This window comes from Micromonospora sp. H33, assembly GCF_052068455.1.
Taxonomy (GTDB): domain Bacteria; phylum Actinomycetota; class Actinomycetes; order Mycobacteriales; family Micromonosporaceae; genus Micromonospora.
This window is the reverse complement of record NZ_JBQHDE010000014.1, coordinates 56,721-157,620: the sequence shown is the minus strand read 5'-3', so window position 1 is coordinate 157,620 and position 100,900 is coordinate 56,721. Positions and strand designations below refer to the sequence as shown.

Annotated in this window: 100 protein-coding genes, 1 tRNA gene, 1 pseudogene and 2 riboswitches (1 of these 104 running past the window's edge); of the genes and pseudogenes, 50 read left to right on the top strand and 52 right to left on the bottom strand. The window is 74.4% G+C overall.

Annotated features, from left to right (window positions below):
- Window positions 1–166 precede the first annotated feature (166 nt).
- The 8 genes from fdh to ACTMS0_RS24920 all read left to right on the top strand — a co-directional run bounded on the left by fdh (window position 167) and on the right by ACTMS0_RS24920 (window position 9,441).
- Complete coding sequence (fdh, locus tag ACTMS0_RS24955; RefSeq protein ID WP_441157681.1) at window positions 167–3,436, top strand: formate dehydrogenase; 3,270 nt, start codon at window positions 167–169, stop codon at window positions 3,434–3,436.
- Between the two features lie 2 nt (window positions 3,437–3,438).
- Window positions 3,439–4,500 carry a 4Fe-4S dicluster domain-containing protein gene (locus tag ACTMS0_RS24950; protein ID WP_441157693.1) on the top strand — a complete coding sequence of 354 codons (1,062 nt, stop codon included), beginning with the start codon at window positions 3,439–3,441 and terminating at the stop codon, window positions 4,498–4,500.
- A complete protein-coding gene (gene nrfD, locus ACTMS0_RS24945) occupies window positions 4,497–5,591 on the top strand; it encodes an NrfD/PsrC family molybdoenzyme membrane anchor subunit (RefSeq protein WP_441157680.1) in 1,095 nt (364 codons plus the stop codon). Before ACTMS0_RS24950 ends, nrfD begins: the two co-directional genes overlap by 4 nt.
- Window positions 5,592–5,745: 154 nt before the next feature.
- Window positions 5,746–5,841 (top strand) — tRNA-Sec (locus ACTMS0_RS24940).
- Between the two features lie 19 nt (window positions 5,842–5,860).
- Window positions 5,861–7,168 carry an L-seryl-tRNA(Sec) selenium transferase gene (selA, locus tag ACTMS0_RS24935; protein WP_441157679.1) on the top strand — a complete coding sequence of 436 codons (1,308 nt, stop codon included), beginning with the start codon at window positions 5,861–5,863 and terminating at the stop codon, window positions 7,166–7,168.
- A gap of 2 nt (window positions 7,169–7,170) precedes the next feature.
- The gene (gene selB, locus ACTMS0_RS24930) at window positions 7,171–8,928 is read left to right on the top strand and encodes a selenocysteine-specific translation elongation factor (protein WP_441157678.1); all 1,758 of its coding nucleotides are present in this window, start codon (window positions 7,171–7,173) and stop codon (window positions 8,926–8,928) included.
- 61 nt (window positions 8,929–8,989) lie between these two features.
- Complete coding sequence (locus tag ACTMS0_RS24925; protein WP_441157677.1) at window positions 8,990–9,187, top strand: hypothetical protein; 198 nt, start codon at window positions 8,990–8,992, stop codon at window positions 9,185–9,187.
- A gap of 83 nt (window positions 9,188–9,270) precedes the next feature.
- Window positions 9,271–9,441 (top strand): amidophosphoribosyltransferase, encoded by a 171-nt coding sequence (locus tag ACTMS0_RS24920; RefSeq protein ID WP_441157692.1) that lies wholly within the window; start codon window positions 9,271–9,273, stop codon window positions 9,439–9,441.
- Between the two features lie 11 nt (window positions 9,442–9,452).
- Here ACTMS0_RS24920 and ACTMS0_RS24915 read toward each other — a convergent pair whose 3' ends face one another.
- Entirely contained in the window at window positions 9,453–10,103 is a 651-nt protein-coding gene (locus ACTMS0_RS24915; protein ID WP_441157676.1) for a hypothetical protein, read from the bottom strand.
- A 145-nt stretch (window positions 10,104–10,248) separates the two neighbouring features.
- Here ACTMS0_RS24915 and ACTMS0_RS24910 point away from each other — a divergent pair, with 145 nt between their 5' ends.
- On the top strand, window positions 10,249–10,443 hold the full coding sequence (locus ACTMS0_RS24910) for a hypothetical protein (protein ID WP_441157675.1): 195 nt from the start codon (window positions 10,249–10,251) through the stop codon (window positions 10,441–10,443).
- 59 nt (window positions 10,444–10,502) lie between these two features.
- Here ACTMS0_RS24910 and ACTMS0_RS24905 read toward each other — a convergent pair whose 3' ends face one another.
- The 3 genes from ACTMS0_RS24905 to ACTMS0_RS24895 all read right to left on the bottom strand — a co-directional run bounded on the left by ACTMS0_RS24905 (window position 10,503) and on the right by ACTMS0_RS24895 (window position 12,189).
- Window positions 10,503–10,967, bottom strand: a complete 465-nt coding sequence (locus tag ACTMS0_RS24905; protein ID WP_441157674.1) for a hypothetical protein — start codon at window positions 10,965–10,967, stop codon at window positions 10,503–10,505.
- On the bottom strand, window positions 10,964–11,176 hold the full coding sequence (locus tag ACTMS0_RS24900; RefSeq protein WP_441157673.1) for a phosphatidylethanolamine-binding protein: 213 nt from the start codon (window positions 11,174–11,176) through the stop codon (window positions 10,964–10,966). The genes ACTMS0_RS24905 and ACTMS0_RS24900 overlap by 4 nt, the downstream gene beginning before the upstream one ends.
- A gap of 131 nt (window positions 11,177–11,307) precedes the next feature.
- Entirely contained in the window at window positions 11,308–12,189 is an 882-nt protein-coding gene (locus tag ACTMS0_RS24895; protein ID WP_441157672.1) for a universal stress protein, read from the bottom strand.
- A gap of 111 nt (window positions 12,190–12,300) precedes the next feature.
- On the opposite strand from ACTMS0_RS24895, the gene ACTMS0_RS24890 reads away from it, so the two are divergent.
- From ACTMS0_RS24890 to ACTMS0_RS24830, 13 genes are all read left to right on the top strand, one after another.
- A complete protein-coding gene (locus ACTMS0_RS24890; RefSeq protein WP_441157671.1) occupies window positions 12,301–13,047 on the top strand; it encodes an SAM-dependent methyltransferase in 747 nt (248 codons plus the stop codon).
- A gap of 390 nt (window positions 13,048–13,437) precedes the next feature.
- The gene (locus tag ACTMS0_RS24885; RefSeq protein WP_441157670.1) at window positions 13,438–14,049 is read left to right on the top strand and encodes a CDP-alcohol phosphatidyltransferase family protein; all 612 of its coding nucleotides are present in this window, start codon (window positions 13,438–13,440) and stop codon (window positions 14,047–14,049) included.
- A complete protein-coding gene (locus tag ACTMS0_RS24880) occupies window positions 14,046–14,978 on the top strand; it encodes a DUF881 domain-containing protein (protein ID WP_441157669.1) in 933 nt (310 codons plus the stop codon). The genes ACTMS0_RS24885 and ACTMS0_RS24880 overlap by 4 nt, the downstream gene beginning before the upstream one ends.
- Window positions 14,975–15,307 carry a small basic family protein gene (locus ACTMS0_RS24875; protein WP_155332176.1) on the top strand — a complete coding sequence of 111 codons (333 nt, stop codon included), beginning with the start codon at window positions 14,975–14,977 and terminating at the stop codon, window positions 15,305–15,307. The genes ACTMS0_RS24880 and ACTMS0_RS24875 overlap by 4 nt, the downstream gene beginning before the upstream one ends.
- Before the next feature lie 10 nt (window positions 15,308–15,317).
- A complete protein-coding gene (locus ACTMS0_RS24870) occupies window positions 15,318–16,292 on the top strand; it encodes a DUF881 domain-containing protein (RefSeq protein ID WP_441157668.1) in 975 nt (324 codons plus the stop codon).
- A gap of 64 nt (window positions 16,293–16,356) precedes the next feature.
- Window positions 16,357–16,737, top strand: coding sequence for a glycine cleavage system protein GcvH (gene gcvH, locus ACTMS0_RS24865; protein ID WP_441157667.1), 381 nt, complete (start codon window positions 16,357–16,359; stop codon window positions 16,735–16,737).
- Between the two features lie 215 nt (window positions 16,738–16,952).
- Window positions 16,953–17,405: an oxoglutarate dehydrogenase inhibitor Odhl gene (gene odhI / locus ACTMS0_RS24860; RefSeq protein ID WP_007071101.1), complete on the top strand. Its 453-nt coding sequence runs from the start codon at window positions 16,953–16,955 to the stop codon at window positions 17,403–17,405.
- A gap of 50 nt (window positions 17,406–17,455) precedes the next feature.
- Window positions 17,456–18,151 (top strand): transcriptional regulator FtsR, encoded by a 696-nt coding sequence (gene ftsR / locus ACTMS0_RS24855; protein WP_441157666.1) that lies wholly within the window; start codon window positions 17,456–17,458, stop codon window positions 18,149–18,151.
- Window positions 18,152–18,326: 175 nt separating this feature from the next.
- Window positions 18,327–18,791: a bifunctional nuclease family protein gene (locus ACTMS0_RS24850; RefSeq protein ID WP_441157665.1), complete on the top strand. Its 465-nt coding sequence runs from the start codon at window positions 18,327–18,329 to the stop codon at window positions 18,789–18,791.
- Between the two features lie 173 nt (window positions 18,792–18,964).
- The gene (locus ACTMS0_RS24845; RefSeq protein ID WP_441157664.1) at window positions 18,965–19,537 is read left to right on the top strand and encodes a MerR family transcriptional regulator; all 573 of its coding nucleotides are present in this window, start codon (window positions 18,965–18,967) and stop codon (window positions 19,535–19,537) included.
- A gap of 475 nt (window positions 19,538–20,012) precedes the next feature.
- On the top strand, window positions 20,013–20,411 hold the full coding sequence (locus tag ACTMS0_RS24840; RefSeq protein ID WP_441157663.1) for a group I truncated hemoglobin: 399 nt from the start codon (window positions 20,013–20,015) through the stop codon (window positions 20,409–20,411).
- Between the two features lie 2 nt (window positions 20,412–20,413).
- Complete coding sequence (locus ACTMS0_RS24835) at window positions 20,414–21,598, top strand: globin domain-containing protein (RefSeq protein ID WP_441157662.1); 1,185 nt, start codon at window positions 20,414–20,416, stop codon at window positions 21,596–21,598.
- Window positions 21,599–21,650: 52 nt separating this feature from the next.
- On the top strand, window positions 21,651–22,337 hold the full coding sequence (locus ACTMS0_RS24830) for a DivIVA domain-containing protein (protein WP_441157661.1): 687 nt from the start codon (window positions 21,651–21,653) through the stop codon (window positions 22,335–22,337).
- Window positions 22,338–22,386: 49 nt separating this feature from the next.
- Here ACTMS0_RS24830 and ACTMS0_RS24825 read toward each other — a convergent pair whose 3' ends face one another.
- Window positions 22,387–22,839: a DUF6194 family protein gene (locus tag ACTMS0_RS24825; RefSeq protein WP_441157660.1), complete on the bottom strand. Its 453-nt coding sequence runs from the start codon at window positions 22,837–22,839 to the stop codon at window positions 22,387–22,389.
- Between the two features lie 275 nt (window positions 22,840–23,114).
- Between ACTMS0_RS24825 and ACTMS0_RS24820 the strand changes: the two genes are divergently transcribed.
- Together ACTMS0_RS24820 and gcvP are read left to right on the top strand one after the other, a co-directional pair.
- Window positions 23,115–24,017: an NAD-dependent protein deacetylase gene (locus ACTMS0_RS24820; RefSeq protein WP_441157691.1), complete on the top strand. Its 903-nt coding sequence runs from the start codon at window positions 23,115–23,117 to the stop codon at window positions 24,015–24,017.
- Between the two features lie 62 nt (window positions 24,018–24,079).
- A riboswitch (glycine riboswitch) is annotated at window positions 24,080–24,179 on the top strand.
- Window positions 24,180–24,252: 73 nt separating this feature from the next.
- Window positions 24,253–27,066: an aminomethyl-transferring glycine dehydrogenase gene (gene gcvP / locus ACTMS0_RS24815; protein ID WP_441157659.1), complete on the top strand. Its 2,814-nt coding sequence runs from the start codon at window positions 24,253–24,255 to the stop codon at window positions 27,064–27,066.
- 126 nt (window positions 27,067–27,192) lie between these two features.
- Here gcvP and ACTMS0_RS24810 read toward each other — a convergent pair whose 3' ends face one another.
- Entirely contained in the window at window positions 27,193–27,393 is a 201-nt protein-coding gene (locus tag ACTMS0_RS24810) for a DUF5999 family protein (RefSeq protein WP_441157658.1), read from the bottom strand.
- Window positions 27,394–27,489: 96 nt separating this feature from the next.
- Between ACTMS0_RS24810 and ACTMS0_RS24805 the strand changes: the two genes are divergently transcribed.
- Window positions 27,490–28,710 (top strand): chorismate-binding protein, encoded by a 1,221-nt coding sequence (locus tag ACTMS0_RS24805; protein WP_441157657.1) that lies wholly within the window; start codon window positions 27,490–27,492, stop codon window positions 28,708–28,710.
- A gap of 45 nt (window positions 28,711–28,755) precedes the next feature.
- On the opposite strand, the gene pip is transcribed toward ACTMS0_RS24805, so the two are convergent.
- The 3 genes from pip to ACTMS0_RS24790 all read right to left on the bottom strand — a co-directional run bounded on the left by pip (window position 28,756) and on the right by ACTMS0_RS24790 (window position 31,538).
- The gene (gene pip / locus ACTMS0_RS24800) at window positions 28,756–29,697 is read right to left on the bottom strand and encodes a prolyl aminopeptidase (RefSeq protein ID WP_441157656.1); all 942 of its coding nucleotides are present in this window, start codon (window positions 29,695–29,697) and stop codon (window positions 28,756–28,758) included.
- Window positions 29,698–29,760: 63 nt separating this feature from the next.
- The gene (locus ACTMS0_RS24795; protein WP_441157655.1) at window positions 29,761–30,567 is read right to left on the bottom strand and encodes an ABC transporter permease; all 807 of its coding nucleotides are present in this window, start codon (window positions 30,565–30,567) and stop codon (window positions 29,761–29,763) included.
- The gene (locus tag ACTMS0_RS24790; protein ID WP_441157654.1) at window positions 30,564–31,538 is read right to left on the bottom strand and encodes an ATP-binding cassette domain-containing protein; all 975 of its coding nucleotides are present in this window, start codon (window positions 31,536–31,538) and stop codon (window positions 30,564–30,566) included. Before ACTMS0_RS24790 ends, ACTMS0_RS24795 begins: the two co-directional genes overlap by 4 nt.
- Window positions 31,539–31,613: 75 nt before the next feature.
- On the opposite strand from ACTMS0_RS24790, the gene ACTMS0_RS24785 reads away from it, so the two are divergent.
- Both ACTMS0_RS24785 and def read left to right on the top strand, forming a co-directional pair.
- On the top strand, window positions 31,614–32,429 hold the full coding sequence (locus ACTMS0_RS24785; RefSeq protein WP_441157653.1) for a TetR/AcrR family transcriptional regulator: 816 nt from the start codon (window positions 31,614–31,616) through the stop codon (window positions 32,427–32,429).
- 10 nt (window positions 32,430–32,439) lie between these two features.
- Entirely contained in the window at window positions 32,440–32,943 is a 504-nt protein-coding gene (gene def, locus ACTMS0_RS24780) for a peptide deformylase (RefSeq protein ID WP_441157652.1), read from the top strand.
- Window positions 32,944–33,008: 65 nt separating this feature from the next.
- Here the strand turns inward: def and ACTMS0_RS24775 are convergent, their stop codons facing one another.
- From ACTMS0_RS24775 to ACTMS0_RS24765, 3 genes are all read right to left on the bottom strand, one after another.
- A complete protein-coding gene (locus ACTMS0_RS24775; RefSeq protein WP_441157651.1) occupies window positions 33,009–34,586 on the bottom strand; it encodes a VWA domain-containing protein in 1,578 nt (525 codons plus the stop codon).
- A 326-nt stretch (window positions 34,587–34,912) separates the two neighbouring features.
- The gene (locus tag ACTMS0_RS24770) at window positions 34,913–35,683 is read right to left on the bottom strand and encodes a GNAT family N-acetyltransferase (RefSeq protein WP_441157650.1); all 771 of its coding nucleotides are present in this window, start codon (window positions 35,681–35,683) and stop codon (window positions 34,913–34,915) included.
- A 43-nt stretch (window positions 35,684–35,726) separates the two neighbouring features.
- A complete protein-coding gene (locus tag ACTMS0_RS24765; RefSeq protein WP_441157690.1) occupies window positions 35,727–36,500 on the bottom strand; it encodes a TSUP family transporter in 774 nt (257 codons plus the stop codon).
- 202 nt (window positions 36,501–36,702) lie between these two features.
- Here ACTMS0_RS24765 and ACTMS0_RS24760 point away from each other — a divergent pair, with 202 nt between their 5' ends.
- On the top strand, window positions 36,703–37,482 hold the full coding sequence (locus ACTMS0_RS24760) for an endonuclease/exonuclease/phosphatase family protein (protein WP_441157649.1): 780 nt from the start codon (window positions 36,703–36,705) through the stop codon (window positions 37,480–37,482).
- 46 nt (window positions 37,483–37,528) lie between these two features.
- On the opposite strand, the gene ACTMS0_RS24755 is transcribed toward ACTMS0_RS24760, so the two are convergent.
- The 11 genes from ACTMS0_RS24755 to ACTMS0_RS24705 form a co-directional block, all read right to left on the bottom strand.
- Window positions 37,529–38,410 carry a bifunctional 5,10-methylenetetrahydrofolate dehydrogenase/5,10-methenyltetrahydrofolate cyclohydrolase gene (locus ACTMS0_RS24755; RefSeq protein WP_441157648.1) on the bottom strand — a complete coding sequence of 294 codons (882 nt, stop codon included), beginning with the start codon at window positions 38,408–38,410 and terminating at the stop codon, window positions 37,529–37,531.
- Window positions 38,411–38,426: 16 nt separating this feature from the next.
- Window positions 38,427–38,511, bottom strand: a riboswitch (ZMP/ZTP riboswitch).
- Window positions 38,512–38,655: 144 nt separating this feature from the next.
- Window positions 38,656–39,663 carry a tyrosine-type recombinase/integrase gene (locus tag ACTMS0_RS24750; protein WP_441157647.1) on the bottom strand — a complete coding sequence of 336 codons (1,008 nt, stop codon included), beginning with the start codon at window positions 39,661–39,663 and terminating at the stop codon, window positions 38,656–38,658.
- Between the two features lie 378 nt (window positions 39,664–40,041).
- On the bottom strand, window positions 40,042–42,435 hold the full coding sequence (locus ACTMS0_RS24745; protein ID WP_441157646.1) for an ATP-binding cassette domain-containing protein: 2,394 nt from the start codon (window positions 42,433–42,435) through the stop codon (window positions 40,042–40,044).
- Window positions 42,436–42,529: 94 nt separating this feature from the next.
- Window positions 42,530–42,940, bottom strand: coding sequence for a VOC family protein (locus ACTMS0_RS24740; protein ID WP_441157645.1), 411 nt, complete (start codon window positions 42,938–42,940; stop codon window positions 42,530–42,532).
- 5 nt (window positions 42,941–42,945) lie between these two features.
- Entirely contained in the window at window positions 42,946–43,395 is a 450-nt protein-coding gene (locus ACTMS0_RS24735) for a helix-turn-helix transcriptional regulator (RefSeq protein WP_441157644.1), read from the bottom strand.
- Between the two features lie 73 nt (window positions 43,396–43,468).
- On the bottom strand, window positions 43,469–45,133 hold the full coding sequence (locus ACTMS0_RS24730) for an FAD-binding oxidoreductase (protein WP_441157643.1): 1,665 nt from the start codon (window positions 45,131–45,133) through the stop codon (window positions 43,469–43,471).
- Between the two features lie 172 nt (window positions 45,134–45,305).
- Window positions 45,306–47,141: a hypothetical protein gene (locus ACTMS0_RS24725; RefSeq protein WP_441157642.1), complete on the bottom strand. Its 1,836-nt coding sequence runs from the start codon at window positions 47,139–47,141 to the stop codon at window positions 45,306–45,308.
- Between the two features lie 349 nt (window positions 47,142–47,490).
- A complete protein-coding gene (locus ACTMS0_RS24720; RefSeq protein WP_441157641.1) occupies window positions 47,491–48,066 on the bottom strand; it encodes a TetR/AcrR family transcriptional regulator in 576 nt (191 codons plus the stop codon).
- Between the two features lie 13 nt (window positions 48,067–48,079).
- Entirely contained in the window at window positions 48,080–50,497 is a 2,418-nt protein-coding gene (locus tag ACTMS0_RS24715) for a PEP/pyruvate-binding domain-containing protein (RefSeq protein ID WP_441157640.1), read from the bottom strand.
- 120 nt (window positions 50,498–50,617) lie between these two features.
- Window positions 50,618–51,349 carry a class I SAM-dependent methyltransferase gene (locus tag ACTMS0_RS24710; RefSeq protein ID WP_441157639.1) on the bottom strand — a complete coding sequence of 244 codons (732 nt, stop codon included), beginning with the start codon at window positions 51,347–51,349 and terminating at the stop codon, window positions 50,618–50,620.
- Entirely contained in the window at window positions 51,349–52,077 is a 729-nt protein-coding gene (locus tag ACTMS0_RS24705; RefSeq protein WP_441157638.1) for an SDR family oxidoreductase, read from the bottom strand. The genes ACTMS0_RS24710 and ACTMS0_RS24705 overlap by 1 nt, the downstream gene beginning before the upstream one ends.
- Window positions 52,078–52,149: 72 nt before the next feature.
- Between ACTMS0_RS24705 and ACTMS0_RS24700 the strand changes: the two genes are divergently transcribed.
- The 4 genes from ACTMS0_RS24700 to ACTMS0_RS24685 all read left to right on the top strand — a co-directional run bounded on the left by ACTMS0_RS24700 (window position 52,150) and on the right by ACTMS0_RS24685 (window position 54,984).
- Window positions 52,150–52,983 carry a patatin-like phospholipase family protein gene (locus ACTMS0_RS24700; RefSeq protein WP_441157637.1) on the top strand — a complete coding sequence of 278 codons (834 nt, stop codon included), beginning with the start codon at window positions 52,150–52,152 and terminating at the stop codon, window positions 52,981–52,983.
- Between the two features lie 48 nt (window positions 52,984–53,031).
- The gene (locus ACTMS0_RS24695; protein WP_441157689.1) at window positions 53,032–53,484 is read left to right on the top strand and encodes a peroxiredoxin; all 453 of its coding nucleotides are present in this window, start codon (window positions 53,032–53,034) and stop codon (window positions 53,482–53,484) included.
- A gap of 67 nt (window positions 53,485–53,551) precedes the next feature.
- Complete coding sequence (locus ACTMS0_RS24690) at window positions 53,552–54,235, top strand: hypothetical protein (RefSeq protein WP_441157636.1); 684 nt, start codon at window positions 53,552–53,554, stop codon at window positions 54,233–54,235.
- A gap of 137 nt (window positions 54,236–54,372) precedes the next feature.
- On the top strand, window positions 54,373–54,984 hold the full coding sequence (locus tag ACTMS0_RS24685) for a dihydrofolate reductase family protein (RefSeq protein ID WP_441157635.1): 612 nt from the start codon (window positions 54,373–54,375) through the stop codon (window positions 54,982–54,984).
- A 19-nt stretch (window positions 54,985–55,003) separates the two neighbouring features.
- Here the strand turns inward: ACTMS0_RS24685 and ACTMS0_RS24680 are convergent, their stop codons facing one another.
- From ACTMS0_RS24680 to ACTMS0_RS24665, 4 genes are all read right to left on the bottom strand, one after another.
- Window positions 55,004–55,456: an OsmC family protein gene (locus ACTMS0_RS24680; protein ID WP_441157634.1), complete on the bottom strand. Its 453-nt coding sequence runs from the start codon at window positions 55,454–55,456 to the stop codon at window positions 55,004–55,006.
- Window positions 55,457–55,623: 167 nt separating this feature from the next.
- A complete protein-coding gene (locus ACTMS0_RS24675; RefSeq protein ID WP_441157633.1) occupies window positions 55,624–56,658 on the bottom strand; it encodes a nitronate monooxygenase in 1,035 nt (344 codons plus the stop codon).
- 81 nt (window positions 56,659–56,739) lie between these two features.
- The gene (gene cydB, locus ACTMS0_RS24670; RefSeq protein ID WP_441157632.1) at window positions 56,740–57,738 is read right to left on the bottom strand and encodes a cytochrome d ubiquinol oxidase subunit II; all 999 of its coding nucleotides are present in this window, start codon (window positions 57,736–57,738) and stop codon (window positions 56,740–56,742) included.
- A gap of 13 nt (window positions 57,739–57,751) precedes the next feature.
- The gene (locus ACTMS0_RS24665; protein ID WP_441157631.1) at window positions 57,752–59,164 is read right to left on the bottom strand and encodes a cytochrome ubiquinol oxidase subunit I; all 1,413 of its coding nucleotides are present in this window, start codon (window positions 59,162–59,164) and stop codon (window positions 57,752–57,754) included.
- Window positions 59,165–59,354: 190 nt separating this feature from the next.
- Between ACTMS0_RS24665 and ACTMS0_RS24660 the strand changes: the two genes are divergently transcribed.
- Complete coding sequence (locus tag ACTMS0_RS24660) at window positions 59,355–60,119, top strand: lysophospholipid acyltransferase family protein (protein ID WP_441157630.1); 765 nt, start codon at window positions 59,355–59,357, stop codon at window positions 60,117–60,119.
- A gap of 16 nt (window positions 60,120–60,135) precedes the next feature.
- Here ACTMS0_RS24660 and ACTMS0_RS24655 read toward each other — a convergent pair whose 3' ends face one another.
- From ACTMS0_RS24655 to ACTMS0_RS24645, 3 genes are read right to left on the bottom strand one after another with little or no spacing between them, the layout of a single operon-like run.
- A complete protein-coding gene (locus ACTMS0_RS24655) occupies window positions 60,136–60,489 on the bottom strand; it encodes a hypothetical protein (protein WP_441157629.1) in 354 nt (117 codons plus the stop codon).
- Between the two features lie 9 nt (window positions 60,490–60,498).
- On the bottom strand, window positions 60,499–62,172 hold the full coding sequence (locus ACTMS0_RS24650; protein WP_441157628.1) for a hypothetical protein: 1,674 nt from the start codon (window positions 62,170–62,172) through the stop codon (window positions 60,499–60,501).
- Between the two features lies 1 nt (window position 62,173).
- Entirely contained in the window at window positions 62,174–62,845 is a 672-nt protein-coding gene (locus tag ACTMS0_RS24645) for a hypothetical protein (protein WP_441157627.1), read from the bottom strand.
- A 120-nt stretch (window positions 62,846–62,965) separates the two neighbouring features.
- On the opposite strand from ACTMS0_RS24645, the gene ACTMS0_RS24640 reads away from it, so the two are divergent.
- The 7 genes from ACTMS0_RS24640 (at window position 62,966) to ACTMS0_RS24610 (ending at window position 73,742) form a co-directional block, all read left to right on the top strand.
- The gene (locus ACTMS0_RS24640; RefSeq protein WP_441157626.1) at window positions 62,966–63,736 is read left to right on the top strand and encodes a glycerophosphodiester phosphodiesterase; all 771 of its coding nucleotides are present in this window, start codon (window positions 62,966–62,968) and stop codon (window positions 63,734–63,736) included.
- 17 nt (window positions 63,737–63,753) lie between these two features.
- Complete coding sequence (locus tag ACTMS0_RS24635; protein ID WP_441157625.1) at window positions 63,754–65,157, top strand: MFS transporter; 1,404 nt, start codon at window positions 63,754–63,756, stop codon at window positions 65,155–65,157.
- 112 nt (window positions 65,158–65,269) lie between these two features.
- Window positions 65,270–65,980, top strand: a complete 711-nt coding sequence (locus tag ACTMS0_RS24630) for a thymidine kinase (RefSeq protein WP_441157624.1) — start codon at window positions 65,270–65,272, stop codon at window positions 65,978–65,980.
- A gap of 151 nt (window positions 65,981–66,131) precedes the next feature.
- Window positions 66,132–69,323, top strand: coding sequence for an FtsX-like permease family protein (locus tag ACTMS0_RS24625; RefSeq protein ID WP_441157623.1), 3,192 nt, complete (start codon window positions 66,132–66,134; stop codon window positions 69,321–69,323).
- Complete coding sequence (locus tag ACTMS0_RS24620; protein ID WP_441157622.1) at window positions 69,320–72,073, top strand: FtsX-like permease family protein; 2,754 nt, start codon at window positions 69,320–69,322, stop codon at window positions 72,071–72,073. Before ACTMS0_RS24625 ends, ACTMS0_RS24620 begins: the two co-directional genes overlap by 4 nt.
- Window positions 72,070–73,047 carry an ABC transporter ATP-binding protein gene (locus ACTMS0_RS24615; protein WP_441157621.1) on the top strand — a complete coding sequence of 326 codons (978 nt, stop codon included), beginning with the start codon at window positions 72,070–72,072 and terminating at the stop codon, window positions 73,045–73,047. Before ACTMS0_RS24620 ends, ACTMS0_RS24615 begins: the two co-directional genes overlap by 4 nt.
- Window positions 73,044–73,742, top strand: a complete 699-nt coding sequence (locus ACTMS0_RS24610; RefSeq protein WP_441157620.1) for an ABC transporter ATP-binding protein — start codon at window positions 73,044–73,046, stop codon at window positions 73,740–73,742. The genes ACTMS0_RS24615 and ACTMS0_RS24610 overlap by 4 nt, the downstream gene beginning before the upstream one ends.
- A gap of 4 nt (window positions 73,743–73,746) precedes the next feature.
- Here ACTMS0_RS24610 and ACTMS0_RS24605 read toward each other — a convergent pair whose 3' ends face one another.
- The 7 genes from ACTMS0_RS24605 to ACTMS0_RS24575 form a co-directional block, all read right to left on the bottom strand.
- Window positions 73,747–74,205 carry an Rv0361 family membrane protein gene (locus ACTMS0_RS24605; protein WP_441157619.1) on the bottom strand — a complete coding sequence of 153 codons (459 nt, stop codon included), beginning with the start codon at window positions 74,203–74,205 and terminating at the stop codon, window positions 73,747–73,749.
- Window positions 74,206–74,362: 157 nt separating this feature from the next.
- A complete protein-coding gene (locus ACTMS0_RS24600) occupies window positions 74,363–75,361 on the bottom strand; it encodes a tyrosine-type recombinase/integrase (RefSeq protein WP_441157618.1) in 999 nt (332 codons plus the stop codon).
- 114 nt (window positions 75,362–75,475) lie between these two features.
- Complete coding sequence (locus ACTMS0_RS24595) at window positions 75,476–75,901, bottom strand: Hsp20/alpha crystallin family protein (RefSeq protein WP_441157617.1); 426 nt, start codon at window positions 75,899–75,901, stop codon at window positions 75,476–75,478.
- Window positions 75,902–76,015: 114 nt separating this feature from the next.
- Window positions 76,016–76,432, bottom strand: a complete 417-nt coding sequence (locus ACTMS0_RS24590) for a DUF6069 family protein (RefSeq protein ID WP_441157616.1) — start codon at window positions 76,430–76,432, stop codon at window positions 76,016–76,018.
- 76 nt (window positions 76,433–76,508) lie between these two features.
- On the bottom strand, window positions 76,509–76,982 hold the full coding sequence (locus ACTMS0_RS24585; RefSeq protein ID WP_441157615.1) for a MarR family winged helix-turn-helix transcriptional regulator: 474 nt from the start codon (window positions 76,980–76,982) through the stop codon (window positions 76,509–76,511).
- 50 nt (window positions 76,983–77,032) lie between these two features.
- Entirely contained in the window at window positions 77,033–77,557 is a 525-nt protein-coding gene (locus ACTMS0_RS24580) for a DUF2087 domain-containing protein (protein ID WP_441157614.1), read from the bottom strand.
- 56 nt (window positions 77,558–77,613) lie between these two features.
- Complete coding sequence (locus tag ACTMS0_RS24575; protein ID WP_441157613.1) at window positions 77,614–78,111, bottom strand: MarR family winged helix-turn-helix transcriptional regulator; 498 nt, start codon at window positions 78,109–78,111, stop codon at window positions 77,614–77,616.
- Between the two features lie 71 nt (window positions 78,112–78,182).
- On the opposite strand from ACTMS0_RS24575, the gene ACTMS0_RS24570 reads away from it, so the two are divergent.
- Window positions 78,183–79,412 carry an MFS transporter gene (locus ACTMS0_RS24570; protein ID WP_441157612.1) on the top strand — a complete coding sequence of 410 codons (1,230 nt, stop codon included), beginning with the start codon at window positions 78,183–78,185 and terminating at the stop codon, window positions 79,410–79,412.
- A gap of 6 nt (window positions 79,413–79,418) precedes the next feature.
- Here ACTMS0_RS24570 and ACTMS0_RS24565 read toward each other — a convergent pair whose 3' ends face one another.
- Entirely contained in the window at window positions 79,419–79,814 is a 396-nt protein-coding gene (locus ACTMS0_RS24565) for a cupin domain-containing protein (RefSeq protein ID WP_441157611.1), read from the bottom strand.
- A gap of 111 nt (window positions 79,815–79,925) precedes the next feature.
- Window positions 79,926–80,435: a DinB family protein gene (locus tag ACTMS0_RS24560; RefSeq protein WP_441157610.1), complete on the bottom strand. Its 510-nt coding sequence runs from the start codon at window positions 80,433–80,435 to the stop codon at window positions 79,926–79,928.
- A gap of 110 nt (window positions 80,436–80,545) precedes the next feature.
- Here ACTMS0_RS24560 and ACTMS0_RS24555 point away from each other — a divergent pair, with 110 nt between their 5' ends.
- A complete protein-coding gene (locus tag ACTMS0_RS24555; protein WP_441157609.1) occupies window positions 80,546–82,018 on the top strand; it encodes a hypothetical protein in 1,473 nt (490 codons plus the stop codon).
- Between the two features lies 1 nt (window position 82,019).
- Here ACTMS0_RS24555 and ACTMS0_RS24550 read toward each other — a convergent pair whose 3' ends face one another.
- The 3 genes from ACTMS0_RS24550 to ACTMS0_RS24540 all read right to left on the bottom strand — a co-directional run bounded on the left by ACTMS0_RS24550 (window position 82,020) and on the right by ACTMS0_RS24540 (window position 84,768).
- A complete protein-coding gene (locus ACTMS0_RS24550) occupies window positions 82,020–83,033 on the bottom strand; it encodes a radical SAM/SPASM domain-containing protein (RefSeq protein ID WP_441157608.1) in 1,014 nt (337 codons plus the stop codon).
- Between the two features lie 252 nt (window positions 83,034–83,285).
- Window positions 83,286–84,122, bottom strand: coding sequence for a nitroreductase/quinone reductase family protein (locus ACTMS0_RS24545; protein WP_441157607.1), 837 nt, complete (start codon window positions 84,120–84,122; stop codon window positions 83,286–83,288).
- A 280-nt stretch (window positions 84,123–84,402) separates the two neighbouring features.
- Window positions 84,403–84,768 (bottom strand): nuclear transport factor 2 family protein, encoded by a 366-nt coding sequence (locus ACTMS0_RS24540; protein WP_441157606.1) that lies wholly within the window; start codon window positions 84,766–84,768, stop codon window positions 84,403–84,405.
- Between the two features lie 124 nt (window positions 84,769–84,892).
- Here ACTMS0_RS24540 and ACTMS0_RS24535 point away from each other — a divergent pair, with 124 nt between their 5' ends.
- From ACTMS0_RS24535 to ACTMS0_RS24525, 3 genes are all read left to right on the top strand, one after another.
- Window positions 84,893–85,459: a DinB family protein gene (locus ACTMS0_RS24535; RefSeq protein ID WP_441157688.1), complete on the top strand. Its 567-nt coding sequence runs from the start codon at window positions 84,893–84,895 to the stop codon at window positions 85,457–85,459.
- 85 nt (window positions 85,460–85,544) lie between these two features.
- Window positions 85,545–85,886, top strand: a complete 342-nt coding sequence (locus ACTMS0_RS24530) for a cupin domain-containing protein (protein WP_441157605.1) — start codon at window positions 85,545–85,547, stop codon at window positions 85,884–85,886.
- A 97-nt stretch (window positions 85,887–85,983) separates the two neighbouring features.
- On the top strand, window positions 85,984–86,169 hold the full coding sequence (locus tag ACTMS0_RS24525; protein ID WP_441157604.1) for a hypothetical protein: 186 nt from the start codon (window positions 85,984–85,986) through the stop codon (window positions 86,167–86,169).
- A 117-nt stretch (window positions 86,170–86,286) separates the two neighbouring features.
- On the opposite strand, the gene ACTMS0_RS24520 is transcribed toward ACTMS0_RS24525, so the two are convergent.
- The gene (locus tag ACTMS0_RS24520; RefSeq protein WP_441157603.1) at window positions 86,287–86,769 is read right to left on the bottom strand and encodes a DUF1992 domain-containing protein; all 483 of its coding nucleotides are present in this window, start codon (window positions 86,767–86,769) and stop codon (window positions 86,287–86,289) included.
- 244 nt (window positions 86,770–87,013) lie between these two features.
- Between ACTMS0_RS24520 and ACTMS0_RS24515 the strand changes: the two genes are divergently transcribed.
- The 3 genes from ACTMS0_RS24515 to ACTMS0_RS24505 all read left to right on the top strand — a co-directional run bounded on the left by ACTMS0_RS24515 (window position 87,014) and on the right by ACTMS0_RS24505 (window position 90,558).
- A complete protein-coding gene (locus ACTMS0_RS24515) occupies window positions 87,014–88,447 on the top strand; it encodes a multicopper oxidase family protein (protein WP_441157602.1) in 1,434 nt (477 codons plus the stop codon).
- Between the two features lie 115 nt (window positions 88,448–88,562).
- Entirely contained in the window at window positions 88,563–89,753 is a 1,191-nt protein-coding gene (locus tag ACTMS0_RS24510; RefSeq protein ID WP_441157601.1) for a hypothetical protein, read from the top strand.
- Between the two features lie 214 nt (window positions 89,754–89,967).
- A complete protein-coding gene (locus tag ACTMS0_RS24505) occupies window positions 89,968–90,558 on the top strand; it encodes a pyridoxamine 5'-phosphate oxidase family protein (protein ID WP_441157687.1) in 591 nt (196 codons plus the stop codon).
- Between the two features lie 52 nt (window positions 90,559–90,610).
- On the opposite strand, the gene ACTMS0_RS24500 is transcribed toward ACTMS0_RS24505, so the two are convergent.
- Window positions 90,611–90,787 (bottom strand): hypothetical protein, encoded by a 177-nt coding sequence (locus tag ACTMS0_RS24500; RefSeq protein ID WP_441157600.1) that lies wholly within the window; start codon window positions 90,785–90,787, stop codon window positions 90,611–90,613.
- A 223-nt stretch (window positions 90,788–91,010) separates the two neighbouring features.
- Here ACTMS0_RS24500 and ACTMS0_RS24495 point away from each other — a divergent pair, with 223 nt between their 5' ends.
- Window positions 91,011–91,352 (top strand): RNA polymerase-binding protein RbpA, encoded by a 342-nt coding sequence (locus tag ACTMS0_RS24495; RefSeq protein ID WP_091636146.1) that lies wholly within the window; start codon window positions 91,011–91,013, stop codon window positions 91,350–91,352.
- A gap of 61 nt (window positions 91,353–91,413) precedes the next feature.
- Here ACTMS0_RS24495 and ACTMS0_RS24490 read toward each other — a convergent pair whose 3' ends face one another.
- The 3 genes and pseudogenes from ACTMS0_RS24490 to lnt form a co-directional block, all read right to left on the bottom strand.
- Window positions 91,414–91,926: an FxsA family protein gene (locus ACTMS0_RS24490; RefSeq protein WP_441157599.1), complete on the bottom strand. Its 513-nt coding sequence runs from the start codon at window positions 91,924–91,926 to the stop codon at window positions 91,414–91,416.
- 137 nt (window positions 91,927–92,063) lie between these two features.
- Entirely contained in the window at window positions 92,064–92,825 is a 762-nt protein-coding gene (locus ACTMS0_RS24485; protein ID WP_441157686.1) for a polyprenol monophosphomannose synthase, read from the bottom strand.
- Window positions 92,823–94,636: pseudogene (lnt, locus tag ACTMS0_RS24480) on the bottom strand (apolipoprotein N-acyltransferase); the annotation flags it as partial. The gene ACTMS0_RS24485 and the pseudogene lnt, both read right to left, overlap by 3 nt.
- A 526-nt stretch (window positions 94,637–95,162) precedes the next feature.
- Here lnt and ACTMS0_RS24475 point away from each other — a divergent pair.
- Window positions 95,163–96,539, top strand: a complete 1,377-nt coding sequence (locus ACTMS0_RS24475) for a PhoX family protein (RefSeq protein ID WP_441157598.1) — start codon at window positions 95,163–95,165, stop codon at window positions 96,537–96,539.
- A 76-nt stretch (window positions 96,540–96,615) separates the two neighbouring features.
- Here the strand turns inward: ACTMS0_RS24475 and ACTMS0_RS24470 are convergent, their stop codons facing one another.
- The 5 genes in view from ACTMS0_RS24470 to ACTMS0_RS24450 are tightly spaced (each overlapping or abutting the next) and all read right to left on the bottom strand, a layout consistent with a single transcriptional unit that may run on beyond the window.
- Window positions 96,616–97,959: a glutamate mutase L gene (locus ACTMS0_RS24470; RefSeq protein WP_441157597.1), complete on the bottom strand. Its 1,344-nt coding sequence runs from the start codon at window positions 97,957–97,959 to the stop codon at window positions 96,616–96,618.
- Entirely contained in the window at window positions 97,956–98,351 is a 396-nt protein-coding gene (locus tag ACTMS0_RS24465) for a hotdog domain-containing protein (RefSeq protein ID WP_441157596.1), read from the bottom strand. Before ACTMS0_RS24465 ends, ACTMS0_RS24470 begins: the two co-directional genes overlap by 4 nt.
- On the bottom strand, window positions 98,348–99,109 hold the full coding sequence (locus tag ACTMS0_RS24460; RefSeq protein WP_441157595.1) for an OAM dimerization domain-containing protein: 762 nt from the start codon (window positions 99,107–99,109) through the stop codon (window positions 98,348–98,350). Before ACTMS0_RS24460 ends, ACTMS0_RS24465 begins: the two co-directional genes overlap by 4 nt.
- Window positions 99,106–100,668 (bottom strand): lysine 5,6-aminomutase subunit alpha, encoded by a 1,563-nt coding sequence (locus ACTMS0_RS24455; protein WP_441157594.1) that lies wholly within the window; start codon window positions 100,666–100,668, stop codon window positions 99,106–99,108. The genes ACTMS0_RS24460 and ACTMS0_RS24455 overlap by 4 nt, the downstream gene beginning before the upstream one ends.
- A protein-coding gene (locus ACTMS0_RS24450; protein WP_441157593.1) for an amidohydrolase crosses the window boundary here: on the bottom strand, window positions 100,665–100,900 show its 3' end. 1,330 nt of this gene lie beyond the right edge of the window; the window shows 236 of its 1,566 coding nt (coding positions 1,331–1,566); its start codon lies beyond the right edge, outside the window; the stop codon is at window positions 100,665–100,667. Before ACTMS0_RS24450 ends, ACTMS0_RS24455 begins: the two co-directional genes overlap by 4 nt.

Genomic DNA, 100,900 nt, shown 5'->3' with positions numbered 1-100,900 from the left:
GCGACCTGCACACCGACACCCCAGCGCCGCCCCCGAGCCCACACCAGGCCCGGGGGCGGCGCTGTCTACGTACCCCGAAGGATGATCGCGGCCCTTGGGTCGCGAGCGTCGGCCGCCTGCCCTATCTTCGAGGGGTCGGCGTCGGGGCCGGGGAGGGGGTGTCGCGGTGGGTCTGCGGACCTTCATCGAGGGCTGGCCGGTCTACCGGCAGCTCACCGGCACCGACCCGCTCGGCCGGGGTGCCGCCGCCCAGTCGAAGCGGTCGGCGGAGCTGACCGCGCGCACCGAGACCGCGGACCGGGTGGCCCGCTCGGTGTGTCCGTACTGCGCCGTCGGCTGCGCGCAGCGGGTCTTCGTCAAGGACGAGCAGGTCGTCCAGATCGAGGGCGACCCGGACAGCCCCATCTCCCGCGGCCGGCTCTGCCCCAAGGGTTCCGCCAGCAAGAGCCTGGTCACCAGCCCACTGCGAGAGACCAAGGTCCGCTACCGCCGGCCGTACGGCACGGAGTGGGAGGACCTGGACCTGGACGTCGCGCTCGACATGATCGCCGACCGGATCCTCGCCGTCCGTGAGCAGACCTGGGAGGACGTCGACAGCGAGGGCCGACCGCTGAACCGGACGCTGGGCATCTCCAGTCTGGGCGGGGCGACCCTGGACAACGAGGAGAACTACCTCATCAAGAAGCTGTTCACGGCGATGGGGGCGCTCCAGATCGAGAACCAGGCCCGCATTTGACACTCCGCCACCGTCCCCGGTCTGGGGACCAGCTTCGGTCGCGGTGGCGCGACGGACTTCCAGCAGGCGTTGGCGCACTCTGACGTCATCGTCATCCAGGGCTCGAACATGGCCGAGGCCCACCCGGTGGGCTTCCAGTGGGTGATGGAGGCGAAGAAGCGCGGCGCGAAGGTCTTCCACGTCGATCCGCGGTTCACCCGGACCAGCGCGCTCGCCGACACGTACCTGCCGATCCGCGCGGGCACGGACATCGCCCTGCTCGGCGGGGTGGTCAACCACATCCTGGAGAACGAGCTCGACTTCCGGGAGTACGTGCTGGCCTACACCAACGCGGCGACCATCGTGAGTGAGCACTTCGTCGACGCCGAGGACCTCGACGGCCTCTTCTCGGGCTTCAACCGACAGACGCGCGCGTACGACCAGACCAGCTGGCAGTACGCGGGCCAGGAGCGGGACGGCGGGATCGAGGACACCGGCAAGGAGCGGAACAGCGCGGCCGGCCTGCGCCACGAGTCACACGGTATGCCGGTGGCGGCCGGCGTCAGGCGGGACGAGACGCTGCAGCATCCGCGTTGCGTCTACCAGATCCTCAAGCGGCACTTCGCCCGCTACACGCCGGAGATGGTGGAACGGGTCTGCGGCATCCCGCGGGAGAAGTTCCTCGAGCTGGCCCGGGCCTGGACCGAGAACTCCGGCCGGGAGCGGACCGGCGCGCTCGTCTACTCGGTCGGGTGGACGCAGCACAGCGTCGGCGTTCAGTACATCCGTACCGGGGCGATCATCCAGTTGCTGCTGGGCAACATGGGGCGCCCGGGCGGCGGCATCCTGGCGTTGCGGGGCCACGCCAGCATCCAGGGCTCGACGGACATCCCGACGCTGTTCAACCTGCTCCCCGGCTATCTGCCGATGCCGCACCACGCCAGTCACCCCACCTTCCAGCAGTGGGTGGACAGCATCCGGCACCCGGGGCAGAAGGGCTTCTGGGCCGACGCCCGGGCCTACGCCGCCAGCCTGCTCAAGGCGTACTGGGGGGACGCGGCGACGCCGGAGAACGACTTCTGCTACGGCTACCTGCCGCGGATGACGGGCGATCACGGCACGTACCAGCAGGTGTTGAACATGATCGACGGCAAGGTACGGGGCTACTTCCTGCTGGGGCAGAACCCGGCGGTGGGTTCGGCGCACGGCAAGGCGCAGCGTCTCGGCATGGCCAACCTCGACTGGCTGGTGGTCCGGGACCTGTTCATGATCGACAGTGCGACGTTCTGGCGGAACAGCCCGGAGGTGGAGACCGGCGAGATCGTGCCGGAGGAGTGCCGGACCGAGGTGTTCTTCCTCCCCGCCGCCTCGCATGTGGAGAAGGAGGGCACCTTCACCCAGACCCAGCGGCTGCTGCAGTGGCGGGAGAAGGCGGTCGAGCCGCCGGGCGATGCCCGCTCCGAGCTGTGGTTCTTCTACCACCTGGGCCGCAGGCTGCGGGAGCGGCTGGCGGGCTCGGACAAGCCGCGGGACCGGGCGCTGCTGGACCTGGCCTGGGACTACCCCACGCACGGTCCGCACGCCGAGCCCAGCGCCGAGGCGGTGTTGCGGGAGATCAACGGGTACGAGGTGGCGACCGGGCGCCCGCTGTCCTCGTTCACGGAGGCGCGCGATGACGGCTCCACCGCCATCGGGTGCTGGATCTACTCCGGGGTCTACAAGGACGGCGTCAACCAGGCGGCCCGGCGTAAGCCTCGGCACGAGCAGGACTGGGTGGCCGCCGAGTGGGGCTGGGCCTGGCCCGCGAACCGACGCACCCTCTACAACCGCGCTTCGGCGGACCCGGAGGGGCGGCCGTGGAGCGAGCGGAAGAAGTACGTCTGGTGGGACCCGGAGAAGGGCGAGTGGACCGGCTACGACGTGCCCGACTTCGAGCGGACGAAGCCGCCGTCGTACCGGCCGCCGATGGGCGCCGCCGGGGTCGAGGCGATCTCCGGCGACGACGCGTTCATCATGCAGGGCGACGGGAAGGGCTGGCTGTACGCGCCCACCGGCGTCCTCGACGGTCCGCTGCCCACGCACTACGAGCCCCCCGAGTCGCCGATGCGCAACCCGATGTACGGGCAGCAGGGCAACCCGATGCGCAAGATCTACCGGCATCCGGTGAACCGGATCAACCCGAGCCCGCCGGAGCCGCACAGCCAGGTCTACCCGTACGTGTTCACCGTCAGCCGGCTCACCGAGCACCACACCGCCGGCGGGATGAGCCGGTTCGTGCGACCGCTGGCCGAGCTTCAGCCGGAGATGTTCGTGGAGGTGTCCCCGGAGTTGGCCGCCGAGGTCGGGCTGGACCATCTGGGCTGGGCGCACCTGGTCAGCGGCCGGGCGGTGATCGAGGCCAAGGTGCTGGTCACCGACCGGCTCACGCCGCTGCGGGTCGAGGGCCGGGTGATCCACCAGGTCTGGCTGCCGTACCACTTCGGCCCCCAGGGCATGGTGACCGGCGACTCGGTCAACGACCTCTTCGGGATCACGCTCGACCCGAACGTGCTCATCCAGGAGAGCAAGGTCGGCACCTGCGACATCCGGCGGGGCCGGCGGCCCACCGGACCGGCGCTGCTCGACCTGGTCGCCGAGTACCAGCGGCGGGCCGGGCTGACCCCGGAGCGGGGCGTCCCGATCGTCACCACCGACGCCGGCACCGACGGGGGGCACGAATGAGCATGCTGGAGGGCAACAGCCTCTACGGGCCCCTCGACCCCGCGCCGGACGCCGGCTGGACCGAGGCGCCGCCGCGGATGGGCTTCTTCACCGACACGAGCGTCTGCATCGGCTGCAAGGCCTGCGAGGTGGCCTGCAAGGAGTGGAACGGCGTTCCCGCCTCCGGCTTCGACCTGCTCGGCATGTCGTACGACAACACCGGCGCGCTGACCGCGAACTCGTGGCGGCACGTGGCGTTCGTCGAGCAGCCCCGTCCGGCCGGGCACCGGACGCCGCCGTTCGCGGGCAACCCGACCGAGGCGGCGGTGAGCGCCGCGTCCGCGGCCGTCGCCGCCGCCACCCCGAACCACACCGGCACCGAGCCGGGTGTGCCACCGGGCTCGCCCGAGGTGGCCGCCCGGATGGCGACGAGCACCGAAGCCGGCGGCGGGACGCGGTTCCTCGGCATGCCGGGGGCGCAGCCGCCCGGCCGTACCGGCAGCGCCGAAGGGCGTACCGACTTCCGCTGGCTGATGATGTCCGACGTGTGCAAGCACTGCACGCACGCGGCCTGCCTGGATGTCTGCCCGACCGGTTCCCTGTTCCGCACCGAGTTCGGCACGGTGGTGGTGCAGGAGGACATCTGCAACGGCTGCGGCTACTGCATCTCCGCCTGCCCGTACGGGGTGATCGACCAGCGCAAGGGCGACGGTCGGGCGTGGAAGTGCACGCTGTGCTACGACCGGATCGGCGCCGGGAAGGCCCCGGCCTGCGCCCAGGCCTGCCCCACCGAGTCGATCCAGTACGGCCCCCTGGACGAGTTGCGGGAGCGGGCCGCCGCCCGGGTCGCCACGCTGCACGAGCGGGGGGTGCCGGAGGCGCGGCTCTACGGGCACGACCCGACCGACGGCGTGGGCGGCGACGGGGCGTTCTTCCTGCTGCTCGACGAGCCGGAGGTGTACGGGCTGCCACCGGACCCGGTGGTGACGACGCGGGACCTGCCGCGGATGTGGAAGCGGGCCGGTCTGGCCGCCCTGGCCATGGCGGCGGCGGCCGTCGCCGCGTTCGTCGGAGGGTCCTCGTGAGTCCCCCCGTCGGTGACCGGTTCCGCCGCTTCCGGGACCGGCTGGACGCGGAAGCGGCGGACGCCGGGCCGGCGCCCACACCGCACCGTTCACCCGACCCGTTGCGGCGGCGCCGCGGCCGGCGGGGCGGCGAGGACCTGGCCGTTCCGGAGGCCGAGTTCACCTCCTACTACGGCCGGCCGATCCTCAAGCCCCCGGTGTGGACGTGGGACATCGCCGCGTACCTGTTCACCGGCGGCCTGGCCGCCGGGTCGTCGCTGCTGGCCGCCGGCGGGCAGCTCACCGGCCGGCCGGTGCTGCGGCGGGCCGGGCGGGTCACCGCGCTCGCCGCGGTCTCCGCGAGCGCGGTCTTCCTCGTCAAGGACCTGGGCCGGCCGGAGCGGTTCCACCACATGCTGCGGGTGGCGAAGCCGACCTCGCCGATGTCGGTCGGGACGTGGATCCTCACCGCGTACGGGCCGGCGGCCGGGCTCGCGGCGGTCGCCGAGGTCGCGCCGTGGCTGCCCCGGCGCGGAGTGCCCGGGCTGGCCCGGCGGGTGCTGCCACCGGTGGGGCACGCCGCCGGGCTGGCCGCTGCGGTGACGGCGCCCGCCCTGGCCACGTACACGGGGGTGCTGCTCGCCGGCACGGCCGTGCCGTCGTGGCACGAGGCGTACCCGGAACTGCCGGTCATCTTCGCGGGCAGCGCGCTGGCCAGCGGTGCCGGCGTCGGTCTGCTCGCCGCGCCGCCCGACCAGGCGGGCCCGGCCCGCCGGCTGGCGGTGGCCGGCGCGGCCCTCGAACTGTTCGGCTCGCACCGGGTGGAGACCCGGCTCGGGCTGCTCAGCGAGCCCTACACGACCGGCCGGTCCGGCCGGCTGATGCGCGCGGCGCGGGCGCTGACCGTCGCCGGGGTCGCCGGGGCGCTGCTCGGCCGGCGCAGCCGGGTCATCTCCGGGGCGTCCGGGGTCGCGCTGCTCGCCGCGTCGGTGGCCACCCGGTTCGGGATCTTCTACGGCGGGGTCGCCTCGGCGCGCGATCCGAAGTACACGGTGGTGCCGCAGCGGGAACGCCTCGCGCGGCGGGCGGAGGACGGCGACGCCGGTCAGTGACCGAGCCGGGGGGCTCTGACCCGCCGGACGCACCGCCGATCCGGTGGCGAGCATGCGGTGCCGCCGGCCGGAACATCGGCTGCGGGCGGGCGGCTCCGACAGATCCCGGGTGGCCGGCGGGCGGAGCGGGCCGCCCTGTGGTCAAATGCTGCGTGGAGGCGTTCAGGCGGCTGGTGCCCCTCCCGGTCTTCAAAACCGGTGTGGTCCGGGACCCGGGCCAGGCGGGTTCGATTCCCGTCCGTCTCCGCCAAGCCTCGTGGGAGTTTGACGTGACAGCCGACGGCAGCGCCGATCCACGCCGGCGGGTGCCGCGCACCGACACGCTGCTGGCCGACCCGCCGGTCGCCGCCGCCGTCGCCACCCACGGCCGCGACCGGGTCAAGGCCGCCGTGCGCCGGGCCCAGGAGCGGGCGCGGCGGGGCGAGATCACCCCCGAGGGGGTACGCGACGCCGCGCTCGCCGCCCTCACCGCGCCGGCCCCGCGGGCGGTGCTCAACGCGACCGGGGTCGTGCTGCACACCAACCTCGGCCGCGCGCCCCTGTCCCCGGTGGCCGTCGCCGCGGTCGTGGCCGCCGCCGGCCACACGGACGTCGAACTCGACCTGGCCACCGGCCGGCGTGCCCGCCGCGGCCAGGACGTCCTCGACGCGCTCGCCGCCGCGGTTCCCGACGCCGGGGCGGTGCACGTGGTCAACAACGGCGCCGCCGCGCTGGTGCTCGCCGCCACCGCCCTCGCCGCCGGCCGGGAGATCGTGGTCAGCCGCGGCGAACTCGTGGAGATCGGCGACGGCTTCCGCCTGCCGGACCTGCTGGAGAGCACCGGCGCGCGGCTGCGCGAGGTGGGCACCACCAACCGCACCCACCTCGCCGACTACGCCGCCGCGATCGGGCCGGACACCGGCTTCGTGCTCAAGGTGCACCCGTCGAACTTCCAGGTCAGCGGCTTCACCTCGGCGGTACCGGTGCGCGCGCTGGCCAGCCTCGGCGTGCCGGTCGTCACCGACATCGGCTCCGGGCTGCTCGCCCCCGATCCGCTGCTGCCCGACGAGCCGGACGCCGCGTCCACGCTGCGCGCCGGGGCGGCGCTGGTCACCGCGAGCGGCGACAAGCTGCTCGGCGGCCCGCAGGCCGGGCTGCTGCTCGGCGACGCCGACCTGGTGCAGCGGCTGCGCCGGCACCCCCTCGCCCGGGCACTGCGGGTGGACAAACTGACCCTCGCCGCGCTGGGCGCCACCCTGGCGGACCCGGTGACACCCACCCGGGCGGCGCTGCACGCCGACACGGCGGCGCTGCGGGCCCGCACCGAGCGACTGCGTGACGCCCTCGCCGCCGACGGGTGCAAGGCGGAGGTCGTACCGGCCGTCGCCGTGGTCGGTGGTGGCGGCGCCCCCGGCGTGGAGCTGGACTCGTGGGCGCTGAGCCTGCCCGAGTCGTACGCGCGGCCACTGCGGACCGGGGAGCCGCCCGTGCTCGGACGGGTGGCCCACGGCCGGGTGCTGCTGGACCTGCGCTGCGTCCCCGCCGACGCCGACGACACGGTCCGCGCCGCCGTGCTGCGCGTTTCCGCGGACGGCTGAGCATGTTCGTGGTGGCCACCGCCGGGCACGTCGACCACGGCAAGTCGACGCTGGTGCGGGCGCTGACCGGGATGGAGCCGGACCGGTGGGCCGAGGAGCGCCGCCGGGGCATGACCATCGACCTCGGGTTCGCGTGGACCGCCCTGCCGTCCGGCCGGACGGTCGCCTTCGTGGACGTGCCCGGGCACGAGCGGTTCGTGCCCAACATGCTCGCCGGGGTCGGCCCGGTGCCGGTGGCGCTGGTCGTCGTCGCCGCCGACGAGGGCTGGATGCCCCAGTCGGCCGAGCACCTGGCGGCGCTGGACGCGCTCGGCGTGTCGTACGGGCTGCTGGTGGTGACCCGCGCGGACCTGGCCGATCCGGGGCCGGCGCTGGCGCAGGCGCGGCACCGGCTGGCCGGCACGTCGCTGCGCGGCGTCGACGCGATGGCGGTGAGCGCGGTGACCGGCGCCGGGCTGCCGGAGCTACGGGCGGCCCTGGACCGGCTGGCCGGCGCGCTGCCCGCCCCGGCGGCGGACGCGCCGGTGCGGCTCTGGGTGGACCGCAGTTTCACCGTCCGGGGGAGCGGGACGGTGGTGACCGGCACCCTGGGCGCCGGCCGGCTCGCCGTCGGCGACGAGCTGGAGTTGGCCGCGACCGGCGAGGTGGTTCGGGTACGCGGGCTGCACTGCCTCGGCACCGCCCGGGACGAGGTCGCCTCCGTCGCCCGCGTGGGGGTCAACCTGCGCGGCACGCCGCGCGAGCGGCTCGGCCGGGGCGATGCCCTGCTCACGGCGGACCGGTTCCACCGCACCGAGCTGCTCGACGTCCGGGTGACCGGTGACCCGGCGGCCGACCTGCCGACCACCCTCACCCTGCACGTCGGTTCCGCCGCCGTGCCCGCCCGGGTCCGCCCGCTCGGTACGGACACCGTCCGGCTGCGGCTGGCCCGCCGGCTGCCGCTGCTGGTCGGCGACCGGGCGCTGCTGCGCGACCCGGGCCGTCATCACGTCGCCGGCGGCGTGACCGTGCTGGACGTGGCGCCCCCGCCGCTGCGCCGTCGTGGTGCGGCGGTCGCGCGGGCGGCCGTACTGGCCACCCTGGACGGTCGCCCCGACCTCGCCGGCGAACTGCGCCGCCGGGGACTGGCCCGGGCCGGTGATCTCACCCGGATGGGCGTCGCCCCGGCGGGCCCGCCGGTCGCCGGGGACTGGCTTGCCGACCCCGGGCACTGGCGGCAGCTCGGCACCCGCCTCGCCGAGGAGGTCGACCGGTACGCCACGGCGCACCCGCTGGAGCCCGGCGCCCCGGTGGAGCTGCTGCGGCAGCGCCTCGACCTGCCCGACCGGGCGCTGGTCACGGCCCTGGTGCGGCCCCCGCTGCGGCGGCACGCGGGGCGGGTCACCGGCGCGCCGGCCGACACGTTGCCCGAGCCGGTGGAGCATGCCGTCGCGCGGGTGCGCGCCGCGTACGCCGCGCATCCGTTCCGGGCCCCGGAGGCGGACCACCTCGCGGACCTGGGGCTGGGACCCCGCGAGATCGGCGCTGCCGTACGGGCCGGGGCGCTGCTACGGCTGGCGGACAACGTGGTGCTGCTGCCCGGCGCGCTCGACGACGCCGTACGCGTGCTCGCCGGGCTGCCGCAGCCGTTCACCCTCAGCACCGCCCGGCAGGCGTTGGACACCACCCGACGGGTGGCCGTACCCCTGCTGGAGCTGCTGGACCGGCGCGGTGCGACCCGCCGCCTGCCCGGCGACACCCGGATCGTCGTCGGGCCGTAGCGGGCGGCCGGGGCGGGCGCAACCGGCCCCGGCGGGGCTGTGAGTCGCCTAGCGTCGGACCATGGACCCTTCGGCGGTCTGGCGGGACCGGCAGCACCGGTGGCGGATCGAGGCGTACCGGGCGCCGGACCTGCGCTTCGCGATCTTCGCCACCAACGGCACCACCGAGTCCGCACCGCTGTGGCTGTTCGGGATGACGGCGCTGGCCCGGTGGCTGATGAGCCACAAGATCTCCCTCGACGACCTGGAGGTCGACTGAGTCCCCGGTCGGGGGGAAAAGTGGCATTCGGTCACATTCAGGGCGGTACGAGGATACTGTCGCTGAACGTGAAGGACCGAGGATTGCGCACCGCCGTCACGGTGCTGGCCGGGCTCGCGGTGATCTACTTCGGGACGACCGGCCAGGACCCCGAGGAGGGGGAGGGGATCTCCGGCGGCCTGGTGGTGCTCGCCGTACTCGCGGCCCTGCTCGTGTGGCACCTGACCAAGCCGGGGGACAACGCGGCGAAATGACCGTCGGGCGCTCAGCGGTCCGCCGCCCGCGTGACCTCGCCGGCGGACTCCTCGCCCAACGCCACCCGCACCAGGGCCGACGCCAGGCGGCCGAAGTCCGCGTCGTCGACCAGCCCGGCGAGCCGTTCCGGGGCGCGGGGCAGGCCGAGCCGTTCCGCCCCGCTCAGGGCGCGCCGGTCCACGTACGGGCGCAGGTCCGGCCACGCCGCCTGGGCCTCGCGCAGGAAGATGTCCGCGCCGGTGGGCCCGATGCCGGGGAACTCGGTCAGCAGGCGGCGCAGCCGGGCCGGCTGCCCCTGCGCCTCGCGGTGCATCCGGCGCAGGTCGCCGTGCCAGCGGTCCAGGCACAGCCGTGCGCCGGTGCCGAGCATCGTCGCGGTCCGCTCGTCGTAGCGGCGGTAGTGGCCTCGACCGAGGGCGTCGACCCGGTCCTGCCAGCTCGCCGCCTCCATCGCCTGCGGGGTGCGGTACCCGGCGGTGAAGAGTTCCCGGGCGGCGGCGACCGCCACGCAGGCCCGGATCCGGGTGCTCAGCAGGGTGGCGAGCACCAGCAGCTGGTAGAGCGGCCCGGGCCGGTCGGCCAGCCGGATACCGGCCTCCTCGGCGTACGTGCGTCCGCGCCGCTCCAACAGCACCCGCGCCGTCCTCCGGTCGTCGCCCACCACCGGGTCGTACCCGTCCCGCGCCGGGTTAGCCCTCCCCGCCGCCGCCGGCGGCGCCGGCCCGGCATGGCGACGTTGGCGGCGGGTACCCGACCAGGGAGGCGGTGTACGCGGTGCGCCGTCGCCCCACCGGAAGGAGACACCCGTGTCGAACCCGCAGCAGCAGGAGTTCCGGCGCAACGCCCGGGGCTCGAACGTCCAGGATAACAAGGAGCCGGGCCCGAAGGGTCACCCGCTCAACCGTGGCTCCTCGCGCGGTGACGAGGGGCGCCCGGTGCCCAAGGGGCAGGTCTCCCCGTACGGCCCGGCGCAGGAACCGGTGGCCGAGGACGAGAGCTGAAAGCTGACATGCCCGCGCCGCCCGCCCCGACGGGGACGGGCGGCGCGGCGGTATGCGGGTCAGTGCGGCGACCGGAGCCGGTTCCAGGTGACGGCTCCCGCCAGGCCGAACGCCAGGTGCGGGAGGATGTCGGCCACCCAGTCCGACCGACGCCAGGTGCGCGGGTCGGTGAGGCCGAGCGCGGTCAGCGACCCGTCCGCCATGGTCATCACCCCGCCGCCGAGCACCCCGCTGGCCAGCGCCAGCGGCATGCGCCGGCCCCGGGCCAGCAACGCGAAGCCGATCCCGGCGGCGACGCCCAGCCCGTAGCCGAGCAGGGCTCCGAGGCCGGAGCGGCGGTTGGCCGCCCGGTCCTCGGGCCCGAGGTCGACGTGCGCCAGCTGGGCGACGCGGCGGGCGCTCTCCTCCGGGGTGCTGCTGGCCGGTCGGGCCCGCAGGGCCATGTCCAGGTAGGCGACCGCGTTCAGGGCGCTGCTGCCGACCGCGCCGGCGATCACCCCGTCGGCCAGATCCGCCGCCCTCACTTCGGGTCGCCGGCTTCCCGCTCACTCTTGGGGCCGTAGACCCGCTCGCCGCGGACCACGCCGCGCTGACCCCGGTCCTGCTGGAGGATCCGGTTGGCGACCTCGTTCGCCTTGCGGTCCGACACCCGCCGTCCGGAATCGTCGATCACGTCCCGGATGCGCGCTCGCTGCTTGTCGTACGCGTTGCTGCCCGGCCGTGGTCCTGGCATCACTGCCTCCTCCGGTCGTCCTCGCCGTTGGCGTACCCGGCTGGTCTACCCGTCGGCGCGCCGGCCAACCGTGCCGAGGGCGCTGCCGACGTCCTCGGTCGAGCCGGAACGTCGATGCGGTCCCGGACTGGTCAGCGTGACGCGCGGACGACGGCGACCGGGCAGTCGGCGTGGTGCAGCACCGAGTGGCTCACCGAGCCCAGCAGCAGGCCACCCAACTCGCTGCGGCCGTGCCCGCCGGCCACCAGCAGCTGCGCCTGCCGGGACGCCTCGGTGAGCATCCGCGCCGGTCGGCCACGGGCGGTCGCGCGGCGGATGGTCAGGTCCGGCCACCGGTCGCCGAGTCCCGTGACGGACTCGGCCAGCAGCCGCTGCTCCTCGTCGCGCAGGTCGCTCTCGTCGTACACCAGGGGCTGCATGTCGCCGGGGCCGGTGGAGACGGGGTGCCGGTAGGCGTGTAGCGCGACCAGTTCGGTGCCGCGCAGCGCGGCCTCCTCCGCCGCGAACTCGACGGCCAGGCGGGACACCTCGGAGCCGTCCACGCCGACCACGACCGGCCCGTCGGTGCGGTCGCTGCCCCGGGCGACCAGGACCGGGCAGTCGGCGTACGTGGTGACCTGCACCGCGACGGAACCGACGACCAGGGCGCTGAACCCGCCGAGCCCCCGGTCGCCCAGCACGATCATCACCGCGGTCGGCGACTCGCCGAGCAGGACCGCGGCGGCCTCCCCGTCGATGATCTCGCCGGACACGCGCAGGTCCGGCACGGTCGCCTCGGCCTCGGCGACCGCAGCGGCGACCAGCTGCTCCGCCTGGTGGCGGAGTCCCGCGCCGGGCGGGCCGCCGGCCGGCGCGTCGACCGGCACGCGCAGCAGCGGCCAGATGAACCCGTGGACGACACGCAGCGGGCGGTTGCGGCGGGCCGCCTCGACAGCGGCCAGGCGGACGGCCCGCCGGGCCGGCTCCGACCCGTCCACGCCGACCACCACCGCCGCGCCGTTGGCCGAGTTCACCCCGCTCACCTCCGGGGCCAGTATCCCGGTCACGGCGCGGTCGCGCGGCGATACCGCCCAGACAGGACGGTCGGTACGCTGGCGACGGCCGCCGGGGAGGGAGCGTCGTCGATGGTTGAGCCGGACCAACCCAGCACCGCACGCATGATCGACCACTGGCTCGGCGGGGAGCACCACTTCCCGGTCGACGTCGCCGCCGCGCGCGCGTTCGAGTCGGCGTACGGGCCGTGCGCGCCGGTGTTCCGGGAGCTGCGCGCCTTTCTCGGCCGGGCGGTGCGGGCGATGGCCGCCGAGGGGGTGGACGGGTTCCTGGTCTTCGGCGCCGGCGTGCCCACGAGGGGCAACGTGCACGAGGCCGTCCCGGACGCGACGGTGCTCTACACCGACGTCGACCCGGTCACCATCCGGCTCGGCCAGCGGATCCTGGCCGACAGCGACCGGGCCGGCTACGGCTTCGGCGACGCGACCGACATCGGCACCGTCGACCCGGCGCAGCTGCACCGGTTCGTGCCGGGGTGGGGGAGGAGGCCGGTCGGGGTGGTCTTCCTGGGGCTGGCCGCGTTCCTGGACGACGGGACGCTGGCCCGTACCCTCGATGAGCTGTACGAGGCGACCGGGCCGGGCAGCCTGCTCGCGGTGGACTTCGACACCGAGGAGCTGGCGGCGTACCCGCAGGCCCTGGCGTTGATGGGGCCGGCCTTCCGGATGCGGGCGCCGGCGGTGTTCCGGCCGTTGCTGGGCCGGTGGACGCCCACCGCCGACGGGATCGTGCCGATCACGCACTGGCGCCCCGAGGGGCCGCCGGTGGCGGTGCCGGACGCCTTCCACGGCGGGGTGGCCGTGCGCGGAGCGGACTGAAACGCAGGCCGGGACACCGCCATCTGCTCCTCGCGCTCCTGGCGTTCAGCCAGGCCGCGGCGGCGGCCGCCACACCGGCGGTGGCGGCCAGGCCGCCTGCTCCCGCCATCATCTAGCTTCCTAGGACGCTCTACGCGATGTGACCCACACCACACGGCACGGACCCGCGCCAGGAGCGGCGACGCACAGCGGGGAAGCCGCGAGAGGGCGGATATAGTGGCAGCGCAACTCAGCCGGCCCGTGATCCCACGTGATCGCGGGCCGCGTCGGAAGTCGGTCCCGGGCCCGGGGCCGCAGGGGGAGCCGGTGGCAGCCGGCCCGACAGTGCGTACGAGCCTCCGCACCGTCCGATCTCGGCCGGGCGCCGGAGCGCGTCGCGGAGGAGGTTCGGTGTCGCGTCGGCCGGCTCGGGCAGGGCATCCACGAGCCTCCGCCGACCCGGGCGACCAGGTCCTCACCCTGCCGAACCTGATCAGCTTCGTCCGGCTGCTCGGCGTCCCGCTGTTCCTGTACCTGCTGCTGGTGCCGCGCGCCGACGTGGCCGCGATCGTGGTGCTGGCCGTCGGTGGCACCACCGACTGGGTGGACGGCTGGATCGCCCGCCGGCTCGGCCAGGTGAGCCGGCTGGGCGAGCTGCTGGATCCGCTCGCCGACAGGCTCTACATCCTGGCCACGCTGCTGGCGTTCACCGCCCGCGAGGTGGTGCCGTGGCAGTTCACGGTGGCTCTGCTGGCCCGGGAGCTGCTCCTGCTGGGTTCGCTCGCCGTGCTGCGGCGTCACGGGTACGGGCCGCCGCCGGTGCACTACGTCGGCAAGAGCGCGACGTTCCTGCTGCTGGCCGCCTTCCCGATCCTGCTGCTCGCGGCGGCCGTGCCGGCCGCCGCGACGGCCGCCGGCGCGATCGGCTGGGGGCTGGCGTGGTGGGGCCTGGTGCTCTACTGGGTGGCCGGCGGGATGTACGTGGTGCAGGCGCGCCGGCTGGTGCGGGAGGCGGGGCGGTGACCGGCACGCCGACGGAGAGCCCGGAGCGCACGGCGCGGGTGTACGCGCCGGACTTCCTGACCGAGCTGTTCCGCAACCCGCTCGACCCCGGGTATGCGGACGCGGCGGAGCGCCGGCGGGAGGCGCCGCCGTCGCGGTGGGGGCACTGGTCGGTGCGGTCGGTGAGCCTGGTCGTCCTGGTGGTGCTGGGCTTCGTGTTCGCGGTGGCGTACCGGCAGACGGTGGCGGAGGCGCCGGGGCGTACCCAGGCGCGGCAGGGTTTGGTGGAGCAGATCAAGCAGCGGGAGACCGAGACCGACCGCCTGTCGGAGCGGGCCGACCAGCTGCGGGCGGAGGTGGCCGGGCTGCGGGCCGCCGCGCTGGGCGGCTCGGAGGCGGCGCGGCTGCGGAAGCTGGAGGCGGGGACCGGGCTGGGCCGGGTGCGTGGTGACGGCGTGGTGGTGCGGCTGGCCGACGCCCCGCCGGGCGAGGACGCGGTTGCCGATGCGGACGCGGGGCCGTCGCGGGTGATCTACACCGACCTGCAGGGGGTCGCGAACGACCTGTGGGCGGCGGGCGCGGAGGCGATCTCGATCAACGGTCAGCGGTTGACGTCGACGGCGACGATCCGGCAGGCGGGGCAGGCGATCCTGGTGGACTTCCGGCCGGTGACGGGGCCGTACGAGGTGTCGGCGATCGGGCCGGAGGAGATGCGGGAGCGGTACGAGCGGAGCCGGAGCGCGTCGACGATGCGGAAGGTCGCCGAGGACACCGGCTTGTCGTTCGGGATCCGCGACGCGGAGGACCTCACGTTGCCGGCTGCTCCGGAGCCGCGGCTACGCTACGCGCAGCCACCGGCCAGCCCGAGTCCGACGCCGTCGGGTCGGTCGGTCAGTCCGGGGGCGTCCGGTTCGGGGACGTCTCCCAGCCCCTCCGGAGGTAGTCGATGATCGCGGTGTTGGCGTTGCTCGCGGGTGTGGGCCTCGGGTTGTGGCTCGATCCGACGGTGCCGGCGGCGTTGCAGCCGTACCTGCCGATCGCGGTGGTGGCGGCGTTGGACGCGGTGTTCGGCGGGGTGCGGGCGAAGCTGGACCGGATCTTCGACGACAAGCAGTTCGTGGTGTCGTTCATCTCGAACGTGCTGGTGGCCGGTCTGATCGTGTATCTGGGGGACCAGTTGGGCGTGGGCAGCCAGCTGTCGACGGGTGTGGTGGTCGTGCTGGGCGTGCGGATCTTCGGGAACGTGGCGGCGATCCGCCGGCACCTGTTCCGGGCGTAGGTTGTTGGTGATGAGCAGCGACGAGCACACCGAGACGGGCACCGGTTGGCCGCAGCCGGCGGATCCGCGGCGTCCGTCGGGTCCGGCGGGGGAGCCGGATCCGCGGCCGGAGGCGCCGGATCCGGACGAGTTGAGCCCGTTGGCGCCGGAGGCCGCCCCGGAGCGGGAGGCCGCGCCGGCGGAGGAGCCGGCGGCGCAGGGCGGTGGTGAGCCGACGGTGGATCTGTCGGCGGCAGCTGCGGCGGAGCGGGAGGAGCCGGCCGCGGCGGCGCCGGCCGGTGCGCGGCGGCGGGTGAGTTCGGCCGCCCTGATGATCTCGGTGCTGCTGGCGTTGCTGGGGTTCACGCTGGTGGAGCAGCTGCGGACGACGTCGGCGGATCCGACGACGTCGGCGGCGCGCCAGGAGGACCTGGTGCGGATCCTGTACGACCTGAACGCGCGGGAGGTCCGGCTGCGGCAGGACATCGCGACGTTGGAGGAGAGCCAGCGGCAGTTGCGCTCTGGTGAGCAGGGTCGGCAGGCGGCGCTGCAGGAGGCGACCCGGCGGGCGGACGAGCTGGGGATCCTGGCGGGGACGCTGCCGGCGACGGGGCCGGGGTTGTCGGTGCGGTTCGAGGCCGGTGGCGGGAAGCCGACCTCGGCGTCGCGGGTGCTGGACGCGGTGCAGGAGTTGCGGGGCGCGGGCGCGGAGGCGATGCAGATCTCCGGTGGTGATCGGGCGACGGTGCGGATCATCGCGTCGACGTTCTTCCTGGACGGGGAGAACGGGTCGTTGATCGTTGACGGGCGGCGGTTGACGGGGCCGTACACGATCACGGTGATCGGGGATCCGGCGACGATGCGTACGGCGTTGAACATTCCGGGCGGGGTGGTGGCGACGGTCGCGGGTGACGGCGGTACGGTGATCGTCGAGGATCGTGAGGCTGCCGAGGTTTCGGCGCTGCACGCGCCGATCGAGCTGGAACACGCCCGTCCGGTCTCCTGACCGGCCGCGGCCGGCGTCGGTTTCCTTCGGGGCCGGTGCATCGATGGGATGAAGGACGCGTCTGGTGATTCCTGAGGATCTGCGGTATACCGCCGAGCACGAGTGGGTGGCGGGTGGTGGCGACGGCGTCGTCCGGGTCGGCATCACGCACTTCGCCCAGGATGCGCTGGGTGACATCGTGTACGTCCAGCTGCATGAGGCGGGCGCGGTGGTGACGGCTGGTGAGTCGTTGGGTGAGATCGAGTCGACGAAGAGCGTGTCGGAGATCTACGCCCCGCTGAGTGGGACGGTGTCGGCGCGCAACGAGGCGCTCGGCGACACTCCCGAGGTGATCAACACTGATCCGTACGGTGCGGGTTGGTTGGTGGAGATTACTCCGGACGATCCGGCGGCGGTGGACGGGCTGCTGTCGGCGGGCGCGTACCGCGAGCTCACTGAGAGCTGAGTGTGCCCGTTGCCGGTGCGGCGGTTGGTCCGCGCGTCCGGTTGCCCTGCATTTCGGCGCTGGCTAGGCTCGCCCAGTCGACCGAGAAATCCGATAGTTCAGCGTTGCGGAATTGCCTTCCCTGGCACGGGGAGCCAGCCGCCGGGTGAGAGACTGCCCGGCGGCCAGACCCGCCATTCCCGTACGCCGACGCAACAGATCCGTGAGGTGGTCCCATGACGCGCCCAGACGACGAGTTCCCCCCGCTCGACGTCACTTCGACGCTCAATCTCGGTTCGCTCGACGAGGTCCTGGAGGGGCCGGACACCGATGTGGTGCCGAGCCGGATGTCCGGTTCGTTGCCGCCGGGGATGGCGCTGCTGGTGGTCCGGCGGGGTCCGAACGCGGGTGCCCGGTTCCTGTTGGATCACGATGTGACGACGAGTGGGCGGCACCCCGACAGTGACATTTTCCTCGACGACGTGACGGTGTCGCGGCGGCACGCCGAGTTCCACCGGGACGGTGGGACGTTCACGGTGCGGGACGTGGGGAGCCTGAACGGCACGTACGTGAACCGTGAGCGGGTCGAGGCGGCCACGTTGAGCAATGGTGACGAGGTGCAGATCGGCAAGTTCCGGGTGGTGTTCATCGCCGGTCCGCGCCCGGAGGAGGAGGCCGGCCGGGGGTGAACGAGCCTGCGGCCTCCGCCGCGCCGGGGTCGGCCCGTACGCAGCCGTTGATGAGTATCGGCGAGGTGCTGGCCCAGTTGCGGGTGGATTTTCCGGACACGACGTTGTCGAAGCTGCGGTTCCTCGAGGCTGAAGGTCTGGTGGAGCCGCAGCGGACGGCGGCGGGGTACCGGAAGTACAGCTGGGACGACGTGGCTCGGCTGCGGTTCGTGTTGGGCGCGCAGCGGGACCAGTTCCTGCCGTTGCGGGTGATCCGTGAGCAGTTGGCGGAGTGGGACGCGACGGGTGAGCCGCCGGGTCGGTCGCGGCCGCAGTTGGTGGCGGTGGGTCCCGGTGGTGAGGTGCCGGGGCGGGAGGCGGAGGTCGAGTCGCCGCAGCTGCGGCTGGGCCGGGCCGACCTGGTCGCGCGGAGCGGGCTCGACGAGTCGACGTTGGTGGAGTTGGAGCGGCTCGGTGTGGTGGTGTCGGATCCGCCGGGTTGGTACGACGGGGACGCGTTGATCATCGCCCGGGCGGTGGCGGGTCTGGCGGCGTACGGGTTGGAGCCGCGGCACCTGCGGGGGTACCGGTCGGCGGCGGACCGTGAGGTGGGTCTGTTCGCGCAGTTGGTGGCGCCGTTGGCGCGGCAGAGTGATCCGGCGGCGCGGGCGCGGGCGGCGGAGACGGCGCGGGAGTTGGTGGCGTTGTCGCAGCAGTTGCACGCGGCGTTGGTGCGGGTGGGGTTGCGGTCGACGTTGGGCCGGTGATCCGGGTGTCCGTGCGGAAAGATCTGTTCGGGGAAGCGTGCCGTAGGCTTGCCGGGGTAACCCCTTTCTGGCGCGGGCGTGGCGCTTGCAGCGCGTGGGACGGCCGTGTCGCGGTCCGTGTACCGTGCAGGAAAGGGCGCGGTGCAGCGTAGGTGACAACGACACGGAGGCGGCGGTGCGCGAGCTGAGCGTGGTCGGGGTTCGGGTGGAGCTGCCGAGCAACCAGCCGATCGTCCTGCTCAGGGAGGTCGAGGGGGACCGCTATCTGCCGATCTGGATCGGCGCGGTCGAGGCGACGGCGATCGCCTACGAGCAGCAGGGGGTCAAGCCGGCGCGCCCGTTGACGCATGATCTTCTGCGGGACGTGTTGGCGGCGTTGAAGGCGCCGTTGCAGGCGGTGGAGATCACGGAGTTGAAGGAGAACGTGTTCTACGCCGACCTGTTGATCGGTGACGGGGTGCGGGTGTCGGCGCGGCCGAGTGATTCCATCGCGTTGGCGTTGCGGGTGGGTGCGCCCATTCGTTGTGCCGAGGAGGTCCTCAGTGAGGCCGGGATCGTGATTCCGGACGAGCAGGAGGACGAGGTGGAGAAGTTCCGCGAGTTCCTGGAGCAGGTGCGTCCGGAGGATTTCGCCGGCTGACCGCGACCCGGCGCCGTCACACTGGGTGATGGTGGGTGTCGGTGTGGGGTGGCTGCGGCGTGTCGTGGCTGTTGTTGCGTGGTAACCGTCCGGTGCGGCGTTAGGGTTGCCGTATCGAGGGGTGCGCGTCCCGGAATCGACGTGTCACCGCACGGGCGGGGAGGTTGTCCGGAATGCAGGAGCCGCGGGATCCCGATTCGGGTACGGAGCAGGGCGCGCCGGTGTCGGCGACGGACGGTGACGGCGCGGTGGGCTACCGGGGTGTGACGGCGTGCCACGCGGTGGGCATCAGCTACCGGCAGTTGGACTACTGGGCTCGGACGGGTCTGGTGGTGCCGAGTGTGCGGGACGCGTCGGGTTCGGGGACGCAGCGGTTGTACTCGTTCCGGGACCTGGTGGTGCTGAAGGTCGTGAAGCGGCTGCTGGACGCCGGGGTGTCCTTGCAGAACATCCGGAAGGCGATCGAGGCGTTGCGGTCGCGGGGTGTGGAGGATCTGGCGGGCATCACGTTGATCTCGGACGGGACGACGGTGTACGAGTGCCGGTCGCCGGAGGAGGTGGTCGACCTGTTGCAGGGCGGCCAGGGGGTGTTCGGCATCGCGATCGGTGGCGCGTTCAAGGAGATCCTGGGGTCGTTGTCGCATCTGCCGGCGGAGCCGGCGGGTACGGAGCCGGTGCCTCCGGTGGCGGCGGACGTGGTCGGTGACGAGTTGGCGGCGCGTCGGGCGCGGCGCCGGGCGGGTTGACGGCTTCTGCGGTTGCGGTGTGTGCGCCCGGGCGTGTGTGACGCGCCCGGGCGTTGTCGTGTCTGCTGACTACTGCGGGTTGTCGCCGCTGCCGGCGGGGGTCGGGATGGGTTTGGTCGTGCAGGTGGGCCGTCGGCGTCCCGGTGGTGGGCGGACGAAGCGCCGGTGGCGCCCCGAGGTGCGGTTGATGGGATTGTCACGTCCACGGTGGAGGGTGGTGCGTGGCCGGTGACGGTCCGCGTACGCCCGATCGCCCACTGTCGACAGCCCGAGCGGCGTTATATCACCCTCTGTTGTCGGCTTTTGTCGCGAATCCGATAGGGCGGCCGTGACCGGGCGCGTGCGACGCGCTATGGTCCGTCACGGCCCACCTTGGCTCCGGGCGTCGACCGCGGACGATGCGCCGGAGCGGGCGGGCGTGACCCCTTACCGCGCCGACCCAGCGCGAGCCCCCTCACCACGGAAGGAACCGACCGTGACGGTTACCGAAGAGACCGCCCCCACCTCCCACTACGAACGCATCGGCGGTGCCGGTTCGGTCAAGGCGGCCGTGGATCTGTTCTACGACAAGGTCCTCGCCGACCCCGAGCTCGCCGGCTACTTCACCAGTGTGGACATGCCGGCCCAGCGACGGCACATGGTGCTGATGCTGACCGTGGTGCTGGGCGGGCCGAACGAGTACGCCGGGCGCGGCCTCGCCGAGGCGCACCAACCGTTGAACATCCCGCCGGCGCACTACGCGCTGGTGGGCGGCCACCTCACCGAGACGCTGACCGAGCTGGGCGTGCCGGGCGACATCATCGCCGACGTGCAGGCGGTGCTGGCCCAGGTGCAGGACCAGGTGGTGGCCGGCGGGACCCGGGCGGGCGTCTGAGCGTGGACGTCGCCCGGCTCAAGCAGAGCTGGTCCCTGGTCGCCGCGCACGGCGACCAGGTGCCGCTCTACTTCTATTCGACGTTGTTCCTGGCGCACCCGGAGACCCGCCAGATGTTCCCGACGAACATGGCGGGACAGCGGGACCGGCTGGTGACCGCGCTGGGGCACATCGTGTCGAACGTGGACCAGGTGGACCGGCTGGTCGGGTTCCTCACCGACCTCGGCGCGGACCACCGCAAGTTCGCCGTCCGCGCCGAGCACTACCCGGCGGTGGGTGAGGCGCTGCTGGCCACGTTGCGGCACTTCCTGGCCGACCAGTGGACCGAGGAGCTGGCCCAGGACTGGGCCGGCGCGTACGGGCTGGTCGCGAAGGTGATGACCGAGGGCGCGCAGGCCGCGGAGACGGTCAACCCGCCGTGGTGGGTGGCGGAGATCGTCGGGCACGAGCGGCGGGGGTTCGACGTGGCGGTGCTGACGTTGCGCCCGCAGTACCTGCTGCCGTTCACTCCCGGCCAGTCGATCGGTGTGTCGCACCCGTCGGTGCGGTCGTGGCGGTACTACTCGCCGGCGAACGCCCCCCGCACCGACGGCACGCTGGAGCTGCACGTGCGGGCCGCGCCGGGCGGCGTGGTGTCGTCCCGCCTGGTGTACGGGTCCGCGACGGGTGACCAGATCCACCTGTCGGCGCCGGTCGGTGACCGGCTGGCCCTGGCCTCGGCGGGGTCGGCGGACCTGCTGCTGCTGGCCGCCGGCACCGGCTGGGCGCCGGTGAAGGCGCTGATCGAGCAGGTCGCGGCGGAGGGTTCCCGGCGGCGGGTCGACCTGTACGTGGGGGCCCGGTCGCGGACGGAGTTCTACGACAGCGACGCCATCGACAAGCTGGCGTCGTCGTATCCGTGGCTGTCGGTGACCTACGTGGTCGGTATGGACCTGCACCGGCCGGGGGAGTTCACGTACCCGGTGGACCGGGCGCTGGCCGACGGCGACTGGCGGTCCCGGCACGTGTACGTGTGCGGCTCCGACGACATGGTGTCGCACGCGGTGACCGCGCTGGGCCGGGCCGGCTACCACGCCGGCCAGGTGCACCACGAGGGCTTGGGCGCGCACTGGTACGGCCCGTCGTGGCGGACGGCGGTGCAGCAGGCAGCGACCCCGTCACCCGGGGATGAGAGGCAGGTCCCGTGAGCGCGAGGAGTGAGCTGGCGAGCCCGGCGGTCGCGAACGAAGGGCGGATACGGTGAGCACGAGCCAGATCAGCCGGTACGACGGCGCGCACGTCTCCGGTGGTGTGCAGGTGCGGATGACCGCGGACCGGGTGCGGCGGTGGGAGTTCGGCACCGCCGCGTTCACCCGCCGCGGCTACGACAACGCCGACGTGGACCGGTTCCGGGTGCAGGTGGCCGACGAGCTGGACGTGCTGGCGTCGCAGATCGCGCACCTGCGGGCGGAGAACGAGCGGCTCAACAACCAGTTGGAGCTGCACCGGCACGGGGTGCTGCCGAGCGCGCCGGCGGCGTCGGCGATGCCGGCGGCCAAGGAGGTGAACCTGCTGTCGGCCGCGCAGCGGGAGGCGGAGCAGATCATCGCCCAGGCCCACGACTACGCCCGGCGGGTCGCCGAGTACGCCCGTGCGCAGTACGAGAGCTACGTGCGGGCCGCGGCGGAGGAGGCCCGCCTGGAGGCGGAGCGGGCGGTGCAGGAGTACCGCGAGTCGGCCGGGGCGAGCTTCGACGACTCGGTGGCGGCGCGGGAGGCGCTGCGCATCTACGGCGAGATGATGATCTCGCACATGCAGGCGGCGGCGCGGCACCTCGACGACGGCAGTGAGCACCTGGCGCGGACGATGCAGCGGCTGGCGCAGGACGCCCCGGCGGTGGGCGCGGGCGCCGGGCAGGGTGCCCTGCCCCGCCACGGCCAGCGGTGATCGTGGCGTGGGGGTCGGCGGTCGGCCGGGCCCCACGCCACGTTCGGCGTCAGGCCGGTGAACGTCGGGCACGGTGGTTGGCGTACTTACGGGCGGCGAAGGCATGCGCCTCGGTCAGCAACGTGCGGACGAGATGGAGGGTCGCGTCGCCGGGGTTCACCACGCACACCCAGTGCTGGGAGGCGTAGACGGGGTGCGGCAGCAGGACGTCCGTCGCCGCGTAGTCGGCGCCGGTGTCCAGGACGCCCTGCTCGTCGCGCTGCGACGGGGCGGGACCGAACAGCGCCGCGTAGCGGGCCCGGGTCAGCCCGATGTTGAGCCGGTAGGCGCCCGCTCGGCTCAGGTCGGACACGGTGTCGTAGTGGTCGCCGGTGACGATCGTCGCGAACGGGAACTGCCGTTGCGCGGGTAGGTCGCCGTGCGGGTCGTAGATGAAGAAGGTGTCACCGGCGGCCTCGAGGGCGGTGACCCCGTCGAAGGTGTCGAGGATGTGGCGTCTCATCTCATCGGCGTTCACACCTTCAAGTTTCTCATTGACGCGCTTTTTGAGGCTTTTGCTGCGCGTTCGCTCGTGAGTCCGCGGCGAACCCTCAACTGGGGAGCGAACGGTCAGCGGCGCCGCCGCCCGGGCCGGCGCCGGCGGCGAGGACGACCGCGTCGATCAAGAGGTTCCGGTCCGGAATCGCGCTCTCGGAGCACCCGAACTTCTTGATCAACCGGGGGTGGGGCGGTCCGCCCGGGGGCGTGCGTGGGCGAGGGAGCGGAGGTTGAGGCAGCATTGGTCGGGTGACGGAGGAGATGGTCGACGCCCTGGCGCGCCTGGTCGGTGGCGGTGGGGTGGTGGTGCTCAGCGGGGCGGGCCTGTCCACCGAGTCGGGCATCCCCGACTACCGGGGGCCCAGCGGCGCGGCCCGCCGGCACACCCCGATGACGTACCAGGCGTTCACCCGCGATGCGGCGGCGCGGCGCCGCTACTGGGCGCGCAGCCACCTCGGGTGGCGGACGATCGCCCGGGCCGCCCCGAACGACGGCCACCGGTCGGTGGCCCGCCTGCAGCACGCCGGCCTGGTCGACGGGATCATCACGCAGAACGTCGACGGCCTGCACACGACGGCGGGCAGCCGCGCGGTGGTGGAGTTGCACGGCCGCCTCGACGAGGTGGTCTGCCTGGACTGCGGCAACGGCACCTCCCGGGAGGAACTGGACCGGCGGCTGACCGAGGCCAACCCGGGCTTCGACGCGCAGGTGGCCGCGATCAACCCCGACGGTGACGTGGATCTCGCCGACGAGGCGGTGGCCCGGTTCCGGACCGTCGACTGCACGGTGTGCCGCACCGGGATGCTCAAGCCGGACGTGGTGTTCTTCGGCGAGACGGTGCCCGCGGCGCGGGTGGCCCGCTGCTTCGCGATGGTGGAGTCGGCGCGGCTGCTGCTGGTGCTCGGGTCGTCGTTGACGGTGATGTCGGGGCGGCGGTTCGTGCTGCGGGCGGCGAAGCGGGGCATCCCGGTGGCGATCGTCAACCAGGGCCCGACGCGCGGTGACGCGTACGCGGCCCTGACGGTGGACGCCCCGCTGGGTCGGCTGCTGCCGGCGCTCGCCGACTGGACCGCGGGGGCGGTGCCGCCCGGCGGCGGGGAGGCGGGTGCGGTGCCGGTCGGGGTGGTGCCGGTCGCGCCGTAGGCGCGGGCGGGGGTACGACGGGCGCGGGATTCCTGTGCGCTGGTAGCGTTGACCATGCCGGTAGCACCCACGTGGGAGAGACCGCCCGGAAACCACCCGCGGCGGCGCCGAAGGGGCAAATCCTCCCCGGAACCTCTCAGGCAAAAGGACCGCGTGGGCAGGCACTGTGGAGCGCTCCGTGGGCGCGACAGAGGGGGAGGCCGACCTGTCGACCTCGCCCCCGGGAGCGCAGCCCATGACCGCAGAGCAGTTCGCCGCCCGCCACATCGGCCCCGACGCGGATGACGAGCGCCGGATGCTGGAGGCCGTCGGCTACGGCTCGATCGACGAGCTGATGGACGCGGCGATCCCCGAGGTGATCCGCTGGCACGGCACCCTCGACCTGCCGGAGCCGGCCAGCGAGCACGAGGCCCTCGCCGAGCTGCGCGACCTGGCGGCCCGCAACACCGTGGCCGTGTCCATGATCGGTCTGGGCTACCACGGCACGCACACCCCGGCGGTGATCCGCCGTAACGTGCTGGAGAACCCGGCCTGGTACACGGCGTACACGCCGTACCAGCCGGAGATCAGCCAGGGCCGGCTGGAGGCGCTGCTGAACTTCCAGACCATGGTGACCGACCTGACCGGGCTGGCCACCGCGAACGCCTCCATGCTCGACGAGGGCACCGCCGCGGCCGAGGCGATGACCCTCGCCCGCCGCGCGTCGAGGAGCAAGAGCCCGGTGTACGTGGTCGACGCGGACGCGCTGCCGCAGACCGTCGCGGTGATCACCGGCCGGGCCGAGCCGCTCGGCATCGAGGTGCGGGTGGTCGACCTGGACGCCGAGGAGCTGCCGGGCGAGTTCTTCGGCCTGCACCTGCAGTACCCGGGCGCGTCCGGCACGGTGCGGGACCACTCGGGCCTGGTCGACGCCGCCCACGCCGCCGGCGCGCTGGTGACCGTGGCCGCGGATCTCCTCGCGCTGACCCTGCTGCGCCCGCCGGGCGAGATCGGCGCCGACATCGCCGCCGGCACCACCCAGCGGTTCGGCGTACCGATGGGGTTCGGTGGGCCGCACGCCGGCTACCTGGCGGTGCGCGTGGGCCTGGAGCGGATGCTGCCCGGCCGGCTCGTCGGCGTGTCGAAGGACGCCGACGGCAACCCGGCGTACCGGCTGGCGTTGCAGACCCGCGAGCAGCACATCCGGCGGGAGAAGGCCACCAGCAACATCTGCACCGCGCAGGTGCTCCTCGCCGTGATGGCCGGCATGTACGCCGTGTACCACGGCCCGGGCGGGCTGCGGGCGATCGCGACGCGTACCCACGGCATGGCGGCGCGGCTCGCGGCTGGGCTGCGCGCCGGCGGCGTCGACGTCGCGGACGTCGCGTTCTTCGACACCGTCACCGCGGCCGTGCCCGGCCGGGCGGCCGACGTGGTCGCGGCCGCCGCGCAGCGCGGCGTGAACCTGCGGCTGGTCGACGCCGACCGGGTCGGGATCTCCTGCGACGAGACCACCACCGTGGCGCACCTGGAGGAGGTGTGGGCGGCGTTCGGGGTGCCGGAGTACGTCGGTGACGTGGACGCGGCCCTGCCGGCGGCGCTGTCCCGCAGCTCGGACTTCCTCACCCACCCGGTGTTCCGCACCCACCACTCCGAGACGGCGATGCTGCGCTACCTGCGGCGCCTGGCCGACTTCGACTACGCCCTGGACCGGGGCATGATCCCGCTGGGGTCGTGCACGATGAAGCTCAACGCCACCACCGAGATGGAGCCGGTGAGCTGGGCGGAGTTCGCGCACGTCCACCCGTTCGCGCCGGACGCGCAGACCGCCGGCTACCGGGAGATGATCTCCCAGCTGGAGGGCTGGCTGGCCGAGGTGACCGGCTACGACGCGGTGAGCGTGCAGCCCAACGCCGGCTCGCAGGGGGAGCTGGCGGGGCTGCTGGCGATCCGCGCGTACCACCGGTCGCGTGGCGAGGGGCACCGGGACGTGTGCCTGATCCCGTCGTCGGCGCACGGCACCAACGCCGCGTCGGCGGTGATGGCGGGCATGCGGGTGGTGGTGGTCGGCTGCGACGCCGACGGCAACGTCGACCTGGTCGACCTCGACGCGAAGATCGACAAGCACCGGGACGCGCTGGCCGCGATCATGGTGACCTACCCGTCGACGCACGGGGTGTACGAGACCGGCATCGCGTCGCTGTGCGCGAAGGTCCACGACGCCGGCGGTCAGGTGTACGTGGACGGGGCGAACCTCAACGCCCTGGTCGGGTTCGCCAAGCCGGGCAGGTTCGGCGCGGACGTGTCGCACCTGAACCTGCACAAGACGTTCTGCATCCCGCACGGCGGCGGCGGGCCGGGCGTGGGTCCGGTGGCGGTGCGGGCGCACCTGGCGCCGTTCCTGCCGGGTGACCCGCTCGCCGCCGGCCGGCCGGCGATCTCCGCGGCCCGGTACGGGTCGGCGGGCATCCTGCCGATCCCGTGGGCGTACCTGCGGATGATGGGCGCGTCCGGGCTGACCCGGGCCACCGGGGTGGCGGTGCTCGCGGCGAACTACGTGGCGGCGCGGCTGCGCGGGCACTTCCCGGTGCTGTACGCCGGCAACAAGGGCCTCGTCGCGCACGAGTGCATCCTGGACCTGCGGCCGCTGACGAAGGCGACCGGGGTGAGCGTCGACGACGTGGCGAAGCGGCTGATCGACTACGGGTTCCACGCGCCGACGATGTCGTTCCCGGTGGCGGGCACGCTGATGGTGGAGCCGACCGAGAGCGAGGACCTGGCCGAGCTGGACCGGTTCTGCGACACGATGATCGCGATCCGGGCGGAGATCGACAAGGTGGGGTCGGGGGAGTGGCCGGCCGGGGACAACCCCCTGGCCAACGCGCCGCACACCGCGGCGATGGTCTCGGGCGACGAGTGGCCGCACCCGTACCCGCGGTCGGTGGGCGCCTACCCCGCCGGGGTGGACCGGGCGGGGAAGTACTGGCCGCCGGTGCGCCGCATCGACGGCGCGTACGGCGACCGGAACCTGGTCTGCTCCTGCCCGGCGCCGGAGGCGTTCGAGAGCTGACCGGAGATGCCGCCGGGGCGGTCGTGGGCCGCCCCGGCCGCTCACGTCGACTCTGCCGCCACAGGTCCCGGACCGGGGGACTAGCCTGGGGCCGACGTGAACAGGAACGTAACGCTGAGTGGTGGGTCAGGCGACGAGGGCGTGGCGGGCCGGGCCCCGGTGCGGTGCGATGGTGCGCCCGTCGGGAAGTAGCTCGCCGGTGTCCTCGAAGACGATGACCCCGTTGCAGAGCAGGCTCCAGCCCTGCTCAGGAAAGCACGCGATGACCCTGGCGGCGTCCCGGTCGGTGGCTTCGGCGGAGGGGCAGGTCGGTTGGTGCTGGCACATCGGGTTCTCCGGACTGTGGGGGCACTGTGTCATGGTTCACATGACCAGTGACGCACAGTACCAAGCGAAAGTGGCCGGCATCGAGCAGGTATGCGCGTGCCGGACAGGAAATCCGCTGAACGGACGAGGCAGATTGGGCCAGACGGTGTGGAAACGCTCCCACGGGTAACGGTCGGTGTCCCCGGGGCACCGGCCGGCTGCCGCCGTTCCCTCGTCGAGCGGGCCCGCTGGGAGTGGCGGCCCGCCGACGGCGGCGACCCCGCCGCGCTCGCGCAGGCCTTCCTCGCCGCGCACGGCCTGGACCTGGACGACCTCGCCCGCCCGGCGCGCGCCCACCGCCCCGGCGGGGTGTGCGGGGCCGCCCTGTACGTCTCCGCCGCCGCCGGCGCGGCCATCGCCGGCGGCGCCGCCGGCGCGCCGAACCCCGCGCCGGCGCTGCCCGAGGTCGCCGTCGTCGTCTACCGGCACGCCGACCCGCCCGCGCCCGCGCGCCGGCCGGCCGCCGGCTGGTGGCTCGGCGACTGGGCGGAGAGCTGGACGCCGCGGCAGCACGCCGACGCCGTCCGCGCCGTCCGCGACGCCATCGGCCGCGGCGACGTCTACCAGGTCAACCTCGTCGGCCACGCCGCCGCCCCCTACACCGGCGACCCGCTGCCGGCCCTCGCCCGGCTGGGCGCGCTGCCCGGCGCCCGCTACGGCGGCACCCTGACCGGCGCCGGCTGGGCGATCGGCTGCGCCTCCCCGGAGACGCTGGTCGAGGTCACCGGCGGGCGGGTGCTCACCCGGCCCATCAAGGGCACCCGCCCGGCCACCGCCGCCGGCCGGGCCGAGCTGCTGGCCAGCGCGAAGGAACGCGCCGAACACGTCATGATCGTCGACCTGGAGCGCAACGACCTGGCCCGTGTCGCCCGCACCGGCAGCGTCCGGGTGGACGAGCTGTTCGCCGTCCGCCGCTGGTGCGACCTGTGGCAGGCCGAGTCGACGGTGTCGGCGGCCGTCGCCGACGGGCTCGGCCTGGCCGACCTGCTCCGGGCCGTCTGCCCCGGCGGGTCGGTCACCGGCGCGCCGAAGCTCGCCGCCCTGGACCACGTCGCCGCCCTGGAACCGGTCGGCCGGGGTGCCAGCATGGGCGCGCTCGGCTGGGTCGCCCCCGGCCGGATCGACCTGGGCCTGACCATCCGCACCGCCGCCGCCGACGCCGACCGGTTGCACGTGTGGGCCGGCGGCGGCATCACCTGGGGCAGCGACCCCGACGCCGAGGTCGCCGAGGCCGCCGCCAAGACCGCCCCGGTCCGCACCACCCTGGCCGCCGGCTGACAACGGGGTGCCGCGCGCCGGAGCGGGCGCAGGCGGGTCGGCGGGTCAGTGGGTCACGGCGAACCCGGCCAGAGCCGCGCGCACGCGATCGGCCATGTCGGGCCCGGTGCCGTGGCCGGCGGCGTCCAGCAGTTCCAGGCGGGCACCCGGCCAGGCCCGGGCGAGCCGCCAGGGGATGTCGGCGGGGCTGCTGATGTCGAGACGGCCGTGCACCAGCACGCCGGGAATGCCGGCCAGCCGGTACGCGCCGCGCAGCAGTTCCCCTTCCGGCAGGAACGCGGCGTGCCGCCAGTAGTGGGTGGCCAGCCGGGCGAACGTCATCCGGAACGCCGGGTCGGCGAAGGCCGGGTCCGGGCGGTGCCCGGGAACGGTGGCGACGTGGGTGTCCTCCCAGGCGCACCAGTCCTGGGCCGCCTGCTCCCGTACCGCCGGGTCGGGGTCGACCAGCAGCCGCGCGTACGCGTCGGCGAGGTCGCCGTCGCGGTCGGCGGGCGGCACGCCGTCGCGGAAGCGGACCCACTGCTCGGGGAAGACCCGCCCCATGTCCCGGGTGATCCACTCGACCTCGCGGCGCGAGGTGGTGACGACGCTGAACAGCACCATCTCGGTGACCCGTCCCGGGTGGCGTTGGGCGTAGGCGAGGGCGAGGGTGGAGCCCCACGACGCGCCGAGCACGAGCCACCGGTCGACGCCCAGGTGCTCCCGCAACCGTTCGATGTCGGCGACCAGATGCGGGGTGGTGTTGGTGGACAGATCGACGGTGTGGTCACCGACGTTCGGGCGGCTGCGGCCACAGCCGCGTTGGTCGAGCAGGACGACCCGGTAGCGGCTCAGGTCGAACGGCCGCAGCCAGCCGGCGTCGCAGCCAGAGCCGGGGCCGCCGTGCAGCACCACCGCCGGCTTGCCGTCCGGGGCCCCGTGGACCTCCCAGTGCACGAGTTGCCCGTCGCCGACGTCGAGCATCCCGTGCGCGTCCGGCCGTGGCATCCGCACCCCCTGGTCCCCGGGTCTTCCCGCCGGGCGGAGTAGATCACGTCGGGCGGTCGGTCGTCACCGGCCCAGGCGCCGCCAGCGGTGGACGGACAGCGGCAGGAACACGGCGATCAGCAGCACCGGCCACACCACCGCCAGAGCGACGGCGTGCTGCGCGGCGAACGAGTCGCCGCCCCAGCCCGGGTTGCCGAACAGTTCGCGGCAGGCCGCGACGGTGGCCGACAGCGGGTTCCACTCGGCGATCGCCGCGAGCCAGCCCGGCATGGTGTCGGGTGCGACGAACGCGTTGGAGGTGAACCCGACCGGCCAGACGAGGATCTGCAGCGCCACCACCGACTCGGGGCGGCGCAGCACCAACGCCAGGTGGATGCCGAGCCAGATCAGCGCGAACCGCAGCAGCAGGAGCAGCCCCACCGCGGCCAGCGCGCGCCCCGGCCCGGCCCGCCACTGCCAGCCGACCGCGAACCCGCAGGCGAGCATCACGGTGAGGCCGGCCGCCGAGTGGAGCAGGTCGGCGGCGGCCCGGCCGGTGACCACCGCCGACGGGGCCATCGGCAGGGTCCGGAGCCGGTCGGTGACGCCCCGGGCGGCGTCGGTGGCCACCGCGGTGTAGGTGGCCTCGATGCCGAAGGCCATCGTCATGGCGAACATGCCGGGCAGCAGGAACTCCCGGTACCCGCCGCCGCCGGGCACGGTCATCGCGCCGCCGAACAGGTAGCCGAACATCAGCACCAGCAGCACCGGGAAGAGGAGCCCGACGAGCACCGGGACGGGTTGGCGGACCGCGTGCGCCAGCGCGCGGCCGGTGAGCACCAGGCTGTCGGAGACGGCCCAGCGCAGCCGCTGGGCGGGCAGGGTGGTCATACGGTCACCGTCCGATCGGTGTCGGGGGTGTCCCGGGCGGTGAGCCGCAGGTACACCTCGTCGAGGGTGGGGCGGCGGACCGCGACGTCCGCGGCGGCGAGCCCGGCGTCGTCGAGCGTCCGCAGCACGGCGGCGAGAGCGGTGACCCGTCGCGTGACGGGCACGCTGAGCCGCAGGGCCGCCGGGTCGACGTCGGGTGCCGCGCCGACGGCGACGCCGACGAGCCGTACGGCCCGGTCCAGGTCGTCGGGGCGGGACAGCACCACGTCGACGCGGTCACCGCCGAGGGCGGTCTTCAGCTGTTCCGGCGTGCCGGCGGCGATCACCCGGCCCCGGTCGACGACCCGGAGGGTGTCGGCCAGGTGGTCGGCCTCCTCCAGGTACTGCGTGGTCAGCAGCACGGTCGTGCCGGCCGCGGCGAGCCCGCGCACCGCGTCCCACACCTGCGCCCGGGCCCGCGGGTCCAGCCCGGTGGTGGGTTCGTCGAGGACGAGCACCGGCGGGTCGAGGATCAGCCCGGCGGCCAGGTCGAGGCGGCGGCGCATGCCGCCGGAGTAGGTGCCGACCGGGCGGTCGGCGGCCTCGACGAGGTCGAACCGGTCGAGCAGTTGCGCCGCCCGCACGCGTGCCCGTGCCCGGGACAGGTGGTGCAGGCGCCCGAAGAGCACCAGGTTCTGCCGGCCGCTGAGCACCTCGTCGACGGCGGCGTGCTGGCCGACCAGGCCGATGCGCGCGCGGACCCGTTCGGGGTGGCGCAGCACGTCGGCGCCGGCGACGGTGGCCCGGCCCGCGTCGGGCCGCAGCAGGGTGGTGAGGATCCGCACCGCGGTGGTCTTGCCCGCTCCGTTCGGGCCGAGCAGCCCGCACACCCCGCCGGCGGGGACGGTCAGGTCCAGCCCGTCCAGCGCCCGGGTGTCGCCGTACCGCTTGCGGAGCCCCTCGGCGTCGATCGCCGGCCCGTTCAGTGGCATGCCGCACCCCCAGAATCCAGTTACGGTACGCCGTACCGTACGGCATACGGTACGGCGGACGGTAAGGTGAGCCGCGTGACGACCGAGTACAGCGGCACCGGCGACCCCGCCCGCAGCCTCGCCCTGCTGTGGCGGACCCGGGAGCGGGTGGGCCGCAAGGGCCGGCCCGACCTGTCCGTCGACCGCATCGTCCGCGCGGCCATCGAGGTCGCCGACACCGAAGGGCTCGCCGCCCTGTCCATGCGGCGGGTCGCCGAACGGCTCGGCGTGGGCACGATGAGCCTCTACACCTACGTGCCGGGCAAGGGTGAGCTGCTCGACGTCATGCTCGACACCGTGTACGGGGAGACCGTCGACGCCGCGACCGACGACCCGGCCGCCGGCTGGCGGGCCCGGCTGGAGCGGGTCGCGCGGGACAACTGGGCCCGCTACCTGCGGCACCCGTGGCTGCTGCAGGTCGCCACCACCCGCCCGCCGCTGGGCCCGAACCTGATCGCCCGCTACGAGCAGGAGCTGCGCGCGGTCGACGGGATCGGCCTGACCGACCTGGAGATGGACGCCGTGGTCACCCTCGTCGACGGGTACGTCCACGGCGCGGTCCGCAGCGCCGTGGAGGCCGCCCAGGCCGCCGCGAGCACCGGCATGACCGAGCAGCAGTGGTGGGCCGCGCACGCCCCGTACCTGGAGAAGGCCCTCGACCCGCGGCGGTTCCCCCTCGCCGCCCGCGTCGGCACCGCCGCGGGGCAGGAGTACCAGGCCGCCGGTGACCCGCAGCGGGCGTTCGAGTTCGGCCTGGCCCGCATCCTCGACGGCATCGAGGTCCTCGTCCGCGACCGCCCCACCGGCGCCGCCGAGACCGGCGGCAGCGGCGGGCCGGCGACCGACCGATAACCTTGCCGGCATGACGATGCGCCCGATCCGGATCATCGGCGACCCGGTGCTACGGACCCCCGCCGAGCCGGTGACCACCTTCGACGCCGACCTGCGCGCCCTGGTCACCGACCTGATGGACACCCTGCTCGGCGCCCCCGGCCGGGCCGGCGTCGCCGCCCCGCAGATCGGCGTCAGCGCGCAGGTGTTCGTCTACGACGCCGACGGGCACCGCGGCCACCTGGTCAACCCGACGCTGGAGCTGTCCGACGAGCTCCAGGACGACGACGAGGGCTGCCTGTCCATCCCCGGCCTGTACTTCCCGACCCCGCGCGCCCTGCACGCCACCGCGCACGGCTACGACCAGCACGGCGAACCGCTGACCATCGCCGGTTCCGGGTTCCTCGCCCGCGCCCTGCAACACGAGACCGACCACCTCGCCGGCCGGCTCTACGTCGACACGCTGCGCGGCGACACCCGCCGCCGGGCGCTGCGGGAGATCCGCGCCGGCCGCTTCCACTCACCCCGCCGATAGCCCGTACGCGAAACGGCCGCCGGACCCTCGACGGGCCCGGCGGCCGACGCGTCAACGCCGACGCGTCACTTCGGCGGCGGCGCCACCAGGCACACCGCGACGCCGGAGACGTTGCCGTGGTCGTCCACACCGGTGATCAGCGCGTCGCCCTTCAACGTCACCTTGTAGTCGATGTCACCGGTCCCGTCCTTCACCCTCGACTGCGCGCCCGGCGCCTGCACCAGCTTGATCTTGGTGCCGGCCGGGAACGGCCCGAACCTCACACTCGGGTCCGCCGAGTCGCCGATGAACACCTCCACCGCCGTGTCCACCACGTCCGTGGAGGTCAACTGGTAGAACCCGTCCGGGTTGTACGAGCCGGGCTCGTTGTCCCCGCTGGGGTTGTTCGTCGGCACGCACGCCGTGTCCGGCGCGGTGGTGTCGACCACCCGCATCACGGCGGTGTCGCTGCCGGTGTTGCCGGCCGCGTCGGTGGCCGTGCAGGTCACCGTGGTGCCGCCGAGCGGGAACGTCGACCCGGGCGGCGGCACGCAGGCCGGGGTGAGCGGCCCGTCCACGTTGTCCGTCGCCGACGCCGGGTAGGCGATGACCGCGCCGGCGGGGCTCGTCGCCTCCACCGTCCGGTCGTCGACGACCACGGTCGGCGGGGTGACGTCGTTGACCCGCACGGTGATCGTCTGGGTGAACGCCGGCCCGCCGGACAGGCCGTTGAGCAGGAAGTCCACGGTGCAGTGCAGCACCGCGCCCTGCGTCGCGCCGGCCGCCACGGTGATGGTCTCGGCGAACGGCACGTCGGTGCCCGACTGCTGGGTGCGCGAGGCCGCGTCGAAGCTCACCGACAGGCCGGTGTCGCAGGACGTCACCGTCGGGGTGACCGTCACGTCCAGGTCACGCAGGCCGGCGAGGATCGCCGCGGTCACCGTGTTCGGGGAGCTGCCGACCAGCTGCCCGCCCGTCGCGGCGGTCACCGCGGTGGCCTGCCCGGTGGCGTTGAGGCCGCCGGCGCCGCCGGTCACGTCGACGGCGAGCACCCGCGCGTCGTCGGCCTGCAACGCCGCCGTCGCCTGCGCGAGGGTACGGCCGTTGCTGGGGTCGTGGCTGGGCGCGTCACCGACCAGCACCACGATCCGGCTGCTGCCCGCCCGGTAGGTGACCCCGCCGTCGGAGACCTCGAACAGGGCGTTCACCCAGGCCTCCGGGGCGTCCCCGCCGCCGCCGGCGGCCAGCCCGTTGACCGCGTTCTGCAGGGCGGTCGCGTCGTCGGTCACGTCCTGCCGGACCCGGAACAGCTCCGCCCCGTCGCCGGTGTCCCGGTAGGAGGCCACCGCGAACTGCGCCGTCGGCTGGGCGGCCCGCACGTCCGTGATCACCTGCTGCAGGTTGGTGCGGACGTTGGTGATCGCCCCACCCATGCTGCCGGTCGTGTCGACCAGCAGCACCACGTCCGGCTTCGGCGGGATCGGCGGGGTGGAGACGACCTTGTTCACGTCGAACGTGGTGCCCGGATCGGCGGCCTGGTCGACCGTCGGCGGACTCACTCCGGGCGCGGCCAGCGCCGGACCGGCCAGCCCGGTCACCACCGCCGTGACGACGGCGACCGCGCTCACCGCCCCACGCCGCCACGGCACCGCTGCTGCTGCCATGCGTACTCCTTCAGCTCCCGCCGCACGTGGACCGCACGGCCTTGCCGACAAACGCTAGGGTCGCCGCCCGGCCCGCACGGTCCGACACCTGCCCCGCCCACGGTCGGGTTTTCGACCCGGCGTGTCGCTGGACAGGCCCAGGTGACGGCCGCGGCGGCGATTCCGCCCGGGCGGTCCGGCGGGTCGGACCGAGCACGCGGGCGGCGTCCACGAGCAGCGAGATCACCCGATCCGGTCGGGCCCGCCGCCGCACCGGCCGGCCGCACCCGACATCCGGGCGGCCGGCCACCACCGACGACCGGCCCGGTCGCGCCACCGGCCGGCCGTCAACGCGCGGACAGCGTGAACTCGCCGTACTCGGCGACCCGGGTGAAGCCGAGCCGCTCGTACAGCCGCACCGCTGGCCCGTTGTCCGCCTTCACGTTCAACGTCACATGGTCGACCGAGGCCCGCAGCCGCGCGCACAGCGCCGCCACCACCGCCGTACCCAACCCGCGGCCCCGGGCCCGCGGATGGGTGGTCACGTTCCCGATCGCCGCCACCCGGTACCGCGGCGACCACACGTGCACCCCCGCCACCGAGACCAGGTCGCCGCCGTCGCGCACACCCACGTACTGGCCGGTGCCCAGCATCCGGGGGTCGAACCAGTTGCCGGGGTACGCCTCCGCGTACAACCGGCGCAGCGCCGGCAGGTCCGCCGCGCCCAGCACCGCCCCGGCCGGCGGCACCGCCGCCAGGCGCACCGGGTCGGTCAGCGCCATCTTCAAGTGGCCGCCGCTGGTCTCGACGGTGAACGTGCCGGCCAGCGCCGGCTCCAGGCCGGGGGACAGATGCGCGTACAGCCGCGCCGGCAGCACCGGCGCCAGCTCACCCAGCAACGCCGCCAGCTCCGCGACCCGGGCCGGGGCCGCGAACGCCAGCAGCGTCGCCGGCACCGCCCCGTGGTACAGCAGCGCCACCGCCTCACCCCGGCGGAACCACGACGTGTACGGCCAGAAGAAGTCGTCCAGATCGCCCAGCTGGTACGCGTGCAGCACCGCGTCCCGGCCCAGCAGGTCCGCCAGCACCGCCCGGTCGTGCTCCGCCCTCACCGCCACCCGCCGATGATCACACGGGCGGACCCGGCCACCGGGTGCCGGGTCAGCCGGCCAGCCACTGGTCGTAGCCGAGCTTGCCCACCAGGGCGACGACCACCACCAGCAGCACCCCCCGCACGAACCCGGACCCGCGACGCAGCGCCATCCGCGCCCCCAGCACCGCCCCGGCGATGTTGCACACCGCCATCGCCGCCCCGAGCAGCCACCACACGTGCCCGGTCGCCGCGAACACCACCAGCGCACCCAGGTTCGTGCCCGCGTTGACCACCTTCGCCATCGCCGACCCGTGCACGAAGTCCGCGCCGACCAGCGCGGTGAACGCCAACACCAGGAACGTGCCGGTGCCCGGCCCGATCAGGCCGTCGTAGAGGGCGATGCCCACCCCGGCCACCGCCACCGCCGCCGCCGTCCGCGCACGGGTACGCCGGTGCGGCTGCGCCACCACACCCAGCCGAGGCCGCGCCACCACGAACACGGCCACCGCCACCAGCACCGCCAGCACCACCGGCCGGTACGTCGACGCCGGCACCGCCCCGGCGAGCGCCGCGCCCAGGCCCGCGCACAGCACCGCCAGGCCCGCCGACGGGCCCGCCACCGCCCAGTCCAGCTTGGTGCGCCGGGCGTACGTCACCGCCGCAGTCGACGTCCCCGCGATCGCCGCCAGCTTGTTCGTGCCCAACGCCGTGGCCACCGGCATCCCCGGCGCCCCCACCAGCAGCGCCGGCAGCAGCAGCAACCCGCCACCGCCGACCACGGCATCCACCCACCCGGCCATCGCGGCGACGGCGAGCAGAGTGGTCAGCGCAAACGGGTCCAGGTCCACGGGCGGCCATTCTGCCCACCCCCACCCCACGGCGCGGACCCGCTGTGGCCAGCCTCACCGGCCCCGGGGCCGCCTCACCGGCCGCGGAGCCGCCGCAGCCACACCCCGACCGCGCCGGCGGCCACGAACACCAGCATCGAACACAACAGCACCTTCAGCACCCGGCAACCATGCCACGGCGGCATACAGTGACACGGTGCGCCTGGCCACCTTCAATCTCCTGCACGGCCGGTCCCTCACCGACGGTCTCGTCGACCCCGACCGGCTCACCGCCGCCGTCGGCGCCCTCGACGCCGACGTCCTCGCCCTGCAGGAGGTCGACCGCGACCAGAGCCGCAGCGGCAAGCTCGACCTGACCGCCATCGCCGCCCGCGCACTCGGCGCCCCCGAGCACCGCTTCGCCGCCGCCGTCGTCGGCACCCCCGGCGAACAGTTCCGCCCGCTCACCCACGACGACGACGGCCACGGCGAACCCTGCTACGGCGTCGGCCTGGTCAGCCGCCACCCCGTCACCATGTGGCGGGTCACCCGCCTGAAAGCCGCGCCGGTCCGCTCACCGGTGTACGTGCCCGGCCCCGGCGGCGGGCTCATCCTGCTGCACGACGAGCCCCGGGTCGTGCTCGCCGCCGTCCTCGACACCCCCGGCGGCCCGCTCACCGTCGCCGCCACCCACCTGTCGTTCGTCCCCGGCTGGAACGCGAGGCAGCTCCGGCAGACCGTCCGCGCGCTGCGCACCCTGCCCGCGCCGCGGATCCTCCTCGGCGACCTCAACCTGCCCGCCGGGGCCGCCCGCCTGATCAGCGGCTGGCGTCCCCTGGGCCGCCGCCCCACCTACCCGGCCGGGCAGCCGCGCGTTCAACTCGACCACGTCCTCGCCGACCGGCAGGGCCTCGGCCTGCTCCCGCCGGTCACCGCCGTGCAGACACCCCTGTCGACCATCTCCGACCACCGGCCCCTCGTGGTCGACCTGGGCTAGCCACCGGGCCGGGGTTGGCCAGCGACCCGCCGCCGGCCGGGCCGCGTCAGCGACCGGCGGCCCGTCGGGCGGCGCGCACCGCGTTGCGGAACAGCATCGCCACCGTCGTCGGCCCCACCCCACCGACCCGTGGCGTGATCGCCCCCGCCACCTCGGCGCACGACTCGTCCACGTCCGGCAGCAACCGCCGCCCCTCGTACCGGACCCCGCCACCGACGACCACCGCACCCGGGCGCACGTGCTCCGGCCGCACGATCCCCGGCACCCCCGCCGCCGCCACCAGGATGTCCGCCCGCCGCGTGTACCGCGGCCAGTCCGCCACCCCGGTGTGCACCACTGTCACCGCCGCGTTCGCCGTCGGCCGCTTCTGCGCCAGCAGCATCGCCAGGGGCCGGCCCAACGTCGCACCCCGGCCCAGGATCACCACCTCCCGGCCGGCCACCGGCACCCCGTGGTACGCCAGCAGCGCCTCGATGCCCGCCGGAGTACACGGCAACGGCCCCGGCAACCCCAGCGCCAGCCGGCCCATGTTCACCGGGTGCATCCCGTCGACGTCCTTGTCCGGGTCCAGCACCTCCAGCGCCCGGTCGTAGTCCAGGTGCCCCGGAACCGGATGCTGCACCAGCACCCCGTGCACGGACCCGTCGGCGCTGAGATCCGCCAGCACCCCGTGCAGGTCCGCCTGCGACGCCGACGCCGGCAGGTGCACGTGCGGCGACGCGAACCCCAACTCCGCCGCCTGCCGCTGCTTGATCCGGATGTACCCGGCGCTCGCGTCGTCGTCACCGACCAGCACCGTCGCCAGCGACGGCGTCACCCCGGCCGCCCGCAACGCCCGCACCTCCCCGGCCACCTCGGCCAGGATCTGATCCGCCACCGGCCCACCCGGCAGCAGCCGGGCCGTCGTCGTCGATCGGGAATCGGACATGGCACACCTCGCCCCCGCGGAAGGCCCAGGCGGTCGACCTTCCACGACGAGCTCCCCGATGGTCATTCCCATCCCCGGTGCCGCCAGTCGCGTCCGTGCTCAGCCTGCCACAACCCCGGGCCGCCACCGCATCCGCCACCGCCCCGCCAGCACCTACGGCCTGCTCAACAAGCAGCTCGCCAACCCGACCCCGACTTCGACCCCACCGCCGCGATCGCCACCGTCCTCCCGGCGATCCGCACCGCTCAGCCGCCGCCGCCCTGAGCCGGAAGCAGCCCCGCCAGCGCCCGGTACGTGCGGTTCGCGCGGACCGCCGCCCGCTGCTGACCCGCCGTCACCTCGATGTACGCCTGCGACGACGCCAACGACGCGTGCCCCAGCAACCGCATGATCTCCGCGGCGCTCGCCCCGTCCTCGGCCAGCCGCGTCGCGAACGTGTGCCGCAACGCGTGCAACCGCGCGCCCCGCGGCACCCGGTCACCGATCCCGGCCCGCCGGTAACAGGAGTCCACCAGGTACTGCAGCCCACCCCGGGCCAACGGCTCGCCCCGCCGGTCCACCAGCAACGGCGAGTCGGGGCGTACGCTGCGGGCACCGAAGCGGCGGCGGCGAGTGTCCAGATAGTCCGCCAGGACCACGTCCAGCTCCGGTTCCACCGGTACCACGCGCGGTCGTCCACCCTTGCCGGCGACGTCGAGGCGCCGCTCACCGGCCCGGCCGGCCAGCGACGCCACCCGCAGCGCCAGCAGCTCGGACAGCCGCAGCCCCGCGCACAGGGCGAGAGCCAGTACCGCCAGATCCCGCTCGGGCCACGGGTCGCGTTGCCGACCGTCGGCGCGGGCCACCGCCGCCAGCAGCTGCTCCGGGGTGTCCGCGCCACGTAGCGGCTTGGGCCGGGGGAGCGGGGCGCGGGGCCGCCCCACGGCTGGCATCGGGTTGCCGGCGACGACGCCGTCGGCGACCAGGAACGAGAAGAAGCTGTTCCAGGTGGACCAGGCCCGGTGCACCGACGCGGCGGAGCGGGGAGCGGCGAACCGCGCGAACGCCGCCCGCAGGACCCGGGGGGAGAGGGCGTCCAGCGGCAGGGCGTCGAGGGGGAGGGGAGGGGTTGTCTCCTCGGCGGCGAGGGCCGCCACCGTACGCAGGTCGCGACGGTACGCCTCGAGGGTGTGCGGGGAGGGCTTGCGGGTGGTGCGGTCGGCCAGGAACTCCTCGATCAACCGCCCTACCGATTCGTCCTTTTTGTCATGCATAAGCCCTATTATGCATGATTTTCATGTTCACTAGGGGGAGAGGGGAGCCCATGACCCCGCACCCGCGGCTGCGTACTGACGGGCGCACCCGGCGCCGGAAAGACCACACCGGCCGCAGCGCTACGGCAGCGCAGCTTCACCGCGCCTCGCCGACGACACGACCGACGTCATTCGCGGCGAGGCGAAGCGAGGGGCACAAGGAGCCTCGTCGAGCCGCTGGGTTTCGTCATGCCGACTGAGGATCCTCGGCGATGGCTGGTGGGCCGAGGGGGGAAGCTCCACTCGCCCTACTTGACATAATGTCGATTATCGAATCACCCGTGGGACGAGTTCAAACTGATGCCAGAACTCGTCCCACGGGCTCCGCCAGGGCCTCGGTCAGTTGCCGACGTAGGCCGCGAGGTGCTCGCCGGTGAGGGTGGAGCGGGCGGCGACGAGGTCGGCGGGCGTGCCCTCGAAGACGACCCGGCCGCCGTCGTGGCCGGCTCCCGGGCCGAGGTCGATGATCCAGTCGGCGTGCGCCATGACCGCCTGGTGGTGCTCGATGACGATGACCGACTTGCCGGAGTCGACGAGCCGGTCGAGCAGGCCGAGCAGATGCTCGACGTCCGCGAGGTGCAGGCCGCTGGTCGGCTCGTCGAGGACGTAGACACCGCCCTTCTCGCCCATGTGGGTGGCCAGCTTGAGCCGCTGCCGCTCGCCGCCGGACAGCGTGGTGAGCGGCTGGCCGAGGCTGAGGTAGCCGAGCCCGACGTCGGCGAGCCGCTCGAGGATCTTGTGCGCGGCCGGTGTGCCCGCCTCGCCGGCGCCGAAGAACTCCTCGGCCTCGGTCACCGACATCGCGAGCACCTCGCTGATGTCGCGGCCGCCGAGGTGGTATTCCAGCACCGATGCCTGGAACCGCTTGCCCTCGCACTCCTCGCAGGTGGTGGCGACGCCGGCCATCATTCCCAGGTCGGTGTAGATGACGCCGGCGCCGTTGCAGTTGGGGCAGGCGCCCTCGGAGTTGGCGCTGAACAGCGCCGGCTTCACGCCGTTGGCCTTCGCGAACGCCTTGCGGATCGGGTCGAGCAGCCCGGTGTACGTCGCCGGGTTGCTCCGCCGCGAGCCGCGGATGGGGCTCTGGTCGACCGACACGACCCCGTCGTGTCCGGACACCGAGCCGTGGATCAGCGAGCTCTTGCCGGAGCCGGCGACCCCGGTCACCACGACCAGCACGCCGAGCGGGATGTCGACGTCGACGTCCCGCAGGTTGTGGGTGCGGGCGCCGCGCACCTCCAGCACCCGCGACGGCGTCCGCACCGACGGCTTCACGGAGGCGCGGTCGTCCAGGTGCCGCCCGGTGAGCGTGCCGCTGGCCCGCAGCCCCTCGACGGTTCCCTCGAACACCACCTCGCCGCCCTCGGTTCCGGCGCGCGGACCGAGGTCCACGACGTGGTCGGCGATCGCGATCACCTCCGGCTTGTGCTCCACGACCAGCACGGTGTTGCCCTTGTCGCGCAGTTGCAGCAGCAGGTCGTTCATCCGCTGGATGTCGTGCGGGTGCAGCCCGATCGTCGGCTCGTCGAAGACGTAGGTGACGTCGGTGAGCGACGAGCCGAGGTGGCGGATCATCTTGGTGCGCTGTGCCTCTCCCCCGGACAGGGTGCCCGACGGCCGGTCGAGCGAGAGGTATCCCAACCCGATCTCCGCGAACGAGTCGAGGAGGTGTTGCAGCCGGGTGAGCAGCGGGGCCACCGACGGTTCGTCGAGTTTGCGGACCCAGTCGGCGAGGTCGCTGATCTGCATCGAGCAGAGGTCGGCGATGTTCTTCCCGTTGATCTTCGACGACCGGGCCTCTTTGCTGAGTCGGGTGCCGTCGCACTCGGGGCAGGTCGTGAACGTCACCGCCCGCTCCACGAAAGCGCGGATGTGCGGCTGCAGTGCGTCGACGTCCTTGGACAGGAACGACTTCTGGATCTGCGGGATCAGGCCCAGGTACGTCAGGTTGATCCCGTCGACCTTGATCTTGGTTGGCTCCTTGTAGAGGAGGTCCTGCAGCTCCTTCTTGTTGTATTTGCGGATCGGCTTGTCGGGGTCGAACCAGCCGCAGCCGCGGAAGATGCGGCCGTACCAGCCGTCCATGCTGTAGCCGGGGATCGTGATTGCGCCCTCGTTGAGCGACAAGCTGTCGTCGTACAGCGCGGTCCGGTCGAAGTCGGTGACCGAGCCCATGCCCTCGCAGCGTGGGCACATGCCGCCGAGGCGGGTGAAGGTCGCCTTCTCGGTCTTCGTCTTGCCGGCGCCGCGCTCGACGGTGATCGCGCCGCTGGCCTTCACCGAGGGGACGTTGAACGAGTACGCGTTGGGCGAGCCGATGTGCGGCTTGCCGAGCCTGCTGAAGAGGATGCGTAGCATCGCGTTGGCGTCGGTGACGGTGCCGACGGTGGAGCGGGCGTTGGCCCCCATCCGCTCCTGGTCGACGATGATCGCCGTTGTCAGCCCCTCCAGCAGGTCGACCTCCGGCCGCGCGAGCGTCGGCATGAAGCCCTGGACGAAGGCGCTGTAGGTCTCGTTGATCATCCGCTGTGACTCCGCGGCGATCGTGCCGAACACCAGCGAGCTCTTGCCGGAGCCGGAGACGCCGGTGAACACGGTCAGCCGGCGCTTCGGGATCTCGACGCTGACGTCCTTGAGGTTGTTCTCGCGCGCACCGTGCACGCGGATCAGCTCGTGGCTGTCGGCGGCGCGCAGCGCAGGCGACCGGGTGTCCGTCCTCGTGGCCGTGCTCATGGTGTCTCCATCTGTCACGCGGAGCCGCGCTCGCGGCCTCCGTCGTCGTCGCCTGGGTCGGTCTGACCAGCTTTCGGGCAGTTCGCCGGTCGGGTCAGCGCAGCTCGTTGATGCGGATGAGGTTGCCCGTGGGGTCGCGGAAGGCGCAGTCGCGGACGCCGTACGGCTGCTCGGTCGGCTCCTGGACGACGTCGGCGCCGCTGGCCTGCAGCCGCTCGAAGACGCCGTCGAGGCCCTTGGTGGCCAGGGTGATGGCCGTGTAGCTGCCCTTGGCGATCAGCTCGAGGATGGTGCGGCGCTCGTCGTCGGTGATGCCGGGGTCGGCGGCCGGCGGGTGCAGGACGATGGAGGTGCCCGGCTGGTTGACGGGACCGACCGTGATCCAGCGCATCCCGTCGTATCCGACGTCGTTGCGGACCTCGAAGCCGAGGGTGTCGCGGTAGAAGGCCAAGGCGGCGTCCGCGTCGGTGTGCGGGAGGAAGGCGTAGTGAATGCTGATGTCCATGGCGGTCACGCTAGGTGCGGCTCGGTGACCCGCGCTTCTCGATTCCTGATCGGTCTGGTCACCTGTTTCGCGATGCACGGTGGCATCTCCGCCGTCGCACTGGCGGTCTGGGCCCGATAGGTGCTCGGCGGCACGCCGACCAGCTCGGTGAAGCGAGTGCTGAAGGTGCCCAGCGAGGAGCAGCCGACGGTGAAACAGACGTCGGTGACGCTGAGGTCGCCACGGCGCAGCAGGGCCATGGCGCGCTCGATGCGCCGCGTCATCAGATAGGCGTACGGCGACTCGCCGTAGGCGAGCCGGAACTGGCGGCTGAGGTGACCGGCCGACATGTTCACGCCGCGGGCGAGGGCCTCGACGTCCAGCGGCTGTGCGTACTCCCGGTCGATCCGGTCGCGGACCCGGCGCAGCCGCGCGAGGTCGCGCAGGTGTTGCGCGTCGGCGGGTCTGCTGGTCACCTGAATGATCGTGCCACGTCGCACCGGAGTTGCCCAGCGCCGCTGGCCTCCTACCCGTGGCAGTGGCGGCGACTCAGGCGCCCCGGCCCTGGTTGTCCGGGAGGCCGCCGTCCATGGCGTGGGTCGAGCCCGGCACCTTGTCGACGAGGACGCCGGGATTGAGCACCCAGGACGGGTCGAGCGCGGCCTTCGCGGCGCGCAGCGCGACCGCGACGGGGTCCGGGCGCTGCCGGTCGTACCAGGGACGGTGGTCGCGGCCGACGGCGTGGTGGTGGGTGATGGTGCCGCCGGCGGCGAGCAGCGCCTCGGAGACGGCGTGTTTGATCTGGTCCCACTGGGCGAGCGTGCTGCGCCACCGGCCGGCGGCGTAGACGCCGAAGTACGGCGCCGGCCCGTCCGGGTAGACGTGGGTGAATCGGCAGGTGACCACGCCGGTCGCGCCGACTTCGCGCAGCGCCGCGCCGGCCGCCTCGAGAACCGCGGCGCGCAGTGCCGGGTACCGGTCCCAGGTGCAGGCCGTCTCGAAGGTCTCCACGATCATCGACCGCGCGGCGAGCGCGTCGCGCTGGTACGGCATCCGCAGGAACGACGAGCGCCAGGCGTCCACGGCGCCGCGTCCCCGCGGGTCGGACGCGTCGCGGTGCCGCGGCGGGTCGGGCAGCGTTCCGCCGTGGTCGCGGCACAGCTCGACGGCCCGGTCCAGCGCGGGGCCGACGGGGTGGTCGGCGGACTCGAAGCCCAGCACGAGGACGCCGCCGGTGGTGGCGGCGCCGGCGTTGAGCAGCGCCTCCGCCGGGTCGAGCAGCCGGCAGTTGCTGGGGTGGAGCCCGGACTGGGCGACCGCCCGGGTGGCCGCCACCGCCGTGTCGTGGTCGTCGAAGTGCACCGCCGCGTCCGCGCGCCAGCGCGGGCGGTCCTGCACGCGTAGCCATGCCTCGGTGATGACGCCGAGGGTGCCCTCGGAGCCGAGGAAGAGCCGGTCGGGTGACGGTCCCGCGCCGGAGGCGGGTAGCCGTCGAGACTGGCTGGTGCCGGCCGGGGTGACCACCCGCATCGACTCGACGAGGTCGTCGATGTGGGTCAGGACGGTCGCGTAGTGCCCGCCCGCCCGGGTGGCCAGCCAGCCGCCGAGCGTGGAGAACTCGAACGACTGCGGGAAGTGCCGCAGCGTGAGGTCGTGCCGGCGGAGCTGGTCCTCCAGCGCCGGGCCGAGGACGCCGGCCTGGATGCGCGCCGCCCGGCTGGTCCGGTCGACCTCGAGCACCTGGTCGAGCCGGCCCAGGTCGAGACTGACCGCTGCGGGATAGGTGTCCTCGACGCGTGGCTCTACTCCGCCCACCACGGACGAGCCGCCGCCGTACGGGATCACCGCCACCCCGGCCCGCGCGCACCAGTCCAGTACGTCGACGACGTCCTGTTCGGAGGCCGGGCGGAGCACCAGGTCCGGTGGGTGCCGGAGGTCGCCGCACAGGTTCCGGACGACGTCCCGGAAGGCCTTGCCGTGCGTGTGCGCGGCCCGGTCGGTGCGGTCGGTCGAGGACAGGTGCGCCAGCGACGCCGGCGGGGCGACCCGTGGCGGCCGCAGGTCCAGTTCGGCCACCGGCGGCGGGACGTGCGCGGTGAGGTCGGCGTCGGGCAGCAGGGCGCGTACGCGGCCGGTCAGCGCCTCCGCTTCCACGCCGGTCACCGCGTCCTCGACGTGACCCCAGCCCCACCACGAACGGTGCTTCCCGGCCATGTGGCCTCCCCGCCGTTCTTCCGTCCGGCTCGACTCGCCGTAACGTACTCGACCGGCGGCGGTCCCGGTATCCCCGTGCGGCGGCGGGGCGGCGCACCCTGGACCTCCGGGCGGGGACGCCGAGGCCGCCCATGGACGCGAGCAGGCCGGCCTCGGCGTGAGGAGTCGCGGGTCAGGTCAGGTCGACCCGGATCAGGTTGGTGCCGCGGGTGGTGAAGAGCGCGCGGACACCGTCGGTGACCACCTCGGGGGCGCCGAACCAGGACTGGTTGAGCCCGTCGGCCAGGACGGTGAGCGACGGCTGGTGGCTGCCGGCCCGGACGGTCCACAGCCGGGTGCCGTCGGTGCCGAAGACCCGCTCGTCGATGACCGCGAGCTTGCCGCCGACGGCGCCGACGTCGACCCGCCAGAGCACCGTGCGGGTACGCGGGTCCAGGCCGAACAGTTCGCCGTCGCGGGTCACGCCGACCAGCACCCGGCCGATCAGCTTCAGGTCGACGATCACTCCGCCTGAGGTGGGCTCGACGAGCCAGGCCAGCCGTTCGGTGCGGTGGTCGAAGTATCCGAGTTTGGCGCGGGTCGTGGTCGGGGTGGTGCCGTACCCGTTGATGATGCTGCCGCCGAGGAACACGCCGTGCGGGTCGGGGCAGAGCGACTGGACGGTCTGGTCCGGCAGGATGCCGCGCCAGCTGCGGAACCGGTGTCCGTCGAAGATGTTGAGGGCGCCCTCCCAGCGGCCGTAGTCGGGTTCGGTGGCCATCAGGACGAGGCCGCGCCGCCGGTCGATGACCAGGGAGGTCGGGCGGGTCTGCTCCTGGCTGGCGTCGACCCGGGTGACCTCGGTGGCGGCCCGGCCGCCGACCGGCAGGGTGAGGTAGCGGGCCAGGGTGTAGACGCCCATGTGGGTCACTCCCTGCCAGGTGTCCATGTCCTTGGCCTCACCGCCGAAGGGCACCCGGTAGGTGGGGAAGGCGGGGGTGGGTTCGGTGGAGACGACCTGGACGCCGAGGGTGCCGCCGACGACGATCCGGTCACCGGCGTGGCAGAGCGACATCGGCCGCTCCGGGGTGGGCGCCAGTTCCGGGGAGCTCATGTCCAGCGCCTCGGTGGTGCGGGTGGTGAGGTCGTAGACGATGCCGCCGGCGCCCTGCACGGCCCAGAGCCGGCCGTCGTCGAGGAATCCGATCCGCACGTTGGACGCCTCGGCCACCGGCACGCCGACGAGGGTGGGCGCGGTGTCGCCGAGCCGGAAGCGGTAGAGCGATCCGCTGGGGCGGGTGGTGTAGAAGATCTCGTCATCCCGGCTGGTGATGCCGACGACGAACGAGTCGTTGGGGGTCTTCAGGATCTGGTGTCTGCTGTGGTCGCGGGTGTCCACGACCAGGATCTCGGCGGTGGGTGAGATGCCGACCACGAGGTGGTCTCCGGCGAGGTGGCAGACCGCGCCGAAGGTGCGGCTGCGCAGTTCGGCCGGGAGGATGTCGGTTCGCGTGCCGGTGGCGCGGTCGTAGGCGACGAGCCCGGCGCGGGAGCCGATGCCGCAGTAGACGGTGGAGTCGGTGGCGACGAGGTCGCGGACGTAGGTGTCGTCGGGGTCCATCCGGCCGTGGTCGGTGGCCTGACCGGTTGCCGGGTCGTACTCCCAGAGCCGGGCCGAGGGGTACGTGCCGACGAAGAGCTTGCCGTCCGGTGAGGCCTTGACGCTCCACCCGACCTCCTGTCGGAGGTCGAGTACCTGTGTGACGTCGAGGGTAACGGTGTCCACCTTGAACAGCAGGCCCGGCGTGTACGAGGAGACGAAGAGGTCGGTGCCGACCGCGTCGATGCCCCAGATGCCGGGCACCCCGGGGATCAGCGCGGTCTTGGTGATCCGGCGTTCGGTCAGGTCGTACGCGGCGACCCTGGTGGGCAGGATCTGCCGGGTGGCGAACCAGATCTCGTTGCCGACCCGGACGCCGTTGCCGAAGTTGAGCACCCGGGACGCCGGCCCGAGGTCGGTGATCGTCACGTCGGGCAGGTCGGCCTCGGATCCGGGCGCGGCGAGGGCCGCCCGAGGAAATACGGCTCCTGCCGTTACCGCGCCAAGACCAGCGAGTACCGCGCGCCGTGAGAAGTTTCCCGACATTTTACGTCCTTCCGGCTGGGATCGTCACGGCCAGCGTCTTTACGGCCCTGGCCGTTATTCAGGCGACCCTAGAGTTGGACGTCACTGCCGTCAACGGGCCCGCCGCTGTGGACCCCGGCGGACCGGCGGCACCGCGATCCCCGGGCGAGTCGGTGGAGGGCCTACGGCGGCCGGCGGGTCTTCTCCCCCACCCCGCCGGGCGCCGGGCGGGGCCCCGTGCCGGCGGGACTCCTCAGGCCGATCTTCCGAAGATCAGGTCGAGGTGGTGGTCCAGGGCGCGCAGCGCCTGCTGCGGGGTGTAGTGGCCGCCGAGCAGGTGGACGCCGAGGCCCTCCATGAGCGCGAGGAGGCCGGCTGCGGCGTCGTCGGCGTGCGGGCCCGGCAGGAGGCTGGCGACGAAGGTGGCCATCTGCGCGTTGTCCTCGCGCAGGGTGGCGGCGGCCTCCGGCCGTACGGCGGTGTAGGCGAGGAACGCCAGCGCGACCCGGCCGTCGTCGCGGGACTGGTCGTCGAGCGGCAGCAGCGCGGCGATCATCGCCCGGAGCAGCTGGCGGGGTGCGGGCCGGTCACCGAGCGCGGTGACGGCGTCGGTGACCCGGGCCTGGCTGCGGTCGCGGACGACGGACAGCGCGAAGGCCATCATCTCGTCCTTCGTGCGGAAGTAGTGCTGCACCATTCCGGCCGAGACGCCGGCCGCCGCCGCGACGTGGCGCAGGCTGACGGCTTCCAGGCCCTGCTCCGCGGCGACCCGCATCAGCGCGTCGGCGATGAGGGTCCGGCGTTGCCGGGGGTCCACCTTCTTCGGCATGGCGTCGATGCTTTCACGGTGCGGTCGTACCGGGCGGGACCGCGGTGACAGTGCCGGCGGCGCCGTCGACGGTGACGAGCTGCCCGTCGGTGATGGCGCGGGTGGCGTCGGGGACGCAGATGACGGCGGGGATGCCGTACTCGCGGGCCACCGTGGGTCCGTGGGCCATGACGGCGCCGGTCTCGGTGACCAGCCCGCCGGCGGTGAGGAACAGCGGTGTCCAGCCGGGGTCGGTGGTCGCGGCGACGATGATGTCGCCGGGGTCGACGCGGGCGGTGGCCGGGTCGTGGACGACGCGGGCGGGGCCGGTGACCCGGCCGGGGGCGGCGCCGACGCCGCGGAGTGCCCCCTCGGCGGTGGGCGGGGCCGGCAGCACGGTCTCGAGGTCGGTGCCGTCGGAGAGCAGCGCCACCGGCACGGTGCGGCGGCGCAGTTCCCGGCGGTGGGTGGCCACGCGGGCGGCGACGGTGTCCCGGTGGTCCGTGCCGAGGCGGACGGCGTCGTGCACCTCGTCGAGGGTGAGGAACATGATGTCGTCGGGTCGCGCCAGCAGTTTGGCGTCGGCGAGGTCGGCGCCGATGAACAGCAGTTGCCGGCGCATCTCCCGGAGTCGGTAGAGGCCGGCGAACTTGCCGGCTTCCCGCAGGCCGGCGAGGGCGCGGGCGCGGCGCAGCAGGAACACGGCGATACGGCCGCGTACGGGCCGGCGGCGGGCGCGGGTGGTGAGGTCGGCGAGGGTGGCTTCGGCGGTGGCGGCGGCGCGGGCGAAGCGTCGGTCGGGGGCCTGCTCGGGGTCGGTCACCCGCAGGTAGTTGGCGATCATGGCGAAGACGGGTGCGGGGTCCTCGTCCCAGCGGGGTACGCCGAGGTCGACCTCGGCGACGCCGCGGTGGCCGTAGGTGTCGAGGAACCGGGCCAGGCCGATGTCGGGCAGTGTTCCCTGCCGGTAGCGGGCGGCGAGTTCCGCCGGGGGTGTGTCGAGCAGGAGCCGGCGGTGGTCGGTGGCGCGTCGGGCGAGTCGCCACAGCGCGAGGTCCATCTCGATGGTGACGTTGTGCGGCATGCCGCCCAGGACGGTCTGGATCTCGTCCGGTGTGGCGATGCCCTTGAGCAGGTGCGGGGGCAGGGCGGCGGCGAGCATGCCGGCCATGATGGGCCAGATGATCCCGTCGGGGCTGTCGGTGGTGTCCTGGTCCCGGACGAAGCGGAGCCGGTCGGCGGGGGTGGTCAGGTCGGCGGGCGCGGCGGAGGCGAGGCGCATCCGTTCGACGGCGTCGAGCAGGCGGCTGCGGGCGGCGTCGGGTCGGGCGAGGGCTCCGAGGACTCCGGTGACCGCGCGGGCGGCGGTGCGGGCGGCGGGGCCGCCGACGGTGCGGGCGCGCCGGGTGCGTCGGGGTTGGGGGGCGAAGCGGGGGTCGGCGAGGACGTGCTGCATGACGGCCTGGGCCCGGGGTCCGAAGTCGACGGCCATGAGTTTGACCAGCCGCTTGCGGGTGGCGGGGTCGCGGGCCTGGTCGGTGAGGTCGCCGTAGAGGCGTCCGTCGATGTCGACGATGTCGACGCGTACGCCCAGGGCGGCGAGCATGGCGGCGATGAGTGCCTTGAGGGAGGACATGCCCATCGGGGTGACGGGCTGGAGCATGCCCTGGACGTGGCCGAATTCGAGGTAGACGCGGGGTTGGGGCTTGTCGGTGGCCGGGGGCGGCGGGAAGAGGGTGGTGATCGGTCGGGACTGGAGCACCCAGAGGGTGCCGTCCTGGTCGTACGCCCACTCGACGTCCTGCGGGCTGCCGAAGTGGTGCTGGAGGCGTTGGCCGAGGGCGTGGAGTTCGGCCAGTTGCGTCGGGGTGAGGCAGCCGGTGGCGGGGTGGTCGGGCCCGTCGAGGAGGTAGTGGTCGACGGTGGTGGCGCCGTCGACGACGGTGGCGCCGAGACCGGGGGCGGCGTCGACCATCATCTGGGTGCGGTTGCCGGTCAGCGGGTTGGCGGTGAACAGCACGCCGGCGACCGTGGGGGTGACCATCCGTTGCACGACGACGGCCATCCGGACCGTGTCGTGGTCGATGTCGTGGGCGTCGCGGTAGGCGGTCGCGCGCGGGCTGTGCAGGGAGGCCCGGCAGGCGTCGACGGCGGCGAGGAGACCGGCCTCGCCGGTGACGTCGAGGACGGTGTCCTGCTGGCCGGCGAAGCTGGCGACGGGCAGGTCCTCGGCGGTGGCGCTGGAGCGCACGGCGACGGGGCCGCCGCCGAGGCGGCGGTACGCGTCGGTGATCTCCGCCGTCGGGAGGCTGCCGGTCAGCGCGTCGGTGGTGACGCAGAACCCGGGTGGGACGCGTTCACCGTGGCGGATCAACTCCCCCAGGCCGGCCGCCTTGCCGCCGACGAGGTCGACCATGTCGGCGGTGCTGTCGGCCAGCGGAACGACCTGCATGGGATGCCCTCCCCCAATTTTTGCAATGCGGTTGCACTGCATCGGACCGTATCCGGTTGGCGATGCAACTGCAACGCAAAGGTTGTGACGTGGGTCTCCCCTGCCGGAGGGCGGGACGTCTCAGCGCGGACGGCGGGCGAGGACGAGGGTCGTGCGCAGCCGCAGGACGACGGACCCGCCGAGGCCGTCCACGAGGGACCGCAGGGCGACGTCTCCCCGGGCCCGCTGCTCGGGTGGACGCAGGCGGTACGGGCCGAAGGTGCGGACCAGCCGCAGGTAACGGTCGGTGCTCAGCGGCAGGTCGCGGTGCGTGCGGTGGACCTCGATGTCGGCGAACCGGCCGCTGCCGGCGATGTCGTCGTGGAACCAGTCGACCGGTCGTTGCGTGGCCGTGGAGTCGATTGCGCGCAGCGCCGCGTCGATCGCCCGGGCGTGGTCGGGGTCGGCGTAGTCGTAGCAGTGGCCGAAGACGGCGAGGGTGCCGCCGGGCGTCAGCGCGTCGTGGGCCCGCCGGTTGCGGGTGGCCGGGTCGAGCCAGTGCCAGGCGAGGGCGGCCGCCAGCAGGGGCACGCCTCCAGCGGGTGGCCGCCACCGCTCGAACGTCTCGCCGACGACGGTGACCTGAGGGTGCCGGTCGGCCAGCACGGCGGCCATGCGCGGGTCGGGTTCGAGGCAGGTGATGGGCGCGCCGAGCCCGAGCAGGACGGCGGTGCCCTTGCCGGTGCCGGCGCCGATCTCGACCACGGTCCCGGATCGGCCGCCGTGGTACGCGCGGATGGCGTCGGCGAGCTCCGGCGGGTAGCCGGGACGGACGTCGTCGTAGCTGTCGGCGACCTCCCCGAAGACGTCCATCAGAGGCCACCGCCGACCCGCAGGACGGTGCCGGTGGTGTAGCTGGCGTCCGGGCCGAGCAGCCAGGCGATGGCGGCGGCCACCTCGTCGGGTTCGCCGGGGCGGCCCAGCGGGATGCGGGCGGCGGCGCGGTCGGGCCGGTCGGGTTGCCCCGACAGGGCGTGGATCTCGGTGCGGATGATGCCGGGAGCGACCGCGTTGACGCGGATGCCGCGGGGGGCGAGTTCCTTCGCGAGGCCGACGGTGAGGGTGTCGGTGGCGGCCTTCACGGCGGCGTAGTGGACGTACTCGCCGGGGCTGCCGAGGGTCGCGGCGACGGAGGAGACGTTGACGATCGCGCCGCCGGTGCCCATCCGCCGGGCGGCCTGCTGGGCGGCGAGGACGTAGCCGACGAGGTTGACGTCGACGACGTGCCGCAGGTCGCCGGGGTCAAGGTCGACGAAGGGGCCGATGGGGCTGGTGACGCCGGCGTTGTTGACCAGGCCGGTGACCGGACCGAGGTCGGCGGCGGCGTCGAAGAGCGCGGTGATCTGGTCGGGGTCGCGGGTGTCGGCGGGGACGGCGACGGCGCGTACCCCGGTGGCGTGCAGGTCGGCGAGCACCTTCTCAGCGGCGGCCCGGTCCCGGCGGTAGGAGAAGGCGACCTGGTGGCCGGCGTGGGCGAGGCGGCGGGCGGTGGCGGCGCCGATGCCGCGGCTTCCGCCGGTGATGACGGTGACCGGATTCAATGCGCCCTCTCCCCTGGTCCGCGCGGATGCCCGACGTTACCGTGGCCGGCAGCTTACGGAGGGGGGTGGAGCGTGTCACGGGCATTGGTGCTGGGCGGCGGCGGGGTGACCGGCGTGGCGTGGGAACTGGGGATGCTGGCCGGCTTGGCCGAACGGGGTGTCGCGCTGGACGCGGCGGACCTGGTGGTGGGGACGTCGGCGGGTTCGGTGGTGGGCGCGCAGGTGTGCTCGGGCGTTCGGGTCGAGGACCTGTACGCGGCGCAGCTGCGCCCGGCCGGTAGTGAGGTGGCGGCGCGGTTGGGGTGGCCGGCGCTGGCGCGTCTGGTGTGGGCGGGCGGTCTGACCCGGGACGCGGTGGCGGCGCGGGCACGGATCGGGGCGATGGCGGTCGCGGCGCGGACACCGTCGGAGGAGTCCCGCCGGGCGGTGATCGAGTCGCGGCTGCCGGCGCACGGCTGGCCGGCGCGGCGGTTGCTGGTGACCGCGGTGTACGTGACCACGGGCGAGTTCGTGGTGTTCGACGCCGATGCCGGGGTGTCGTTGGTGGACGCGGTGGGGGCCAGCTGCGCGGTGCCGGGCGTGTGGCCGCCGGTGACGGTCGGCGGGCGGCGGTTCATGGACGGGGGGATGCGGTCGGCGGTGAACGCCGACCTGGCGGCGGGCGCGGAGCGGGTGGTGGTGCTGGCGCCGATGGCGGCGGCGTTCGGGCCGATGCCACGGTTGTCGGCGCAGGTGGCGGCGCTGCGGTCGGGCGGGTCGCGGGTGGCGGTGGTGATGCCGGACGCGGCGGCGCGGGCGGCGATCGGCCGGAACGTGCTGGATCCGGCGCGGCGGGCCGGTGCGGCGCGGGCGGGACGGGTGCAGGCGGCCTCGGTGCTCGACGAGGTGGCGGCGGTGTGGGAATGATCGCCTAGGCTCGCGCGGGTCGGCTCTGGCGTGGAGGTGGGTGCGGTGGTGGCGGTCGGCGACCTGGTGGAGGATTTCGAGCTGCCGGACGAGACGGGTCGGGTCCGGCGGTTGTCGGAGTTCCTGGCGTCCGGTCCGGTGGTGCTGTTCTTCTATCCCGCGGCGATGACACGGGGGTGCACGGCGGAGAGCTGCCACTTCCGGGACCTCGCGGTGGAGTTCGCGGCGGTGGGCGCGCAGCGGGTGGGGATCAGCCGGGATCCGGTGGCCCGGCAGGCGGAGTTCTCCCGGTTGCACGGGTTCGACTATCCGCTGCTGGCGGACGTCGACGGTGTGGTGGCGCGGCGGTTCGGGGTGCGGCGGCGGTTGCCGCTGGGCCCGTTGAGCACGCGGCGGATGACGTTCGTGATCGGCACGGACCGGCGGGTCGTCGAGGTGATCCACTCGGAGGTGAGCATGAACGACCACGCCGACCGGGCGTTGCGGGCGCTGGGGGGTTGATCGCCGGGCTGTCGCAGCGGGCTGGTATCAAGAGCTGCTGTCGGACAGGTGTACGGAAGAGGGCGTGATGGCGGGTCAGGGTTTGTCCACCGAGGAGGTGGCGGGCATCCGGGAGGCGCTGGCCGCGGGCCGGAAGCCGAAGGTGGTGTTCACGGCGTCGGCGGGTCAGGTCGCCGGGCAGGTGGGTCAGGTCGTGTCGTTGACCGACCCGGCGGTCTCGGACGAGTTCGTGGTGGTGCGGTTCGGGCGCGACGAGCTGCCGTTCTCCCCCGCCGACGTGGCGGTGGCGCCGCGCGGCGCGGGCCGTCGGGCGGTGGAGCCGAAGCCCGCCGTCGAGGAGCCGGCGGCGCCGGCGGAGCCGGAGTTCGTGTTGGACGCTCCGGCGGTGCCGGTGCCACGGCGGGCCGAGCCGGAGGTGGTGGCGCAGGTGGAGGCGGCGAAGCCGGCGCGGCGGGCGGTGAAGGCCGCGAAGCCGAAGGGGCCCGCGGGGCTGACGGTGACGTTGGCGTACGCCGAGGGCGAGTGGACGGTGGCGGCGCAGCAGGGCGCGAAGGTGCTGGCGAAGCCGTACGTGGTGAAGCCGGCCGAGGCACTGCGGATGGTGGCACTGGTGGACGTGCCGGGGGTGCACGAGGCGGTGGAGCAGATCCTGACCGCCGAACGCGCCGAGGCGGAGCGGCAGGCGGAGAAGCTGCGCGCGGAACTGGCGGAGGTGGAGGCCCGGCTGGCGGAGCTGCGCGAGGCGGGCTGACGAAGCCGGTGCGTGCCGGCACCGCGTTGTGACGTGAGTCACATGATCTGTCGTATCGTGGTGTCGGTTCGTGGATCGTTCAGCCGTCGGGATGGTGAGAGCTGGCGCGGGCCGGCCATACCGAGGGAGGCGTCACGATGCGACTGACGATCACCACGTTCCTGACCCTGGACGGCGTCCTGCAGGCACCGGGCGGGCCGGACGAGGACCGTAGCGGCGGGTTCGACCTGGGCGGCTGGGTGATGCCGCACTTCGACGACTCCGTCGGCGCGTACATGAGCGGGGTCTTCACCCACGCCGACGGGTTCCTGCTCGGCCGCCGCACGTACGACATCTTCGCCGCCTGGTGGCCGCAGGTCACCGACCCGCAGGACCCGATCGCCGGCCCGCTGAACCGGCTGCCCAAGCACGTCGCCACCACCCGCGACGACGAGCTGACCTGGGCCGGAGCGCAGCGCCTGGACGGCGACCTGGCGGAGGCGGTCGCCGACCTGAAGCGCCGCCCGGGCCGGGAGCTCCAGGTGCACGGCAGCGGTGCTCTCGCGCAGTCGTTGATGCGCGAGGGGCTGATCGACACGTACCGTCTGCTGGTCTTCCCGGTCGTGCTCGGGCGCGGCCGGCGGCTGTTCGTCGAGGGGGTGCCGCCGGTCGGGCTGCGGCTGACCGACAGCCGGACCTCCGGCACCGGGGTGACGATGCTGACCTACGACCACGCGGGCACGCCGGAGTTCGGCACCTTCGGGGGATGACGGCGCCCCGCCGTCCATGTCAGGCGGCGGTGACGGCGGGGTCGTGGCGGACCGGGAAGTTGACCGAGTTGGCGATGAAGCAGGCGCGGTGGGCGTCGACGTGCAGCCGGGTGGCGGTGTCCACCATGTCGGCCCGCGCGACGGTGACCTCGGGGCGCAGGACCACCTCGGTGAACCGGCCGCCGGCCATGGTGCCGGAGGCGGTGTCGGTGTAGCCGGTGACGACGACGCCCGCGTCGCCGCACAGGTGCAGGTACCAGAGCATGTGGCACTGGGCCAGCGAGGCGACGAGGAGTTGTTCCGGGTTCCAGCGGGCCGGGTCGCCCCGGAAGGCGGGGTCGGAGCTGCCGGGGATGGGCGGCGGGCCGTCGGCGGTGACCTGGTGGTCGCGGTCGTAGTCGCGGTAGCCGCTGGTGCCGGTGCCGCGGTTGCCGGTCCAGGTGACGGTGGTCCGGTAGTGGTGCTCGCGCATGGGACCAGTCTGCCGGGCCGGTGTGACGGGCCGGCAGACTGGCGTGCCGCCAGCGACTTGGCCGGCACAGCGGCGTGCCGCCACCGACCGGGCCGGGCAGAGTGGCGTGCCGCCAGCGACCCGGCCGGCACGGTGTCGTGCGGAGCCGCCGTCGCGACGGGCGCCGCTCAGAGCGCCGTGGTGAGCCGGTCGACGACGGCGCCGGCCGGTCCGGTGGTGGCGTGCCGGTAGCCGGTGCCGGCCCACAGGTGCAGCCGGTCGGCGTCGCCGGCCGCGGCGGCGGCCGCGCGCATACCCCGGGTGAGGTGGTGCACCGCCGGGTAGCCCGGCGGCGCGCTGGCCTCGTGCCGCTCGATGAAACCGTTGCGCAGACCCCGGGCGGGCCGGCCGGTGAACGCGCGGGTGAGGACGGTGGTGGTGCGGGCCGGATCCGCGAGGGCGTCGCGGTGGGTGCGGCCGGCGCCGCTCTCGTCGGTGCGCAGCAGCAGGGTGCCGACCGCCACGGCGGTGGCGCCGGCGGCGACGAGGTCGCGGACGTCGCCCGGGCCGGCCACGCCCCCGGCGGCCAGCACGGGCAGGCCGGTGGCCCGGGTGACGTCGCGGACCAGGGGCAGGGTCGAGGTCGGCGGGCCAGGTCGCCGCGGCGTGTGGGTTCCGCTGTGTCCGCCGGCCTCGGTGCCCTGGGCGACCAGCCCGTCGGCGCCGAGGTCGCGGGCTGCGAGGGCCTCGGCCACCGAGGTGACCGTGACGAGCACCCGGGTCCCGGCGCGCCGCAGCGCGGCCAGCGCCGCCGGGTCGGGCAGGCCGAAGGTGAAGCTGACCACGGGCACCGCGCTGTCCAGCAGCACGTCGATCTTGTCGTGCCAGTGGTCGTCGTCGTGCGTGAGCGGGACGTCGGCCAGGTCGAGGCGGTACGGCTCGCCCTCGGCGGCAATGTCGCGGGCGTACCGGCGGAACTCGGCCTCGTCGATCTCGGGTGGGCCGGGCACGAACAGGTTCACGCCGCACGGGGTGCCGGCCGCCCGCAGCTCGGCCAGCTCGGCGGCGACCGCCTCGGGGGTCTTGTAGCCGGCCGCGAGGAAGCCGAAGCCGCCGGCCGCGGCGACGGCCGACACGAGGGCGCAGGTGGTGGCGCCACCGGCCATCGGGGCGCCGACGACCGGCGTCGCACTGCCGAACAACTGCGTCCACGGTTCGGTCACCGCTCCACCCTAGGCGCGCCGCAGCGTCGTGGCCCGCCGAAAGCGGCGGGCCACGAGCGGGAGCGGGCCACGAGGCGTGGGTCAGTGCTGCGGGATGTGGGCCACCCCGATGCGCTTGCGGAACACCCAGTACGTCCAGCCCTGGTAGGCCAGCACGACCGGGGTGAAGACCACCGCCACCCAGGTCATGATCTTCAGGGTGTAGGGGGTGGAGGCGGCGTTGGCCGCGGTCAGCGTGCCGGCGGCGTCCAGCGTGGAGGGCAGGACGTTCGGGAACAGCGCGGCGAACAGGGTCGCCACGGCCAGGCCGATCGCCACGGCGGTGCCGGTGAAGGCCCAGCCCTCCCGGCGTACCCGGGCGGCGGCGAGCCCACCGACCAGGGCGAGGGCCGCGCCGACGGCGAGCACGACGGCGGCCGCGCTGGAGCGGATGGTCAGCGTCCAGGTGAGGAACGCGACCGCGAGCACGGCGGTGGCCACGCCGAGGCGCACCGCGAGGGCGCCGGCCCGCTCGCGGATGTCGCCGACGGTCTTCAGGGCGACGAACACGGCGCCGTGGGTGAGGAACAGGGCGAGCGTGGTGGCGCCGCCGAGCAGGGCGTACGGGTGGAGCAGGTCGAGCAGCCCGCCGGCGTACTCGTGGTCGGCGGTCAGCGGTACGCCGCGCAGGATGTTGGCGAACGCGACGCCCCACAGGACCGCCGGCAGCAGGGAGCCCCAGAAGATCGCCCGGTCCCAGCGGCGCTTCCAGGCCGCCTCGGGGCGCTTGTGGCGGTACTCGAAGGCGACGCCGCGGGCGATCAGCGCGAGCAGGATGAGCAGCAGCGGCAGGTAGAAGCCGGAGAACAGGGTGGCGTACCACTCGGGGAAGGCGGCGAACATGGCGCCGCCGGCGGTGATCAGCCACACCTCGTTGCCGTCCCAGACCGGGCCGATGGTGTTGATGAGGACGCGGCGCTCGCGGTCGTCGCGGCCGAGGACGGGCAGCAGCATGCCGACGCCGAAGTCGAAGCCTTCGAGGATGAAGTAGCCGGTGAAGAGGACGGCGACGAGGAGAAACCAGACGGTCGTCAGTTCCACGTGGGGCTCCGGGTCAGTAGGCGAAGGCGAGCGGGCGGTCGGCGTCGTCGGTGTCGTCGGGTTCGGGCGCCGGGGTCAGGTCGGGTACGCCAGCCCTGGCGTAGCGGACGAGCAGCTTGAACTCGACGACGGCGAGGGTGGCGTAGAGGAGGGTGAAGGCGGTGAACGAGGTGAGGACCTCGGCCAGCGACACGCTGCGGGAGACGCCGTCGCGGGTGAGCATCTCGCCGAAGACGATCCACGGCTGGCGGCCCATCTCGGTGAAGATCCAGCCGAAGGAGTTGGCCACCAGGGGCAGCAGCGGCATGACCAGGCCGGCGCGCAGCAGCCACCGGCTGGTGGGGGTGCGGCCCTTGCGGTGGGTCCACAGCACCAGCAGGGCGATCGCGGCGGCGGCCAGCCCGAAGGCGATCATGAAGCGGAAGCTCCAGTAGGTGATCGGGATGATCGGGGTGTAGCTGCCGGCGCCGTACTGGGCGGTGTACTGCGCCTGCAGGTCGTTGATGCCCTGGACGGTGCCGTTGGGGTCGCCGGTGCCGAGGTACGACAGCAGGTACGGGATCTTGAGGGCGAACAGTTCCCGGGTGCCGTCGAGGCTGCCGACGGTGAGGACGGAGAACGAGGCGGGGCTCTCCGTGGTGTACAGGCCCTCGGCGGCGGCCATCTTCATCGGCTGCACCTGGGTCATGATCTTGCCCTGGATGTCGCCGGTGATGACGACCGCGGCGGCCGCGACCAGCGTCACCCAGGACCCGAACTTCGCCGCGAACCGGTACGCGGGGATGTCGGCGGAGCCACGGTTGCGGATCAGGTGCCACAGGGCCACGGCCACCAGCAGCGACCCGGCGACGAGGAACGCGCCGGCGATCGTGTGCGGGACGGTGATCAGGGCGACCTTGTTGGTGAGCACGGCGACGAAGTCGGTCAGTTCGGCCCGGCCGGACTCGGGATTGACGCGGTAGCCCACCGGGTTCTGCATGAACGAGTTCGCGGCGAGGATGAAGTACGCCGACAGGTTGGTGCCGATGGCGGCGGCCCAGATGCTGGCCAGGTGCAGCCGCTTGGGCAGCCGGTCCCAACCGAAGATCCACAGGCCGATGAAGGTGGACTCGAGGAAGAACGCGACCAGCGCCTCGATGGCGAGGAACGAGCCGAAGACATCGCCGACGAAGCGGGAGTAGTCGCTCCAGTTCATGCCGAACTGGAACTCCTGCACGATGCCGGTGACCACGCCCATCGCGAAGTTGATCAGGAAGAGCTTGCCGTAGAACTTGGTGAGCTTGAGGTACTTCTCGTCGCCGGTGCGGTGCCACAGCGTCTGGAGGATCGCGACCAGCACGGACAGGCCGATGGTCAGCGGTACGAAGAGGAAGTGGTAGACGGTGGTGACACCGAACTGCCAGCGGGCGACGTCCAACGCGTCCACCTGGAAACCCCCAGCCAAAGCGTACTACGAGACGTAGTAAATACTACTGCCCGTCGTAGAGGATTCGGCAGGGCCGAGGGTCCCGAACCGGCCCGGGACCAATGACCTTGATCACCCCGGCCGCCCGACGCGGTGAGGGCCCGCCCCGCTCCCCCGCGCCGACGCCCGCGCGTGCGACCATTGCGCGCTGATGGACACCGCCACCTGGCAGCCGCCGCTGATCTGGCGCGCCGCCCAGCTGCTCGCCCGCCTCGTCGTCGGGCTCCTCGCCCGCCTCGAGGTCACCGGGAGCGTCCCCGCGTACCTGCGGCGCGGGCCGCTGATCCTGGCCGCCAACCACATCAGCCCGTTTGACCCGGTGGTGATGGCGGCCGCCTGCCGGGCCGTCGGGGTCTCCCCCCGGATCATGGCCACCGGCGGGCTGTTCCGCGCTCCGGTCGTGGGACCGGCCATGCGCCACGCCGGGCACATCCGGGTCGAGCGCGGCACCAGCGGGGTACACAGGGCACTCGACGACGCCGCCGCCGCGGTCGCCGGCGGCTCCGCGATCCTCGTCTATCCCGAGGGCCGCATCGGGCTGGACCCCGGGCTGTGGCCGGAGCGGGGCAAGACCGGCGCCGCCCGGCTGGCCCTCGCCTGCGGCGCGCCGGTCGTCCCCGTCGCCCAGTGGGGCTCCCACGAGGTGCTGCCCTACCGGGCCCCCAAGGGGCTGCTGAAGGGCGTCGCCCGGGCGATGGTGCGCCGCCCGGTCGTCCGGGTGCACTTCGGCGAGCCGATCGACCTCGGCGACCTCGCCCACGGCACGCCGGGCGCCGCCCGCCGCGGCACCGACCGGATCATCGACGCGATCACCGACAGCCTGGCGCCGCTGCGGCCGGACGAGCCCGACCGGCCCCGCCACGTCGACCCCGGCCGGCCCGCCGACACCAGCCGCTCCCACCGCCGCCGCCGCTGACCCGCAGGCGGAACGCTCAGGCCGCCTGGAGCGCCTTGATCACCTCGGTCACGGCCGCCGCGACCGGCGCGACCGGCGCGGCGAGGGCGGCGAGGCGGTGCAGAAGCGCCTCCACCCGCGCCGGCTGAGGATCCGGGCGGGACAACTCGTCGCGCACCTGCGCCGCGACGCCCACCGCCGGCTCCGGCAGGTCACCGCGGTGCCGGTCGACCACCTCGACCAGCTGCCGCACCAGCGCGGCCACGTCGACCGCCGCCGGCGCCGTGGCGCGCAGGCTCCCCCCGGACGCGTACGCCCCGGGACCGACCGCCTGGTTGCCGACCTGGCTGACCCCGCCCGACTGCTGGATCCCGTAGTTGATCTCCGACATGCCACTCCTTCACTCCTCGCCGGGCCGCCTGCCCCGTGGGGGCTCCGCGCCCGTCCGCTGCTCGGCCCGGGCGCCCCGGCCGACCGCCTGGTTGCCCACCACGCTGAGCCCGCCGGTCTGGATGACGCCCTGGTTGAGGATCGTGGTCTGCCGGGTGCGGAACTCGGCGGTGTCGATGCCCCGCTCGTCGAGGAAGTCCAGGATGGCGGCGAGGACGTGCCGCTCGACCACCTTGAGGTGCTTCGCCGCGTCGAGCACCTGGAAGTAGTTGTGGTACGAGGCGCCGGAGGACAGTTCCCGCACCCCGACCCGGGCGCCGTAGTCATGGCCCAGATCCTCGTCCGCGAGCCGCCGCAGCCGCGCCTGCCGCCGCTCCCGCCCCACGCTGCGGCCCACGTCCCGCAGCAGCCGCAGCGGCGCGCCCAGCGCCGTCGGCAGCAGCCGCTCGGTCGCCGTGGCCAGCAACTGCACCAGCTGGCTGCCCGGCAGCCACTCGGTCAGCCGGTCCACGTCGTGGTAACGCTGGCGCGGCGGCTCCAGCACCGTCCGCGCGCACTCCAGGTAGAGCAGCCGTCCGTCGGTGGAGAAGTGCAGGAAGGTGCTGGCCACCACCTCGCCGCCCCAGGACGGCACCACCGCGCACAGGTAGTGCCGGGCGGCGCCGCGCGGCTGGCCGGCCACCTCCCGCACCTGCGCCTCGGTGAACTGCTGGCGGGGCATCCGGTCGCGGCGCGGCAGCAGCCGCGGGTCACCGGTCAGCAGGTCGCCGCAGACGAACACCCGGTCCTGCAGGTGCAGGTCGGCCAGCCGGTCGTCGGCGACGTCGCTCGACGGGTCGGCGCGGATCGCGGCGAGCCGGGCGCGGACGTGGTCGATCAGCTCGACGACGGTGAACGTCGCCGCGTCCTCCGGCTCGGCGGGCATCCGACGCGGGGCGGGCAGGATCGGCAGGGCGAACGCCCAGCCCGCCACGGGAGTGCCGTGCCCGACGAACGGGGCGTACCCGCCGTAGACGGTGACGTTGCCGCACTGCGCGTCGGCGACGGCGGCCAGGCGCGCGGCGTACGGGCCGGGACGCGTCTCCACCGGCCCCGGCCGGAACCGGCCGGGGCGCAGCCGCGTCACCAGCAGCCGGCGGGTTCCCGCCAGGTGCAGCAGCAGCACGAGCCACGCCAGCGCTCCCGCCGGCAGCGCCAGCCACGGCCGGCCCACCAGCCAGCCCGGCATCGCTCCCTCGGTGTCCCGGGTCGCGTCGATCTGCACGAGCAGCAGCAGGGCGAACAGACCCACCGACACCATCGCCGCCAGCGGCCCCCACGGCCCCTGCCGGGTCGGCCGGAACGGAACCAGGGAACCGCCGAACGTCATCGTGACGGCGGCCAGCGTCGTCCACAGTGGCGACAGCAGCAGCGCCGCCCCGCCGAACACGAGCACCCCGACGTCGCGGCTGCGGCGCCGGCGCCGCGCCGCCAGGCAGTGCCGCAGCACCGGGTCCAGGTCGAACCCCACCGACGGGGCGACCGCCCGCAGGTCGTCGTCGAGGACCTCGGCCACCACCCGGTCGGCGAACGCCTCGTCGGTGTGCGCGGCCACGCACAGGTAGCGGGTGGCCTCGCTGCCCGTCTCCGGGTCGGCGGCCGGGGTCGCCCCGGCCTCGGGACCGACGCTCTGGCGCAGCACCATGTCACGCACCTCCGGTCCGGTCGTCGCTCGGGATGGCCCGTCGGGCCACGGCGGGGCCCAGCCACGCCACCAGCAGACCGACGACGAAGCCGCAGGTCACCGCCGCCGACACGGCGCCGCGCAGGTACCCGCCGCTGCCGCGGTAGGACAGGTCGGTGCCGAGCACCACGTGCAGCAGCAACGCCGCCACAGCGGCCAGGGCCGCGCCCAGCACCGCGGCACCGACCTGGCCGAGCACCCGGTGCAGGCCCGGCGGGGCGGGCGAGGCGGCCAGGCGGCGCAGCAGCACCACGGTGAGGACCACGAACAGCACGGTGCGGGTGTTCTCCACCACGAACCACCACGCCGCGCCGTCCGGAACGTCCCACAGGTTCCACGCCGGCCAGGTCAGCCCCACCAGCACCGTCTCGGCCGCCACCCCGAACAGCCCGGCCAGGCCCTCGCCGTCGGACAGGTCATAGCGCCACTCGACAGCCTGGCCGGCGACCCACGGGTTGCCGGCCAGCAGGACCAGCCCCAGCAGCACCCGCGCCTCGGCCGGGAACCGGGGTGGCCGCGTCGCGACCGGTGGGGTGACCCGATGCGGCAGCGGATCCAACGGGTCGACGGTGAGCAGCGCCGGCGAGGGCGGCGCGTCGGTGTCCCGGATCGGCCGGGCAGGCATCCACGGCATCACCCCGCCATGGTGCGCGACCCCCGGCGCGACATGATCGTCACTGTCCGACATCCGGCAGAGCCGATCGGCCGCACACCGGTCACCCACGCGCCACCCGCGCCCGGCATACTGCCTCGCGTGCTGACCGGCCTGCACCCCTACCTCGACGCGCCCGCGCCCCTCGCCTTCGCCCACCGCGGCGGCGCCGCCGACGGCGACGAGAACACCGCCGCGGCGTTCGCCCGCGCCATCGACCTCGGCTACCGGTACGTCGAGACCGACGTGCACGCCACCACCGACGGCGTGGCGGTGATCTTCCACGACGCCACCCTGCGGCGGGTCACCGGCGAGACCGGACGCATCGCCGACCTGCGCTGGGCCGACCTGGCGACGGTGCGCATCGGCGGGGCGGCCGTGGTGCCGCGCCTGGACGAGGTGCTCGACGCGTGGCCGCAGGTACGGTTCAACGTCGACGTCAAGGCCGACCGGGGCGTCGAGCCGGCGGTGGCGAGCGTGACCCGGGCCGGCGCCGGCGACCGGGTGCTGCTGGCGTCGTTCAGCGACGCACGGCTGGCCCGGATGCGGGCCCTCACCGAGGGGCGGGTGGCCACCAGCCTCGGCATGCGCGGCGTCGCCCGGCTGCGCATGGCGTCACTGACCGGCCGGCCGCTGCGGCTGCCGGAGTCGGTGGTCGCCGCGCAGGTGCCGGTGCGGTACGGGCGGGTGCGGGTGACCGACCGGCGGTTCCTCGCCTACTGCCACCGCATCGGGCTTCAGGTGCATGTCTGGACGATCGACGAACCTGCCGAAATGCACGAGTTACTGGACCTCGGCGTGGATGGCATCATGACCGATCACGTCGGCGTGCTGCGCGACGTCTACCGCAGCCGCGGCCACTGGGCCGCCTGACCCCGCCCGAGGACGCCATGGCCACCACCGCCACCCCCATCGTCGAGGACGTCCCCGCCCCGTCGAGCACCCGCCGGGAACGCACCGGCTGGTACTTCTACGACTGGGCGATGTCGGCGTTCTCCACCACCGTCATCACCGTGTTCCTCGGGCCGTTCCTCACCACGGTCACCAAGCTGGCCGCCGGCTGCGAGCTGGGCGCGGACACCTGCTCCGGGTACGTGTACCCGCTGGGGATCAAGGTGGCGGCCGGGTCGTACTTCCCGTACCTGGTGTCGCTGTCGGTGTTCCTCACCGTGTTCGTGCTGCCGGTCGTCGGCGCGGTGGCCGACCGGTCGGCGCACAAGAAGCGGCTGTTGGCCGCGATGGCGTTCATCGGTGCCGGCGCGACCGTCGGCATGCTCTTCGTCACCGGCGACCGGTACCTGCTGGGCGGGGCGCTGTTCCTGGTCGCCAACATCGCCTTCGGCGCCGGCGTGGTCGTCTACAACTCGTTCCTGCCCCTGCTCGGCGGCCCCGACGACCGCGACGGCATCTCCAGCCGGGGCTGGGCGCTGGGCTACCTCGGCGGTGGCCTGCTGCTGGCGGTGAACCTGGTCGCCGTCACCATGCTCGGCGAGGAGGGCAACGACCAGCGCACCCTGGACCTGGCACGCTGGTCGATCGTGTCGGCCGGGCTGTGGTGGGCGGTGTTCACCCTGGTGCCGCTGCGCTGGCTGCGCGAACATCCCACCGCTGTCGCGCTCGCCGGCCTGCGCAACCGCAGGGGCAACCCGCTCACCGACGGGTTCCGGCAGCTCGGGCGTACGCTGCGCCAGCTGAAGGCGTACCCGCTGACGCTGTTCTTCCTGCTGGCGTTCCTCGTCTACAACGACGGCATCCAGACCGTGATCGCGCTGGCCAGCCAGTACGGCACCGAGGAGCTGCGGCTGGGGCAGAGCACGCTGATCGTCACCATCCTGCTGGTGCAGTTCCTCGCCTTCGGCGGGGCGTTGCTGCTCGGCGCGCTCGCCAAGCGCATCGGCGCGTGGAAGACGGTCCTGCTGAGCCTGGTGCTGTGGACCGGCGTGATCCTCGCCGCGTTCCGGCTGCCCGCCGAGTCGCCGCTGCCGTTCATGGCCCTCGGCGCGGCCATCGGCCTGGTGCTCGGCGGCAGCCAGGCGCTGAGCCGGTCGCTGTTCAGCCAGCTCATCCCCGCCGGCCGGGAGGGCGAGTACTACGGCTTCTACGAGATCAGCGACAAGGGCACCAGCTGGCTCGGCCCGCTGGCGTTCGGGCTGGTGTTCCAGCTCGCCAACTCGTACCGGGTGGGCCTGGTCTCGCTCCTGATCTTCTTCGTCGTCGGGTTCGTGCTGCTGCTGGCCGTGCCGATGCGCCGGGCGATCCTGGCCGCCGGCAACACCCCGCCCCGGGTGCTCTGAGCCGGTCCGCGCCGGCCGACGCCGGTCAACGCCGCCGACGCCGGTCAACGCCGGCCGGTCTGCCGATCATGCCGCCCGGGTGACGGTGGTCGATGGACTAGGCTGCCCGACCGTGACCGACGACGCCGCTGCCCCGATCTGCCTGGCGCGCCCGCTGCCGGGCCCTGACGAGCACCCCGCCGGCTGCGCCGCCGCCCGCGGCGTCGACGGACGCCCGCTGCACGCCGCGGCGCTGCGGTTCTACTGGGGGCCCATGGACTGCGGCAAGTCCACGATGGCCCTCCAGATGAACTACAACCACGCCCGGCAGGGCCGCCGGGGCCTGGTCACCACCCGCATCGACCGGTCGCTCGGCCCGCAGGTCACCACCCGGATCGGGCTGGCCCACGAGGCGATCGAGGTCACCGACGACCTGGACCTGCGCACCCTGGTGCGCGACACGTGGGCCGAGGGTGTCCGCGTCGACTACCTCATCTGCGACGAGGCGAGCTTCTACAGCGTCGCGCACGTCGAGCAGATGGCCGACCTCGTCGACAGCTACGACGTGGACGTGTACGCGTTCGGCCTGGCCACCGACTTCCGGTCGTGCCTGTTCCCCGCCGTGCAGCGGCTGTTCGAGCTCGCCGACTCGGTGGCCCGCATCCAGGTCGAGGTGCTGTGCTGGTGCGGCCGGGAGGGGCTGCTCAACGCCCGTGTCGTCGACGGCCGGGTGGCCCGCGAGGGCGCCCAGGTCGTCATCGGCGACACGGTGGAGTCCGCGGAGGTCCGCTACCAGGTGCTCTGCCGCCGCCACTACCGCGCCGGGGAACTCGGCCCCCGCTGACCCCGGGCGCCGCCGCCCGGCGCCGGGGCGGACGGCGTTGGACACGGTTTGATCACGGCGCGAACCTTTCCGGGACCCTCGCCCCTCTCTCACGCACGACGGGACGGCGACCGGCGCCGCCCCGCTCTGCGCGTACGGGGGACAGCACGACATGAGGCTCGCGTTGCGACGCGCCCGCGGGGCCAGGGGACTGCTCCTCGCGGCGTCCGGGGCGACCCTGGTGGCCACCGCCGCCCTCACCGGCCTCGCCGCCTACAACGACGACGTCGTCGCCTCCGGCACCGCCAGCGTCCTGGCCGAGGCCACCGCCGAGGAACGGTCGATCCTGGTCCGCGGCCCGGCCGGCGGCACCGCCGAGGCCCTACGGGATCGGGACGCCGCCCTGCGGGAGCACGTCACCGCGGAGCTGCCCGACCTGGATCCGACGGTGACCGCCGCCGGGTACGCCGCCGGCCGGCAGTTGCGCGGCGACACCGGCTCCGCGGTCGGCGACTCGGGCGGCACCGTGTACGCGTCGGTGATGTTCCTCGACGACCTGGCCGCGCACGCCCGGCTCACCGCCGGCGCCTGGCCGCAGCCGGGCACCGGCCCGGTGCAGGCCGCCCTCGCCGCGCCCGCCGCCGCCGTGCTGGGCGTCGAGGTCGGCGACCGGGTGCCGGTCACCGACGGGTTCACCGGCCGGGTCACCAAGGTCACCGTGGTGGGTCTCTTCACGCCCGTCGACCCGGCCGACACCTACTGGCGGCTGGCACCCGAGGTGGCCACCGGCACCCTGCCCCAGTCGGCCACGTACGGCCCGTTCACCCTGCACCGCGACGACTTCCTCGCCGGTTTCCGCACCAACGCCTCCGCCGGGTGGCTGGTCGAGCCGGACCTGAGCGGCGTCACCGGGGGCGCCGCCCTGGACCGGCTCGCCGCCGGCGCGGCCCGGGTCGCCGCCACCGCGCCCCGCGAGGCCGGCCTCGGCGACGCGGGGACCGCCATCACCACCCTCGACGACCTGGTGCAGCGCCTGCAACGGGCCACCCTGGTCGGGCGGTCCGCCCTGGTCACGCCCATGCTGCTGGTGGTGGTGCTCGGCGGGTACGCGCTGCTGCTGGTCGCGCTGCTGCTCACCGAGCACCGCCGAGCGGAGACGGCGCTGCTGCGCGCCCGGGGCGCCGCCCGCGCCCAGCTCGCCGGGCTCGCCGCCCGGGAGGCCGCGCTGGTCGTCCTGCCCGCCGCCGTGCTCGCGCCCCCGCTGGCCGCGCAACTGCTCGCGTACGCGGAACGGGTGCCCGCCCTGGCGGCGGTGTCGGCGGGGCCGGGCGGCACCCTGACCGGCGCGCTGTGGCTGGTCGCGGCCCTCGCCGCCGCCGGCTGCCTGCTGGCCATGCTGGTGCCCAGCCTGCGCGGCGGCGGCACCTACGTCGCGGACCTGGCCAGCCGGTCGCGGCCCAGCCGCCGTGGCCTGGTGCAGCGCGCCGGTGTCGATGTCGTGCTGGTGGCGCTGGCCGTGCTGAGCTGGTACCAGCTGCGCCAGTACTCGTCACCGCTGTCCCGCAGCCGCTCCGGCGCCCTGGACGTGGACCCGCTGCTGGCCGCCGCGCCCACGATCGGCGTGCTGGCCGGCGCGGTGCTCGCCCTGCGGCTGCTGCCGCCGCTGACCCGACTGGCCGAGCGGTGGGTGGACCGCAAGCCGTGGACCGCCACCATCCTCGGCACCTGGCAGGCGGGCCGCCGCCCGCACGCCGGCCCGGTGCTGCTGCTCGCCCTCGCCGTGGCCGTCGGCACCCTCGCCTGGTGCCTCGCCGCCACGTCCCAGCGGTCCCTCACCGACCAGGCCGAACACGAGGTCGGCGCGGACCTGCGGCTGACCGAGTCCAGCATCGCCGCCCCCGACGACCGGGCCGACCAGATCGCCACGCTGCCCGGCACCGCTCTGGCCGCGTGGCGGGAGGCGCTGCGGCTGGGACCGGCGGCCGAGCCGGCGTCCCTCGTCGCCGTCGACGCCCAGGCGGCCTCCGAGGTGGTGCGCCTGCGGTCCGACCTCGCCGACGGCGACGTGTTCGGGCAGCTCGGCGGTGGGCGGGTGACCGCGCCGGCGGTGGAGCTGCCCGCCGGGGCCCGCCGGTTGACCGGGACGCTGCTGACCCGGATCGTCGGCTCCGACCTGGCCGCGTCCGTGCAGACGTACGCCGTGCTGGTCGAGCCGCGCGGCGGTCACCGACGGCTGCCGCTGGGCGCCACCCGCGACGGGGAACCCCGCCGGTTCGCCGTCGACCTGCCCGCCGACGCCGGCCCCCTGCGGCTGGCCGGGTTCACCGTCGACACGGTCGGCGTGCCCGGGCTGCGGCTGGACTGGCGGATCAGCGACCTGCGGGCCGGCGCCGACGGCTCGGCCGGGCAGCCGGTGGACCTCGGCGGGGAGCCGTGGCGGTGGATCGAACGCACCGGCGCCACGGCACCCGCCACCGCGGGCCCGGGCAGCCTGTCCGCCCGGTACGCGCGCACCACCGACGACCTGCCGTTCCTCCACCGGGGCACGGCGGTGCAGATGGCCGTGGTCCGCCCGGCCGCCGCCGACCCGGTGCCGCTGCTGGCCACCCCGCAGGCGCTGGCCGCCCTGCGCGCCGACGTCGGCGACCGCACCCGGCTGTACCTCGGCGGGGCGGAGGTCGACGTCCGCATCGCCGGCACCGTCGACGCCGTACCCGGCAGCACCGCGCCGGCGGCGCTCATGGCCGACCTCCCGTCGCTGAGCACCCTGCTGCTGCACCACCACGGCATCGTCCGCGGGCCGCAGGAGTGGTGGCTGTCCGTCCCGCCGGCCGAGCGGGAGCGGGCCGTGCAGGCGGCCACCGAGCTGGGTGGGCTCACCGTCCACGACCGGCAGGCCGTCGCCGCCGAGCTGGCCCGGGAGCCGTTCGGGGTGGGTGCGCGGGGCGCGCTGTTCGCCGCCGCCCTCGCCGCGGTGCTGCTCGCCGCGGTCGGGGTGGCCGTCGACGTCAGCGCCACCGCCCGCCGCCGCGCCACCGAGCTGGCCGTGCTGCACACCCTCGGCGCCGGGCACCGGCTGGTGGCCCGCTCGCTGCTGGCCGAGCAGGCGCTGCTCGCCGGCCTGGGCGTGCTGGTCGGTCTCGCGGTGGGCATCGGCGTGGCCGCCACCATGGCGCCGCTGGTGATCCTCACCCCGTCGGCGGACCGGCCCACCCCGGAGCCGCTGCTGCAGGTCGACTGGCCGCCGGTGGCCGCGACCGGTGTCGGCCTGCTGCTGCTGGCGTTGGCGTTCAGCGCCAGCGTGTCGGCGACCCTGCGGCGGCGTCTGGCCGCCGGACAGCTGCGGATCGGAGAGGACCGGTGAGCGCCGCCATGCGGCAGGGGAACGACAGGCGGCCGTCGCGGCGGTGGGCCGGCGGCCCGGTCCGGCGGGTGCGGGCCTTCGCGGCGCAGGCCGGCCTGCTCGCCGTGCTCGGGCTGGTCGCGGCCGTGCTGCTCACCGCCGGCCCCCGGATGTCCACCGAGTACGCCGACCGCGGCCTGCGCGCCGACGTGGCGGCGCTGCCGCACCTGATCCGCGACGTCATCATCAGCACCCGGCAGCTGCCCGACGGGGTGGACGGCGCGGTGGCCCAGGCCGGGCACCTCGACCGGCTCGGCACCGCGCTGCCCGCGCCGCTGCCGCGGCTGGTGGACCAGCGGTGGCACTCAGCCACCATCGCCCCGGCCGACTTCACCGCCACCGGCGACGCCCCGCCCATGGACGGCGGCGCTGTCAAGCAGGTCGGCGTGACCGCCCAGACCGGGTTGGCCGAGGCGGTCGACCTGCGCGCCGGCGCGTGGCCGCGTACCGTCGCCGGGCAGCCGGCCCAGGTGGCCCTCTCCGAGCGGGTCGCCGAGGTTTTCGCCCTGAAGCCCGGCGACCGGCTGCGCTTCGCCGGGCGCGGCCCCGCGAGAGGCGATGCGGTGGTCAGCGGGATCTTCGCCCCCCGCCGTGCCACCGACCCGGTGTGGGACGACCTGCGCTACGCCCTCGACCCGTTCGTGCCGGCCGTCGACGGCGAGCCGTTCATCGCGGTCGTCGTGACCGACTCCGCCGGGGCGGCCACGCTGTCGCTGGCCACCGACACGCCGCTGACGTTCAGCTGGCGGTACCGGCTGGACGAGAACCGCCTCGACACGGCGAACCTCGACGCGGTGACCACCGCCGTCACCGAGGCCCGCCGTACGCAGTTCATGCCCGCCTCCACCGTCCAGACCGGGCTGGACACCGCCGGGGTGCGCTTCGCCGCGCAGCTCGCCGCCGTCGGCGCGCTGGTGGCCGTCGTGCAGGCCGGCCTGGTGGCGAGCCTGCTCGGGCTGATCCTGCTCGCCGCGGCCCTGACGGTGCAGCGCCGCCGGGAGGAACTGGCGCTGCTGCGCTCCCGCGGCGCCTCCCTCGCCGCCGTCGCCCGCCGGCTCGCCGCCGAGTCGGTGCTTCTGCAGCCGGCCGCGGTGGCCGCCGGCTGGCTGCTCGGCACCCGCGCGCCCGGCCACGCCGACGGGGTGCCGTGGACGGTGCCGGCCCTCGCCGTGCTCACCACCGCCGTGGTGCCGGTGCTGGCCGTGCTCGCCCAGCGGCGGGTCACCTTCGTCGCCCGGCGGCAGGACCTCACCCGGGCCCGCCCGTCGGCCCGGCGGCTCACCGCCGAGGCGGCGGTGCTGGCCGCCGCCGTCGCCGGGGTGCTGCTGCTGCGCCGGCGCGGACTGGACACCGACGGCGGTGTCGACGCGTACCTGGTCTCGGTGCCGGTGCTGCTGGCCGTCGCGACGGCGCTGGTGGCGCTGCGGCTGCTGCCGTGGCCGCTGCGGCTGGTGGACCGGCTCGCGGCCCGCGCGCGCGGCGCGCTGCTGTTCCTCGGCGCGGCCCGCGCCGGGCGCGGCGCGCCGGTGACCATCGGGCCGCTCGCCGTGCTGATCGTCGCGGTCAGCACCGGCGTGTTCAGCGCGGTCGTCGCGACGACGGTGGACGCCGCCCGGGACCGGGCAGCCGACCTGGCGGTGCCGGCGGACGCGTGGCTGACCGGGTACGCGTTCACGCCCGACGCCGCCGACCGGCTCGCCGGCGTCGACGGGGTGGACGCGGTGGCCCGGGTGTGGACCGAGGCCAACCGGTCGGTGTTGTCCGGCACCGACGCCGATGCCCGAGCGCTCGGCCGGGCCCGGGTGCTGGTGGTCGACGGCCCCGCCTTCGCCCGGGTGGTGCAGCGCAGCGGCGTCGACGTGGACGTGCCGGCCGCGCTGCGGACCGCCGCCCGTGGCGACGGGCCGGTGCCGGCGGTGGTGTCGCCCGCCGTCGCCGCCGACGTGGGCGCCGGCGCCGCCGCCGACGTGCAGAACCGGCTGTACGCGTTCACCGTGGCGCAGGTCGCCGACACGTTCCCCGGCCTGGGCACGGACGTCGAACGGTTCATCGTGCTGCCCTGGCAGGCGCTGCCCGAGTACGCGGAGACGCCGGTGATCCCCAACCGGTTCCTGCTCGCCGGTGCCGACGTCGCCGCGGCGGAGCTGCTGCGGGTCGCCGACGACGTGCAGCGGCAGCGGCAGGAGGCGGTGCTGGGCACGCCGGTCGCCGAGCCGGAGATCCCCGCCGAGCTGGACACCTGGGGCGCGTACCGGGAGGGGTTGGAGCGCACCGGCGCGAACGCGGTGCTCGCGCTGACGTTCGTCCTGGGCGGGGTCGGCGGCACCGCGCTGGCGGTGCTGGCCGTGGGCTTCTCGGTGGTCGCCGACGTCCGGGGCCGCGGCCGGGTGCTGTCGCGGCTGCGGACGATGGGCCTGTCCGTCGGGAACGGCCGCCGGCTGCTGGTGTACGAACTCGTGCCGCTGGTCGGGGTGGCGGCGCTGGCCGGCGGTGCGGTCGGGGTGGCCCTGCCGTGGCTGCTCGGGCAGACCCTGGGCCTGGACACGTTCACCCCGGGGGTGGCGGCGCGGGCCCACCTGGATCCGCTGGTCGTGGGCGGGGTGCTGGCCCTGGTGGTGGTCGGCCTGCTGGCCGGGCTGGCCGTGGAGAATCTGGCGAACCGGCGGATGCGCCTCGGTGAGGTGCTCCGCGTGGGAGAGGAGAACCGATGACGGCGGTCGTCAATGACGCACCTGATCTCGCCACTCTGCAACGGCGGGCGGCGGAACGCGCCGCCGCCCGCGCCGGCGGCGCCGACCGGCTGCGCGGGCACATCGTCTGCGACGGGCTGGTGCGGATCTTCACCACCGAGGGCGTCGAGGTCGTGGCGTTGCAGGGGCTCGACCTGGTGGTCGACCGGGGCGAGCTGCTGGCCATCGTCGGCGCGTCCGGGTCGGGCAAGTCGACCGTGCTGAACATCCTGTCCGGCTTGGACGTGCCGACCGCCGGCATCGCCCGCGTCGCCGGCTACGACCTGCTGACCATGTCGGCGAAGAAGCGACTGCGCTACCGCCGCCACACCGTCGGGTTCGTGTGGCAGCAGACCGGCCGCAACCTGCTGCCGTACCTGACCGCGCGGGAGAACGTCGAGCTGCCGATGCGGCTGGCCGGGCGCGGGCGGGGGCTGCGCCGGCGCGCCGACGAGCTGCTGGACCTGGTCGGGGTGGGCTACTGCGCGGACCGCCGGCCGGGCCAGATGAGCGGCGGCGAGCAGCAGCGCTGCGCGATCGCCGTGGCCGTCGCCAACGACCCGGAGGTGCTGTTCGCCGACGAACCGACCGGTGAGCTGGACGAGGCGACCGCCGGGGAGGTGTTCGCCGCGCTGCGCACCATCAACGCCGAGCTGGGCGTCACGATCGTGGTGGTCACCCACGACCACCAGGTCGCCTCCCAGGTCCGCCGGACCGTCGCGATCCGCGACGGCCGCACCGCCTCGGAGGTACGCCGCTCGGCCCGCGTCGGCGCCGACGGTGTCGAGGAACTGGTCACCGAGGAGTACGCGGTGCTGGACCGGGCCGGCCGCATGCAGCTGCCGGCGGCGTTCGTCGACGCCCTGGCGCTGCGGGACCGGGTGAAGCTGAACCTGGAACTGGACCACGTGCAGGTGCGCCCCGGCGTGGACCCGAAGACGGAGGACAAGTCGTGACCGACGAGCTGGTACGCGTGGCGGGGGTCAGCCGTGACTTCGGCGGCGGCGACCGGGTGGTGCACGCCGTACGCGACGTGTCCTTCACCGCTGGACGCGGGGAGCTGGTGGCCATCCGGGGCCGCTCCGGCGCCGGCAAGACCACCCTGCTCAACCTGATCGGCGGCCTGGACACGCCCACCGCCGGGCGGATCCACGTCGCCGGGCACGAGGTGACGGCCGCCGGCGAGCGGGAACTGTTGGCGCTGCGCCGGGACACCATCGGTTTCGTGTTCCAGTCGTTCGGGCTGATCCCGATCCTGTCCGCCGAGGAGAACGTCGGTGTGCCGATGCGCCTGGCGAGGGTGCCCGCCGCCGAACGGGAGCAGCGGGTGGCGGTGCTGCTGGAGCTGGTCGGCCTCGGCGGGCACGCGGCGCAGCGCCCGTACGAGATGTCCGGCGGGCAGCAGCAGCGGGTGGCGATCGCCCGGGCGCTGGCCAACGACCCGCCGCTGCTGATCGCCGACGAGCCGACCGGCCAGTTGGACTCGGAGACCGGCCGGTCGGTGATGGACCTGCTGCGGGCGCTGGTGCACGCCCGGGGGATGACGGCGCTGGTGGCCACCCACGACCCGACGCTGATGGAGCTGGCCGACCGGGTGCTGGTGCTGCGCGACGGGCGGCTGGTCGAGGCGGGCGAGCCGGTGCCGGCCTGATCCGTCAGTAGGGGTCGCCGCACACCCGCCAGCCGCCGTCCTCCTTCACCACGGTCATCTCCCGCTGCTCGGTCATGCCGCTGTCGCGGGTCAGCCGCACGGTGACCGTGCCCTGGGGGCGGCCCCGGCGGGTGGCGACCGACACGTCGACGATCTCGTAGTCGCTGACCGTCGGCGGGGTGCGGACCCAGCTGGTGAAGCCCAGTTGGCTCCACCGCGTGCGGGCGTCGGCGCACAGCCGGTCGTACGCGCCGTCGGTGTCCCCGGCGGTCACCGACCGCAGGAACCCGTCGGCGGTCTCCCGGACCGGGCCGCTGGCCTGCGTGACCACCTGTAGGTTGCGCGCGCCGAGGCCCGCGACACCGACGCAGCACAGCCCGACGCCGACACCGGCGAACACCAGCCCGGCGCGCACCGTTCGGCGCGGCCGGGCCGGCCGGCTCCACGGCTGCTCAGCGCCCACCTGTCGACCGTAGGCAACGGGCCGGTCCGCGCGCAGGAACTCCGCCCTGTCGCGGTCGTCGCCGGATCCTCTACCGTCAGCGCAAACCCCCGGTGTGGACGGGCGGGTGACCGTCTGGCGTCTCGACCCGTCCGGCTGAGGTGGCGGTGTCGGGACGTCAGCCGCGGCGGCGGGAGCGGGCCGCCCAGATCACGTAGGCGGGGTCGCGGTCCAGGTTGTACCGGTCGCGGTCGTAGCGGCGGGTGGTGCGCGGGTCGGCGTGGCCCATCGCGTCCTGCACGTCCTCCAGCGGCACGCCCTCGGCGCGGGCGGTGGTGGCGAAGGAGTGCCGCAGCGAGTGCGGTGACAGCCGCGCCCAGGCCGCGATGCCGGCCTCGCGGGCGAGGCGGCGCACCAGGCGGAACACGGAGTGCCGGTCGAGGCGGGCACCGGTCCCGGTGACCAGGAGCGGGCCGGTCAGCTGGTGCACCGGCACGCCCTCGGTGGCCGCCCGGTGCGCCAGGTACGCGTCCACCGCGTACGCCGTCCCGGGGGTGAGCGCGCGTCGGCGGGCCTTGCCGCCCTTGCCGACGAACCGGACGCTGCGGTGACCGCGCTCGGCCCCCAGGTCGGCGATGTCCAGCGAGACGAGCTCCCCCACCCGCAGCCCGAGGTCGGCGAGCAGGGCGACCACCGCCCGGTTGCGGGCGGCGGTCGGGCCGGTGGCGGCCTCGGCCGCGGTGAGCAGCGCGTCGACCTCCTCCGGGGTGAGCCCGATCGTCGCCGAGTGGTCCCGGTCGATGCGGGGGCGGTCCGCCCCGGCGACCGGGTTCCCGTCGACGGCGCGCAGCTTGACCAGGAAGTCGTACCAGCTGGACAGGGCGGAGAGCTTGCGGGCCACGGTGGCCGGGGTGAGCGGCTTGCCGGTGCGCGCGGCGAGCGTCGACTCCAGTGCCCGGGCGTACCCGTTGACGTCGAGGAACGTCGCCCGCAGCGGATCCAGGTCGTGGCCCGCGCACCAGGCGAGCCACCCGGCCACGTCCCGCCGGTACGCGTCGCGCGTGTGCTCGCTCAGCCGCCGGTTGCGCAGCCACGCCTCGGTGAAGTCGGCCGGGCCGGCGGGCAGCGCCGGCCGCGGCGACGGTCGGTGCCGCACCGGGGCGTCGGAGTGGAGCATGTGCGAAAGGTTCTCAGTGCGGCGGGGAAAACGCTCGGAGGCGCGCCCTGCCGGTGTCGTTCCACACGCGAGCGGGACGGCCCTCGTGGCCGTCCCGCTGGTCTCCGGCCCGGCTCAGGCGTTGATCTGCTTGCGGCCGTTGCTGCCGGCGGTGATGCTCACCCGGCGCGGCCTCGCCCGCTCGGCCACCGGGATGCGCAGCGTGAGGACGCCGTTGTCGTACCCGGCCTCCAGCTTGTCGGTGTCGAGGGTGTCGCCGAGGAAGAGCTGCCGGGTGAAGGTGCCCATCGGCCGCTCGGCGGCGACGAGTTCGACGTTGTCGCCGGTCGGGCGGCGACGCTCGGCGCGGACGGTCAGCACGTTGCGCTCCACCGTGCAGTCGATGCTGTCCGGGTCGACGCCCGGCAGGTCGAACGCCGCGTAGAAGTAGTCCCCGTCGCGGTAGGCGTCCAGGTGCATCATGGCCGGTCGCGCCGCGGTGCCGAAGAACTGCTCGGCGAGCCGGTCGATCTCCCGGAACGGGTCGGTACGCATCAGCATGGTCGTGCCTCCTCGGTTCCTCTGGCCGAAGGTCCTCAGGTTGAGTCTGGGTGACTCAACTTCCTCTTCTGTGATAGCGCGTCACGCGCGCGGCGTCAACCCCGGGGCGCCGGGTCAGCGGGTCCGCGTCGGCAGCAGGGTGACCAGCACCGCCGCCACCGCGAGGTGCATCGCGCCGAGGGTCACCTTCGCGCCGGCGGTGGCGTCGGTGGCGGCGAGCGGGGCCAGGGAGACCAGGGCGACGACGACCGCGAGAACGGTCCAGACGACGGCGGCCCGCCGGCGGGCGACGCGCTCCAGCAGGGCGAGCACGCCCCAACCGAGCAGGGACGCGACGAGGGAGAAGACGACCACCTGCGCGAGCCCGACGACCGCCTCCGGCTGGCCGGGGTTCTTGACCGTGAAGTCGACGCCGGACAGGCGGCCGACGACCCAGATCAGGACGCAGGCGGCGACGGCGGCGACGACCGCGAGAGCGCGCCGGCGGGTGGCGGACGGGGTGACGGTCGCGGGACGGGCGGTGGCGCTCATGGGGGGCTCCTCGGTCGACGTGACGAGACGTCGCGACCGTATCAGATGGTCCCGCACAAGACGATCTTCTGCTTGACTAACATGCCGAGCGGCTGCCCGGCCCGCACGGTCCGGCGGCCGCGAACCGTCCCCGGACGAGGGTCTCGATCGACCGGAGAAGCGCCGCCCGGTCCCGCTCGGGCAGGCCGGCGAGCACGTCCCGCTGGATGCGGGCGGCGATCTCCTGCGCCCGGGCGAGCACCGCCCGGCCCTCCGGGGTCACCTCCACCAGGCGCGCCCGCCGGTCGGTCGGCGACGGCCGACGCCGGGCGAGGCCGGCGGCCTCCAACTGGTCCAGCGTCACCACCATCGTGGTCTTGTCGATGCCGCACAGCTCGCCGATCTGCCGCTGCGTCAACTCCCCCGACCCGGCGCGCAACAGCACCTGGTGGGCCCTCGGCGAGATGCCCAGCTCCGCCAGGCCCTCCGCCTGCTCGGTCAGCAGCGCGTGCGTGGCCCAGGAGAGCAGGAACAACAGGTCGGGGGCGCCGTCCGGCGAGCACGAGGACATCCTCCGAGGCTAACAAGACCATCCCGCGCGGGATCATCTTCCGCTGACGGTCAGCCGGCCCGCCAGTACACGCCCTGCTCCCGCGCCAGCAATCCCTCGTCGACCAGGTACCGCCGCAGGGTCACGTGATCCGACCCGCCCGCGGCGCACCAGCCGCGCAACGCCTCGTCCACCGCGCGCTCCGGATACCGCGCCCCCGGCTCGAACGACCCGGCGATGTGCTCCAGCAGCACCCGACGCCGGCCCCGCTGCGCCGGCAGTCCGACCAGGACACCGTCGCGCAGGAAGGTCCGCAGGACCCGCTCCCCCGGCTCGACCGGTCCCCCGGCGTCCGTCGCCGGGGACGCATTGCGGGCCGCCTCCCGCAGCCACCCGCCGTCGACGCCCAGGGCGCCGTCGTCGCCGGTGACCAGACCCGCGTCGCGCAGCCGGCGCAGCGCGGTGACGACCTCCCGGCCGGCCAGCCCGCTGCGCGCCGCGACCGCCGCCCGGTCCGTGGCCCCCAGCACGATCGCCGCGAACACCCGTCGCCGTCCGTCGTCGGCGAGCGCCCCCGCCAGCACCTGCGCAGTCATGCCGGTCACCCTGCCAGGGGCGTACGGGTCCCGCCAGGCGATATCGCCGGCGCCGCTCAGGCCGGGGGCTGCTCGGCCCGCAGCACCACCCGGCGCAGCAGATCGGACAGGACCCGTCGCTCGGCGGCGTCGAGGGCGTCGAGCAGACGGCGTTCCTCGACCCCGCGCACCTCCATCGCGCCGAGCCAGGCCGCGCGGCCCGGGTCGGTCAGTTCGACGTCGACCCGCCTGCGGTCCGTGTCGGACGGCACGCGGCGCACGAACCCCCGCCGCAGCAGCCCGTCCACCCGGGCGGTGACCGAGGCGGGCGCCAGGGCCAGGTCGCGGGCGAGATCCGAGGGTGCGGCGCGGCCCCCGCGGCCGGCCAGGGCGTGGAGCGTGTCGTACTCGTGACCCTGCAGGTTCCGCTCGGCCAGCGCTCGCTCCTTGACCGACCGCAGGTGCCGGGTGAGGAACTGCATGCGGCTGACCGCGCCCTCGACGTCCGGGTCGATGCCGGGCAGCACGCCCGCCCACCGCTCCACGTGCCGGTCGATGCCGTCCTCAGGCGCCACGCGGGACAGCGTACGTCAACGACGAAATATTTGCTGTCTAAATATTCGATGTCGAAGTATCGTCTTCGGACATGGCCCACCCCCTACGGCAGCCCGCGTTCCGACTGCTCTTCCTCGCCCGCACCGTCTCCGCCGTCGGCGACGCCGTGGTCCCCGCCGCTCTCGCCCTCGCCGTCCTGCGCGCGACCGGATCCTCCGCGGCACTGGCCCTCGTCCTGGCGTGCGCGATGCTGCCCCGACTGCTCCTGCTCCCCGTCGGCGGTGTGCTCGCCGACCGGTTCGACGCCCGGCGGGTCGCCGTCCTCGCCGACCTCCTCCGCTGCGCGGCGCAGCTCGTCGTCGCGCTGGAGCTGTCCACCGACCCGTCGCTGGCCACCATCGCCACGGCGGCCGCGGTGAGCGGCGCCGCCGGGGGATTCGCGCTGCCCACCGCCGCGCCGCTGGTCACCGGCACCGTGGAGCCCGCACAGCGGCAGCAGGCCAACGCCCTGCTCGCGGCGACGGGCAACGCCAGTCGGCTCGCCGGTCCGGCCCTGGCCGGCGCGCTCATCTGGGCCGCCGGACCGGCCTGGGCGTTCCTCCTCGACGCCGCCACGTTCGCGCTCAGCGCGCTGCTGCTCGGCGCCACCCGCATCCCGCACGTGACGATGCCCCGGCGGTCGGTCCTGGGTGACCTGCGGGAGGGGTGGCGGGAGGTGCGGGCCCGCGACTGGTTCCTCGTGAGTCTCGCCGGCCACGCCGCCTGGAACGGCGCGGCCGCCGTCCTGACCGCCCTCGGCCCGGCGGTCGCCGTGCGGCAGCTCGGCGGCGAACACGTCTGGGTGCTGCTGCTGCAGGCCGGGGCGGCCGGCATGCTGGCCGGCTCGCTGCTGGCCACCCGGGTGCGACCGCGCCGGCCGGTGCTGGCCGCCAACCTCGGCCTGGCCAGCTACGCCGTCCCGCTCCTGCTGCTCGCCGCCGCCGGACCGACCCCCCTGGTCATCGCCTCCTACGGCGTCGCGCTGGCCGCGGTCGGCTACCTCAACCCGGTGTGGGCGACCGTGGTGCAGGCCCACTTTCCACCGCAGGTGCTCGCCCGGGTCACCTCCTACGACTGGCTCGCGTCCCTCGGTGCGGTGCCGCTGGGATTCGCCCTCGCGCCGCTCGCCGCCGGCGTGTGGGGAGAGGACGTCCCCCTGCTGGCCACAGCCGGAGTCGTCGTGCTCGCCTGCCTCGGCAGCGCCCTGGTACCCGGCGTACGCCGCCTGACGTGGACCCCCGCGGCGGCGCCGCGCGGCGAGCCGGCGCCCGCCACGCGGTGACCGCCACTACAGCGCGTGGCCGGTGGTGGCGTCGACGTGCTCCGGCACCGGGTCGTGCCGGTCCCCGACGCTGGACGTCCCCGTCGGCTCGAACATCAGGATCGACGCGCCGTCCGGCGCGGACGGCCGGTGCCGCACTCCCCGCGGCACCACGTACACGGAGCCCTTCCGGAGCAGCACCTCCCGCTCAGCGCCGCCCTCGCCGTCGCGCAGCGCGATTCGCAGCTCGCCGTCGAGGACGAGGAAGAACTCGTCGGTGTCGTCGTGCGCGTGCCACACGTGCTCCCCCGCCACCTTCGCGATCCGCACGTCGTAGTCGTTGACCCGGGTGACGATCCGGGGGCTCCACAGCTGGTCGAAGGCGCCGAACGCGGTCGCCAGGTCGATCGGCTCGTTCCTCATCGGACCATCCTGCCCGGAAACCGCCCCGCCCGGCTGCCCCGTCAGGCTGCCCGGTCGGGTGGTGCCGGCTGCCCGCGCGCGATCGCTGGCCGGTGCGACCGGCCCCCGCGCCTACTCTCCGACCGGTCCGCCGGCCAGCTCGGCGACGATGTCCAGGTGCCCGAGGTGGCGGGCGTACTCCTGGACCAGGTGGAACAGCACCCGCTCCAACGTCGCCGGTTGCGCGCCGGCCCAGCGCGGGCCCGGTGCCCCGACCGCGTCCAGATCGGCCGCCTCGATGACCGCCCGGGTGTGCGCGCCCTGCTCCCGCAGCGCGCCGACCAGGTCGTCCCGGTTCTCCTCCGGCCTGACGTGCCAGCGGTCGTCCCGCCAGTCACCCCACGGCTCGTCCACCGCGCGGCCCTGGAAACCCCACTCGATCCACCGCCGCTCCACGTACCGCAGGTGCTTGACCAGTTCCAGCGGCGTCCAGCCCGACGCCACCCGGCTGCGGCGCAGCTCCGGCTCCGGCAGCGCCTCGACCTTGGCGATCAGGCTTTCCCGGAAGTAGTCGAGGTAGCGCACGAACACCTCACGGCGGTCGGCGGCCGGCACGGTTGGCGAGGGAAACGGCAGGGTCACCGGCTCATTGTCCGCTCCCGCCGGCCCGTCCCGGTCGGGCGGGTCGCGGACGGATGCGGCAGAGTGGCATTCGTGTCCGGCGACCGCCGGCGCGCAGGCAGGGAGGTGCCATGTCCGTGGAGGGGCCGACCGGAGTGGTGTTCCCCCGTACCGGCGACGGTCGCAGCACCTCGGCCCTGGGCCGGGCGGTCGTCGCCGACGCGCTGCGCGCCGTCGACCCGGTGGGGGCCCGCGCGGCCGAGCACGAGACGAACTGGCGGCACGGCTACCTCGTCCACTTCCGCCGCCTGATCGAGGCCGGGTTGCTCAGCCGCGACGCCGCGCTCACCATCGCCCGCAACGGGCTCGCGTCCCTGCATGAGCGGATGCGGTACGTCGAGGCCGACGGCCGCGAGACGAGCCTCGACGACGCCGTCGCCGCACCCGATCACCTCGACCCGCCGCAGACCGCCACGGTCACCGGTGACGGCCCGGTCGAGCGGGAGTTCTCCCTGCCGTACCGGGGTGGACGGTTGCGCGGCGACGAGCTACGCCGCCGCCTCGACGCCTGGGTGGGCGCCGGCGTGGTCGAACCGTCCTGCGCCGAGGCCGTCGGCGCGGTGCTCGCCAATCCGGACTGGCTGGACCTGCGCGACCAGCGGATCGTGGTGCTGGGCGCGGGCGCCGAGATGGGCCCGTTGCCGTCGGTGCTGCGCTGGGGCGGCGACGTGGTGGCCGTCGACCTGCCCCGCCCGGAGCTCTGGCGACGCGTACTGGCGACGGCCCGCCGCCACGGCGGCCGGCTGCACCTGCCGGTCCGCCCCGGCACCGACCCCGGCGACGACACCGCTCTCGCCGGCAACGCGGGCCTCGACCTGCTGCACCGCCTCCCGCAGGTCGCGCGGTGGCTCGACGGCGCCGACGGTCGGCTCGTGCTCGGCAACTACGTCTACGCCGACGGGGCGACCAACGTCCGGGTCGCCATGGCCGTCGACGCTCTCACCCGCCACCTCCAGCAGCGGCGCCCCGACGTGGCGCTGGCGTTCCTCGCCACTCCGACCGACGTGTTCGCGGTCCCGGGCGACGCGGTCGCTCACGCCGAACGCGGCTACGCGCGGCGCGGTCCGGCCCGCCGCGCCCTGCGCGTCGCCTCCGGCGGCCGCCTGCTGCACCGCAACTACCCGCCGGACGCCGACCCGGGCGTCAACGACAGCCTCGTGCCGCAGCAGGGCCCGAACTACGCGCTCGCCAAGCGCCTGCAACGCTGGCGGGCCGCGGTTGCCCGCGACGCCGGCACGACCGTGTCGTTGACCGTGGCACCACCCACGCGCACCCGCTCGGTGCTGCGCAACCGGGCGCTCGCCGCCGCGTACGCCGGCGCCCACCGCTTCGGCATCGAGGTGTTCGACCCCGCGACAAGCAACACCTTGATGGCTGCGCTGCTCGTGCACGACCTGCGCACCGGCGGCGGCCCCACCCACGAGCACCCCTGGCAGGACGAGGCGTACGCCGCCGCGCACGGCGGTCTGTGGCGGGTGCCGTACGCGCCGCGCTCCGCCCTGGGACTGGCGGTGCTGCTCGGCCTCGGCGGCGCCCGCACCTGAGTTAGAACGTCCGGCGGTACAGCGAACAGCCTCGACACACCGGTGGCGGGTCGTCGCCGATGAGCCGGCGCCGGAACTCGCGGTACGCGTCGCCGTACCAGATCTCCGGGAAGGTGTTGACGTCCAGAGCCCCGAGGGAAACCCGGTCGTCGCCCATCACCATGCAGCACGGTTGCACGACGCCGCCGCTGGTGACGTAGGCGGCGTCCCACGGCCAGGAGCAGCCCGGCGGCCCCGAGGAGGGTGGTGCGGGCGCGGACCCGACGGAGGGCAGGCGCAGCCGGATCCCCTGTTCCCGCGCCACGGTCCGCGCCGTCTCGAAGACCGCGGCGGCGCGATCCTCGTCGGATTCCGACCACAGCGCCTGACTCGCGGTGAACCGGCGGATGTCGTCGTAGCCACCGGCCGGATCGGTGTCGGAGAAGCTGTGCGACAGGTTCTGCACGTGCAGTTCGTCGACGCCGGTCCGGCCGAGCAGGCGGACCAGTTCGGGCAGCTCGGCGACGTTGTCGCGCATCGCCACGAACACCACGCGGACGTACGGGGTGGCGCTGCCGGCAGCGCGTTTCGCCGCCACCAGACCCGCCAGGTTCGTCACCACCGCGCCGAAGTCGGCGCCGTCGCGGACCGCCTCGTACACACGTGGCCCGGCGCCGTCGAGAGAGACATGTAGCCAGTCCACTCCGCTGGCGACCAGGTCCGCCGCCCGGCGGCGGGTGAGCAGCGTGCCGTTGGAGTTGAAACCGACCGCGATCCGCCGGGCCACCGCCGCCTCGATCATCTCCATCAGGTACGGCGACAGCAGCGGCTCCCCCAGCCCCTGCAGGGTGAGCCGCGTGAGTCCGGGGACCTCCCGCAGCAGGCGGTGGAACAGGTCCGGCCGCATCGCCCCGGCGATCTTGTTGACCGGCGGCCGGTACCGCACGAGGCACATGACGCACCGCAGGTTGCAGGCGGAGGTGACCTCCAGTTGCAGGTGCGCCGGCAGCGGCGGGTCGTCCAGGTCGGTTGACATGTCTGCGCATGCCCGGTCCGTGCCACCGGAAACCTGATCGTCCCTCTCCGCGTCATCGACGATGCAACAGAACAGACATTATGATGTACGGCTCGTCCGTCCCATTTGTCGCAGTCTTTAGTGGATTGCTGTTACTGGTATTTCGTTAATGAGAGCGTGGCGGGTTCCGATGGGGTTGGGCGCTAGTTGGAGAACGGCCTGCCCCGGTGCCGGGGCAGGCCGTCTCGTCGTGCCGTCAGGAGTGGCAGACGTTCAGCCGGCTGCGGCGTCGAGCACCGGGATCAGCTGCTCCTCCTCGTACGCCAGGTGGGCCTCCAGGTCGGCGACGAGGCGGCTGACCCGCGTGCGCACCTCGTCCCGGTCGGCGTCGGTGGCGGTGACGGCCTGCTGAAGGTCGCCCACCAGCTCGGCGACCCGCCGATGCTCGGCGCGGAGCCGGTCGAGCACATCCACCAGGTCGGGACGCTGCGCGCCGATGCCGACGAACATGCCGGCGTCCTCGTGGCGGTGGTGCTCGTGCAGGCCTCCGCAGAGGGTCAGGCAGTTCACCCGCAACTGCGCCCCGAGCGTCGGGCCGGACCGCTCGACCTCGTCACGGATCAGCGCCAGTTCGCGTCGGAACGCGTCGTGGACGAGCCGCAGCGCCTCGCCCCAGGAGGCGGCCTCCGGTGGTCCGCCGCCCTGCGCGTACAGGGCCACCACCGGTATGACCCGGTCGGTCTTCGCCTGGTACTCGGCCCAGCCGGGGTCGGCCTCCACGGCCCGGGCGAAGACCTCGTCCCGGTCGACGCCGGTGAGCACCTCGGCGCGGGCGGGGTAGGTGAAGACGCCGTCCTCGACAGTGACCGTCGAATCGGCGACCAGGTTGTGGAACCAGTCGGGATGGCGGTCCGCACCGGCGGCGGAGGCGATCACCAGGATGCGCTCCCCGCCGTCGGGCAGGTAGCCGACCGGGGTCGTGTGCGGGGCGCCGGACCGCGCCCCGGTGGTGGTGAGCAGGATCAGTCGGCCACCCTCGAAGGGCCCGCCCACCCGGCCGGAGTTGGCCCGGAACTCGTCGATGATCTGCTGGTTGAAGTCGTTGGGCATGCGCTGCTTTCTCTAGACAGGGTGTGCCCGGCGAGCCGCCTGCGGGCACGGAGGAACAGCGTCGCTAGCGGCGACGCGAAGACGATCACTGGTACGGGGAAACCCACGACGGGGTTAGGGAGAGTGACGGACAGGCGGGGCGCGGGCCCGCCCCGGCGTCATCGAATCGCCGGGTGCCCTGTCCGCTCGTGGCCCATGGCCGACCCGGCAGTCACGGGCCGAGCCTACCGGGATGGCCGGGCGCGGAACAGCCCCGCCGCGCGTACCGGCCCGGCACCGGTCAGCGGAAGTCGTTCTCCTTGAGCTCGATCACCCAGGCCCGCCGCTCGGCGATCAGGCCGTCGCGCATCACGAACACCTCGGCCATCGACATGCGCATCTCCTCGCCCGTGTCCCGGATCGCCGACCCGGTCAGCTCGGCCATGACGACGTCGTCCTGCTCGACCATCCGCACCACCTCCAGTCGCGGCGGCCCGGTGAACCCGACGCCGTCGATGGCCGCGTCGTACGCCTCCTTGCCGGTGAGGTGGAAGGCGCCGAAGACCGTCCACTCGATGTCGTCGGTCAGGCAGGACAGGATCTTCGCGTGGTCGCCGGTGCGGAAACCGTCCAGGTAGGTCTCGACGGTCTCGGTGTTGCGCGACATGCCGGGCACCTCTCACTCGCCGGGGCGACCCCGGCAGCGCCGGGGCCCGTCAGAGCATGATGCCGGCCCACACCGACGAATTGCGGCTCCCGCGAGGTTGTGTCACGGTCGGGCGGTGACCGCGATCACCGGTGGCGACGTCACCCGCGCCGTGGCCGAGATGACCGCCGTGCTCGGCCCGCACGCCGACCGGGACTGGGCGGTGCCGGCGGGTGACCTGGAGTGGAGCTGCTGGACGACGGCCGCGCACGTGGCGCACGACCTGATGGCGTACGCCGGTCAGGTCGTCGGCCGACCGGACTCCGGCTACTTGCCGTACGACCTGGTGATCTCGCCCGCCGCCGACGCGACCGAGGTGCTGCGGGTGGTGGCCGCCTGCGGGAGCCTGCTGCGGGCCGCCGTCGACACGGCCGCGCCGTCAGCGCGGGCCTGGCACTTCGGGCCGTGCGACCCGGGTGGTTTCGCGGCGATGGGGGTGGCCGAGACGGTCTTGCACACCCACGACATCACCCGCGGGCTGGGGATCCCGTGGACGCCGCCGGAGGACCTGAGTGCGGCCGTACTGCGTCGGCTGTTCCCCGACGGGCCGGACGGCCCGGCGCCGCAGGTGCTGCTGTGGTCGACGGGGCGGGGTGAACTGCCGGGCCGGCCGCGACGCACCTCGTGGACCTGGCGCGCCGCGGTCGACTGACTCTCCGCCGACGGTGTGGCAGAGGGCGGTCGGTGGGGCGCGCGGTCTCCTCGCGCCGGCCCGGCTGCCCGGTATGGTCGCCGCCATGCAGATCATCACGGGCGCCGGGGAATGGCGGCAGCCGGCTGACGCCGACGCGAGCGACTGGGTCGAGCACCTGCGGGTGCCGGACCTGTCCGTCGGGACGTACTGCATCCCGGCGGGCGGGGTCGACAACCAGAGCCCGCACACCGAGGACGAGATCTACGTGGTGACCGCGGGTCGGGCGCGGATCGTGACGGCGAACGGCGAGGCGCAGGTCGACCCGGGTGCGGTGATCTTCGTCCCGGCGGGCGAGGACCACCGCTTCGTGGACGTCACCGAAGACCTGGCGCTCCTGGTCGTGTTCGGCCCGGCCTACGGCTCCCGCACGGACCGCAGCGGCTGACCGGGCCCCGGTTCCGATGGCACGCGGACAGCAGGACGCACCCGAAGGAGAAACCAAACCGATTGGCAATCGATAGGTAGCGAGTGATAGTCGATGCATGGTCGCAGAGCATCGGGCCGTGGTGCCCGTGAAGTACTTCCTTGCCGTGCTCGCCATCGCGATCGGTGTCGCCGGAGTCGTGCACGGCGAGGCCGATGACTCCCCCGGCCTCCAGCTCCTGGGCGCCGTGCTCGTCGTCGGCGCGGTCGCGTTCGGCGTGAGGACCGCCCGCCGCAGCAGGTAGCAGTACCGCCGCCGTCCCGTAGGCGGGCGCGCGTGGAGTGCTTCGCCGCCGAACGTACCCGCCGCTGAGGGCCGCCGCGCCGCCGTGACCGGTCGGGCGTGGGCCGGATGACCTCGACTAGGCCGCGCGCCGGCGCCACGGCAGGCGCCACCAGCGTCGAGTCCGCCGCGCGTGGGCCGTCGCTACGGTCGGCGGCGCTGCGCCGGGGGCGGCCTGCTGGCGCTCGGCACGCCAGCGGCGGACCACCTCGTCGACGTTGACCGGCCGCACGACGACCTGGGGGCCGGTGGGTGTACGCAGCCAGGCGACGATCTGCCTGTTGAGCGCGGTGACGTACCCGCGGACCGCCTCCTCGGTGGGCAGGTCCCGCACCTCGTCGGGCACCTGCTCGATCCGGCGGCGCAGTTGCAGGGGCGTCGGCAGCAGCAGGTCGCTGGGCAGCGCCTCCCGTTCCAGGAAGCTCTTGATCCACCACGACTCGTCGTACGGCTGGTCGCGGCCGGGGATGGGCCTGCCGGCGCCGGGCAGGTTGTCGAACTCGCCGCGCTCCTGGGCGGCGCGGATCTGCGCCTCGACCGTCGCCTCCCAACGGGCCTCCACCCGGCCTCACCTCCCCGACCACGGTAGCGCGGCCGCCAGCCCCTCCGACTCGTGCGCCGATCTTGCACTTGCTCGTCCCGGGGAACCGGCGCGTACCCGGGTCGAGCAGGGATCCTGAGCGCGCGTCGAGTGCGCCACGGGCGCCGGTTGGTTGCATCGCCCCGGCCGGTCGGGCCGGGAGCCACCGGCCTGACCGGCGCTGACGGTCAGCGGGTGCCGGGCACCCGACGGGGAGGAGCAGACAGTGGACAGACGACGCCTCATCACGCTCGGGGGCCTGGCCGCCGGGGGTGCGGTCCTGCTGCCGGGCTGCGGCGGCAGAACCACGGCCGGGCACGCCGCACACCACCACGCCGGGGGCGGCGGAGCCGGTCTCGCGGCGGCGGCCGGCCCGTTCACCGTCGCGATGCCGGTGCCACCGGTGCTGCGCCCGACCGCCGTCCTGGGCGGCACCGAGGTCTACGACGTGGCCGTGCGGCACACCACGACGGAGATCGTGCCGGGGCTGACGACCCCCGTTCTCGGCTACAACGGGCAGTTCGTCGGCCCGACGATCCGCGCCCGACGCGGACGGGCCGCCGTCGTCCGGGTGCGCAACGAGATGCACCACGCGACGAACGTGCACCTGCACGGCGGCGTCGTGCCCGCGTCCAGCGACGGGCACCCGTCCGACGCGATCGCGCCGGGCGGCTGGCGCGCCTACCACTACCCGAACCGGCAGCGCGGGACGACGCTGTGGTACCACGACCACAGCCACCACATGGAGGCCGAGCACGTCTACCGGGGCCTGCACGGGTTCTACCTGATCGACGACGACGCCGAGCGGGACCTGCGGCTGCCGTCGGGCCGGTACGACATCCCCATCATGCTGCGTGACGCGCTGGTGGCCGACGACGGGACGCTGGTGTTCGACCCGGCGCGGTGGGCGGACCGGCGGACGATCCTGGTCAACGGCAAGCCCCAGCCGGTGCTGCGGGTGGCCGCCCGCCGCTACCGGCTGCGGCTGCTCAACGCCTCCGCGCACCGGATCTTCCGCCTGGTCCTGCCCGGCGCCGACATGGTGCAGATCGCCACCGACGGCGGGCTGCTGCCCGCGCCGGTGCTGCGCCCCGAGCTGTCCCTGTCACCGGCGGAACGCGTCGAGATCGTCGTGGACTTCCGGCAGCAGCCGGTCGGCGCCCGCCTGGTGCTGGAGGACACCTCCGGTCCGGTGCTCGCCTTCGACGTGGCCGCCGAGGCAGACGACGACAGCCAGCTGCCGGACCGGCTGCGCGCGCTGCCGCCGCTGGGCACGGCGACCACGGTCCGCGACGTGGCCCTGAGCTTCAACCCGGGCTCGACCACGTTCACCATCAACGGCCAGGTCTTCGACGCCGCCCGGGTCGACGCCCGGATCCCGCTCGGCAGCACCGAGATCTGGCGGGTCACCAACAACGACACCGCCTTCGGCATCACCCACAACCTGCACCTGCACCTCGTGCAGTTCCGGGTGCTCGACCGCGACGGCGTGCCGCCCGGGCCCGGCGAGGCCGGGTTGAAGGACACCGTGGCGGTGCCGCCCGGGTCGACCGTCCGCCTGCAGGCCACCTTCTCCGGGTTCACCGGCCGCTACGTCTACCACTGCCACTTCCTGGAGCACGCCCAGGTCGGCATGATGGCGCAGTTCGAGGTGGTGTGACCCGCCGGCCGGCCCGGTCGTACGCCACGACCGGGCCGGCGGTCGGGAGGGGGCCGGCTGCACCGGGGCGCGGCCGCCGGGCCGGCCGACCGCGCGGGACTAGACTTCCGGTCCCATGGACGAGCAGGCCGCCCTCACCGACACCCGTCCCTGTGCCCACTGTGGTCGGGAGGTGCCGCAGCGGGCCGGCGCGGGCCGGCCGTTCCGCTACTGCCGGGACAACGACGGCGCCTGCCAGCGGGCCGCCCGCAACGGCCGGATGCGCCACCGCAACGCCCCGGGCCTGCCGGGGCAGGTGGCCCGCACCTGGGAGGCGGTGGACCGGCTCGACCAGATCGTGGAGACCCTGACCGAGGCGCTGCACGCCGAACTGTCGCCGGTCGGGGTGGAGCGGCAGCTCGCCCAGGCGCGCGCCGACGCGGCCACCCAGGTGGCGGCGGCGCAGACCGAGCGGGACGAGGCGCGCCGCGACGCCGAGGACGCCGCCGCGTCCGCCGCCCGCGCCCGGGAGGCGGCGCGGATCGCCGTCGTGGAGCGCGACGCCGCCCGCGCCGACGCCGGGCGCGCCGCGGAGGAGGCCGCCGCGGCGGTCGAGCGGGCCGACCGGGCGGAGCAGGCGCGAGACGCCGCGCGCCGGGAGGCCGGTGCGGCCGAGGCGCTGCGGGTGCAGGCGGAGCGGGACCGCGACGCCGCGCGGGCGGAACTGCGGACGCTGCGCGCCGACCTGGAGGCCGAGCGGCGCCGGGCCGCCGACCTCGCCGGGGAACGCGACGCCGCCCGCGCCGACGCCGACCGGGCCACCCGGGCGGCGACCGAGGCCGTCGAGGCGGCGCAGCGTCACCGCGCGGAGGCGGCGCAGTCCCGCGCGGAGGCCGCGCAGGCCCGCCAGCAGGCTGTCCAGGCCCGTGAGGAGGCCGCGCAGGCCCGGGCCGACGCGGACCGGGCCAGGGTGGAGGCCGGGCGCGCGCGGGCCGAGGTCGAGTCGGCGGTGCAGGTCCGCGAGCGGGCGGTGGTCGACCGGGACCGTTCCGAGGCGGAGCGCCGGCAGGTGGCGGCGGACGCCGAGCGGGCCCGCGCGGACGCGGCCGCGCTGGCCGAGGCGCGGGAGGCGCTGCGCGCGGAGCTGGCCGCCGCCCGGCAGGTCGCGGCCGCCGCCGAGGGCCGGCTGGAGGAGCTGGCGGTACGGCTGCGCGCCGCCGAGACCGACCGGCACGAGGCGCACCGGCGCGTCGCCCAACTCGCCGACCAGGTCGGTCAGTTGGCCGCCGCCCTGGCCCACCGCGAGGCCGCCGCGCCGGCCGGCTGACCGCCGTCCGCTGCGCACGGTGGTGTGCGCGATCAGTCACGACCGCGGCGTCGCCGAGCGCTCCGGCCCGGCGCCGCGCGAGGTGTTCGCCGCGTGGGCTCCGGTCGCCACACCGTCGCTGGCCGAGGAGGCGGCGCGGGTGCCGGGCCGGCAGCGACCGGGGTCACCACCGGCGGGGCAGCGGGGCCCGACCGCCGGGGAGGACGATGGCGGCATGGGAAAGACGTACGAGCGCATCGACGGTCGCCTGCGGACGTTCATCGAGGACCAGCCGATGTTCTTCACGGCGACCGCGCCGCTGGCCGCCGACGGCACGGTCAACCTGTCCCCGAAGGGGCTGCGCGGCTCGTGGGCCGTCGTGGACGAGCACACGGTGGCGTACCTGGACTTCGCCGGCAGCAACGCCGAGACCGTCGCCCACCTGCGGGAGAACGGCCGGATCACGCTGATGTGGTGCGCGTTCACCGGTCCGCCGAACATCGTGCGGGTGCACGGCCGGGGCGAGCCGGTGTTCCGCGACGATCCGCGGTGGCAGGATCTGATCGGCCACTTCCCGGACATCGACACCACCGTGCACGGGCTGCGGGCGATCATCGTGGTGCGGGCGGAGCTGATCCGCGACACGTGCGGCTACGCGGTGCCGTTCATGACGTACGACACCGACCGGGACCTGCACGCCCGGCGGTTCGCCCGGGAGGACGACACGTCGCTGGGCGCGTACTTCGCCGGCAAGGAGCACGTGGCGACCAGCATCGACGGGTTGCCCGGCCTGCCGCTGCCGCTGCCGCCGACCCCGGCGCGCTGACCGGCGCCGCGCCGGGGTCCGCCCCTGCGGACGCCGGCGGCGTGCGCGGGGGTCAGTGGATGCCGGCCATCAGGTGACGGATGTGCCGGGTGAACATGACCGCGCCCAGCCCCAGGGCCACCGAGGCCAGACCGAAGGTCAGGACGTAGGTGGGCGCCGCCCACGTGTCGGCCAGCCGGGCGACCTGACCGGCGCGTGGGCGGGCGGCGACCGGCGCGTCACGGGCCATGGCAACCTCCGCTGCCACTGGGGCGGCTAACATCCCCGTTGACAGCGGAAACACTCCACCCTCTCGGCCCGGCCGGGGACGACCCCGCCGGGCGATCGTCATGGCCGGTTACCCTTGTTCCGGCCCGCCCGTGACGCGGCAGCGCGCGCTGGGCGGGAATGGTGCGGGGGACACCAACCGTTACACCGAGAAGACCAGCACCACGAACGAGGGGAAGACGATCATGGGCGAGCGCATGCTGCGTGGAAGCCGCCTGGGGGCGGTCAGCTACGAGTCCGACCGCAACACGGAGCTCGCGCCGCGTCAGACCCGCGAGTACCTGTGCGCCAAGGGCCACCAGTTCGAGGTGCCGTTCGCCGTCGACGCCGAGGTCCCCATGACCTGGGAGTGCAAGTTCGACGGCAGCGTCGCCCGCCTGGTCGACGGCAACGAGCCGGAGCAGAAGAAGGCCAAGCCGCCGCGTACCCACTGGGACATGCTGCTGGAGCGGCGGTCGATCGCCGAGCTGGAGGACATCCTCGCCGAGCGGCTGCAGGAGGTCCGCACCCGCCGCGGTCGCGCCTGAGCGACCGGACATACGGCGCCCCCGGGGTGTAATCCCCCGGGGGCGCCGTTTTCGTGTGCGGTCAGCCCTGGCGGGGCTCGACGATCTCGCCCTCGATGGCCCGCCCGCCGTCGACCACGGTCGGCTCGCCGGGCGGCGGCTGCGGCGCGCCCCGGTGGACCCGGACCCGGCGCGGGCCGAACAGGTCACCGGCGACCATCGACGACACCCGGCGCTCGGCGGCCCGTTGCACCCCGGACCGGGCCAGCCGCCGCACCGGCGGCACCAGCAGCAGCAGCCCCAGCGCGCCGCTGAGCAGGCCCGGGGTGGCCAGCAGCAGCGCACCGGCCAGGCCGACGAGCCCGTCGGTGACCTGCGGGCCCGGCGGTCGCCCGGCCTGCGCGGCGGACCGGAAGCCCCGCCAGGCACGCATGCCCTCGCGGCGCAGCAGCACCAGCCCCAGCAGCGACGCGACGAACACGGCCAGCACCGCCGCCCCGAACCCGACGGCCCGCCCGACGGCGACGAACACCGCCAGTTCCGCCAGGACCGCCAGCAGCAGGGCCAACGGGACGAACCTCAGTCCTCGGCGCATCTCACCTCACCCCGCCCGGTAGCGGCGCCCCCGAATTTTCGCCCGCTGTCGCGCGGCCCGGGGGCGTCGTCCACGCCCATCCAGCATGACACGCGCCGCCCCGCCCGCCACGGACCCGACGATCGAGGCCTGGCCCGCTACGGCCACCGCATCTGGCCGGTAGGGGTGCCGTGCAGTCCCCGGCGTACGGCCTGCCGCCGGTCGGCCACCGCCCACCCGGTGACCCGCCACAGCGCCTCCGCCACGACCAGGGGGCTCATCTTGCTGGTGCCGCGTTCCCGCTCGGCGAACGTGATCGGCACCTCCACGATGCGGACACCGGCCCGGTGGGCGAGGCGGGACAGCTCCACCTGGAACGAGTACCCCTGCGAGGACACCGACTTCAGGTCGATCGCGTCCAGGGCGCTGAACCGGTACACGCGGTAGCCGCCGGTGGCGTCGGACACCGGCATGCCGAGGGCCAGCCGCGCGTACAGGTTTCCGCAGCGGGACAGCAGCAGCCGCCGCAGCGGCCAGTTGAGCACCCGCGCCCCGCGGGTCCACCGGGAGCCGATCACCACGTCGGCGTCGCGGGCGGCGGCCAGCAGCGCCGGCAGGTCCTCCGGGGCGTGGGAGCCGTCGGCGTCCATCTCCACCACGGCGTCGTAGCCACGCTCGCGGGCCCACGCGAAAGCCGCCAGGTACGCCGCGCCGAGGCCCTGCTTGCCCTCGCGGTGCAGGACGTGCACCCGCGGGTCGGTGCCGGCGAGGGCGTCGGCGACCGCCCCGGTGCCGTCGGGGCTGTTGTCGTCGGTGACGAGGACGTCCACCGTCGGCGCGGCCCGGCGTACCCGCTCCACGATCCGCGCCAGGTTGTCGGCCTCGTTGTAGGTCGGGATCACCACGAGCACCCGTCCCACCCCCGGGTGACCGGTCTGGTCGCGCACCGTCGTCTCCCCCTCCGCCGGCGTACCGGCTGTCGCCCCGCCGCGGCCGGGGGCCGTCAGCCGACCGGGGCGTCAGGCGCCCGCGGTGCGGTCCCGTCGGCGCCGCAGCCCGGTGGCCGCGAGGGCCGCCACCGCCAGGGCGGCCAGCGCCACCTCCGGCCACAGCCCGACCCGGGTGGCCGGCGTGCGTCCGTCGGCGAGGCGCAGCTCCCGCACCACGACCGCGCGGGTGTTGAACCCGGTGGCGTCGCTTACCCGCCCGTTCGGGGAGACGAACCCGGACACCCCGACCGTGGAGGCCATCAGCGCCGGCCGCCCGTGCTCGACGGCCCGCAGCCGCACCATGGCCAGCTGCTGGCGCGCCTCGGCCACGTCGAACGTGGCGTTGTTGGTCTGCACCACCAGCAGCTGCGCGCCGCCGGTGACGGTGTCGCGGACCACCTCGTCGTAGGCGACCTCGAAGCAGATGACGTCACCGAGCACGGCGGGGCCGGTACGCAGCACGCCCGGCGTGGTGCCGGGCACGAAGTCCGACCGGACCCGGTCGACCTGCTTGCTGACCATGCGGGCGAGGTCCCGCATCGGCACGTACTCGGCGAACGGCACCGGGTGCCGCTTCGTGTACAGCTGCTCCAGGTCGGGGCCGGTGCCCGGCTGCCACAGCAGCCCCGCGTTGCGCACCTGTCCCGGGCCGGGGCCGCGCAGCACCGCGCCGACGAGGATCGGCGCGTCGATCGCGTCGGCGGCCGCCTGGATCCGGGCACCGGCGGCGGCGTCGCGCAGCGGATCGATGTCGCTGGAGTTCTCCGGCCACACCACCAGGTCGGGGCGGGGTCGGGCGCCGGAGGTGACCTGGGCGGCGAGGTCGACGGTGGCGTCGACGTGGTTGTCGAGCACCGCCTGGCGCTGGGCGTTGAAGTCCAGCCCGAGCCGGGGCACGTTGCCCTGCACGATCGCCACGGTGACGGTGTCGCCACCGCCGGCCGCGCCGACCGGCACGAGCAGCCCGCCGGCGGGTACGGCCAGCGCGGCGGCGGCCACCGCGGCGACCGGCGCCCACCGCCGGTCGCCGGCCGGGCGGCGCCGCGCCTCCTGACACCACCAGGCGGCGGTGACGAGGAACCCACCGGTCAGCGCCACCGCGAAGGTCACCAGCGGGGCTCCGCCCAGGGCGGCCAGGCGCAGCAGCGGCGACTCGTCCTGGCTGAACGCCAGCCGGCCCCACGGGAACCCGCCGAACGGGGTGCGGTCGCGCAGCGCCTCCTGCGCCACCCACAGCAGCCCGGTCAGCGCCGGCCACGCCCACCGGGCCCGGTCGGCGAGGGGGGACACCCAGGCGGTGGCCGCGCCGAGCAGCGCCAGGTAGCCGGCCTGCAGCAGCGACAGCAGCACCCACGGCAGGTAACCGGTGTGCAGGTTGGTCCAGCTGAGCATCGGCGCGAACAGCGCCACGCCGGCAAGGAATCCCAGGCCGGCGCCGGCCCGCGGCCGCCGCCGGTGCGCCGCCGCGGCCAGCAGGGCCACCCCGACCGGCGCCAGCGGCCACAGCCCGTACGGTGGGAACGCGACCAGCATCGCCGCGCCCCCGGCGACCGCCGCCGCCATGGCCACCGGCAGCGGCAGCGGGCGGGGCGCCGCCACGGCGGGACGCGCCTCGGCGGCCTGCTCCTGCGTCGTCTCCACGGTCGTCACCGGCACCTCACCACGATCACGCGCCGAAGGCTACCCGCCCGTGGTGATCCACTCGGAGTCCGTGGCGGCCGGTGTCGCGTACGTCCCGCGATCGCCCACCAGAACGGGTCCCGCCGGGGGACGAAATCGGGGCGCGGCTTGCGCCGCGCCCCGATGCTCCCAGGCCCTTCCCGGCCGGTGGGGCGAGGATGCGGCGCGCCGACCTTCGGACCGACCCGACGCTGGACTGGCTGTCCCCGCCTGGCCGTTGTCTACTGGCCGTGCCCCTCATCCTGCCCGTACACCGGTAACCGCGGCCGGTTCGCGCCGCCCCGCCGACCCCCGCCCGCTGGACCTGGCCGCCGCGACGAGTGCTCGTGTCGCTCGGCCAGCGGACGAAGGGGCGAAGCGAACAACAGCCGCTTCCCGTAGTAGGACTCAAAGACGGTACGTGCTCCCCCCGGGGCGCTGTCAACCCACCCCCGACGAGTCGCGGCGGCCGCATCGGCGTGTCGCGTCGGCGAGTCCCGTCGCCGTGCGCTGGGGTGGCGTTCGGCTGAGGTTCACACCGCATCCGGTGACGGCCGTCGCTGCCGCTCCTACCGTTGGGGCCGACACACCCGATTCCTGGAGGTCGATGTGACACCTGTGAACGGCATGGACCGGCGGGGACTGCTGCGCGGCGGGGTGACCGCGGCGGCGCTGGCCGCACTCGGCCCGCTGGACGCCCTCGGCGCCCGCACCGCCGGCGCCGCCCCGCTGGCGAAGCTGTCCGCCAGCCCCGACTACGGCCCGCTGTACCCGGTCAAGGACGCCGCCACGGGCCTGGAGCTGCTGCGCCTGCCCCGCGGCTTCGAGTACGTGAGCTACGGCTGGACCGGTGACGTGATGTCCGACGGCGTACGCACCCCCGGCGCCCACGACGGCATGGCCGCGTTCCGCCGCCCGGACGGCTTGGTCTCCCTGGTCCGCAACCACGAGCGCGGCGGCTACACCGGCGCGTTCACCACTCCCGCCTACAACCCGGCCGCCACCGGCGGCACCACGACGGTGGTGTTCGACCCGGACGCCGGGGAGTTCCTCGGCTCGTGGGCGACCCTGTCCGGGACGATCCGCAACTGCGCCGGCGGCCCCACTCCCTGGGGGACGTGGCTGACGTGCGAGGAGACCACCGAGATCGGCCCGGACGGCACCCGCCACGGGTACGTGTTCGAGGTGCCGCACACCGGCAAGGGTGACCCGCGGCCGCTGCGGCAGATGGGCCGGTTCAGCCACGAGGCGGTCGCCGTGGACCCGGCCACCGGCATCGTCTACCTCACCGAGGACGCCACCCCGTCGGGCCTGTACCGGTTCCTGCCGGCCACCCCGGGTGAGCTGGCCGCGGGCGGGGTGCTGCAGATGCTGGTGATCCCAACCGGGGACGGCTCCTCGTACTCCACCTACGCCGACGGCACGGGAACCGAGTACCGGGAACTGACGTGGGTGACGATCGACAACCCGGACTACGCGCCGGGCGAGGTGTCGCCGGTGCGGCAGGGCGCGGCGAAGGGCGCGGCGGTGTTCCGCCGCCTGGAGGGCGCCTGGTACGGCAACGAACGGATCTACGTCGTGTCGACCAGCGGCGGCCCGGCCGGGCAGGGGCAGGTCTTCGAGTACGACCCGGCGGCCGAGCGGATGCGGGTGCTGTTCGCCTCCCCCGACGCGACGGTGCTGAACAACCCGGACAACATCTGCGTCAGCCCGCGTGGCGGCATCGTGCTGTGCGAGGACGGCAGCTCCGGCGAGTACCTGCACGGCCTCACCACCGACGGGGAGATCTTCCCGTTCGCCCTGAACCAGGTGGTGATCCCGGCCGGTGGGGTGCCCGGCAGGTCGGTGCCGGCGGGTGACTACTCCGGGTCGGAGTGGTGCGGGTCGACGTTCGAGCCGCGCAACGGCAACTGGCTGTTCGTCAACGTGCAGAGCCCGGGCATCACGTTCGCGATCACCGGCCCGTGGCGGCGCGGGTCGCTGTGACGGTGCCGGCCGGCGGACGGAGCTGACCGCCGGACCGGCTGGGTGTTAACGGGGGCCCCTTGTACGACGCCAGGCGTTAACAGGGGGCCCTTCCGTGCAGCCGCAGCGCGAGGGCGCGGGCCGCCTCGGGGTGGTCGGCGGCGAGCAGGCCGGCGGCGGCCAGGACGTAGTCGACGTCGACGACGGGCCGGGCGGCGCGGGGCAGCGGCCACCCGCCGGCGTGGTCGGCGAGCACCGCCGCGAGCACGGCGGCGGCGTCGGCGGGCGGGGCGTGGCGCAGCACCCCGCCGGAACCGACGAGCAGCTTCACCTCCCGCAGGTCCCGGCCGGCGCGTTCCCCGGTGGCCGCGCCGCGGGCGTGCCGTCGCAGCGCCACCGTCGCGGCCAGGGCGGCGATCCGGGCGTCGACGGCCCGCTCGGCCGCGTCGCCGGGCAGGAAACCGGGATCGGCGGCCCGGGCGTGCGCGGCGCCGGTCAGCGCGTCGGCCTCGGCGGCGTCGACGAGCCGTTCCTCCACGGCCGCCCGGACGACCCCGGGGGCGCTCCACCGCATCCCCAGGTCCCCCTCGACGGTGCGGGCCCGCCACAGGCTGCCGGTGACCTCCCGAGCCGGGCCGGTCTCCCGTTCGTCGGGGGTGAGCACCGAGTACACGTCCGTGGTGGCGCCGCCGACGTCGACGACCGCCAGGTCCCCGCCGAGGGCGTCGGCGAGCACCTCCACCCCGGTGAGCACCGCGTCGGGGGTGGCCGCCCGCACCAGCCGCGGGAAGCGGGGACCGCGCGACAGCCGCTTGCCGCCGATGACGTGCCGCAGGAACACCTCCCGGATCGCCGCCCGCGCCCCCGTGGGGGCGAGCACCCCGATGCGGGGCAGCACGTTGTCGGCGACCGTGACCGGCACCTTCGCGGCGGTGAGCAGGGCGTGCAGGTCGTCGCGGACGTCGGCGTTGCCGGCGAGCACGACCGGCACCCGCCAGCGGGCCTTCGCCAGCCGGGACGCGTTGTGCGTGAGCGTGTCCGCGTCGCCGCCGTCGGTGCCGCCGACGAGCAGCACCACGTCGGGGCGGGCGGCCCGCAGCGCCGCCAGCTCGGGAGCGCCGAGCCGCCCCGCGGCCACGTGCACCACGTTCGCCCCGGCGGACAGGCCGACCCGCCGGCCGGCCTGCGCGGTGACGAGATGCTCGTACCCGATGACCGCCAGCCGCAGCCCACCACCGGCGGAGGAGCACACGTACCAAGGCGCGTCGCGGGCCGGCAGGCCGACGGTGGCCGCGGCGACGGCCGCGTCGAGGCCGTGCAGCACGTCGCTGGCGACCGTGGTGGGGGCAGCCGCCGCCGCGACCAGGCCACCGCCGTCGAGGTCGACCACCGCCACCTTCGTGTACGTGGAGCCGACGTCGGCGCAGACGGCGACGTTCACGCCGCCGGGGGTACGACCACGGTGCCGGTGGCGGTGACCGCCACGATCGGCGGGTCGAGAACCTCGGCGGCCGACGACTCCCCCTTGTCGGGGCGGCCCCGGCACACCACCCGCGCCTCGAAGTCGATGGTGCGGCTGCGGGTGCCCACCCGGGTGACCGTGGCGGTCACCTCCAGGACGTCGCCGGCCTTCATCGGCGCCGTGAACTGCACGTCCGAGTAGGACGCGAACAGTCCCTCGTCGCCGTCGGTGCGGATGCACACCTCCGTCGCGACGTCCCCGAACAGGCCCAGCGCGTACGCGCCGTCGACCAGGTTCCCCGCGTAGTGGGCGTGGGAGTACGGCACATACCGGCGGTGCGTCACCGTCACACCGAGCCGTGGGTCACTCATGCCTTCGCCTTCCGGTCCGTGATCAGGGCGTGCACCAGGTACGACGCCACCTCGCCGGGGGTGGTGCCCCGACCGAAGATCCGGTCGACGCCCAACTCGGCGGCCATCGTCTCGTCGAAGCGGGGCCCGCCGACGATCAGCAGCGGCCGACGCCCCGCGGGCATGGCCTCCCGGAACGCCGCCGACATCTCCCGCGTGTTGTGCAGGTGCGCGTCGCGCTGGGTGACCACCTGCGACACGAGCACCGCGTCGGCCCGCTCGGCACGGGCGGCCTCCACCAGCTCCGGCACGCTCACCTGGGCACCCAGGTTGGTGACCTTCAGCTCCCGGTAGTACTCCAGGCCCTTCTCCCCCGCGATGCCCTTGACGTTGAGGATCGCGTCGATGCCGACGGTGTGCGCGTCGGTGCCGATGCACGCCCCCACCACGGACAGCTTGCGCCGCAGCTTCCCCTTGACGACGGCGTTGACCTCCTTGGCGGACAGCAGCGGGAAGTGCCGCTCCATCACCTGCACCGCGGACAGGTCCACCAGGTGGTTCACCCGCCCGTACACGACGAAGAAGGTGAACCCGTCGCCGATGGGCTTGGCGTGCACCAGCATCGCCGGGTCGATGCCCATCTTCCCGGCGAGCTGGACCGCCGCGCCCTCGGCCCGCTTGTCGTGCGGCACCGGCAGCGTGAACGACACCTGCACCATGCCGTCGCCGGTGGTGTCCCCGTACGGCCGGACGATCTTCTTCTCCGCCGGGGCCGTCACGCGCGGTCTCCTTCCAGGATCTCGGTGGCCGGGTTGTAGTAGTCGGCCTCGTGCGACGCGACCCCGTCGAGGCCCTTGCCCCGGTCGGCGGGCCGCTTCATGATCCCGAACGTGCCCTCGGCGATCGCGGTGAGCAGCGACTGGTCGCCGATGCGCTCCAGCAGCTCCACCGCCTCGCCGAGCACCCGGTGGGCGCGCTGCTGGATGAACCCGCCCGGCGCGGGAACGAAGTCCTCGTGCAGCCCGCCCGCCGCGCCCAGCACGTACCGCACGTTCTGCAGGGCGATGTCCCGGTCGGACAGCCACGGCGTCACCACCGCCTCGGTCATCATGCCGACCAGCAGGATGCCCTGCCCGGTCATGGTGCCGACCAGGTTGAAGAACCCGTCGAGCAGGTTGCCGCGGAACACGTCGCCGGTCATGTGCTTCGTCGGCGGCATCCACTTCAGCGGCGCGTCGGGGAACAGCTCCCGCGCCAGCAGCGCGTGCGCCAACTCCAGGCGGAACGACTCCGGCAGGTCCGGGTTGATCTCGAACGCGTGCCCCAGCCCCAGCTGCCAGTCCGCCAGGCCCGCCTCGTGCGCGAAGTACTCGTTGAGCAGCTGCGACACCGTCACCGTGTGCGCCTCGTCCACCGCGTCGGCGGTGGTCAGGTAGTTGTCCTCACCGGTGTTGATGATGATCCCGGCCCGGGCGTGCACCTGCCGGGAGAACCGCTGGTCGACGAACGTGCGGATCGGGTTGATGTCGCGGAACAGGATCCCGTACATCGAGTCGTTGAGCATCATGTCCAGCCGTTCCAGGCCGGCCAGGGTCGCCATCTCCGGCATGCACAGCCCCGACGCGTAGTTCGTCAGCCGCACGTACCGGCCCAGTTCCTTCGACGAGGAGTCCAGCGCCGCCCGCATCAGCCGGAAGTTCTCCTGCGTGGCGTACGTGCCGGCGAACCCCTCCCGGGTGGCGCCCTCGGGCACGTAGTCCAGCAGCGACTGCCCGGTGGAGCGGATCACCGCGATCACGTCCGCCCCCGCCCGCGCGGCGGCCTGCGCCTGCGGGATGTCCTCGTAGATGTCCCCGGTCGCCACGATCAGGTAGATCCACGGCCGCTGCCGCGGATCCCCGTACCGCTTCACCAGGCGCTCGCGCTCGGCCCGCCGCCGGTCGATCTGCCGGATCCCGGCGGCGACCGCCCTCCGGGCGGCCCGGCGCGCGGCGGTCGCCGCCTTCCCGGTCGGCTGCACGAACCGCACCGACCCTGCGGCGGCCTTCTGCGCCAGCAGCGTCACGTCGGTGATCTGCTCCCGGGCCAGGGCGTCGAACACCGGCGCCGCCACCCCGTGCCCCAGACCCACGTCGGCCACCACCGCGTCCACCAGGCGGTTCACCCACGGGATGCCGTCCGGGTCCGCGCCGGTCACCCCGGCCAGCCGCAGCACCGCCCGCTCCACCGACACCGTCGTGTGGCTGCGCGCCAACTCCACCACCGGCGCCCCGGCGCGGGCCGCCAGCGCCCTCGCCCGCGCCACCAGCGCCGGATCCAGGTCAAGCTTGCCTGTCACGAACTACCTTCCTCATAGATCACCGCACCGCGCAGCACCGTGCGCCGGCACACCGGCAGCGGCGTCGGATCCTCCGGGCCGCGCGCCTCCGGGTCGTCGGACTGCAACACCGGCAGCCCCCGCTCCACGCCGGCCGGGGTGTCCCACACCGCGAACGTCGCCGGCGCCCCCAACGCGAGGACCCCCTCGGCGTCCAGGTGCACCGCCCGCCACCCGCCGCGCGTGTGCGCGG

Bases quoted from the DNA above. Each gene is read 5' to 3' on its own strand.
- ACTMS0_RS24950 (WP_441157693.1), top strand. From the start codon at position 3,439: ATGCTGGAGGGCAACAGCCTCTACGGGCCCCTCGACCCCGCGCCGGAC.
- selB (WP_441157678.1), top strand. From the start codon at position 7,171: ATGTTCGTGGTGGCCACCGCCGGGCACGTCGACCACGGCAAGTCGACG.
- ACTMS0_RS24925 (WP_441157677.1), top strand. From the start codon at position 8,990: ATGGACCCTTCGGCGGTCTGGCGGGACCGGCAGCACCGGTGGCGGATC.
- ACTMS0_RS24900 (WP_441157673.1), bottom strand. From the start codon at position 11,176: ATGCCAGGACCACGGCCGGGCAGCAACGCGTACGACAAGCAGCGAGCG.
- ACTMS0_RS24890 (WP_441157671.1), top strand. From the start codon at position 12,301: ATGGTTGAGCCGGACCAACCCAGCACCGCACGCATGATCGACCACTGG.
- ACTMS0_RS24875 (WP_155332176.1), top strand. From the start codon at position 14,975: ATGATCGCGGTGTTGGCGTTGCTCGCGGGTGTGGGCCTCGGGTTGTGG.
- ACTMS0_RS24870 (WP_441157668.1), top strand. From the start codon at position 15,318: ATGAGCAGCGACGAGCACACCGAGACGGGCACCGGTTGGCCGCAGCCG.
- odhI (WP_007071101.1), top strand. From the start codon at position 16,953: ATGACGCGCCCAGACGACGAGTTCCCCCCGCTCGACGTCACTTCGACG.
- ftsR (WP_441157666.1), top strand. From the start codon at position 17,456: ATGAGTATCGGCGAGGTGCTGGCCCAGTTGCGGGTGGATTTTCCGGAC.
- ACTMS0_RS24845 (WP_441157664.1), top strand. From the start codon at position 18,965: ATGCAGGAGCCGCGGGATCCCGATTCGGGTACGGAGCAGGGCGCGCCG.
- ACTMS0_RS24825 (WP_441157660.1), bottom strand. From the start codon at position 22,839: ATGAGACGCCACATCCTCGACACCTTCGACGGGGTCACCGCCCTCGAG.
- gcvP (WP_441157659.1), top strand. From the start codon at position 24,253: ATGACCGCAGAGCAGTTCGCCGCCCGCCACATCGGCCCCGACGCGGAT.
- ACTMS0_RS24810 (WP_441157658.1), bottom strand. From the start codon at position 27,393: ATGTGCCAGCACCAACCGACCTGCCCCTCCGCCGAAGCCACCGACCGG.
- pip (WP_441157656.1), bottom strand. From the start codon at position 29,697: ATGCCACGGCCGGACGCGCACGGGATGCTCGACGTCGGCGACGGGCAA.
- ACTMS0_RS24795 (WP_441157655.1), bottom strand. From the start codon at position 30,567: ATGACCACCCTGCCCGCCCAGCGGCTGCGCTGGGCCGTCTCCGACAGC.
- ACTMS0_RS24790 (WP_441157654.1), bottom strand. From the start codon at position 31,538: ATGCCACTGAACGGGCCGGCGATCGACGCCGAGGGGCTCCGCAAGCGG.
- def (WP_441157652.1), top strand. From the start codon at position 32,440: ATGACGATGCGCCCGATCCGGATCATCGGCGACCCGGTGCTACGGACC.
- ACTMS0_RS24775 (WP_441157651.1), bottom strand. From the start codon at position 34,586: ATGGCAGCAGCAGCGGTGCCGTGGCGGCGTGGGGCGGTGAGCGCGGTC.
- ACTMS0_RS24755 (WP_441157648.1), bottom strand. From the start codon at position 38,410: ATGTCCGATTCCCGATCGACGACGACGGCCCGGCTGCTGCCGGGTGGG.
- ACTMS0_RS24750 (WP_441157647.1), bottom strand. From the start codon at position 39,663: ATGCATGACAAAAAGGACGAATCGGTAGGGCGGTTGATCGAGGAGTTC.
- ACTMS0_RS24745 (WP_441157646.1), bottom strand. From the start codon at position 42,435: ATGAGCACGGCCACGAGGACGGACACCCGGTCGCCTGCGCTGCGCGCC.
- ACTMS0_RS24740 (WP_441157645.1), bottom strand. From the start codon at position 42,940: ATGGACATCAGCATTCACTACGCCTTCCTCCCGCACACCGACGCGGAC.
- ACTMS0_RS24730 (WP_441157643.1), bottom strand. From the start codon at position 45,133: ATGGCCGGGAAGCACCGTTCGTGGTGGGGCTGGGGTCACGTCGAGGAC.
- ACTMS0_RS24720 (WP_441157641.1), bottom strand. From the start codon at position 48,066: ATGCCGAAGAAGGTGGACCCCCGGCAACGCCGGACCCTCATCGCCGAC.
- ACTMS0_RS24715 (WP_441157640.1), bottom strand. From the start codon at position 50,497: ATGCAGGTCGTTCCGCTGGCCGACAGCACCGCCGACATGGTCGACCTC.
- ACTMS0_RS24710 (WP_441157639.1), bottom strand. From the start codon at position 51,349: ATGGACGTCTTCGGGGAGGTCGCCGACAGCTACGACGACGTCCGTCCC.
- ACTMS0_RS24690 (WP_441157636.1), top strand. From the start codon at position 53,552: ATGGCGGGTCAGGGTTTGTCCACCGAGGAGGTGGCGGGCATCCGGGAG.
- ACTMS0_RS24685 (WP_441157635.1), top strand. From the start codon at position 54,373: ATGCGACTGACGATCACCACGTTCCTGACCCTGGACGGCGTCCTGCAG.
- ACTMS0_RS24680 (WP_441157634.1), bottom strand. From the start codon at position 55,456: ATGCGCGAGCACCACTACCGGACCACCGTCACCTGGACCGGCAACCGC.
- ACTMS0_RS24660 (WP_441157630.1), top strand. From the start codon at position 59,355: ATGGACACCGCCACCTGGCAGCCGCCGCTGATCTGGCGCGCCGCCCAG.
- ACTMS0_RS24655 (WP_441157629.1), bottom strand. From the start codon at position 60,489: ATGTCGGAGATCAACTACGGGATCCAGCAGTCGGGCGGGGTCAGCCAG.
- ACTMS0_RS24650 (WP_441157628.1), bottom strand. From the start codon at position 62,172: ATGGTGCTGCGCCAGAGCGTCGGTCCCGAGGCCGGGGCGACCCCGGCC.
- ACTMS0_RS24645 (WP_441157627.1), bottom strand. From the start codon at position 62,845: ATGCCGTGGATGCCTGCCCGGCCGATCCGGGACACCGACGCGCCGCCC.
- ACTMS0_RS24635 (WP_441157625.1), top strand. From the start codon at position 63,754: ATGGCCACCACCGCCACCCCCATCGTCGAGGACGTCCCCGCCCCGTCG.
- ACTMS0_RS24625 (WP_441157623.1), top strand. From the start codon at position 66,132: ATGAGGCTCGCGTTGCGACGCGCCCGCGGGGCCAGGGGACTGCTCCTC.
- ACTMS0_RS24615 (WP_441157621.1), top strand. From the start codon at position 72,070: ATGACGGCGGTCGTCAATGACGCACCTGATCTCGCCACTCTGCAACGG.
- ACTMS0_RS24600 (WP_441157618.1), bottom strand. From the start codon at position 75,361: ATGCTCCACTCCGACGCCCCGGTGCGGCACCGACCGTCGCCGCGGCCG.
- ACTMS0_RS24595 (WP_441157617.1), bottom strand. From the start codon at position 75,901: ATGCTGATGCGTACCGACCCGTTCCGGGAGATCGACCGGCTCGCCGAG.
- ACTMS0_RS24590 (WP_441157616.1), bottom strand. From the start codon at position 76,432: ATGAGCGCCACCGCCCGTCCCGCGACCGTCACCCCGTCCGCCACCCGC.
- ACTMS0_RS24585 (WP_441157615.1), bottom strand. From the start codon at position 76,982: ATGTCCTCGTGCTCGCCGGACGGCGCCCCCGACCTGTTGTTCCTGCTC.
- ACTMS0_RS24580 (WP_441157614.1), bottom strand. From the start codon at position 77,557: ATGACTGCGCAGGTGCTGGCGGGGGCGCTCGCCGACGACGGACGGCGA.
- ACTMS0_RS24570 (WP_441157612.1), top strand. From the start codon at position 78,183: ATGGCCCACCCCCTACGGCAGCCCGCGTTCCGACTGCTCTTCCTCGCC.
- ACTMS0_RS24565 (WP_441157611.1), bottom strand. From the start codon at position 79,814: ATGAGGAACGAGCCGATCGACCTGGCGACCGCGTTCGGCGCCTTCGAC.
- ACTMS0_RS24555 (WP_441157609.1), top strand. From the start codon at position 80,546: ATGTCCGTGGAGGGGCCGACCGGAGTGGTGTTCCCCCGTACCGGCGAC.
- ACTMS0_RS24550 (WP_441157608.1), bottom strand. From the start codon at position 83,033: ATGTCAACCGACCTGGACGACCCGCCGCTGCCGGCGCACCTGCAACTG.
- ACTMS0_RS24545 (WP_441157607.1), bottom strand. From the start codon at position 84,122: ATGCCCAACGACTTCAACCAGCAGATCATCGACGAGTTCCGGGCCAAC.
- ACTMS0_RS24540 (WP_441157606.1), bottom strand. From the start codon at position 84,768: ATGTCGCGCAACACCGAGACCGTCGAGACCTACCTGGACGGTTTCCGC.
- ACTMS0_RS24530 (WP_441157605.1), top strand. From the start codon at position 85,545: ATGCAGATCATCACGGGCGCCGGGGAATGGCGGCAGCCGGCTGACGCC.
- ACTMS0_RS24525 (WP_441157604.1), top strand. From the start codon at position 85,984: ATGGTCGCAGAGCATCGGGCCGTGGTGCCCGTGAAGTACTTCCTTGCC.
- ACTMS0_RS24510 (WP_441157601.1), top strand. From the start codon at position 88,563: ATGGACGAGCAGGCCGCCCTCACCGACACCCGTCCCTGTGCCCACTGT.
- ACTMS0_RS24505 (WP_441157687.1), top strand. From the start codon at position 89,968: ATGGGAAAGACGTACGAGCGCATCGACGGTCGCCTGCGGACGTTCATC.
- ACTMS0_RS24500 (WP_441157600.1), bottom strand. From the start codon at position 90,787: ATGGCCCGTGACGCGCCGGTCGCCGCCCGCCCACGCGCCGGTCAGGTC.
- ACTMS0_RS24495 (WP_091636146.1), top strand. From the start codon at position 91,011: ATGGGCGAGCGCATGCTGCGTGGAAGCCGCCTGGGGGCGGTCAGCTAC.
- ACTMS0_RS24490 (WP_441157599.1), bottom strand. From the start codon at position 91,926: ATGCGCCGAGGACTGAGGTTCGTCCCGTTGGCCCTGCTGCTGGCGGTC.
- ACTMS0_RS24465 (WP_441157596.1), bottom strand. From the start codon at position 98,351: ATGAGTGACCCACGGCTCGGTGTGACGGTGACGCACCGCCGGTATGTG.